The organism is Blautia ammoniilytica, assembly GCF_025566965.1.
Lineage (GTDB): Bacteria > Bacillota > Clostridia > Lachnospirales > Lachnospiraceae > Blautia_A > Blautia_A ammoniilytica.
In genome coordinates, this window is sequence record NZ_JAOQJL010000015.1 from 1 (window position 1) to 83,457 (window position 83,457).

The window sequence follows — 83,457 nt, forward strand, 5'->3', positions numbered from 1 at the left end:
GGTAGCCGCTCCCTCCTTATATTTCTATTATAATGGAAATACGAAAAAAAGCCCAATTCTTTTTTAGAATCAGACTTTTTCAGTGCCCTTGCTTCGCAGGTGTTTGCGGGGGTTCTTTTTTTGCCTGCAAACAGGGAATAGACTGGGTAAAGCTGGAAATAATATAAAAAACGAAAAAAATTGAGAAAATTGATTGACAGCCTTTTTTCGTTGTGATATAGTGAAGAATGCTATATTATGGCATGATATGCCTACTCTGCCCTCGAAATCTGGTCAGAAACTCATATACAGATTTCTGATAGGAGGATAGGCAAAGAAGGCTTAGATTGTAATAAAAAATAAAAACAGGGGTGAAACGTCAATGGAAAAAAACAGAATTCGTTCTGTAAAAACTGGAAAAAGCATGCGAATGAGCTACCAGAGACAAAAAGAAGTCCTGGAAATGCCAAACCTGATTGAAGTCCAGAAAGATTCTTACCAGTGGTTTCTCGACGAAGGATTGAAGGAAGTCTTTGATGACATTTCTCCGATCGCAGATTACGGCGGAAAGCTCAGCCTTGAGTTCATCGATTTTACATTTGATGAGAAGGATGCGAAATATTCCATCGAACAGTGTAAAGAACGTGATGTGACTTATGCCGCACCTTTGAAGGTTCGAGTGAGACTGATTAACAAAGAAACAGAAGAAATCAACGAACACGAGATTTTCATGGGAGATTTACCGTTGATGACAGCTACAGGCACCTTTGTAATCAACGGAGCCGAGCGAGTTATCGTAAGCCAGTTAGTACGTTCCCCTGGAATCTATTATGCAATTGCTCACGATAAAGTTGGTAAAAGGCTGTTTTCATCAACCGTTATTCCTAACCGAGGCGCATGGCTGGAATATGAGACTGATTCCAACGATGTGTTCTATGTTCGTGTTGACAGGACCAGAAAGGTACCGATCACAGTCCTGATCCGTGCATTAGGTGTTGGTACAAATGCAGAGATTGTAGAACTGTTTGGTGAGGAGCCTAAGATCCTGGCCAGCTTTACAAAAGATACTTCCACTAATTACCAGGAAGGTCTGCTTGAATTATATAAGAAGATCCGTCCAGGTGAGCCTCTGGCAGTAGAGAGCGCAGAGAGCCTGATCGGGGCAATGTTCTTTGACCCGAGAAGATATGATCTGGCAAAGGTTGGACGTTATAAATTCAACAAAAAGCTTCATTTCAATAAGAGAATTGTAGGACATAAGCTGGCAGATGATGTGGTAGAAGAGTCTACCGGAGAGATCATTGCAGAAGCCGGTACTGTTGTTACAAGAGAACTGGCAGATGAGATCCAGAACGCAGCAGTTCCTTATGTGTGGATCCTTGGGGAAGATGACCGCAGGATCAAAGTCCTTTCCAGCTTGATGGTGGATATCCGCCATTATATGCCTGAGATTCAGGATCCAAAGGAAGAACTGGGTGTTACAGAGTTAGTATATTACCCTGTGCTTCAGAAAATTCTGGAAGAAAATGACACTCTTGAGGAAATAAAGGCAGCGATCCACAGAGATATCCATGATCTGATTCCAAAACATATCACAAGAGAAGATATTTTTGCTTCTATTAACTATAACATGCATCTTGAGTACGGTCTGGGTAATGATGATGATATCGATCATCTGGGCAACCGCCGTATCCGTGCAGTAGGCGAACTTCTTCAGAATCAGTACCGTATCGGTCTTTCCAGACTGGAGAGAGTGGTTCGTGAGAGAATGACCACGCAGGATACAGAGAGTATTTCTCCCCAGTCTCTGATTAACATCAAGCCTGTAACTGCAGCTGTTAAAGAATTCTTTGGATCTTCCCAGCTGTCCCAGTTTATGGATCAGAATAACCCCCTTGGTGAGCTGACTCATAAGAGACGTCTTTCTGCGTTGGGACCAGGTGGTCTGTCACGAGACAGAGCTGGATTTGAGGTGCGAGATGTACATTATTCCCATTACGGAAGAATGTGCCCTATCGAGACTCCAGAGGGTCCGAACATTGGTCTGATCAACTCCCTTGCATCTTATGCAAGGATCAATCAGTACGGCTTTGTTGAAGCTCCGTACCGTAAGATTGATAAGACAGATCCTAAGAATCCGCGGGTTACAGATGAAGTTGTTTATATGACCGCAGATGAAGAAGATAATTATCATGTGGCACAGGCGAATGAGGCTTTGGATGCGGATGGACATTTTGTTCGTAAGAATGTTTCAGGTCGTTTCCGTGAAGAAACTCAGGAGTATGAGCGCCAGATGTTTGACTATATGGATGTATCCCCGAAGATGGTATTTTCTGTGGCTACAGCCCTGATTCCGTTCCTTCAGAATGATGATGCCAACCGTGCGCTGATGGGATCCAACATGCAGCGTCAGGCCGTACCGCTTCTTACTACAGAAGCACCGGTTGTTGGTACTGGTATGGAGACCAAGACAGCTGTAGACTCCGGTGTATGTATTCTTGCTAAGAAAGCAGGTACTGTTCTTCGCTCTACATCTACAGATATTACAATTAAGAATGATGACGGAACAAAAGATGATTATCATCTTACAAAATTCCAGAGAAGTAACCAGAGCAACTGCTACAATCAGCGCCCAATCGTAAATCAGGGCGAGCACGTGGAGGCAGGTGATGTGATCGCTGATGGTCCATCCACATCCAATGGAGAGCTTGCTCTTGGTAAGAACCCGCTGATCGGATTTATGACCTGGGAAGGTTATAACTATGAGGATGCTGTTCTTTTAAGCGAAAAGCTTGTACAGAATGATGTTTATACATCTGTTCATATTGAGGAATACGAAGCAGAAGCACGTGATACCAAGTTAGGACCGGAAGAGATCACAAGAGATGTTCCTGGTGTTGGTGATGATGCTCTTAAAGATCTGGATGAGCGTGGTATCATCCGTATCGGAGCAGAAGTACGTGCTGGTGATATTCTGGTAGGTAAGGTAACTCCTAAGGGAGAAACTGAACTTACAGCAGAAGAGAGACTTCTCCGCGCCATCTTTGGTGAGAAGGCAAGAGAGGTTCGTGATACATCCCTTAAGGTGCCGCACGGTGAGTATGGTATCGTAGTGGATGCAAAGGTATTTACAAGAGAGAATGGCGATGAGCTGTCTCCAGGTGTTAATGAAGCTGTCCGTATTTATATTGCCCAGAAGAGAAAGATCTCTGTTGGTGATAAGATGGCCGGACGTCATGGTAACAAGGGTGTTGTTTCCAGGGTTCTTCCAGTGGAGGACATGCCATTCCTTCCTAACGGACGTCCTCTGGACATCGTGTTAAATCCTCTGGGTGTGCCTTCCCGTATGAATATCGGACAGGTTCTTGAGATTCACCTTAGCCTTGCTGCGAAGGCTCTTGGATTTAATATTGCAACACCGGTATTTGATGGCGCAAACGAGAATGATATCCAGGATACACTGGAACTTGCAAATGACTATGTAAATACAGAGGATTTTGAGGAGTTCCGAGAGAAATACAAAGATATACTTGCTCCGGATGTTATGCAGTATCTGGATGAGAATAAAGAGCACAGAGCTCTTTGGAAGGGTGTTCCTATTTCCAGAGATGGTAAGGTACAGCTTCGTGACGGACGTACAGGAGAACCGTTTGACGGTCCGACTACCATTGGCCACATGCATTATCTGAAGCTGCATCATTTGGTTGATGATAAGATCCATGCACGTTCTACTGGTCCATACTCCTTAGTTACACAGCAGCCGTTGGGTGGTAAAGCTCAGTTCGGTGGACAGCGTTTCGGAGAGATGGAGGTATGGGCACTGGAGGCATACGGCGCATCTTACACACTGCAGGAGATCCTTACAGTGAAGTCTGATGATGTTGTAGGCCGTGTGAAGACCTATGAAGCTATTATTAAGGGGGATAATATCCCTGAGCCGGGTATTCCGGAATCCTTCAAGGTACTTCTTAAAGAGCTTCAGTCCCTGGCACTGGATGTGCGGGTTCTTCGTGATGACCAAACTGAAGTGGAGATCATGGAGAGTGTAGATTACGGAGAAACAGATCTTCGTGCTGTTATTGAAGGAGATTCCCGGGGACATCGGGATCATGAATCATTTGCAAAACATGGCTACACCAAACAGGAATTCGACGGTGATGAGCTTGTTGATGTAGATGAGGACGAGGAAGAAGATTACGAAGAGTTAGAAGAAACCTTCGATAATGACGAAGAATAGAAAGGGGAAAGAATACATGGCAGAAGCAACTAATACCAATGAAACATATCAGCCAATGACTTTCGATGCCATTAAGATAGGACTGGCGTCCCCTGAGAAAATCAGAGAGTGGTCAAGAGGCGAGGTTTTAAAACCTGAGACCATCAACTATAGAACACTGAAGCCTGAAAAAGACGGACTTTTCTGCGAAAGGATTTTCGGACCCAGCAAAGACTGGGAGTGCCATTGCGGAAAATACAAGAAAATCCGTTATAAAGGTGTTGTGTGCGACCGTTGTGGTGTAGAAGTAACAAAAGCCTCTGTCCGCAGGGAGCGTATGGGACACATTGAACTGGCAGCGCCGGTTTCCCATATCTGGTATTTTAAAGGGATTCCGTCCCGCATGGGACTGATCCTGGATCTTTCACCAAGAACATTGGAGAAAGTTCTTTACTTTGCAAACTATATTGTACTGGATCCGGCTGAGTCCGGACTTCAGTACAAGCAAATCCTTACAGAGAGAGAGTATCAGGAAGCAAGGGAAAGCTATGGAAGTGGCTTCCGTGTAGGTATGGGTGCCGAGTCCATCAAAGAACTTCTTGAAGCTATTGATCTTGAGAAGGATTCTGCAGAATTAAAGGCTGAACTGGTGGATGCGACTGGTCAGAAGAGAGCACGTATCATCAAACGTCTGGAGGTTGTTGAGTCCTTCAGAGAGTCCGGCAACCGTCCGGAGTGGATGATTCTGACCGTGGTCCCGGTTATTCCGCCGGATCTTCGTCCTATGGTACAGCTGGACGGAGGACGATTTGCTACTTCCGACCTGAATGATCTGTACAGACGTATTATTAACCGTAATAACCGTCTGAAAAGACTGCTGGAGCTTGGCGCTCCGGATATTATCGTCCGCAATGAGAAGCGTATGCTCCAGGAAGCTGTAGATGCGCTGATCGATAACGGACGTAGAGGCCGTCCGGTAACAGGACCTGGCAACAGAGCCCTGAAATCTCTTTCCGATATGCTGAAAGGTAAATCCGGACGTTTCCGTCAGAACCTTCTGGGTAAACGTGTTGACTATTCCGGACGTTCCGTTATCGTTGTAGGACCGGAACTGAAGATTTATCAGTGTGGTCTGCCTAAGGAGATGGCAATCGAGTTGTTCAAGCCATTCGTAATGAAAGAACTTGTTGCCAACGGAACCTCCCATAACATTAAAAATGCTAAGAAGATGGTAGAGAAGCTTGAGCCGGCTGTTTGGGATGTGCTTGAGGACGTTATCAAAGAACATCCGGTTATGCTGAACCGCGCACCTACACTGCATCGTCTGGGTATCCAGGCGTTTGAGCCGATCCTTGTTGAAGGTAAGGCAATCAAGCTTCATCCGCTGGTTTGTACTGCATTTAATGCGGACTTCGATGGTGACCAGATGGCTGTCCATCTTCCGCTTTCCCAGGAAGCTCAGGCTGAGTGCCGTTTCCTGCTGCTTTCACCAAACAACCTTCTGAAACCGTCTGATGGAGGCCCTGTAGCAGTACCTTCTCAGGATATGGTGCTTGGTATTTACTATCTGACACAGGAAAGACCGGGAAGTATTGGTGAAGGTAAATTCTTCAAGAGCGTTAACGAAGCAATCCTTGCTTATGAGAATAAAGCAATCAAGCTGCAGACCAAGATCAGTGTACGCTGCAGCAAAGAAATGCCGGATGGTACAGTGATCAGCAGTAATGTAGAATCCACGTTAGGACGTTTCCTCTTTAATGAGATCCTTCCACAGGATCTGGGATTTGTTGATCGAAGCATTCCTGGCAATGAGCTTGTTCTTGAGGTAGACTTCCTTGTTGGTAAAAAGCAGCTGAAGCAGATTCTTGAAAAAGTTATCAATACACATGGAGCAACAAAAACAGCAGAGGTACTTGATTCCATTAAGGCTATGGGTTACAAGTTCTCTACAAGAGCAGCCATGACAGTATCTATTTCAGATATGACTGTGCCGCCTCAGAAACCTGAGATGATCAAACAGGCTCAGGATACCGTGGATCTGATCACAAAGAACTATAAGCGTGGTTTGATCACAGAAGAAGAGCGTTACAAAGAAGTTGTAGACACCTGGAAGAAGACAGATGATGAGCTGACTCATGCACTGCTGACAGGACTTGATAAATACAACAATATCTTCATGATGGCTGACTCCGGAGCCCGTGGTTCCGATAAACAGATCAAACAGCTTGCCGGCATGCGAGGCCTGATGGCAGATACAACCGGTCATACTATCGAGCTTCCTATCAAGTCCAACTTCCGTGAAGGTCTTGACGTACTGGAGTACTTCATGTCTGCACATGGAGCACGTAAAGGTCTGTCTGATACAGCCCTCCGTACCGCCGATTCCGGATACCTGACCAGACGTCTGGTAGATGTTTCACAGGATCTGATCGTTCGTGAGATGGACTGCTGCGAGAATCGATCAGAGATTTCCGGTATGTATGTGAAAGGCTTTATGGATGGCAAAGAAGAGATCGAAAGCCTTCAGGATCGTATCACAGGACGTTTTTCCTGCGAGACGATTAAGAATAAAGACGGTGAGGTTCTGGTTAAAGCGAACCATATGATCACACCGAGACGTGCGGCACGTATCATGAAGGAAGGCGTGGATAATATTACCGGCGGAGCTGTTGAGCAGGTTAAGATCCGTACTATCCTTACATGTAAATGTAAAGTTGGTGTATGTGCCAAGTGTTATGGTGCCAACATGGCTACAGGCGAGCCTGTACAGGTTGGTGAGTCTATTGGTATTATTGCTGCTCAGTCCATTGGTGAGCCTGGTACACAGCTTACCATGCGTACATTCCATACCGGTGGTGTTGCCGGTGGTGATATCACACAGGGTCTTCCTCGTGTGGAGGAGCTTTTTGAGGCGAGAAAGCCAAAGGGTCTTGCTGTTATCACTGAGATCAAGGGTATTGCCACTATTAATGATACCAAGAAGAAACGAGAGATTATCGTAACAGATCCGGAGAACGGTGATTCCAAAACTTATCTGATTCCATATGGATCACGCATCAAGATCGTGGACGGACAGGTTATGGAGGCCGGTGATGAACTTACAGAAGGTAGCGTGAATCCACATGATATCCTTCGTATCAAAGGTGTTCGTGCTGTTCAGGATTATATGCTTCGTGAGGTTCAGCGTGTATATCGTCTCCAGGGTGTTGAGATCAACGATAAGCATATTGAGGTTATTGTTCATCAGATGCTGAAGAAAATCCGTATCGAAGATAATGGTGACAGTGAATTCCTGCCAGGTACATTGGTTGACTATTTGGAATACGAAGAAGTCAATGAGAAGCTTGAGGCAGAAGGACTTCGTCCGGCTACCGGAAAGCAGGGCATGCTTGGTATTACCAAGGCTTCTCTTGCTACAGATTCCTTCCTGTCAGCTGCATCCTTCCAGGAGACCACCAAAGTTCTTACTGAGGCTGCCATCAAAGGTAAGGTTGACCATTTGATCGGTCTTAAAGAGAACGTAATCATCGGTAAGCTGATTCCTGCCGGAACCGGTATGAAGTGCTATAGTGATGTAGAACTTGATACAGGCATGCCAGAGGAAACAGAAGAGGATTTTGCCATTGATGAGGATGAGGATGATCTTCCGATTCTGGATGACATGGAAGAAGTTGAGATCGACGATGAGCCGGAGGATGCTTCTGAGGATCTGGGGGAAGATGAAATTCCTGAAGAGGATACAGAAGAATAAATTTCAGCAAAGAGTGAAATCCATAAGATAACTAAAGGCTGCGGTTCGGAGCAAATCCGGACTGTGGCCTTTTCGTATCTGTACGCTGACTGCAGCTTTTAATAGGAAAATACAGGGAATGCTATCTTTTGTGATATGATTCTAGTATAATACTGTAAAGAAAAAGATTCGGAAAGGAGGAAATCCATGGATAAGGAATTGCCAGCTTCTGTATGGCCAGAATGGAAGATTATCGAAAAAATCGGGGAAGGATCCTTCGGCAGAGTTTACAAAGCAGAAAGAACAGAACAGGGAAGGACTTTCTATTCTGCAATCAAGATCATTACTATACCTGGAAGCCCAGATGAACTGAACAGTATCCGGGAAGAAATATCTGGCGATGATTCAGTACGGGAATACTTTCAGAATCTTGTGGATGAATGTATTCAGGAAGTAAGCACCATGGAATGTTTCCGGGGGAATTCCCATATTGTTTCCGTTGAAGATTATAAAGTTGTGGAATATCTTGATGAGATCGGCTGGGATATTTATATTAGAATGGAATATCTGATCAGCTTCACTGAGTATTGTGCAGGTAAGGCTCTTACCCAGAATGAAGTATTGAAGCTGGGGCGTGATCTGGCAAAGGCTTTACATTACTGCAGGCAGTTGAATATTATACATCGGGATATTAAGCCAGAGAATATATTTGTATCGTATTTTGGCGATTTTAAGCTGGGTGATTTTGGCATTGCCAGGGAGCTGGAGCGTTCTATGAGCAACATGTCCAAGAAGGGTACCTATTCCTACATGGCTCCTGAGATGTACAGAGGCGAGCCGTATGACCGGCGAGTAGATATTTATTCTTTGGGAATTGTACTATATAAGCTGATGAATGATGGCAGACTGCCATTTCTAAGCAGGGAGAAGCAGCTGATCACGTACAGGGACAAAGAAAATGCCCTGGCGAAGCGGATGTCAGGAGAAGAATTGATTCCGCCAGTTCATGCTGACCAGGCTTTTTCCACTATTATTCTGAAGGCCTGTGCATATCGCCCGGAAGAACGGTATCAGACACCTGAGGAGTTTTATTATGCAATGGATGATCTGCTGCATGGACGTATGGAGACAGATTCGGAAAAGAAACCAAAAGAAAAGCCGGCAGTGGAAAGCGAACGGTCCAAGCCTGTGAAAAAGCATTCTAAACTATTTGATAAGATCAAATCAGGGCCAGACGAAGTGAAACGAAGACCCGCTTTGTGGAGTGTATTGGCTGCCGGGATTGCACTGGCAGCTTGTATAATAACGATTTTATATGTAAGAAGCATGCTTGAAGAGAATCTTCCTTTACGCAAATCCAGCCAGGTAGTAAGTATCCTGGAGGAAAACGATACACATACAGCGCAGGTTGATGATTTTTCCACTGTTATTGAGACTATAAAACAGCAGGCTTCCGAAATCGTCAATGAGCTTCCGGACTGCCAGGAAGTAGGGAAAAAAGGCGAAAGATTAAGATATTATGATCAGAACAACAAGCTGGTAAAGACTTTGATCTATCCAGAGATGTCCGATGATGGTGTTTATGAAGAATACTATTACTGGGATGAACGTCTGTTTTTTGCATATATTTGGACAGATAGCAAGCAGGAATTATACTATTATGACAGAAGAGGCAAGCTGATTCGCTGGATTGATGCTGATGGGATCGTTCATGATAAAGAAACCGACAGTACAGAGTACAATAAGCGAGGAGAAAAATACTGGAAAAATTCTCTGGAGCAGTTTGACGAATAGAATAAAAGAAGGATTGTAACTGTTCAGTACCCGTACAGTTACGAAGGACTATAGAATGAATTACGATATTGAGTATGCTTATGCTTGTCACAGGGGAAAGGTACGCAGCAATAATGAGGACAATTTCTGGTGCTGTGGGCACATGCTTCCTGAAATAAATGATGGATCCGGAGAAATATCCGAAGAAAGGTGTTCCAGCCGGACATTTCCTGTACTGGCTCTTTTTGATGGCATGGGTGGTGAAAGCTGCGGAGAAGTAGCAGCAAAGCTGGCAGCAGAAAGGCTGGGCAGTTACTATCAAAGGAACAGAGCAAAGCTGAAACATCGGGCAGAAGAGTTTGTACAGGAAGCATGCAGGGAAATGAACCGGGCTGTGTGCAGTTATGCTGCAAAGAACCGTATCAGTACGATGGGAACAACTTTGGCAATGGCTGTTTTTGCCGGACAGAAGCTGTATATGTGTAATGTAGGTGACAGCCGGATCTATCAGGAAAGAAATGGAGCCTTTTTCAGGATGTCTACCGACCATGTTCAGGGGAACGGGCTTTTCGGAAAAGCTCCTCTTACTCAGTATCTTGGGATTCCTGAGGACCATATGGTGATCCAGCCTTCTGTGGCAGAGATTGATTGTCAGCCGGATACCAGGATCATGCTGTGCTCGGACGGAATCTCGGATATGCTTACAGAAGTGGAGATCCAGGCAATCCTGAACAGGAAAAAGAATGCATCAGATACAGTCCATGATCTGATGAAGCTTGCACTTGAAAAGGGCGGCAGAGATAATGCAACTGTGATTCTCTGTCAGGTTCATGAAAGAAAGGCAAAAGAACCCATAAGGGAAAGATTAAAGAAAGTATTGCAGCTGTAGGGAAATGTCAGGGAGCATTTAAATAAAGAAGGTGTTTGATCATGAATAATCGGATGAAGGATTTGGATTTTGAACAGACCGTTGTATTTGATACAGTTAAGGATTTTGAATTTACAAGGAAGGCAGCCCAGAGGTTTCGTCAGGTGGTTGAATTGGATAGTTTTGAAGAAAAGGATACGGAGGTAATCTTTCATTATCTTTATAAAGAGATGGAATTGGTATCCTTTGGAGATCATCTGAAAAGATATATTTATGAGCGGGCAGGGCTGGAAGAGCCTTTTGCACAGGTTCCACAGGAGGTTTACAGGGAGATTGCATTAGAATCATTTAAAGAAACCTGTACACCTAAGTCAATGAACCCCACATCAACAAAGCTGCCGGCTCTTATAAATAACTGGCTGACACAGGCATCTGTGAAACGTGATACTGTATTCCTTTTAGGATTCGGTCTGCGGATGAGTGCAGGAGATGTATCGGATTTCCTTACCCGTGTGCTGCGGGAGCAGGATTTTGATTTTTCAAATCCGGAAGAGGTGATCTACTGGTATTGCTATACTCATCATTACCTGTATGCAAAGGCACAGGAATATAAAGAAAAATACAAAGAACTGGTGCCGGCTGCAATACAAAATGAGACAGCTGCTTGTGGGGGAGGCCTGATGATTGATACAGAGGAAAAACTGATGGAATATCTGGCCGGACTGAAAGCTGGCTGGGTAGACCCCAGATCTGAGAAGAGCCAGGCATTTCAGGAATTTATGAGGCTCCTGGAACAGGCAAAGCAGGTCATTGCTGATCTGTATCAGAAGGATGAAGATGAAAAAGGCAGGCACAGAAGATGGACAGCAGAGAATATTACACCTTCAGATCTGGAAAAGGTGATTTGTAATGGGATTCCTATCAACAAAATGGGGAATCTGAAAAAAATGTCTGCTTCCATTTTGGCAAAGCATTTCAGCCAAAAGCGTTTCAGCAGGCAGAGGATCACAAACATCCTGAATCACAAATTTCCGGTAGAAAGATTTGATCTTCTAACTTTGGAGTTTTTCATAATTTCTCAGAAAATGCAAGATGAAGATCCTTATAAGCGCTATCATCATTTTATTGAAGAAGGTCAGAAGCTTCTGGAAAAATGCGGTATGAGTGATATATACATAGTCAATCCTTATGAATGTTTTCTTTTGATGTGTATGCTGACAGACTGTCCTCTGGCAGTGTTCTCTGAGATATGGGAGAAATCCTACGAGGGGACAGAGGAGAATAGTATGGGGGCATTATCGTGAAAATAAAAAGGTTGAAAATAAAAACAAGAAAACATGTGAGGTGCCTGTAAAAAACAAGAAAAAACATGTAAAATGCCTTGACAGTCTAATCTTTACAGGATATAATCAAAAAGCGTGCGAAATAAAGCATATTTTTTTTGCATGTCAAAAGATAATAGCAACCGCAAGGCCCCATGTTAAGCATGGAGAAATAAATCGGGAGGTGAAATGGAATGCCAACATTCAACCAGTTAGTAAGAAAAGGTCGTCAGACCACTGTAAAGAAATCTACAGCACCGGCTCTGCAGAAGACATTCAACTCTTTAAGAAAGAAAGCAGTTGAGCAGTCTGCACCGCAGAAACGTGGCGTTTGTACAGCTGTTAAGACAGCTACTCCTAAGAAGCCTAACTCAGCTCTTAGAAAGATCGCCAGAGTTCGTCTTTCCAACGGTATCGAAGTAACAAGCTATATTCCAGGAGAGGGACATAACCTTCAGGAGCATAGTGTTGTACTGATCCGTGGTGGAAGGGTTAAGGACTTACCTGGTACCAGATACCACATCATCAGAGGTACACTGGATACAGCAGGTGTCGCTAACAGAAAACAGGCTCGTTCCAAATACGGAGCTAAGAGACCTAAGGTTAAAAAATAATTCATCCGTATAATTGCGGAAACTATAGATATTTGTACGGTATTCCATATACCCTGTCGGTTGCGGGTTAAATATAGGACCATTACCAGTGCGAACATGCAATAGTTTACTGCGTGAGTACCGATGAGATAATCTATTGATTAAGGAGGGAAGTAACGTGCCACGTAAAGGACATACTCAGAAAAGAGACGTTCTGGCTGATCCGGTATACAATAACAAAGTGGTAACAAAGCTTATCAATAACATTATGTTAGATGGTAAGAAAGGTGTTGCTCAGAAGATCGTATACGGTGCATTCACCAGAATCGAAGAAAAAGCTGGCAAACCAGCAATTGAAGTATTTGAGGAGGCTATGAACAATATCATGCCCCTTCTGGAAGTAAAAGCAAGACGTATCGGTGGTGCTACTTATCAGGTGCCGATCGAGGTAAGAGCTGACAGACGTCAGGCTCTGGCTCTTCGCTGGCTGACCACATATTCCCGCAAGAGAGGCGAGAAGACAATGGAGGAAAGACTGGCTAACGAGCTTTTAGATGCAATGAACAACACAGGCGCATCTGTTAAGAAGAAAGAAGACATGCACAAGATGGCTGAGGCAAATAAAGCATTTGCTCACTATCGCTTCTAATCGAGGAGGAAAATCCATTGGCTGGAAAAGAAGGTAGAGAATATCCGCTTGAGAGAACCAGAAACATTGGTATCATGGCTCATATCGATGCGGGTAAAACAACCCTGACTGAACGTATTCTTTATTATACAGGTGTCAACTACAAGATCGGTGATACTCATGAAGGTACTGCTACCATGGACTGGATGGAGCAGGAACAGGAAAGAGGTATCACGATCACATCAGCTGCAACAACATGTCACTGGACACTTGAGGAGAACTGCAAGCCGAAGCCAGGAGCACTTGAGCATCGTATCAACATCATTGATACACCTGGTCACGTAGACTTCACAGTAGAGGTTGAGCGTTCCCTGCGTGTACTTGATGGTGCCGTTGGTGTATTCTGTGCGAAGGGCGGTGTTGAGCCACAGTCCGAGAACGTATGGCGTCAGGCTGACACTTATAATGTACCGCGTATGGCATTCATCAATAAGATGGATATCCTGGGTGCAAATTTCTATGGCGCAGTAGAGCAGATCAAGACCCGTCTTGGTAAAAACGCTATCTGCCTGCAGCTGCCAATCGGAAAAGAAGATGATTTCAAGGGAATCATTGACTTATTCGAGATGAAAGCTTACATCTACAATGATGAGAAGGGTGACGATATTTCTATCGTTGATATCCCGGACGACATGAAAGAAGATGCTGAGCTTTATCATACAGAACTGATCGAGAAGATCTGTGAGCTGGATGACGAATTAATGATGGAATATCTGGAAGGTGAGGAGCCGACTGTTGATAGACTGAAAGCTGTTCTGAGAAAAGCTACCTGTGAATGTACAGCTGTTCCGGTATGCTGTGGTTCCGCTTACAGAAACAAAGGTGTTCAGAAGCTTCTGGACGCTATCCTGGAGTATATGCCTGCTCCAACAGATATCCCGCCAATCGATGGTGTTGATATGGATGGAAACCCGACAGTAAGACATTCTTCTGATGAAGAGCCGTTCTCTGCTCTGGCTTTCAAGATCATGACAGACCCATTCGTTGGAAAACTTGCATACTTCCGTGTATATTCAGGAACAATGAATTCCGGATCTTATGTATACAACTCAACAAAAGGCAAAAAAGAGCGTGTTGGACGTATCCTTCAGATGCATGCCAACAAGCGTATGGAGCTGGACAAGGTTTACTCCGGTGATATCGCTGCAGCGATCGGATTCAAATTCACCACAACCGGTGATACAATCTGTGACGAGCAGCATCCTGTAATCCTTGAATCCATGGAATTCCCGGAGCCGGTTATCGAGCTGGCTATCGAGCCTAAGACAAAAGCAGGCCAGGGTAAACTTGGTGAGGCTCTTGCAAAGCTTGCTGAAGAGGATCCTACATTCCGTGCTCATACAAACCAGGAAACTGGACAGACAATCATTGCTGGTATGGGTGAGCTTCATCTGGAGATCATCGTTGACCGTCTGCTTCGTGAGTTCCACGTAGAAGCAAACGTAGGTGCTCCGCAGGTTGCTTACAAAGAGACAATCACCAAGGCAGTTGATGTAGACAGCAAGTATGCAAAGCAGTCTGGTGGTCGTGGACAGTATGGTCACTGTAAAGTTAAATTCGAGCCTATGGATGCCAACGGAGAAGAACTGTACAAGTTCGAGTCCACAGTTGTTGGTGGTGCTATTCCGAAGGAATACATTCCTGCAGTTGGCGAAGGTATCGAAGATGCTATGAAGGCTGGTATCCTTGGTGGATATCCGGTAGTCGGCGTTCATGCAAACGTATATGACGGTTCTTACCATGAAGTCGATTCTTCTGAGATGGCATTCCACATTGCCGGATCTCTTGCATTCAAAGATGCAATGCATAAGGCTGCACCGATCCTTCTTGAGCCTATCATGAAGGTAGAGGTAACAACACCTGAGGATTACATGGGTGATGTTATCGGTGATATCAACTCCCGTCGTGGACGTATCGAGGGTATGGAAGATATCGGCGGTGGCAAGATGATCCGTGGATATGTTCCGCTGTCTGAGATGTTCGGATATGCAACAGACCTGCGTTCAAGAACTCAGGGACGTGGTAACTACTCCATGTTCTTTGAGAAATACGAGCCGGTTCCAAAGAGCGTACAGGAAAAGATCCTTGCTCAGAAAGACTGACTCAGGACTGGTTACTGTAAACAGTAACTTGTATTTGATAAAATAAATAATGCTTGCAAATATCCTTGATTTGCAATATAATCAAGGATAGCAAGTTTAAAATCGAAATTGGAGCTCTGTATAGAAAGAGCCAATATTCAAGGAGGACGTTTTAAAATGGCAAAAGCTAAGTTTGAGAGAACAAAACCGCATTGTAACATTGGTACTATTGGACACGTTGACCATGGTAAAACAACTTTAACAGCAGCTATCACAAAAGTTCTTGCTGAAAGAGTTCCAGGAAACGTAGTAGAGAACTTCGAAGATATCGATAAAGCTCCAGAGGAAAGAGAGCGTGGTATCACAATTTCTACAGCACACGTTGAGTATCAGACAGAGAAGAGACATTATGCACACGTTGACTGCCCAGGACATGCTGACTACGTTAAGAACATGATCACTGGTGCAGCTCAGATGGATGGTGCTATCCTTGTTGTAGCAGCTACCGATGGTGTTATGGCTCAGACTAAAGAGCACGTTCTTCTTGCTCGTCAGGTTGGTGTTCCTTACATCGTTGTATTCATGAACAAATGTGATATGGTTGACGATGAAGAGCTTCTTGAGCTGGTTGAGATGGAGATTCGTGAGCTTCTTTCCGAGTATGACTTCCCAGGAGATGACATCCCGGTTATCAGAGGATCTGCTCTTAAAGCACTTGAGGATCCGAGCAGCGAGTGGGGCGATAAGATCATGGAGCTTATGGATGCTGTTGACAGCTACATTCCAGATCCACAGCGTGACACAGATAAGCCATTCGTTATGCCTGTAGAGGACGTATTCTCTATCACAGGACGTGGTACAGTTGCTACTGGTAGAGTAGAGGCTGGTGTTCTTCACGTATCTGAGGAAGTTGAGATCGTTGGTATTAAAGAAGAGACACGTAAAGTTGTTGTAACTGGTATCGAGATGTTCCGTAAATTACTGGATGAGGCTCAGGCTGGTGATAACATCGGTGCACTTCTTCGTGGTGTTCAGAGAAACGAGATCGAGCGTGGACAGGTTCTTGCTAAACCAGGAACAATTACATGCCATACAAAATTCACAGCTCAGGTTTACGTTCTGACAAAAGACGAGGGTGGCCGTCATACACCATTCTTCAACAACTATCGTCCACAGTTCTACTTCAGAACAACAGACGTTACAGGCGTTATCAACCTTCCAGAAGGAACAGAGATGTGCATGCCTGGAGATAACATCGAGATGACTATCGAGCTGATCCACCCAATCGCTATGAGCCAGGGTCTTACTTTCGCTATCCGTGAAGGTGGACGTACTGTAGGATCAGGACGTGTTGCTACAGTTATCGAGTAATATTCGACAAGCAATGAGCAGTGCAAATTCGTAGAGTAATGGTCGGTGGGAGCTTGCTCACACAAGGACATTAATTGTAGAATTTATAGGGCGAACGCCCGAACGAGATGTAGCGAAGCGAAATCGAGGTCAGCACTGCGGTCTATATAAAATATATTGAGTACCGTAAGGTACATGTGTCCAAACGTAAGAGACCCCGGAACCGCAAGGTTTCCGGGGTTTTTCTGTTGCGTGGAAAAGTTAAATAAATTGGAAAAGAATAACGAATGATATAGAAAAGCGGTTGCCGGGAGAGTATCCTGACAACCGTTTGTGATAACAGAATGATAACAAAATTTGAAATATTAATAGATTATTACCAAACAGCTTCACCTTCACGCAAAATATTTCCTGAGTTAAAGCCTTCAGTAATTTTTCTAATTGCATGATCTGCAAAAAAAGTTGTGGTAAATTCAGTCGTTGCTGAGGGCCATTCATCCTCCGATAGGGGAGGTTGCCCTTCTTCTTTTCTCATTTCATTAACAGAGTCTCTCATATCTGAAATCCTGTTCTGGATCGGTATAAGGGAAGGGAAACTTCTTGCGCTGAGCCTTTCAGATTTCGATATGAGCGGTAACAGGTTGCATATTAGCAAGACCTATAACCGGATTCAGAAACGAGATGTGATTGATACTCCCAAAAAGGAAAATTCAGTCCGCACCACTGACATCCCTAATTTTCTGAAAGAAGAAATACAGGAATATATGAAGAAACGTTATGGATTTCCGGACAACCAGAGATTACCAAATGTTTGGATTTTATAAGGCACAGTCATGTTGCCTATCTGATTTATCAGGGAGTGGAGCCTTTGACCATTAAAGAAAGACTTGGTCACAAAGACATTCAGATGACACTGAACACTTATGGTCACTTGTATCTTGTTAGAAGTAGCGTTTACGAAAAAGGATTAAAGAAAATGGCTAGAGCATGACGTAATGCTGTAGAAGGAAGAATGTCGGAAAGCCGTGTGAGGGAGAACCTCATGCACGGTTTAATGAGGGGCGGATGAAAATTCATCCGCCTACTCTACATTGGAATAGTATTTTAAAATGAACTATGGTAGAATAAAGCAAAGACAAATCGAGAACTTTTGGATAAAATTTTGAAAATTATCGAGGAAGTTACTATGAAAAAATGTAGATATTGTGGCAAAGAATTAGATAGTAATTTGGAATTTTGTAGCAGTGAGTGCGAAAACAGCTATAGAAAGATAATTGAAAAAGATAGATATAAAATTAAGTATTTCATTTCGGGCATTATTTTAGGGTTTTTAGCTATGTTTTATGGTGTTGTGTCAAGTCGCAATTGCATGATTGGAAGTGGAATTATAGTAATGGGAGTCACTGTTGTTGTGCTTCCATTTACTACTCCAGAAACAACTGCTTTATTTGGAAATAAAAAGGCGAGATTTATCGGAAGAATATTAGGTATGATACTTATAGCGGTTGGAATATGGGTAGGGTTTATTTGATGACAACTTCAGTCTTTAGAGCAAATTAATCAGAAGTTGAGAGGAGATCTCTATAATGTTTATATTTTTATCTGTGTGTTCACTTTTAGTACCGTTATCTATGATTATATTGGGATATACGTGGAAAGATAAGCCTCCTAAAGATCGGCAGGGGAGTTCGGGGTATCGAACTACTATGTCAAGGATGAATGATGAAACATGGAGATATGCACACAGGTGTTGGGGCTGGATAAACTTTGTTTTAGGGATCATCCTGGCGATACTATCGATTTTTATTTTGATTTTAACGAAAGATGATACAAACTTTGAAATGATTTCTGTTTATTTGGTGTTTTTACAATTAGGAATTATGGTGCTTACAATTATTCCGACAGAATTTTTGTTGCATAAACATTTTACAAAGCAAGGAATGAAAAAATAGCTAACTTCCGATTGGCGAAAATGAAAATCGGAGTTTGAAGCGGAGGTATGTATTATGAATATAGGATTTTGGTCGTGTATAATTTTGGTAATACCATTTCTGATTATAGGTGTGTTATTTGCGATTTTTAAGGAAAAAGCAGCAAAATTTGTTTCAGGATTTAATTCATTTTCTAAAGAAGAACAGGCATTGTATGATAAAGCTCATATCTCTCGTGATATAAGAAATCAGTGCTTTATGTGGGCTATTATAATGTTGGCAGGAGCATTATTATCCTGCTTTTTAACCCCATATATATCTATACCAACCTATATTATTTGGTTAGTTCTGTTTTTTAGAGAAGTCCACTTTGATAATCATAAAGCGTTTGAAAAATATTTATTAAAGTAAATTCAAGTTTTTGGAATCGACTGAAAGGAAGCATTATATGTTCTATATTGTTTTTGACTTTGCAATGGCAGTGATTATGTTTTTATTTGGAATATGGTTTTATAGGTCAAAAGGACAAGCATCTAAATTCTTGTCTGGTTATAATATGAAATCGGCAGAAGAACGAAAGAAATATGATGAAAATGCTATGTGTAAGGTATATGGGAAAAGAATGATGTTTATGTCAATTCCTTTTATTGCTGGAATGATTATAGGCATTTGGTATCCGGGAATAGGTTGTTTAATTGCATGGGTGATATGGTTTGTTATGTTTATTCTGCTGCTTATGGATAGACATAAAAGAGAAGGTTAATTTATAGAGGAATAGAATGCTTTTGGGGTGAAAATACCGTTTATTTGTTTTAGATATACGATGTCCGGTTGAAAATTAGCGGATTCTCGTTTTATGTCGTGGTAATTTTGGTATATATTGGTAAGCTGTAAGTGGAAGAGAGGTAGAGACATGGATACAAAAAAGATTGGAGCTTTTTTAAAGCAATGTCGTAAAGAAAAGAATCTTACACAAGAGCAGCTTGCTGAAAAGTTTGGAGTATCTGCAAGAACAGTTTCCAGATGGGAGACAGGAATAAATATGCCAGATCTCAGTATACTTGTTCAACTTGCTGAGTATTACGATGTTGAGATGAGAGAGCTCCTGGATGGAGAAAGGAGCCAGACTATGAATAAAGAGATGAAAGAAACATTGGACAAAGTTGCGGTGTATGAAGAATGGGTGAAACAAAAAGCATTAAAGGCTGGAAATCTTGCATTTGCATCAATGTTTGTGATTAGTGTGTTAGCGATTATTATTCAGATGTTATTAACGGTGGATATTCGCTTGGTTTTAGGAGAGACAGCAACTGCTTTAGTAGGAGGAATCCTGTATGCCTCTATTATGGTGTATAATGGAATATGGGATAAATGTTTGCCAAAAAGTGCTACTATATGGCGAGATTTTCTCACCAGTGTGATATGTGCAGGAATTTTTACAGTCATCTATGGCATATGTTTATTTAGAATGGGAGCTACAGAAACACAGGTAACACGATTAGCATTGGGATTTCTGATTGGTATTACTATTGTGGCGTTTATTGCTCTTAGGCTCTTGACATTTATTAATCGAAAAAGAAACCAGAATTCGTCAAATGTTCAGGAGAAAAAGGAAACTTCTCTATCTAAGGCAGAATGGACAAAAATTTATAATGCACAGAATATAGTAGAGACAGAACAACTTGTAGAAATGTTAAAGCAAAATGGAATAGCAGCTTTTTCTCAGGAAGCAGGTGCGAATGTTGCAATGCATGGGGCACCAGGATTTGGAATATATGGTGTGGATATATTTGTGAAAACCGATGATGCAGAGAAGGCAGTACAGTTGATCAAGGAGATTAATAACCAAGAATGAAGAAAATTTTTGACATTTTCACACATGCGTGCTAATATGATTATAGAAAAAGAGTGCTACCGATAGACGGTTAGTCCACATACTTAATTGATTAAAAATAACCGTTCAGTTTGCGAGGCTGGGGCGGTTATTTTTGTGTCTTGTTATTATCTTTGCCGAATGTGTATCCGGCACAAAAGCAGGTGATGCCGAAGCTCACGACTGCAATAAAGTCCACAATACTCATTGGCTTAGCCCTCCTTTCCAGTGGATTCTCTTTCGAGTTTCTATGTAATCAGAGGGTCACAGTCCCTCTGCTGAAGGACTAACCGCCTACCGTTATGATAGCACCCATGTTTCGATTATAACAGTCAAGGTGGGAATCTGCAACCGGAAAGTTGACAGCTCATGAAAATCTGGCTGTGATACCGTTTTGATACTAAAAAATGAAGAGAACAGAAATATAGCGTAGAAATCCTATAACACAGGACAATAAAGACACGAAAATCACAGAAAATAATGAGATTTTAAGAACCTCACAAACGTGAAGGTGGACGTACTGTAGGATCAGGACGTGTTGCTACAGTTATCGAATAATTTTAGCATAACATCTTAATTATATAAATAGAGTACCGCAAGGTACATTGTGTCCAAACGTAAGATACCCCGGAACCGTAAGGTTTCCGGGGTCAGACTGTAGACAAAGCCCTGCTTTTGCAGGGTTTTGCTATTGTTGGAACCGCTTTTCTGATATAATAAATATCAGAAGGGCGGTGTTTTTTATGATGACGAAAAATACAGATAAAAAAAGAGAACAAATGATGATGTTTTCCATGGATGACATGGTACCTCAAAACCATATGCTGCGATTGATTGATAAAGCAATCAATTGGAACTTTATTTATGATCTGGTTGAAGAAAAATACTGTCCGGATAACGGCCGTCCCAGTATGGATCCCGTCATGCTGATAAAGATACCATTCATTCAGTATCTCTATGAGATAAAAAGCATGCGTCAGACCATGAAAGAGATCGAGGTAAACGTTGCATACCGCTGGTTTCTCGGACTAGACATGTTAGATCCAGTACCTCATTTCTCTACATTTGGAAAGAATTATACCCGCCGTTTCAAAGATACAGACCTTTTTGAGCAGATCTTTTCAAAGATTCTGGAAGATTGTATGAAATATAAGCTTGTAAATACAGAACAGATCTTCGTGGATGCAACACATGTAAAAGCCTGTGCAAACAGTAAAAAAATGCGTAAGCGGGTTGCACACGAACAGGCTCACTGGTATGAAGAGGAATTAAATAAAGAGATTGAAAAAGACCGTCTGGCACATGGAAAAAAGCCATTAAAGAAAAAAGATGATAACCAGCCACCTGCATCCGGTGGAACCGGAAATGATAAGGATTCTATATCTGAAGAACTTCCTGAAGATGTGAAAACCCAAAAATGCAGCATCAGCGATCCGGAAAGTGGATGGTTTCGAAAGGGTGAACATAAACACGTTTTTGCATATGCAGTAGAAACTGCCTGTGATAAACATGGCTGGATCCTTGGATATACAGTACATCCTGGTAATGAGCATGACAGTCGTACTTTTAAAGCATTATACGATAAGATATCTAAACTGAATCCGCAGATGGTAGTTGCAGATGCAGGATATAAAACTCCGGCAATCGCCCATCGGCTGTTGGAAGATGGAATTCAACCACTTTTTCCGTATACCCGTCCCAAGACCAAAGAAGGCTTTTTCGGAAAACACGAATTCGCATATGATGAATACTATGATTGTTATATATGTCCGGGAGCACATATATTGACATACAGTACAACAAACAGAAGTGGATATAAAGAGTATAAAAGCTGCGGTGAACATTGTGCTGAATGCCAATGTCTTTCAAAATGCACAGAAAGTAAGGATCATGTAAAACTGATCACACGTCATGTATGGGAAGAATATATGGAAGTGGTAGAAGACATTCGGCACACGATCGGAAACAGACAGATCTACCAGTTAAGAAAAGAAACCATAGAGCGGATCTTCGGTACAGCGAAAGAACAGCATGGATTTCGATATACACAGTATGTAGGAAAAGCACGGATGGAAATGAAAGCCGGGCTTACCTTTGCATGCATGAATCTGAAAAAACTGGCAAAGATCCTGGAAAAACGAGGTTGGAACACAGCCAGATTTTTGTTGATTTTGAAGAAAATAAAAAGAAAAGAAGTTTTAAAAGAAAAATGGTGCTGGGCATAACACCCAACACCAAGTTTGTCTACAGTCTGAAGCACCTCATCTGAGGTGCTTTACTTAGCAGGGCTACAAGGATTCGAACCTTGAAATGACGGAGTCAGAGTCCGTTGCCTTACCGTTTGGCGATAGCCCTAAATTCTCTTTCGCAATACGCTTCTCGCTTGCGACAAGTGGTATTATATAATACTCCTCACAGAAATGCAAGCCCTTTTTTTATATTTTTTTATTTTTTTTAATATTTTTCAAATACCTTTTTTTAATATTTTTACATCAAACCTTTATCTTTTATCCGAATGTGATATAATGTGAGCACTTAGTATATCAGCTGGGAGATGACTCCCACCTCTATAGGTGGTGAGAAACAAGCTAGTATCAGTGGTGGGAGTCAATCCCCCAGCTGATATAGCCTCCGGCAGGATTGCAGAGGTGCGCAGTAGAAGTATGTCATGCAATTGCATGACGCGCACCTCGCAGCAAGAATGCCGAGGCATTCTTGTTACGTAGCTGTTCAGTATTCTCACAGTTATGATGAGACTTCCTACTGAAAAGTTACAGGCTTATATTACCATAGCGATACGGAAATTTATAATGAATGAGGAGAAAACACATGAGAGCAAATAATCTGACTCTGCTAACGGATCTTTATGAACTTACCATGATGCAGGGTTATTTTAAAAATCCGACGGATCAGACCGTAGTTTTTGACATGTTTTACAGAGACAATCCCTGTGGCGGCGCATTCGCTATCTGTGCCGGTCTGGAGCAGATGATCGAATACATCGAAAATCTTCACTTTACAAAAGAGGATATTGATTATCTTCGCAACCTTCACCTTTTTGAAGAGGATTTTCTTGAATATCTGAGTAATTTTCATTTTACAGGTGATATCTATGCCATCCCCGAGGGAACTGTGATCTTCCCCAGAGAACCTATGGTAAAAGTTATTGCGCCTATTATGGAAGCCCAGCTTGTGGAAACAGCGATTCTGAACATCATCAACCACCAGAGTCTGATCGCAACAAAAGCAGCCCGTGTATGCTATGCAGCCAAAGGCGATGGCATTATGGAATTTGGTCTTCGTCGTGCCCAGGGACCGGATGCTGGTATCTTTGGTGCCCGTGCTGCTGTGATCGGAGGCTGTATCGGTACTTCCTGTGTTCTTACAGGACAGATGTTTGATGTACCTGTGCTTGGCACCCATGCCCATTCCTGGATCATGAGCTTTCCAGATGAATATACTGCATTTAAGACCTATGCAAAACTTTACCCCAATGCCTGCATCCTTCTGGTGGACACCTATGATGTGCTGAAGTCCGGTGTTCCCAATGCCATCCGTGTATTTGAAGAGATGCGTGAAGAAGGCATTCCGCTTACCAGATACGGTATCCGTATTGACAGCGGAGATCTGGCTTATCTGTCCAAAGAAGCATACAAGATGCTTGCTGCTGCCGGCTTTGACGATGCCACCATCTCTGCTTCCAGCGACTTGGACGAATACCTGATCGAAAGCCTGAAAGCCCAGGATGCAAAGATCAATTCCTGGGGCGTTGGCACACGACTGATCACTGCTAATGACAATCCTGCCTTTGGAGGCGTATATAAATTATCTGCTGTCAGGGATCCGGAGACACAGGAATTTATTCCCAAGATCAAATTGTCTGAGAATACAGCAAAAGTGACAAACCCAGGCAACAAAACCGTTTATCGTATCTACAGCAAATCCACAGGCAAGATCAAAGCAGACCTGATCTGTCTGGCAGACGAGAAGCTGGATGAAAATGATACCATGATCATTTTCGATCCGGTAGATACCTGGAAAAAGACAAAAGTGCTTGGCGGTACCTACCAGCTTCGTGAGCTTCTGGTTCCTGTGATCCGCGAGGGACGCCGCGTGTACACTTCTCCATCTGTGATGGAACTGCGGGATATCTGTCTGAAAGAACAGGAAACCTTATGGGATGAATCCAGACGTTTTGTAAATCCTCAGAAGGTTTATGTAGACCTTTCTCCAAAGCTGTATACCATGAAGAAAGAATTGATCGAAGAAATGAGCCAGAAGGATCTGGATTTTTAAAAAACAGGAATACCCCCTTCCCTTTTTGCATAAACATAAAAGGGAAAGGGGGCTTTTTATTATGCGTTATGATTCTTACACCCGTCTGATCAATGGAAAACATCCTCTTCCCGAGGGGTACGTCCCCAAGCAGCTTACAGATATCGGACTGCCCTTTCAGGCATCCTCCCAGGATTCCAGGCGTCTTCTTGAGATCCGTACTGCCCAGGCTGCACTTCGCCTGTTTCAAAGTGCCCAAAGAGATGGGTTGAACCTTTATGGTATTTCCGGATACCGTTCCTACCAGTGTCAGAAACAGCTGTATGGACAGAATCCTTATGTTGCTGCCCCTGGTACAAGCGAACATCAAAGTGGCCTTGCCCTGGATGTTTCCTGCGCAGAAGCAGGCTTTGCTCTCACTGAGGAATTTGCCTTTACCAGCGAAGGATCATGGCTATCCAGAAATGCTTCTCTTTTTGGGTTCATCATCCGCTATCCCAAAGGAAAAGAAAACATTACTGGTTTTCCCTGGGAGCCTTGGCACATCCGCTACGTTACCCGGGCACTTTCCAATTACCTGGCCCTTACCGGTCAAACGCTTGAAGAATACTATGCCCTTCGTCCCTTCTGATCCTACTGCTCCATCTGCCTTCCCAGAAAACCGGCAGCGGTCTGAACCAGAAGCTTTTCACTGTTTCCTATGGTTTCCCTGTCATTTTTCCCGATCAGGATCACACTTCCTATGGCATCTCCGGAGCTTATAATCGGCTGTATGATCTGCGCCAGGGAGTTTTTCACCTGTTCTGTAGTAATGGCCACTTTCTTTCTGTCCTGTGCTCCGGACAGTTTCATTTCCCGTGCAAAGATCACTTCTTCCAATTCACTGCTGATCTCTTTTCCTACATACTCTTTGCTTCCCTGGCCTGCTGCCGCTATCACCTGGTCGTGATCTGTAATACAGGAAACCATTCCCGTTGTCTGCGACAGTACTTCTGCATATTCTTTTGCAAAGGTACTCAGCTCCCCTATTGGTGAATATTTTTTCAGGATAATTTCACCTTCCCTGTCTGTATAAATTTCCAAAGGCGTACCTTCTTTGATCCGTAATGTCCGCCTGATCTCCTTTGGGATCACAACCCTGCCTAGATCATCGATCCTGCGGACAATTCCTGTAGCTTTCATATAAAAAATCCCTCCTGCTTCTTACATACTTTCCATAATTTGTGCTGTATGGATAGTATGCGAAAAACAAGAGGAATTATGCGTCAAAATCACAGCTTACCAAAATCATAACCTAAAAATCACAATTTACGAAAGTCTTATCAAATCACATCAAATCACAGTCTGCAAAAGTCTTTGCACTTTGCTTCTTTTTGCATTAAAATAAAAAGGAACAACAAAGCATATAGATTTATGCCTCACATCTCTAGTATCGAACTTAAGGAGCATTATAAATATGAATACAAATTTATCATTTGCATGCGACTATATGGAGGGTTGCCATCCGGTGATTCTTGAAAAGCTTACAGAAACAAATCTGATCAAAACTCCAGGATACGGACTGGACGATTATACACGTTCTGCCTGTGAAAAGATCAAATCAGCCTGCTGGAAACCGGAGGCACAGGTTTTCCTTCTTACCGGCGGCACACAAACAAATGCCACCGTGATCTCTGCAATTCTTAAAAGCTATCAGGGCGTAGTTTCTGCCAGCACAGGACATATTGCCACACATGAAGCCGGAGCAATAGAAGCCTGCGGTCACAAGGTTCTTACTCTTCCTTCCCATAACGGGAAGATTGATGCAGCAGAATTATCCCGGTTTCTCGTGGATTACGATCAGGATGCGAACCATGACCATATAGTTATGCCTGGAATGGTTTATATCTCCCATCCCACAGAATATGGCACATTATATTCCCACTCAGAACTTGAAGAGATCAGCCGGATCTGCCGCCAGCACCATATTCCTCTGTACCTGGACGGAGCCAGACTGGCTTATGCACTTGCCTGCCCCCAAAACGACCTGTCATTGCAAGACCTTGCAGCCCTTTGTGATGTATTTTATATTGGCGGCACCAAATGCGGTGCTTTATTTGGTGAGGCAGTCGTGATCACTGTTCCCGGACTGATTCCTCATTTCTTTACCATTATCAAACAGCATGGTGCCCTGCTGGCCAAAGGCAGGCTGTTAGGTATTCAGTTTGATACTTTGTTTACCAACCATCTTTACGAGCATATCGGGAAGTCTGCCATTTCGGCAGCCGATCAGATCCGGGACATGTTGAAGAGCAATGGATTTCAGCTTTGTTATGATTCTCCCACCAATCAGATTTTCTGCATTATAGATAATTCTGTAATGGATCGTCTCCTGTCCCAGGTTGAATGCAGTTTCTGGGAAAAATATGATGATTCCCATACCGTGATCCGTTTCGTAACAAGCTGGGCAACCACTCAGGAGGATGTTCAGAGACTGGGAACTGTTTTGTCTTTTTGTTTTTCCTGATCGTGGAACTTTTTTCTCTGACTGGACAGGTTAAAATACTCACTGGAAATAAACCCATGGGCAACCAATGCCTGAAATACCCGTTCCTGCTCATGGGTCATATCCATCCCCACAGTGGAATTATAGTCTGTGATCACACATCCTGTCTTCTCGATCAGCCAAAACAGTGGTGAATCATCCTGTGGCACCATTTTGAATATCTCATCCGAAGTGTAGGGCAGTAATCCCATCAAAGCCTCCATATGTCCGCCGTCCTGGATCAGCCGGTAATCTCCATCCGGCATAATGATCCCGTCACTAAAATTACTGTCCTGCTTCATCTTGTTCAGAAGCTCTTCTGTTACCTTCATCTATCTTCCCCATTACACATTTTATTTATTAGCTTTTATTTTTTGCTTTTATTTTTTTGCTTTTATTTTTTTGCTTTTATTTTTTTGCTTTTATTTTTTAACTTTTATTTATTAGCCTTTATTTATATTGTCTTTGATATCGTCTTTTCATCCTTTTGTTTTACTTCTGTATCCAGAAAATGCATCTTCAGGATCCCGTGATAAAATCTTCCATACAGAACCAGTGACATAAGCATAATTCCAGCACAGGAAACGATCAGAAACCAGGCCAGCCCGTCTGGGATCTCCTGCCAGAAAAACAAAACAGTCATCACCAGATACAAAACTACTGTACTAAGCTTCCCGTACCATTTTGCACTGTTGATCTGATCTCTCACCTTCAGAGTCTGATATCCCCAGTAAAGCATGATTCCTTCCTTTACAGCAAATAAAAGGATCATCACCCAAAGTCTTTGATATCTGGAGGAAAGACAGAAAATCATAGACACCTGTGTCAGCTTGTCGGCTACAGGATCCAGCACCTTACCTACATCAGAAACCATGTGAAATCTGCGGGCCACCTTTCCGTCCAATACATCGGTCAGTGCAGACAGTGCCACCACAGCAATCGCCTGTTTATAATCTCCTCTTCTGTACAACCATATAATAGCCGGTATCAATAGGATCCTGAACAAACTCATCAGATTGGGAATGGTCAATATATTGTCTTTTTTCAATCTTTCTCCCATAGCTTCTCCTTTTTCATGTATACTCCTTTTCCATCCGTTACCATATTGTTTCATTCTAACATGAAAAAAAGTTTCGTCAACCTGATAAAAAATAAAAAAAGACTGATAAAATATAAAAAAAGACTTGCTTTTTATAATATTCATGTTATAGTATTCACATACTTATTATGTAGTTTCAAATACTACATGTGACTGTTTTTGATGCCGTATCATTTTTAAGATCATAGGATTCCTGTAATCATTCAAAGGAGGTTTTCACATGAAATTCAAATTAAAAGATCCTGGCAGCGCCATTACTCATGGTATCGCATTTCTGCTTGCAGCGGCGGGCGCAGCACCACTGCTGATCCGTGCAGCTGGCTGTACAGATCACCTGCACCTGGCTGCCCTTAGCATATTTATCCTTACAATGATGCTTCTATATGCAGCCAGTACTATTTACCACTCCGTAGATTCTACCGAAAAAGTCAACCGCAGGCTGCGCAAGATGGATCATATGATGATCTTTGTAATGATCGCCGGCAGCTACACACCTGTATGTCTGATCGTCCTTCATAATCGCATCGGCTATATTCTGTGTGCAATGGTCTGGACAGTTGCCATGCTTGGGATCCTTTTCAAAGGCTTTTGGGTAACTTGTCCCAAATGGCTTTCGTCCCTGCTCTATATCGGCATGGGATGGCTGTGTGTACTGGCATTTATGCCGATTTTCACAGCACTTCCAAGAGCAGCCTTTGGCTGGCTTCTTGCAGGAGGGCTGATCTACACAGTAGGCGGTGTGATCTACGCCTTAAAGCTTCCGCTATTTAATTCCAGACACAAGAACTTTGGTTCCCATGAGATCTTCCATGTATTTATCATGCTAGGCAGTGCATGCCACTTCATCCTTATGTATTCCTTCGTTGCCCGCATGCCATTATAAGTTAAAAATCAAGCAGCTCCAGTTTCTGTTTTCTGGTCAGCTGCTTGATTGCATATTCTCTTTGCATTGCTTCCTGTTTCGTCTCATACCCCTCGTAATAAACTAGCGTCACCGGACGCTTTGTGCGGGTGTATTTTGCCCCATCCTGGCCTTTATTATGTGCCTGCAGCCGTTTCCTCAGACAATTTGTCCAACCAGTATACAGGCTTCCGTCTGCACATTTCACCATATAAGTATAATTCATTTATAATCCCTGGCTTTCTATGTAAAGGAATGCCTTGGCATTCCCTTTTTGTAACTGTAAGGATACTGAACTGTTACCCCTTTTCTATATAAAAGCAGCCGGTAAGAAGCGTATCTTATCAGGATTTCCGTAATATCTCTGTTGACAGGGAAACCGGCCGCATATTTTCCTACCTTCTTTATTATACGTGCTCTCTTACTTTTTGTGAATCCCTATGGCAGATATACGATCGGGTCAATTGGCTTTCCGTCTTTCTTCATTGCAAAGTACAGATTACTTCCCTCTTTACTGTAATATTTTGTAGGTGTACCTATATATCCGATGGTTGTACCCTTTTTCACTGTATCGCCCTGTTCTACCTGCAGATCTGTCAGCTGACCGTATATCGCCTGATATCCGTTTCCAAGTTCCATAGTAACCGTGGTTCCTGTCTGTGCGTCCTGTGCAATGGTCAGTACCTTTCCATTAACTGCAGACTGGACCGGGGCGCCCTGCACTGCCTGGACAGCAATGCCGGAACTTAATCTGTACTGATCCAACGTAGGAAAATACGTAGTATTGTCCATGCTGTAATCAATCAGGATATTTCCATTTACCGGCCACTCCATTAATGTATCTTCTGAAAAAAGGATCTCCGGTGCCATGTTTAGTCCTGTAGTTCCACCGGCGCCTGTTTTTGCAGCTGCTTCTGCAGACGAAGCAGTTTTGATAGCTTCTGTCTGTGTCTCTTCTTGTATCAGATTTTCTCCTGCTGTGATGCTGCTACTGCCTGTTTCCGCCTGCACCAGACGGGTATCTGCCTGTGCACTGGCTTCCTCTTTTATCTCATCTTCCTTGGCATCACTTTTCTGAACACTTTCCATTGGCAGGATCTCCTGAATGATCTCCCCATTTTGGGATGTTCCAAGCTGATATGCACTGATTCCAAGTGCTGCCAGCACAGCCAGCGCCCCAACATTGAAAATAACCTTCATTGTTCTGTTTTTCTTCATATTCTGTTCACCTCTATCATCATAATCCAGAGCCTGTTCGCCGCTCCACCTGTAATTATAGGGTGTCCAGAAATTTTGCCGGCTATACACCAGCTTTTGGAATCTGTACAATATTTTTTATTTCCATTTCAGGAAAATAAGTCTGAAGAATGTGTTCCCAGTCATATCCTGCTTTTGCCAGACAATTTCCCCCATATTGTGAGTACCCAAGTCCATGACCTTTTCCCTTGCACAAAAACCGATACCTGCTGCCTATTTTCTGTACTTTAAAATCCGCTGAAGCCAGCCCAAGCCCTGTACGAAAGGCTTCTCCCTCAACAGGCTTTCCATCTGCCATCATCCAGCTTACATATCCTTTAGAGTCCCTTTCCCGGATTTCCAGTACCTTGGGCATCTGTGATGCAGGGATATAAAATGAAGATAAATACTCCTCCGCTTTTTTATCTTCACTGCTGTCCACAGTTTTCAGATAACTGTACTCCTGACTATGAAAAACCTCCTGACCATCTCTGGTGCTTCCGCTGCTGATCTGGTGATAGGGAACCAGCTTCAATTCCTCATTCCATGTAAGCACCATATTTTCCGTTTCATGTACTGCTTCCTCATAACATTCTTCTTTTTTCCGAAAAAAAAGCTCCGGAAATTTTCCAGCTGACATTCCATACTCCTGCCTCTTTATCACAATATCACGCAGACTTCTGCCCTCACACATTTCATCATAAAAATTGGTTCTTGTAACCACTGCCTGGGCTTTTACTGCTTCCGTCTCATATCCTGCAGGTATCTGTCCTTCCAGCATGCAGGCGATCCATTCTTCAGGATCAAAAGTATGTACTGTAAGTGCCTGTTCTGCTCCATTTACTATTATAACCATAAGATACGGGAGCACCAGAAGTACCGGCAGGCTACACAGAATATTTCTGATCTTTTCCTTCATAAGCTATTTCCCGGTTGTCTTTTTTTCAGTATATGTTTTTTTCTCATAAAATTATGCTATGGCCGTAATAGTGAGAAGGATTGAATATTGTATCCCTGTCAAAATTACGGTATACTAAATAAATCGTAACTGCATAGTCACTGATCAGTTACCGCAAATCACACATTTGGAGGTTACATAGCATGACAGCTTTTTTACTGGCGCCATTTTATATTCTTGTGAATGTTTATGTGGTTCGTTGGATGATCCGCTGGATGGGTGCCTGCAGCCACATTTTCCAGTCTGCAGTTTTCCGTGCTGTATTTATCATTTTTTATATTCTGATAGCCTCTTCACTGCTTACAGGCTTCCTGATCAACAAGCCGGAATTTCTTCACCGCATCCTGAAAAACACTGGCAACTATTTTCTCGGCACATTTCTCTACATTATTTTGGTAATTGTAGTAGTCGACCTTGTACGCCTGATCCTTAAGTATGTATTTCATGCCCGATTTCTGGAATTTCGCAGCACCTTCGTGATCACAGGCTTTGTCTGTATGGCACTGATCATTCTCATCAGCGTTTACGGTATTCTGCATGTAGGTACCATCAAAGTAACGCCTTATGAAGTGACCGTCAACAAAAAGGTAAAGGACATGGATTCCCTTAAGATCGTCCTTCTTGCAGATACCCATTTCGGTTACAGCATTAACTGCCGACATGCACAGAAAATGGTAGAAAAGATCAATGCCCAGGATCCGGATATTGTCTGTATTGCAGGGGATATTTTTGATAATGATTACGATGCCATCAGCGATCCTGAAGGAGTGTGTAACGCACTGAAATCCATTAAATCCAGATATGGGGTATATGCCTGCTGGGGCAACCATGACCTGGATGAACCCATTCTTGCCGGATTTACTTTTGGCGGAAAGAAAAAAGATCAGGCTGATCCACGTATGGAGCAGCTGCTTAGAGATGCCAATATCCATCTTCTTACAGACGAAGCAGAATTGATCGATGATAAATTTTATGTTGTAGGACGAAATGATTCTTCCCGCACCCACAAGCTTGGCGGACAACGACTTTCCCCGGCTCAGCTAACCAAAGACCTTGATCTTGATAAACCGATTATTTTCATTGACCATCAACCAAAACAACTGCAGGAAACTGCAGATGCCGGAGCAGACTTGGATCTTTGCGGTCATACCCATGACGGCCAGATCTTCCCTGGAAACCTGTTTATCCATCTGTTCTGGGAAAATTCATTTGGTTATCTGAAAAAAGACAAGATGCACAATATTGTTACTTCAGGCGTAGGTGTATGGGGACCGGATATGCGAGTAGGCACCAACTGTGAGATCTGCCCCATCACTGTACACTTTCAGTAATGGGACAGCAGTTTATCTCCCGTTATAAGGAAAAGGGACTGTTATTTACTGTTATTTACGGATCTTTGTAACAGTAGTAACTCCCTTTCCACTGTTAGGATATCTGGATGAATATCCCTGGTCTGTCAGGAATACGCAAATCAGGCTTACGCATAACACCACAAGCAGTTTGTGATTCATTCGCTGTACCAGATTGTCCAGAAGAGGGGCCAGCACATAAATAATCACCAGGCCTCCTACACCAAAGACCAGCAGGCCTTCTGCGCAGATCCTTCCATTCAGGTTAAGAAAATAGCCAGAATAATCCCACCATCTTTTTCCGTTTATAAGTTCCAGTACATAGGAAGTAAGATATTCTATCCCACCACAAACCACCATGGTCATTACAAATTCTATTGCAGGGTTATTGCGGAACCGGTACAGCAATAACAGGATCAGTGCGCTCCCGCTTCCATATATCGGCAGCCATGGACCATGCAGAACTCCACGGTTTACTATGGTTCCGTTTGTGATCAGGTGAAGACTGACCTCCCAGATCCAGCCTCCAAAGGACATGATAAAAAAGACCATGATCACCGACCATACAGAATAACAGCGCATATAATTGATTTGGGAAAGCCATTGCCTGGTATTCTTATTTTTTACCGAAAGAGGGCCCAGTCGGGCAGGATAAATCTTTCCTTCATATGCCTCACGTAATTCTGTCCCTTGCAGCATTTCTGCCTGCTTCTTTTCAAATTCACGTTCTTTTTTATCTCCAAAGAATACGATGCCCAGATTCTTGATCATGAATCTGTGGATTCCTCTCATAGGTGCCAGAATGTCTTCTTCGCTTTCCCGCTTCTTGAGCACATCTCCATATGCCATCAAAAGCATTTCCTGTGAAGGTGTTTCAAAAAGATACCTGTCATTTAAAAGCTGGCTGCCTGGAATTTTCTTTTCTTTTCCTATCCTCCGCAGCATGGCATAATATTCACACATGGTAGTTTCTTTGTAAGGTCTTGTAATAAGTATATTCACGATCCAGCCGGTAAAAGCTCCCAGAATTTCCCATCCCAAAAAAGAAAGATCCAGTATAAACAATTCCCATTTATGCCCATTCATCATCTTTCTGGAAAGCGTGATCGTTTCATTTGCTCCAATCTCCGGATTCTCAGCCACGATATAAGGAACCATAAAATACGAATAGTGTTTGATCAATCCCCCCACGATTGTAAACCACCATAACAATTTATATGCCCGCATCACACACATAGTCAAACATGCCTGAACCCATTTCCGTACCTTCAGAAGATAAAATACCCTCTGTGTATGGATTTTTTCATAACGCATGCCTTCCATAAACATACGCACCATGACAACCTTATAAACATTAATAAACAAAAACCAAACCAGAAAAACGATCACCAGACTGACCAGTATTAATATGATCACTGCAACACTGTCTGAACCAACAATAGAAGAAATACCCACAGCAATCGACACGATAAATGCTCCGGATGTGATCTTATTTACAATCTTTGAAAGCATTCCACGGCTATGCCCCAGCACGGCTTTCTTGTTATCCTTTGAGGAGTTTACCTGCTTCTGTATCCGCTCATCTGCCAGACGTCTTCCTTCTTCTCTGTTTCCATCAAATAAATTCTTCAAAATAGCTATAAACTGACTGCCCATTCCAGGATCTTCCTCATAAATCTCCTCACTTACCGGATCTTTTCCTTTGAATGGCAGGTTCAACCTGGCTGTTACTTCTGTCCTGGCAATACTGTAATCCACAAGCCTTCCGCCGGAAATGATCATAAGTACCAGACACAGTACCACCCAGATCCCATAATGTTCTTTGACTGAAATTCTTGCTTTTCTTTTTATCATTTTTCTGTAATTCATATTTTTTTCTCCTTCGTATAATATGATTATATAGAAATTGCAGATAAAACACAATATACGTCACAGGATTGTAAGTATATTGAAAGCATATCTTAAGAAAGAGAATATGTTACCAGGATGGCATTGGGGGACATTATAACTTCCAGAGACATTCATTGCTTTTTTTTAGTAAAATGAGTATAATGCATAAAAAGAGTTGTCTGTCAGTTTTATGATGGCAATAATGAATTCTGATATCAGGAGGTTGTCTATGGCCAAAGAACAACTTGCAGTAGCGGAACTGATCATGAATCTGATCCTTGGGAAAACAGAAAATGTAAGCCGTGTGGATTTTTTTCCGCAAAAGAAAAAATTCCCGGAGGATTTACCCTATGAACAGCCTTTTCCAAGAGCAACCCCGGAAAGTCAGGGTGTATCTTCCCGCCTGCTCAGTGCTATGATCCGTGAGCTTTACAGCTCCAAATATACAGATATGCATCATCTGATGGTGCTGCGACATGGAAAAGTGATCTGTGAATGTAATTTTGCCCCTTATCCGGCCGGCATGTGGCACATTACCCATTCCATGTGTAAAAGCATTACCTCTATGGCTATTGGCCTGCTTGTAAACGAGGGAAAACTAACCCTGGACGAAAATATATATAAGATTTTTGAGGATCAGCTGAATCCTTTTACCAAGGTGCTCCGTCCCGTCATAACAGTGGATAATCTTCTTACCATGACCAGTGGCGTAACCTTTAACGAATCCGGCATTGTTTCCGGTAATGACTGGCTTGGAAGCTATCTAAGTTCCCAGGTTTCGGGCCGTCCTGGCACCACGTTCCAGTATAACAGCCTGAATACTTATGTATTATCCGCCATTGTGACCAAACGTACCGGCGAAACTCTAACGGATTATCTGAAGCCACGGCTTTTTGAGCCTCTGGGGATCACACGATATCTATGGGAGACTTGTCCCAAAGGGATCACCAAAGGAGGGTGGGGACTTTTCCTATGTATGGAGGACATGGCAAAGCTTGGCCAGCTTTACCTGCAAAAAGGCATGTGGAATGGTCGGCAGATCATTCCTGTAGCATGGGTAGAAACTTCCACACAGAAGCATACAGACAGCATTCCAGGTACATTTGGATACGGCTATCAGATCTGGATGGAGCAGCGGCCCGAAAGCTTTGAATTTAATGGAATGCTTGGTCAAAATGTGGTTGTATATCCGGATATGGACATGGTACTTGTAACCAATGCAGGGAACAACGAGTTGTTCCAGAATTGTGTTATGCTGAATATCATCCGCAAATATTTTCCTGTAGAATATATGCCAAAGGAACAGTTGCCAGAGGATCCAAGTGCTTATGGTATTCTACAGAAACTGATCGGTTCTATCCAAACCGGTGGTAAAGCTCCTGCCATTCATGGCGGCTGGCCAAAATCAGCCAGAATATCTGCCCGATATCCAGGAAAACCTTGTACTACAAACTGCCAGCCGGATCCGTATCCTATGTTCAAACAGCTTAATGGAAGAACTTATCAGCTTTCTCCACAATCTGTTGGCCTTTTTCCACTATTTATACAAGTTTTCCACAATAATATGACGGAGGGGCTGAGGGAAATCTCTTTCTCCTATGAAAAAGGCATATTTTACGTACTGTTTCTGGAAGGTGATACCATTCACCAAATTCCGGTAGGTTTTTCAACTGCCAGACAGACCTGGCTCACGATCCATGAAGAGCCTTACCTGATCGCCACATCCGGTGAATTCACCTCTGACGAAAATGGTACCCCTGTGCTTAAGCTTACCCTTACCTTTCTGGAGGAGTGTGTCAGTCGAAAGATCCATATCTTTTTCCAGGACAGACAGATCCAGATCCGCTTCCTGGAAACACCTGGCAAGGGAATGATCATGGAGGGGCTGGAATCTGTAACAGAGGAACTGGCTAACAAACTGATTTTTGCCACTTTCCGGGATAATGGCGGCATGACAGTAGTACACAGACTCATGGAAGGCACCATCGAACCAGTGGTACAGGGTACTTTATGCCCCCAGAAGATTATAAGCAGTCAGGAGCAACCGTTATGATATCCAGGAAATTGCGTCTGGTAATCACCTTTTCTTCTACAACGGATGCACTACTTCTGGAACAGTCCTGTAAGGAAAATCAGATCTCCGGTGGTCTGATCCCGGTGCCCAGGATGATTTCTGCCAGCTGCGGACTGGCCTGGAGTACAAATGTTAAGAATGAAAAGGACATACAGACGCTGCTCGACTATATCCAGGTTCAGCCGGAAGGTATCTATCAATGCATGATTTAAATTCAAGCATCAGTTATCAAGGTCAAAAACCGCATACATTTGATCATATGCGGATGATTTATAACATAAAGGAGTAAAAAAATGGAAAAAATTACTTTTGATGCAAGAGGTATGGCATGCCCTCTTCCAGTTGTAAATGCCAAAAAGAAAGCTGAGGAAATGCAGCAAGGTGGTTCTCTAACCATTCTTGTAGACAATGAGATCGCTGTACAGAATCTGCTTAAATTTGCTGCCAGCCGTGGATTTGAAGCCGTTTCCAGCAAAGAAAACGAAACAAATTATTCTGTGACTATGGAAGTGACAGCGTGTTCACCAATCTCCTCAGAAGCTTCTGTTTGCAGCCCAGATGCCCGTAGACAGGGAACTGTGGTAGTTCTTTCTGGCAACACTATGGGAACTGGTGATGAAAAGCTTGGAAAGGCCTTAATGAAAGCTTTTATTTTCGCCCTTACAAAACAGGACATACTTCCGGAAACCATTTTATGTTACAATTCCGGGGCATATCTTACCTGTACCGGATCTGATTCCCTGGAAGATCTGAACACTTTAGAGGCACAGGGTGTAAAGATTATGACCTGCGGCACCTGTCTTGATTTCTATAATTTGAAGGAACAGCTGCAGATCGGTACTGTTACTAACATGTACGAAATTGTTGAAACAATGGAAAAAGCCGGTTCGATCATCCGCCCATAAATATGGAAAATAAAAATAATCCGTAAGTCCTTTGTTTATAAGGATTTACGGATTTTCTTTTTCATGAGACATCGGGGATTCGAACCCCGGACAACTTGATTAAAAGTCATCCTGCCTAACACCTATAAATCTACGTAAAATCAAACGTTTTACGATTTTTGTGAGACTCAATTGAGACAAATAGATTCTACATCAGGTATTAGGTTCTGTCAAGATAGATAAAATAATTCCCGAAGATTCCCGGCAGATGGGTACCTGCCGGGAGCTTTTTATTTCAGCATTTCATTGACTTTCTTCTGCACGGCTGCATAATCATATCCTGCCGCCGTCAGCCTCTTTTTCCGGTCTTCTCCTACTCCCCACTTGCCAGCAATCACCTCTTTTGCCAGTGCAGTCACGGACTTATTTTTAGTAGTGCTTGTGGTCTCTGTTTTGGGATATACCTGTTTTCCATTAGAATCAAAGACTTTGTAGCCCTTGGACTGATCCGCCCTTTTCTTGGCCAGCTCTAGGCTCTCAAAAGCCCCTAACTGACTTGCAGCATCTCCCCAGGATTTCCGCACCCGGTAAAATTTCTTTGCAGCCGGCTTCTGGGTGTCTGCATTCTGGTTAGTATCAGCTTTTGCAGGCTCCTGCACGGTTCCGGTCTTGCCTTCCATTTTCAGCTTGACCGCTTTCCGGAAGGTGTTCATGGTGTAGGGCAACGCCAGCCCTCTCCATAGGTGTTCCGGATCGCCGTGGTTGGTTGCGATTCCCCTTGCATTGCCCTCCGCATGTGACAGGATCACGCCGTCTTTCATTGGGTTAAGACCGTACTCTTTGCAAAGATAAGCAAACAGCTCCACAGCAGCATTGTATGTACGTCTTGCACAGGCTCTTGCATCTGCCAGATTAGAGCAGGTAAACGTACCGCCGCCTGTATACCGGATCGTTGCAGGCTCACACATCTCCACGCCGATATGTGTATTGTTTCCAGATCCGTTCCGGCCGGATCCGCAATGCCAGCCCCGGTGATTCCAGGGGAGTGTCTGATAGATAGTTCCGGTGTTGCCGTCAATGAAACCATGGACACAGGCAGCGCCATAGGATGGACTGTTCCACATATTTACAAAGACCTGCGCAGACGGCTGGGCACACCCAACCGAATGGAGCATCAGGCCTTTGACCGTAATTTTTCGCCCTGCTGTATAGCAGGGATTTTTTATAAGGATAGATTTAATTATCTTCATAATATTTTCCTCCAGTAAACCCAATAAAAAAGAGGACGATCACTCGTCCCCTGAATCCGTATCTGATTCCTTGTTAATTGCCTTGTCGGCTACTTCCAGTCCTCTGATCAGGATCTGTGGCACATTATACCCAGCTTCTACGAAATTTTCACAGATGGACCGGATCTCATTGACCAGTAGGGAAGCCAGGACAAACCAGCCCAACAAAGTTGTAATTCCCAGGTCAACGCCAATTGTCTTGCCGATCTCTACAAATACCGCAGATGCACCAAAAGCAACCGCAATCATGATCCAGTACCCCAGCTTCTTAAGCACACCTTTCCACCCTGCCTTGGAGTTTTCCTTGTGTGCGATCCGGCTCTTCATCCAGCCGGTAATCCAGTCCGCCAGGTTGAACGCCAAGAACAGTGCAAACAAGATCCAATGCTCTCCAAAGATATAGGACAGCACTGCTACGATGCTCCCAACAATGGCATTATACGTATCAATCACCTTCATAGTTTATGTTCTCCTTTTCTTATATGATATTTTATGGCACAAAAATAAGACCTGCTACGGTCTTGCCCTGGGTTTGTTCATACGATTTTCTCCATGTTCTTTAACTGGTTTTATACCAGAATGAATTTACAGAAAAAGTAGCAGTTGTCGGTACAGCTTTATTAAAAAATAAAATTGTATATCCATTAGCGTATGCAGAAACACCAGTGACACAATACTCATTAGCCCAGTCTGGATTTACTGCAGTCATTATAGTGTACCCCTCTGGAGTAGCTAAAAAAATGTAACCACCACCAAGTCCTGTGATTGTTTCCTTTTTCATTATTATTTTATCATGTACCTCATTTACAGCACCCACAAGTGAGCCTTTGTTGGTCGTATTTAACGACTTAAGAAGCCCAATGCGTGTATTCAGTACAGCCCCCTGTCTAGCATCCAAAACAAAGCTTGTTGCAGCTGTTGTTGTCAGATTATTAGCCACATTTTTAGATGCTGCCGTTCCAAGAGAAGCTATCCATTTATAGATTTTTCCAAACAATACACCCAAAGTTTCTCCAGACACAAGGTCTTGTTTTGCGGCAGTAGCAAACGTCACAGTATTACTGGATAAATCCCCCTGAATAACACTTTGTGCCGCCTGCGCTGCTTCATTCGCTGCTGTTGCTGCAGAATTAGCACCTGTTGCGGCTGTAGCTGCGCTGGAGGCTGCTGTGTCCGCATTACTGGCTGCCGTATTAGCCGCCGACGCTGCACTTCCGGCATTACTTGCCGCAGTCTGGCATGCCTGGATAGCAGCCTTACATTGCCTGTCTACCTCAGCTGCCACCACTTCACCTGAGGATGCTGCAATGTTGTCCACCATATCCTCATAGGTTGCCATCCGTTTGACTACACCTGCACCAAAGCACATGTAGCAGGCCAATCCGTCACTTGCATTCGGATCCCCAGACAGCACTACCGCCCATTCACCAGGCAGCAGCTTGGTAGGGTCAAACTTATTGTATGGTCCCCGTCTGTTTTTAATTGCCATGACTTGCATTCCCCTTTCATCTCATTACGTAAGCATTTTTTGTTCCCCGTTGGAAAAAGTAAAAATTATGCTTTTTTCGCCGGTTTCAACATCATCTATACAGTCAATGTTTGTCACATATACTCCCGAAGTGTCTGTTCCAATCAGCGCCTTTCCATCTTTGGTAAGAATTCGGCCACTTGCGCTCTTTAGCACCAGGTCACTGGTCAGGGATTCCAGCACCACTTTTCTCGTCCCGTCACCTGTCTGCGCGGACAGATCAAGAAGTCCATCCACATCATCACCATATCCTGCCGATATGACTGAATCCAGTATCTTTACCCACTCCTGGCCTTTTTTGTTGATAAACCGCCCCGTAAGATCTACTCCGGACGAATTGATTGATCCGATAACGTTGCCATTGGTATCCAGCACCTGCAAGACACCGTGCCCGTTACCACTTCCTCCAAGCGTCAAAACACCGCCTCTGGCCCAGGAAAAGTTGATACCGATCACAGACAGCACGTTCATCACTGCGTCCCCGGAGCTGTCAAATCCGGCTTTCCAGGTTGTATTCGCATCATTCCCTTGATAGTCGGATGTTACCCAGAAGCCGTCAATTCCTGATTTGTATACAATCTTGGATTCTGCCAGTTTTGGCTTGTCATGCCGGTATGCAAGGATAGATCCGTCTGCCTGTTTCACAGTCGTAGCGTAGAAGCCAAATGTATTGGCTGCCAGCTGATTCATGTTCTGGACAGCGATGTCGTAAGCACTTAACTGGCCGTCTGTCTGCTCTTTTGTCTTAGACATCAGTTTAGTACCGGGGCCAAAGCGGGTATAATTCTTTTCTGTTGGTGTCTCAGCGCTGCATTCCACTTTCTGATCACCACACAGGACAAAGGTATTGTTCGTGATCACAGTGTTGTATGTCCGGTTCTTCCGGTCCGTGACCATTGCCACATCACCGGCTTCAATGCTTGGATCTGACTGCCCGGAAATGCTCAATGGCCGAAATACCATATTCCCAAGCTTTGCGTACACATAGGCTGCTACTGCTTCCACTGCACCAGTCTGGATCAGGGGGTTCCCAGAGATCTCCAGTACATATCCATCTGCGCCTTTCATGACGCTTTCTGCCGTCTGGCTGCCCTCCGACTTGGCTGTAACCTTAATCCCTGTGATCCGTATATCATCTGCATTAATGGTCTGCGATCTAAGATTAAAAAGGTGATGGTAATAATCTGTAGCCACAAAGCTGCTTCCGTCATATTCATCCCCAGATGCATAATCATCAAAGGAACCGCCATCCCAGGACGGATCAGCATCCACATAGGTGTTTCCGGAAATCTTATCAAAATTTCCTCCATCAATGTTTTCCGGAATGCTGCTTATCTTATACCAGCCAAAGCACAGCTTATCCAATCGGTTGACCCGGGCAAAAGAGCCCATGATTTGTGCACAGTAGGAAATAACATCCCTGAACGTAAGGGCATCCGCTTTTGGCCGTTCCTGGACAATATAGCTGCCCATTTCGATAGTGCTGGCATCATAAGCCATCTGGCAGTGTCTGCATGCGTCCGCAATGATCTGACTGACCGTAGCAGGATATGTCAGCGTGCTTTCGCTGTACGGCTGGTCAAAGAACAGCATGTAGTCATAGGCCTTAATGGTGATCGTCAGCTCATCTTTCTTGGCTGATACCACACGGAAGCTCCCTTTGTTCAGATCCTCCCAAGCATTCTCCTCCACTTCCAGGCCTACAATGGCCTGCAGGTCTGCCTCTTCAAACACATACCCATCAAATTTTCCGGTTTCATTATTCAGGACAGCGGAATACTCTTTCATCACTGCTGCCCCGATGTCAAATTTCCCGGAACTTGACGTTGCGTCATTGATGTTGTAGCTCATAAAATCGTTAATGGAAAGCTGCAGGGGATCCTGGTTTTTAAATGTGATCTTATCCTGCACCCGGAACACCCTGTTTCCGTTGATTGCCCTTTTATAGGCAATGGTTGTATTAATCATATCGTCACCTCTGTATCACATCTACGGACACGGATTTATAGTAATAATTCCCATCCCCGATAGATCCAAGATGTTCCTTTGTCAGCGTGCCCCTGTATGACTGGATGGTAAAATCAATCCCTGAATCATGGAACGTAATAGGGAACCATCCGGCGATCAGCTTGCTTTTGATCAGCTGCAGCTGGGGGTCTGTCAGGAACTCCCACTTGATGTTCAGGGTCTTTTTCTCGGCAACCACATCACCGATCATGTACCCCGTCAGCGTCCTTCCAGTACTGGATGTCCAGATGATCTCATCTGCAACACTTAAAGAGGTAGGGGATGGGAGCTCCACGCCCCCTGCCTTCAATGGATATTTTTTGCTTGCCATCTTGTCCCCTCCTATGCAATGTCAACTGTGTTGAAACGCCGGTCTATGCCTACCTGTGCAAGGTTTCTTGCTTTTGCGATCGTCTCCCCGTCTATTGAGAACCCAAGGTTTGCAAGTGCGGCAATGATCCGCAGCACTGCCCGGTTGATGATCCCTTCCAGTTCATCCCGTGAAATATTTCCACTGCCGGATCTGGAAACAGCTTCGTCTACCATAGCCTGTAGCTTATCCTCCGGTGCCACAACCTCACCCTGGTGCCGGTTATCACCGATCATGGCCAGCTGCGGCGTGTTAGGCTTGACATAGCCACCCTGTGCCAGTCTAGGAATCTGTGGAGTTGGAATTGTTGGCAGCCAGGAAAACGGATGGGCGGTGTACGGTCCGATATGCAGTGCCAGTTCACGCAGGCTTCTTAACGCACTGTTGATCCCGTCAAAAGGAATCGTGACAACATTATTGATCCCATCTATCAAACCGTTAATGACTGCTTTTAAGTTCTCAAGAATACCATCCTTGATCCCCTCAAAAACTTCGCCGCCTTTGGAAAAAACATTCTTCACGGCTCTCCATGCCTTTTCAAAGGTATCACCGAACCATTTTGCAATATTGCCAAATGCCTCCTTGATCCCCGTCCAGCAACCTTTAAAGAATGTCTTTACCCCACTGAATGCATTTGTCACATTTTTGTAGGCACTTTCAAATGTATCCTTGAACCATGTACCCACACTGGCCAGCGCATTCTTTATATCTGTCCATCTATCTTTAAACCATTCACCAATTGCGGAGAATGCAGTATGAATGTTGTCCCTTGCCGCTTCAAATTTCTTTTTGAACCATTCGCCCACACTGGCAAAGGTTTCTTTTGTGCCTTTCCAAAGCCCTGCGAAAAAATCACCAATCTTCTTACAGGTATCACTAAACCACTGTTTGATTGCTCCCCAGATTTCCACAGCCTTTGCCTTGATGGTATCCCAGTTTTTGTAAACCAGTACACCAACCGCAATCAATGCCGTAATGGCGGCAATAACCAGTGTAATAGGACTGGTCAGAAAGCTCAAGACTGCACCAAAAGCAGTGGTTACGCCTGTTGCAATGGCAGTAACGCCGTTATAAAATGCCACAGCTGCGGAAGCCGCTCCCTGTGAGATAGCCATTGCATTATTTGCCACGGTATTAGCTATAACAGCCGTAGTAAATCCCCCAAGCACAATCGCAACCAGTTCCAGGGCTGTTTTGTTTTCACTGACCCACTTTTTCATATCCTGAAACTTATCTGTCAGTTCACCTACTGTGGGGATATGTTCTGCACACCAATCACCAAAAGTTTTCAGTGCCTGGTTTATATTATCCCAAACCTGCAGGAACATGCCGCCTGTCCATTTTGCCAACGGATCAAGCACATTCTCCCAGAACCACTGAAAAAGAGGCTGTACTTTTTCGATAACCTTATTAAGTGTCTCAACAACGATTGACACTGTTTCCAGGTATCTTGGAACAACCTCATTGGCTGTCCAGGTTCCAAACGGGACAAGCACATTTTCCCACAGCCACAGCAATCCTTCTCCTACTTTCACTGCAAAAGGAGCCAAAGCTTTCCAAAGCTTGTTTAATGCTTTCTCGATCTTTCCAAAGTTTACTTTCATAAGGCCATTATTCAAGGCATCCACAAAACGGGGGATCCCTTTTCCCAACGTCCATTTCCCAACAGGAACAAGGAAATTATCAAAAAAGCCTTTCAGGGCATTCCATGTAAAATTACCAAGCCTGGAAAGCCCTTCGTCCCACAGCCTCTTTAAAGACTGTACTGCTGGTTCGCAGAGCTTCTGGATGTTGGAAAACATTTTCTGGAACTTACCATCTACCTGGTCAATGACGGTATCCCCGTCTGCAAGGCCACCAAAATCAACATCCGGGACTGCAGAGCCTGGGCTGGTGCTTTTCTTCTTACTGCTGCTGGTGTCTGTGGTGGGCTTGTCCAGCTTATTGATCTTGTCAAATCCCATCAGGGACTTCATCTGTTTTGCTGCTTTTTTTGCAGCGTTGCCTGCCTTGTTGGTGTTGTTGGTCAGATCAGCGGCTGAATCAGATGCACTTTCCAAGCTGTCACCTGCATCAGCTGCAGAACCTGCTACAGCAGCCACACCATTGCTGTTTCCTGCAGACGCTTTCTGTCCTGTAATCAGTTCGGTAAAGCTTTTAAATGCACTGGCAAGTACACTCAGCTTTCCAAGAAGGGTGTTGATCACTTTCAGGACAGGCGTAAGTACATTGATCAGCCCCTGCCCTATGGTAGCTTTCAGGGAATCAAACTGCAGGGACAGGATTCTTACCTGGTTCGCCCAGCCACCGGAAGTCCTTGCAAAGTCCCCCTGTGCAGCCGACAGCTGGTCCTGTACGAACTGGTACCGCAGGGCTACCTTTTCCGCTTCGCTCATGGCTGATGTTGTCTTGCCAAAGCCATTGGCCATGGCATAGGAATCCAGGGCTGTCTGGGTCATGACAACGCCAAGATCCTTCAATGATTCTGTCTCACCTGTAAACACGGATTTCAGCTTGGTGTAAGCTTCGTCCTGGTTCAGGTTGTAGAAAGATGCTACATCACCGGTAAGGGCTGTCAGGGATGTACCCATATCCAGCGCCTGCTTCTCAGTGAAGCCGAATGCCTTTGCCATGGATCCAAAAGTACCGGAATACTTCTTGGCCATGGTCTCTGACAGGCCGTAGCTGCTGGCAGCTGATTTTGCAAACTTGTCTACCTGGTCAGCCATGTGTGGAAAGGTAACGTCCACCACGTTCTGTACTTCTGTCAGATCAGACCCCAGGTCTATACAGGATTTTCCAAAATCAACGATCTTCTTTACCGCAAACGCTGCAGCTAATGCGGCACCTGCTTTTTTCGCCATGCCCATGATGCCTGACATCTGCTGTTTAAACTGGTTCTGGTTTACTACCAGGTCAAGCCCGATCTGGCCTACGCTCTCAGCCATCCGCACCACCTCCTGCCATCTTCAAAAATGCCTGCTTCATGGACTCCAGGAATGCATCCCTGTCCTCCACGGATCTAGCTTTTGCCTGCCGGTTCCGCCACTCACTGCGGATCCGCTTCTGTTCTTTCGTAAAATGCTTCAGAATGTCCTTATCATCCTCGGAACGTATTGCCACAATCCGTCCCAGGGCGGTATCCGGGCTGATGCCAATCAGCATCTGCCGGAACTCTTCCCAGGGCATGGTGTGGATCTCTTTTGACAGTCTAAGCCCATACTGGGACTGAAAAGAAGATACGATCAGGTCGTAATCCTCAATCAGATCGTAGTATGGGTCTTGTCTTCCCCCTGGGCTTCCTCCGGGTCCGCCCCTGTGATCAGCGCCTGGGCTGTAGTGATCACTTTGAGCAGATCCTGGAAGCACAGCTTCATTTTTTCAATCTTATCCCGGCTTTCCTCAGGGAAGATGATCTTGTAGATCTCCATGATCTCTTTCGGGGTTGCGTTGTTCGCATCTGTTTCACCGAACACATCCATGATCTTCAGCATGGTAGCTGCGTCTGTGTTGACTTCCAGTTCCTGATCCCCGATCACGATATACGGGTTTCCGCTAAGTTCCAGTTTCTCTGTAATATCAATTTTCTTTGCCATGTTATGCCTCCATAAAAATACCGGCGGATCAGGCCGCCGGTGTCACTTCTGGTTTTCCATTGCTCTGGATCTCAAATTCCAATGGTGCCACGTTTGTGGAATCGCCAGATCCTACATTGGTTACGTTGATAACGGCACCCGTAAACTTCACCACAGTTCCATCCGGGAATGTCCACTGTGTGTCCGCTTCGGAATCCCTGCCGTTTTTCCATGTAAGGCCGGCAACAAAGTCGTTTCCGTCATCCCCTACATTCCTCTTGGCTGTTACGGAAATCGTCACACCTTTGGAAGTCAGGAGCCTTCTGACCCAGCCCTCTGTGTCAAAGGGGTGCCACTCTTCCACGCCATTGTCAAAACTGACTGAAAAAGATTCACAGTCGGCAATGGTCTTCATGGAAGCAGCCCCGGTTGTGGCTGTGTTGATCTGGAACTGGTTTTTATAACATGGATATACTCCGCTCTGATTGCTCATACTCAATCGCCTTTTCCTTTCTTTTCGTAAATAACCGCCATTTCTATGACCATCTCATAGACCCCGGAATCATCTGTCCCAACATCCTGCGGTTCATATAATGGCTGGATAAATTTAATAGTTTCATGGTTGATCACTGTGTTTTCCGTGTCCCTGACAGCCTCAAATAAAGCCATGGTGGCTGTTTCCGTATCACGCAGGGATTTGTTCCAGTGCACCAGTAAGGTCACATATTTGGTGCCGTAGGATTCCAGGGATGGGCCTCCTATGGCAGTATGGTACGGATACTGGTGCTTGCTGTTGTACACGCCAATGGACCCATCCTGCTTGTCCGGAAGCTTCCCCATGTAGACATGCTCTGCAAGCCCCAGGGACGCTATATAATCTCTTACATCTGCTAATGTCATACTCCTGTCAGCCTCCTGTAGATCTGTTTAAATGCCTGCTTGCAGAATGCAGCCTTTTTCCCGCCTGGGAGCCAGTCCTCATACCACTCGCCTCTTGCATTGGGGTTTTCCTCTGTCCGGAAATGGTACTCCGGATGGAAGTAAAGCCTTCTGGCATAAGGTGTACTGGATACGATGCTGACTTTTCCACTCTTGCTTTGGGAGTTATCCACAAAAGTGCTTTCTCCCTGCAGGTTTCCGGTATCCCTTGGAAAAACCTGGGCAGATCTTACATCTGTCAAAAGGGCATCTGCAGTCTGCTCCAATGCCGTTACCTGTGCCTGCGTCAGCTGGCTGATCTTCGGCATGTTCAACTTAATAACAGAATTTACCCGGATCATATCAGCAGCACCTCCGTATAGTTTACGGTCCCATCCGGATTCCTGGCTTTCCTGCCTTCCAGGATCCTGCGCTGTACCCCGAATATTACAGCGCTGCCCCCGGAGATAACCGGAAGCTCCGGGCAGATATCCCCAGGGAACAGGGCAGATCCGGTGATCTCTATCAGCTTCTTCTCTGCAGTCAGTACCGTTTTAACTTTGTCCTGATAGTTGCACTTCCCGGTATATGCCACTGCTTCCAGTGGTTCCCCGTATTCATTCAGCCCTTCCCTGTCCATCTGCAGGCTTATACCTGTCCTGCACAGCCTCTTTGGTACTAAGCATGGATATTTCATAGCCTCACCTCGCTAACCGGCAGCACAGACCGCTCTGGCACAGCAGGGCATATACATCACGCTTCATGGCCACGCCCTTGTCCGTGAACACATTCCAGGAACTGCCAAACTGGACAGATACCCCGTTAATGCTGTAAGAGGACAGGATTGTATTGATCTCATCTGCGTTCTCCACCTCAAAGTCTGCCTGCTGGCACACCACTTCCCGGATGATCTCCTGCTGAAAGCCTGTAAGATGAGAAAATCCCCGGCCTACAATCCGGTTGTAGGTCAGGGAATCAATATGCCTGGAAGCCAGCCGGAGGGCTTTTGAAAGTTCCTCCTCCGGCACTGTGCTGCCCTTATATGTGTCATTATAATACTCCGGTGTTACATATGGCTCATAGGCCATAGGATCACCTCCTGTCAGGCACCATACTCTGCAGTATCCACATCCACATAGATGGAATCGATCTTTCCATCCCTGCCGTTCGGGAACACGAATACGTCAGAGAAAGATCTGTTCTGATACAGATACCCATCACCCTTTGTATGTGCACCAGGCGCAAAGTAGTAGATGCTGGAGATCTTCGGAACAGTCTTACAGGTCTGTCCACAGGCAACAAGAACATTGATCTTGTGCGCACCGGTCACAGCTTCAACACCGCTTGCGGCTGCTACCTTTTTCAGCGGTTCAAATCCGCCGTTTTCCGGCTCCCAGTTGAATGCATCATAGAAGCGCTCATCATCAATGACTTCCATGATCGGCACACCGTCAATGTCGGTCACTCTGGTCTCGATGCCAAGGCCGCCTTCTGCGATCTGGGTCAGTTCGATCTTACGTGTGAACTCCGTGGACTGCTCCAGGGCGTCCATGATCTCACTGCGGACATACATGATCAGGGAGCCGTTAGCTTTATATCTTCTCAGCTTTCCTTTTGCAAGGATATCTTTCAGCATTCCGAAGACTTTTGCTTTTGTATATGTGGATGTTGCCGTGGATCCGTGATAACCTTCTGTCTTCTGGGCTGCCTGAGCCACCTTGGAGAAGAACAGGGCATCTGTTTCCGGAACTACCCATGTCTGCTCAAACACCCTGGAAATGTTCTGGATGGAAGCTGTAGCATTTGTCTCATCAACATCGGCTTTATCCACCATGAACTCAACATCACGGTCGTGTTCCAGTGTGTACGGTACGTCTTTCTGGACGTAAGTACCTTCATTCCAGCCGCCTTTTCTGTTGTGGTTTTTGTACCCGGATGTGCTCATCTGGGTAAAATGGAATGTTTTGGCATCCAGCCACCTTACATTACTGGTTACAAATGGAGATGTCAGGGTTCCCTGCATCAGGATCTCAAGGAGCTCCGGGCTCCACTGTTCTGCATAATTTAATGCCATGTCTTATACCTTCTTTCTTTTAATTCCAGCGGTTCCAACGCTTTGTTGGTACTGCTGCCTGGTTTGTAGTTGTTGTCTGCTGGGGATGCTGTGCCGGGTTTCCGCCGGTTCCTACCCGGGTAAATCCAGTCTTTCCATCCGCCTGCGGTTTCAGCTGCGGAAGAGCTTCCAGAACTTTGTTGATAGCTTCTGTCAGCGCCTCATCGCTGATCTTCCCATCCTGTCCTGCCGCCTGGCTGAAATCTGCCAGCTTAAGCACATACGGGATGGTTTTTGCATCAATCCCAAGGGATACGGCGGTCATAGTGGCGGCGGTCTCCAGTTTTGCCTGAAGGGCGGCTTTCTGTGCGGCCGCAAGCTGTGTCTGCCCTTCGGCGATCTGTGACTGCAGTCCCTCTACATCCGGCTGGTTGGCAGCCTGCTGCTGTTTAAAGTCAGCAATGGCCTGGTCCATCTGCTCTTTTGACAGCCCCTGCTGCTTGAAATATCCTTTCAGGACAGATTCTTCTGTCACAGTCTGCTTTCCTGCGATCAGGCTTGCCAGCTTGTCATAGTCAAACTGTGGTGCCTGTGATCCTGCCGGCGAGGTTCCGCCCTCACCTGTACCACCTGCAGCACCGCCATCGCCATCTGCGAACAGCTGGATATTCATAGGGATTTTGCATCTGAATCTTTTAAACATAGTCTTCTCCTTTACATACAGTTTTTAATGTGCTGTCTGCACAAATCTGACAGTTTTACGTGTGTCTCACATGGACAGTTGATAACCCGGTGTCTCCGTGTAGTTTAATGCCTTCGGGCATAAAAATAACACCCAGCATAACGCTGCGTGCTTTACCGCTGTTTTACGGACAGCTCCGAGATATTTAGGATCACCGCCTCTCTATGGATAACCTCTTGCCGTCGTACACGATCGTGTCCCCGATCTGTGCCAATTCATCTCCGATCCTCACCCCTTTCACCTCGGCGTGGCCGTCCCGGTTCGTATATCGAATGGATCCCGACCGCCGCCTTGTATATTCCGCCAGCCACGGAGGTGCCAGCATATCAATGTCTTTTGTGACTATATATCTTTGAATCACCCCACATCATCTACTATGCTGCCCTTAGAAGTTTCTGTACCCACCAGCAGCCCGGTCAACTCCACGTATTCCTCTTCCGTGATCCGATTCAGCATCAGAAACAAATCGAGCTTGGCATACATATCATCGTAAGTATACCGGTCGTTGGTAATCAGTAATTTACACAATCTCGCTGTTCTCATCTAATTCCTCCATTTCCGCCATCAAATCGGCGTGCAAGATATTTACCTCTTTCTCGGCTGCCTTTGTATTGCATTTATAGGTCGCAGATATTCCTGCCTTATCCCTAGCCTCCACAATCGTAGTGCCTCTGTAAGTTCGCAAGGATTTGTAGGCCGCAATCTCAGCAGTAGTAAGAGGTGTTTCGATTGGAGCAGCGAGGACGTAGTAGATAACGGATTTCACATCCGTCAGTAACTGCTTAAAAACTTCAAGCGATGAATACTCAGAGCTTGGTGGAAAACTGGCAGTAATTTCCTTTTCATATACGTATATTTTCGGCAGATTCTGAATATTGTCATTCCAGATAACGTTCTTAAAAGGTAGAATGCTGCAAATAGACGGAAGCGCTTTTCCAGCAATCTCTTCATTATTAATTATATGCGTTTGAAAATTATTATTTCCATTGGCTAACTTTTGATACGTCCACTGATCATCAGGGCTTAACTCTTTCACTTTTACCCTCTGCACCTTCACTCCTCTTGCCAAATCCACCTCATCGCAAACCCACCGCTGGCCGCTCTGGTCGGTGTAGTTACCACCAGAAGCGACCGGGATGCCAGATAAGCCATTTGGTGTTGGCATGGTGAGGAGCTGTTCACGGTAGGGCTCATACGGCAATGCCTTTGCCTCAACATAAACAGCCGGGTAAACGATGTCATTGTAGGTTTTGTCTAATATGAATTTTTCGTTCCTTACGCCTGTTATATACATATCGACAGGTGGGACAAAATTGTCGCCTTGTGCTGTTAAATGTTTACTAATAGGCGTTACAGCGAATAATAAACAATCCTTAATGCTATATTGTACACCCTTTAATAGAATACAAAATACGTTAGACAAGTCAGGCGCTGGACGCTGTTCATAACCGCCAGCTATCCACACATTGCCAGTAGTTCCTGTCGCAGTTCCGGTTCTAGTAAAAGAGTAGTCGGCGCTACGAGTGTATGTTATGCCTTCACCATTAACTGATTCTCTACTATTCCTCATATCAAGGATATTTCGACCCGTCACCTTCACCGCCACGCTCCCACCGTCACCAGCGTTCACAATCGGAACAGGTGCATCCGGAGTTGGTGTGCCATCCTGCGTACTCCTGCCGTAGATATGCAAATCCCGGAACGGTTTTCCCGTGGCATTATCCAGCACGGCAGGGTTTCCCGTGACGGTGACATCTTCCGTTTTCTCTGCTGCCCCCATGCGATACAGCCTGTCTGAATCTGTGCCGATAAACCCCATGGCGCCGGATATAATGTCCTGCCCTACCACTTTAAGCATTGTACTTCCACTCCTTTATCGGATGCTGCTGTTGGGATAACATACAGCGTATCACACCCCTGTGTGGTCATGCAGGCTACAACCTGTGCGGTTTCTGCTGGGATCAGGATCATCTTTTCTTTTGTCGTTTCAACTCCAACATAAATATCACCGTCAGTGAAGTTTTTCACAAGAAATTCAAGCCCTGGGTTATCAAACTGAAAATCTAACTCTGTGTTGGCTTCTGTCGGTTTTCTTTGTACTTTTAATACTGACATATCTGTCTCCTTTCCTACTCAGTCGCTATGTGTTACCTTAAAGCCCCACTCCGGTAAGAAATTAATCTCATAATGGTACTTGTCCACAGCAGATCCGGAAATATCCTCCACCACATACATGGTATAATCATTCAAATACACATAATCTTTCTGGTACTTTCCTTCTGCCGTCTCAATAATGACTTCCAGTTCGTTAGAAGAGTTATTCTTCAGTGCAAAAGTGCCGGTCAACTCCAACAGGATCGTCTCTGTCCTGGCATTCAGGACTGTAAGCTTCCTGGTAACATTAAAGTTATCTGCCTCTTTGGAAATGTTACTGCTCACCTGATCTGCTTCTGTACATCCAGTAGCTGCAAAGCATACCAGGACTACCAGTGCCATTAATACCGCAATTTTCTTTTTCATGTTCTCACTCCTCCGTATAACAGGTATTTGTCAGTTTCTTATACACATCTTCGTACAGTTCCTGCTTATCGCCGTTGTACGTATATTCTGCATAGATACCATCACCACTAACTGTAGTAGATACCAGGCATTTATAGTTCTGCAAGGTCTTACAAGACCACACTACAAACACATTGGATAAATCAATTGGCGGTGTCACTGGTGTATCTGCAAGACCGTTCTTGTTGTGCCATTCCACCAGTTTCTTTTTGCATACACTCTGAAAGTGTGCCATTCCTGTAATAATCATGTTCTTAATCCTCCGCAAATATCCAATCTTCTGCAAGCATATCAGCCTGTGAAGCAAGCCATCCCATCTGTACACCTGATGTTCCGACAAAAGCCACTGCCATGTTTCCAATCGCATCATGCTCACAATTTACAATTTCTTCATCAGTAGTCTTATACGAAATCCCAGTAGCAAGCTGAATGTACTGTTTCTTTCCATTCCACCCTTTTCTTGCTACTTTCACACCTCTTTTCAGATACTTGATTGCTTCTCCAAATGAAAATGTTGCTTCTCCACCAAGAATCGGGCAGTTCTGTCCATTCGCAACAATCCATTCATCAGAAAGAATATTCTGAAGTGTGTATACAACGCTCTGTGTTTCTCGAATATCCATTTCCTGTCCGTCTTTTGTGTGTATGATGATTGTTTCTTTCTCTGGATCCCAGTACCAATATCCTCCCCAGGATGGTAATTTTACTTTACCGCCCTGCTTCATTATTTTGAATGCTTCTGAAAATTTCATGTTTCGTATCCTCTCTTTCTTAAAAATGGGTATAAAAATACCACCGGCCTTTTCTGACTGGTGGTATTAAATACGTCCTTCCTTTTTCAGTTTTTTAACTTCCTCTTCTGTCAGCTTTCTCGGTTTACCTGGCATTGCTACCCTATCCTGAAAGTCTTTATAGGCTTTCCTTTCTTTTGCTTTCATCTTCATACAATCACCTGCAATTCAACATCTTCTTTTTACTGTACAAACTCAACCGTTTTCCCAAGGAAAGTCCCCTTTGCCTTAATCGCTATGCAGTTCGGTAAATCATACATTGGTATTATATCGTATTCCTTTCCTGCAATCCTATATTTCCTATAGGGGGCTTGAGATAAAGAATCCAATTTCAATACAGAATATTCTTTTACGTGAAATTCATCAATAACTGTACTCATATTCTTATTCCTCCATTATCTCTTTTAACTGTTTCTGATATGACATAAGTTGCTTTTTTGTCAATTCAATTTCATTCCTTGGAATCTTATATTTTTCGGCATTGTCCAGCAGGTACTGCTTAGCATCTATTTCATTTAATACACTACGAAGAGGCTCTGGTTTATCATTATTCATTTTGTTTAGATTCTGTTCAAAATGATGTGTTTCCTCTAACACCTCACTGATACATACATCTTTACGAAAAACAAGTACATCACCTATATTAGATGCCGCTGCACCCACTTTAGCAAGATGTTCTTCGGCTTCCTCTGTTCCTCTGATGATGACTGCACCTTTCTTTCTTGCCGGTATCGTCAAATCATCAAATGTTTTATCATTGATGAACTTAAAACCTTCCCTTGTATCAGAAAGTTTTCTTTCCATTTCAATTATATCATCACTCACAGTATTTGCAACACTTTTCACACCTGCCTTTCTTTCTGCTTCGTCAATAATTTTCGCTATACGGTCTGGTATTTTTTCTCCTTTTTCCTTAGCAAGAAAACCTTCTGCAAATGTTTCATACGGACTCTCTGTAGCATATTTGCTTATCTTTGCTGCTTCTATCTTTGCATTTGCAGAATACCGTGAATTGATATCATATTTCCAATCACCATTAATAAGTTTGCCCCCTAAATCCTTTGCACCAAATACACCTGATTTCTGGACATAGTCCATATTAGCATGTCTGTGTATGAAATGACCATATTCATGTGTCAATGTATCCATGAGGTTCTCTCTGACTGCCATACGCTGTGTATTCAACTCGATTTCTGCCGTAACCTTATTAAGAATGGCCTTTTCTCTTTCATATCCCTTTATGTTTTTATCTGATAATATCTTTTCTGCATTCTTTAGTCTCTCCTTCTGGATCTTAACAATTCCGCTCTTCTCTCTGTACTCTATAAGAGAATCTTCGGATTTCTTAACCACATCAGCATATTTATTAATATCATTGAATCTATTAGATATATATATCTTATCGTCCAGCCAATTATATGCAACTGTGGCATCAGGCACTTTTGACGGATTATATACAACGCCTTTTGGCATAATGCCATATTTGTCCTTAAGCTTAGTTAATGCATCTTCCAATGCATCAACTGTATCAGGTGTCATTTTCTTGGATAACTTTATTTCCTCAACTATGCCAGCTTTAAGTATTCTCTTTTCAGCTTCATTCTTATAAGCCTCCTGCTTATCAAGCATATTGTTATTAAGAACTTCTACCTGCTCCTGCAGCTTCTTTCTTTCAGTAGCAGATTGCCTTAATATTCTCATATCTTCATTAGTGCCAGTTCCGTCAATATACACTTTCTTTTCAAGAATCTTTTCTTTCTCAAGGCTATCTCTGATCTGTGCACTAATATCTTGGATCTGGGAATTAAGACCGTTGATTTCTGACTTTGTACCTTCTTTATCAAACACAGAATGCTGTTTTTTCCACTCTGCCCTTCTCTGGCTAATTTTATCCTGGTACTCTAAATCATTTCTAAGGCTTTGAGCTGAATTTTTCCAAAGCTCCCTCCTGGCAGCGTATGTTTTTTTATTCTCCGGATCCAATGAATACTCTGCCAGTCTCCCGAACCGCTTTTCCTGTCGGGCTGCATACTGCTGCTTTGCTTCCTGCCGTGCCTGATCAGCCAGATCATTCAGTTCATCCCTGGTGTACTTATTGTCCGGCGGTTCACTGATACCTTCAAAGTAGGTGCTGTGATGATCCTGGCATCTTGGATGGTACAGCCCGGCAGCTATGGCACTGGACATCAGAGGATACCGGATCCCCGTTACAGGAGATTTTCCAGATTTGGGACCTCCGCTCCACACATCATCAATCAGGACTTTCCCAACAAAGGGCAGGCACTTGGGACAGGGACTTCCCCTTTTGTTCATAATCACTGTACAGATTCCCCATTCCTGGCGTTTCTGTCCTTCTCCTTGTAGGTAGGCCCTTTTACTGGCTGTACGGATTGCCATATCTGCATAATCAGCAATCGTATGGCGGGCACCATTGGCATACTGGATGCAGTTAAGGCCTGCGGAAAGAAAGTCTTTCGTAGCCATATCTACGGCTTTCTCGTAAGTACCAGCACCACTATTTGCATACATCTGAGCGTTGAAGATGATCTTCCGGTACTGGTCATTTGCCATACGGAGAACCGCAGCTTCTGCAGACTGCATATCGTTCTGGGTTGCGTCGATCAGCGCATTCAGCTTGCGGTCATTGACTTTAAAGAACTCTGCCGTACCACCCCTGACTGCCTGTTTTGCAGGGAAGCCTTTCCGGATCGCATCCAGGATCTTTGTTTCCTGTGCCATGCCGCCTTCTGTTTTAGCAGCCTGGATCAGTCCAGCGATCTTTGAATTGATCGCCTGAAACTGTTTTCCAAACTTTTGGTTGTCATGCCGGTACTTTTCCAGTGAATGGATCATCTCTGCCTGCCACATTGACCACTGCTGAGCTTCTCCCATTTCCTCCACTTTGTGCCGCTGCATGTTCCGGATCATGGAAGATATAAGCTCATTTTCTATAGCTTCAAAAGCAGCTCCAATGTCGTAGACGGTGTTAAGCTTAGGCATCTGTGATTACCTGCTTTCGAATGTTTGTAGCAATTCTTGCACATCTCGCCCTTTGCGTACAACGAATATTTGTACAATATTTGACCTGTTCTGTAAGGCTTGAGCAATCTATCTTCTCCACTTCTGGTTCGAAGTCTGGACAATAACTACAGAATTCCTGGAGCAACAGTGTAAATCCTGGAACATTCATCTGGATCACCTCCCATTTGACCACACCTTAAAGCCCTGTAACTTAAACTGCCGTGTCAGTTCCTTGAGTTTTGTTTTGCTTTCACAGACGTCCCTTCGGAGTTCTGCATAATCAGATTTCTCTACTGCGTAAACTCCAAACGGTACCTGCTCTTTTGCTACCTCAAGAAGCCCCTGGTATTCCTTCCGGCTCATCTGGTACATTCTTGATCCCACTTTTACTTTCATCACCATCTCCACCTCCCAGATCTGTCTGGAAATCACCAGCTGTTAGGTTCACCCCTGGCTCAGCCATATCCTGTATGCCCTGCTCTGCTTTCAGTCTGGCGATTTCTTCATTCTTGCAGTGCTCATCCAGGGTATCCCCATACAGTTCTTCCACACACCGCTCAATGCTCATGATTCCGCCCTGCTTTGCCTTGGCCACTGTTTCAACCTGGCTTTCAAATGATGGGTTTGCATACTCTCCAAATGGAACATTGACCTTTACTTCTTCAATGCCCTTATTGTGTAAAATGTTGTCAGCGTTGATACACATTGAGACAACTCCCGGAAGGGTTTCCTGAAGTGCCTTTACGATTGCACTTCTGGTGTACAATGTTGTTTTTTCCTTTTCACGCTGTGCCTCAGCATTGTCCAGTTTCTTTACGTCAATCCCTAATGTGGAAGGACTAATCACCCCCTGCAGGCACAGATCCAGAGCTGTTATATACGATGCCATATAGCTGTCATGCGGAATTGCTGGCTGATCAGTAATGACCTGATTCTTCTGGCCTTCTCGCATATCCCCGTCTGCTGCAAAGTAACGATTGTCAAACGGGTTTGGTTTTATTAGCATACCTGTTTCTGGATCATGTGGTACCAGGCATTCCGGGATATAAGTCTTTGCTCTGCCAGCTCTCAACGCATCCATCCACTGTGACCATGTTTCGTCCAGTGAATCATAGCTGTCGAGCTTGCCATCAAAGATGCTTCCGCCTCTACCCTCATAACGGGATGATTCGTAGATCATGAACGGTTCAGCCAGCATAATCGAATTATCAAACGAGATATCTATCAGATTCTCAGTTACTTTGATAGACTTAATGTCAACCAGCTTATTATCCAGATACAGTTCGTTAATGATGTATCCATAGCCATAACGCTCATTCAGGACGTACACTTTTCCCTTTTCCTTATATGGTGTTTTAAACACAATCTCCCGGATCCGGTCTCTCTGGTAAACGAATTCAACTCTTTCGCCCGGATACCATTCAAGAATCGGATAATCACTGATCGTAGTATCTATAGCAACTTTAAAAGCGCCATCTCCGATAAACAGTGTTTCTTTGAGGGCGCTTTCAATCTTTTTGTAAAACTTATTGTCTTTCTCAATCTCTTTCCATAGCTGCTCCTGTGCCGGCTGTTCGAATTCAAATTCGTTCATGGCCGGGAGGACTACAAAAGAGAGCACCTTAACTGTCAGTCCCGGAAGACCGGTATGGATCTTTCTCATGTCCATTCCAGCTGTTGATTTGCTTGCCCAGAATTTATTCCTGTCTGCAAATTCCGCATTCTGCTGATAGATCTGTTCGAGCTCATTGCCATCTCCCCTGTACCAGATACGATTTAGAATCGCATGTCCTTCAAAATCCATCATTTCATTGATCTGAAAGTTAAAAGGATTTGCCGGAAGAACGTTCAGCCAGCTCCTAACAGTCTTTTTTATGTTTTCATTTAATTTATCCATCCATTTCACCTTTTCGCTCCTCCGCCTCAAATCCAATCATGTTGCGGTACGGAATCCATCCGTACTGCTGAGAGTTGATTGTATGATCGTTCTTGTCTTCCGGTTCATCTTTATCCTCAGCCCAGGAGTACTTCTCCATTTCCGCTATGTGATTGGTGCATGTGTCTAATACCAGATAGCAGCCCTGTTGAATCCATCCAAGCTGCAGCTTGATTCTATCTAGTATTGTTACTTTCTTATATGATTCTACAAAATTATAAATACAGCCGTGAAGTCTCTTATACTTTCGCAGTTCTGTGATTGTCGCCGCATCTGCACAATCAATAAATGTTTCTTTGGCAAAGCCCCAGTCATTACGGCACCTTTCCAAAAATTCTATAAACTTTACAGCTGTATCTGATGGTGCAAGTGGCTGATCCAGGTCTTTGTTGCTGTATACTTTTTCAGCAAGTGTGATCAGTTTCCTATCTTCCGTGATTCCCTGAAACATCATTGCAATTGTGTCCGGGGATTTCGAAGAATACGATGTATCAAGCCCGCAGGTAAACTTTTTGAACTTTAGCTTTCCTGCTGCCATCTGGGTCCTCACCCACTTCTCTGATACAACGTGCTTCTTTCTGCTGAAATTTGGGAACACCAGTCCAGTTGCTTTTCCTCTCAGACCCTCAATCTTGTTCTTATAGATCTTGGTGCCTTTTGGGGTGTTCTGGATGATCTGCCGTTTCTTCGCTTCCGGAAGTCCGGCATTATCGTCAAAAGAAAAGAACCAGTGGACCCAACCGGGCTTTGGTTCTTCTTTCAATTCGTCTTTAATTTCCTGTGGAGTGCTGTCTGCCCATTCTGGGAGTGGTCTGCTGCAGTTGATGTATTCTTTGTATACATCCAGGCTTGGATCATCTGGATTGAGCGTAGCCATCAGATAATCACAGCGCATGGATGCCTCACGGACAAAATCAATATCCGCTGTATTGATCTCATCAATGTACAGACAACCGTACTGGCCACCAAGAGCATCCTTCCACTTGCGCTTGTTGCCATAGCCAACCACAAAGATGATCTTATCACCGCCAGACGTATGGAACAGGATGTGCGGCATCTTGTACTCACCGGATCCGTTGCCCTTGTACTCCACCAATACGCCAAAATCATCCAGGATACCAAGGTCCTTCTGGATGATGTTCTTCTCAGCTGCTCCTGTGTCATCAGCTGCCAGAATATGCAGCTTCTTAGGTGATTCCGCTACTTTCAACATAAACTTAAACAGGCCGACAGTTGTTTTTCCGGCCGCTGTAGTCCCTTCAAGAAATTCAACCGGGGCATTGCATCTAAGGAATGCTTTATATTTCTCTGAAAGTACCAGACGTTCTGTGCTCACTACCCACCACCACGCAGCTGTTCCAGGATATCTCCCAGTTTCTTTTTCTCATCTTCCAGACCAGAGACTTCAACCTTATCCTTAAACATTCCAAGGTGCCGTCCAAGTAACTCAAGCGCCTTTTCCTTGTCATTTAACTTTAATTCAATGCCAAACTTACCTTCTTTGATTCCGGCAATAGCCCTGATCTGCTGTTCATCGAGTGTGTCTGTATCTTTGATTCTGACGCATTCTCCTTTTATTTCTGCATAGTCTGTAGCTTTTGCAAAAGCAATAGCAGCTAATTCTTCCAGTACTCTGTCCTGAGTGATCTCAGTTCGTTTCTGGCGCTCTTCCATCCGCTCCTGGATATATGCCGCAACCTTGACATTTCTCAACATCCTGCTGCCAGCCTGGGCTGCTGTTTCATCCTTTTTCACAGACGGATACGCCACCTTGTAAGCCCTTGTGGCATTTAGGTCAATCAGGTACTCATCCGCAAAAATTTTCTGTTTTTCTGTCACTTAGGCTCACCTTCTTTCAAAAAATGTATATAAAAAGACACCCAGTGGGCAACTGGATGTCATCAAAAAGAGCGCTGTTACGGCTTTATATCGGCGCCGCCACCGAATCGGAACAGATAGAATCGAACTACCGCCACACTGGATATAAGCCAGTTGCTCTACCACTACGCTATGTTCCGGCAAATCAACCGCCAGGCTGTAGCACCCGGCGGCCGTCTTTACGTGAGGGGTGTGCTTCCGGCCTTATGAGCCTTCGGCTTCATTGTTATTATAAAACGAATAATCCGAATAAAACGAACTTTTTTTATTTTATGCCTTGATCTTTTAAAAATTTATCCCTGATCATAAGCCTTGGATAGTCCGGGCTCTGTGAAAACCCAGTCTTGGTAGCAATCTTATCCCATGACATCCCATCCCGGTAAAACATCTTGAACACACATCTGGTCTGACCATCTGGGATATCGTCAATCCATTTCTCCACAGCTTCGGCCTGTACCTTTTTCTGGTTCAGCGTCCTCTTCCGGCGGTTATATTTCTCACAGTCAAAGCCCACTACCGTCTCCGGCTTCTTGGATCCGTTCTTTCCATTCAGGATCACGCTGTTCCCCATGCCTTTGTCTGTCAGCCATAGTTCCCGAAGCTCATACTCAAGAATTGGGATCTCCCTTTTTATTTTTCGGTAGTTGTCCAGGAGTTCCCTGGTTATCCTGACTTCCACTGCTGCCACCTCCTACACGCTGCTCATACTTATGTATCCGCTTCATGATTGCCGGTTCTGATCTGGCATCCTCCAGGAGCTTCCTTGCCTTGTCCGGGTTCATGCTAAATTCTTTGGCAACCTGCAGCACTCTCTTTTCATCAAGCATCCGGCACCTCCACTTCTGGCCATTCAGCCGGATCGTAATCACTCCGATCAAAATATTCTTCGCATACTTCCTGAATAGCACAATCAAGGCAATGTCTAGTGCCACAGTACCGTTTAATTGTATTTATTGCCTCAGCAGCTTCCTGGTCTGTTACTTCTTTCTGCTCCACACTAACAATCTCAATCATCATGCTCACCTCTGTTTCTAATCATGCAGGAGCCAGGCAATCACGCCAAAAGCTCCGATCAGCACGCCAACACCCATTGCAACGATTACGTCTATCATTGTCTCACCTCTTTCAGATGCTCAATAATCTGTGTCATACTCTTTTTGCAGTCTGCGAATCTCTTCCAATCACCTTCCAGAAGATAGTATTCTGTGGTAACGTAATAGCCGCCGCGCTCGTCTTTCTCCCACCAGTCATCACCTTTTGTATGTTCGGTTTCTTTGACGATGATCATTGTATTGTCCGGAAGCGGACAAGAATAATACTTTTCGCTTATTTCTGGCACAGCAAGCCACAAGTTCCATCCTGTATATTTGCCCAGAAACTCTTTGCGTTTCTGATTATTTGTTAATTCGTTCAGCGTCATTTCCTCGCCTCCCAGCTCCTGCACTCCATGCAGCGGATCTTACTGCTACATAAGGTGCTTTTTATCATTGACAGCCTCGGACAGGTCGGGTGAACGTATACGATCAGCTCACCTACTCTGCTGGTACTGTGTTTACAGGTTTTGTATTTTTCCTCCATAGCCTCAGCTCCTTATCGTTTCATACAGTTTCTTCTTTGCGTTGTATTTCAGTGCAACAGGCATACCACAGTTTATACAGTTCAGTTCGATCAGATCTGCGGTCTCATTCGTAAAATATCTTAGCCAGCTGCCGCATTCACAGTTGATAAATGCCAGTTTTAAATCCTTTAACTCCGTCTTCTCGCCGCATTCTTTACAGCTGTAATAACTAAGCTGATGTTTGGTGCAGAAGGTCTTTGTCTTTCCGCAGTGTTCACAGTGGATATGCAAGAATCCGGAATACCCTCTTGGCTCCCGTGCCAAGCTTCTTTCGGTTTCCATAAGTACTACCTCTGTTTCTTCCTGGGTAGGCTCTTGGGGGGGGGATCATTTTTTCCGGAATTTCCATCTGCCCCATAGTCTCCTTAAAGTCCGGATTTTCAACAGCCGGTACGTCTACTAAATACCGCATACGTGCAAGCACATCTTCTAATGGCTCTAACACATACTCCTGGTGGCCCTTATCAATTGACAAGTCTGTTAATGCCAGTACTTTTCTGCCTTTTAAATAATTTTTTATTGCATCCTCAAACTTCATTTCCTGTAGCATAGCCTGTCCCTCCTTCAACAAATTCCATGTTTCCACACATTGTCCATACAGCCCGTATGGAAAAACAGTTCCGAACCTCTTTTTGTCTTCACATACTGCACATCCGTCAGGTCTTCATCCGAACAGATCTCTTCACCACAGCCCTGGCATTTTACCTTTCTTACGGCCAGTCTGCCGTCCATCCTGCCGCCAGATTCATCATTGCTTGCCCTCCTTTATCGCCCGTATCCTTGCTTTCAGGCTTTCCATTACCCAGTTCTGTACATCGTCTTTTTTCTCCAGTGCCTGCATCACATCCTCATCACGGGTGCCGCTGCACACCAGGTGGTGGATGATCACTTTTTCCGTCTGTCCCTGCCGGTGAAGCCTTTTATTCGCCTGTGTGTATAACTCATAGTTCCAGGTAAGCCCGAACCAGACCACATGGTTTCCTCCTTGCTGCAGGTTCAATCCGTATGCGGCGCTTGCAGGATGCGCCAGCAGCACATCTACCTTTCCGGCATTCCAGTCGTCCTCATCCTGGGGCTTTTTCAGTTCCCGGATCCGCAGCTTTGTTTTCCCAAGTGCTTCCAGGATCCGTGCCCGGTCATGCTGGAAATTATAAAATACCAGTGCCGGCTTCCCCTGCAGGCTTTCGATCAGCTCCATAAAGGCTTCCAGCTTACAGCCGTGTATCTCATGCACCTGGTGGCTGTCATCATACAGTGCCCCGTTTGCCAGCTGCAGGAGTTTGTTGCTGAGTGCCGCAGCACTGGTAACACTGATCTCCTCGTCTTCCGGAAGCTCCAGAACCATCTTACGCTCCATCTCCTGGTAGGCCTTCATGGCTTTGGTATCCAGGACAACCGGGACTGTGTGGTAGATCAGATCCGGCAGCTGCAGGTAGTCCTCTGCTTTCATGCTGATGCAGATATCAGAGATCCGCTCCAGGATGCTCTGCTCACTCCCCTGTTTGGCTTTGTAGTCGTAGACCATCCCGTCTGCACCTCTGCGCCCCGGGTCAAAATACCGTTCCCGGAACTGTGTGTATCTTTTTCCCAGGCGTTCCCCTCCGTCCAGGAGGAATACCTGTGCCCACAGGTCATCAAGCCCGTTTGGGGATGGGGTTCCGGTCAGCTCCACCAGCCTTGTGATCCGGCTGCTGATGCTGGCCAGCGCCTTGAATCGCTTTGCTGTGTGGCTTTTGAAGCTGCTGGATTCATCAATGACCACCATATCAAACGGCCAGTCGTTCCGGTAGTAATCCACCAGCCAGCACACGTTTTCCCGGTTGGTGATGTATATGTCAGCTGGTGTGTTTAATGCCCGGATCCTTTTTGCCTGGCTCCCCAGCACGGGGGACACCCTTAGGATCTTCGTGTGCTCCCACTTGTCCTTTTCCCTTGTCCAGGTCCCCTCTGCCACCTTCTTTGGTGCGATCACCAGCACCTTCCTCACCTGGAACCGGTCGTACATCAGCTGCCGGACGGCGGTCAGGGTGGTGACGGTCTTTCCAAGTCCCATGTCCAGGAAAAGCCCCAGCTTGGGGATCTCCACGACTTTTTCTATGCAGTGCTGCTGATATGCATGTGGTTTAAAAATCATCTTCCTGCTCCTTACTCCAGATTGTATCTTGTCGCGATCCTGGAAGCCGTGTCCATATAGCCCAGGTCCTGGAAAAACATTTTTACTCCCTGGATGCCTTTCACCACTTCCACCCACTGCCCAAACTTTTTCAGACGGTCGATCTGGATCTTCTGCAGGGGGCTCAGCACCCCGGTATCCGTTTTCAGTTCCACAAAGATCACCCTGGTGTCCGGCAGGATCACGATCCTGTCCGGCACCCCGTCATTGCCCGGGCTTGTCCATTTGTACGCCCTGCCTCCCAGACATTTGACCTCGTCCACCAGGATTTTCTCAATCTCTTTTTCTTTCATTTTCGGTCCGACCTCCTTTTACGACATTCCTACGCGCGCGCATACGCGTATATATATATTCTATTTTTAGGCGCGTTAGGCGCTATTAGGTATCCTATACTTATCTAATTTTATATTTATATAGAGAGTTTGTAGTTAATGTAGTTATATATCTGTTTTTATTGTGTTTCCGGGCTTTTTGCCGTCTACAAAGTGTTACTACATTATGTAGTCAATGTAATTTCCAAAAACTACAAACTACAAACTTTTATTCCGATTTCAGGTGATTGTAGTCTGTCTGTGGAACCCTCTCTGCGATCCGTAATCCCCATATTTCCGTGGTGTCCTTTCTTTCTCCCAGCCGGGGATCCCCATCAGGATGTTGTTGATCTCGGTGCTGTCCCTGCGCTGCATATACCTCGGGTCGCCCCCAAAGCATTCCACCCATATCTCCACCGCACAGACACTCATACGCGGCACCAGGCCGGCTCCTTCCGGCACTTTCATGTTCCCGTTTAGGTATGTCCTGCGGTCCATCAGCTTCATGCTGTTCCAGTTTGCCGGCAGTGGTTTTTCCAGGTATTCCAGGATAAGCCCTTCCTTCCCGGAGGACTCCCTGTGTTCCTTCTGTGCCGCCTCTGCCAGGTGTTCAATCTCCTTTGGCAGGAACAGCTTCTCGCCCATCTGCCAGTACATATAGGCCTCTGCCCATATCTGGTCCACCTCTTTCGGGAGATCCTCCCAGATGGATTTCGTGGCTTTGTGGACACCTACGTCAACTGGCCAGAACCTCCGGTTGCCGGTTGCATCCTTCAGGAACTCCGTGTCATTGGACGTCCCGAAGAACACACAGTGCCGGGGGTATTTCTCTGCCCGTTTTCCGTATGCTGCACGGTATATGTCGTCCGTTTTGCTTAAAAACTGTTTGATCACCTGGGTTTCCTGCTTGGTAAATGCCGTCAGTTCCCCTACCTCGTTGATCCAGGTACCCTGGATTAGTTCTGCTGCTTCCTTGCCTTCAAAGGTTGTCAGGGAATCAGAGAACCATTCCTTCCCCAGGACGCTTAAAAAGGTGCTCTTGCCGATCCCCTGGGGGCCTACAAAGATAGGCATATAGTCAAACTTCACGCCGCCGGCCGCTGCCCGTGCCACCGCTGCACACAGGGATTTCCGCATGACTGCATGGGTGTATTCGTTGTCCTCTGCCCCAAGATAGTCCGCCAGGAGGCCTTCCAGGCGCTTCTGGCCGTCCCATTCCAGCCCCTGCAGGTACCTTTTCACATCATTGATCCGGTTCTTGGAACTGACTAAAAGAAGGGCATTGTCAAGCTTGTCCCTGCCGGTCAGGCCATAAAAGGTTTCCATGTACCGGTAGAAGCCTGCATCGTCCACATCCTTCCATCTGCGCTTTTCGTCCCTCTCATCCCAGGGCACCCGTCCAAGGACCATCCCGCAGCTGGCGAACTCGTCCGTCACGATCCGCCCTTTCAGGAGAGGGTCGTTTTCCAGTATGATGACTGCATTGTTGATGGTCTTTTCAAACCGACCGCTGGCATCCTTGGTAAGACTGTAGACCCAGCTGGTGTCCATATCCCCATCCGTCTCCTGCCCTGTCTGCAGGATATTCCCTGCTGCAAAAGCTTCCTTTGCATTCTCGAAGCGTTCCTTTGACATCCGGTCGGATACCGCTTTATCGTCCAGGGCAAGCCGGCTCATGGACATGAAAGACGGCAGTTTATTGTTCGGAGTCCCCTCTTTTGCATCCACATCCTGGTCCCCGTATTTATGCAGCCTTACCAGGTCAAAGGCATTCACCAGGAGACCGGAACAGGGATCCGTTGCGTGGTGGCTGTACAGGAACAGGTCCCCGTCATATACCACTGCGCCGCCCTGCGTGGATCCCCCTGTGTAGGTATAGCGCCCCGGTACGTCTGTCTCTTCATAGATCCCCGGGATGAATTTGTCCATTGCCTGGGTAACCGTATAAGTACGGCAGAAAGCCCCGATCACACCCCTTTTGGCTGTCGGGTCCTCCTGCTTTGCCAGGCGCCGTTTTTCAATGGCCTCACTGCCCGGGACCTGGGGCCACTGGGAATCATCTGTCCAGTCCCCATACATGGCCAGAAGGCCGTCCGTGCTGCAGAAGGGGCTGTCATACACCTCTGCCACGTATTCCCCGTCAGAACAGCAGCTTCCCCAGTACATCAGCCTTGACGCCTCAAAGGTGGTGGGGTCGCAGTACTGCATCCCGATCAGGGAGGCCAGCTTTCTGGCAGCAGGTTCGTACTCGTCTGCAGTTGCCGCCCGGTCAAGGGGGATGACCACACGGAGCCTTGGCGCATATCCTGTGTGTTTCCTGGTGCTGTACACCATGGCCGCACAGCCAAGCCCGGATACCCGTTTCAGGATGTCCAGGGTCTGCCCTGCAGGGATGCTGTCCAGGTCCAGGGTGATCAGGTCCCTGCCGGACACGCAGGATGCTTTCCTGCGGCCGCCCTCGAGGGTTCCGCCTACATAGCCGCCCACATCCTTAAGCTCTGCCTGCCGGCTCTTCGGCATGGCAAGGTATTCCTCCATGGTTTCCGTGCTGCGTACCGGCATTTTCAGCTTTTCCGTGAACTCGGACCAGAGGATGGCGTTCTCCTGCCAGTGTGTTGCCTTGCGGCTCCCCGCCGTGCTGATCTTCAGCAATCTGTTATTCTGCATGGTGTCCTCCTAGTCCTTTTTATAGTACTGCCCTTCAAAGCCTGCACCTTTGAGGATAAGTCCCGGTGCCCACGGGATCGGCTCTGCCATCAGCCCGCAGACCTCATCCACGGTTGTTTCTTCCGGCGCATCTATGATCACCTCGTCATGCACGTGGAAGACCACATGCAGTCCCCTGTCCTCGATCCGTTTCAGTGTTTCTGCCAGGCAGTCCCTTGCGACCGCCTGGACGATGTTTTCAGTCATTTTCCCTCCGTAAGTGGATTCCATGCCCCACTTCTTGCTGCTCCCGGTGCTGTAGTAATGCAGTGCCAGTTTTCCGAACTGGTTTTCCTGCAGGAATGGCTTCGGGTAGAACAGCTTTCTCCCGGACGGCAGCTGCACGGTCAGGAAGGTCTGCCCATACAGCAGGTCGCCTTCCAGGGAAAACACCAGCCCGTTCACCGCCTGTGGCTGTGCAGTCTGCATTGCCATAAGTGCTGCCTGCTCCACCCTGTACCACAGGTCGCAGATCCTCCGGTTGGCGTTCCTCCACCTGGCCACGATATCAGGAAGTTCTTCTTCCGTCAGCCCCATATCCAGGGCTCCCATGGCAATCAGTGCCGCTGTACCGCCCTGGTAGCCAAGTGCAAGGGTTGCAACCTTGCCCTTCTGCCGCAGGGAGTATTCCGGGTTTCCTTTTTTGATCTTCTCAACCGGGACATGGAACATCTGGGAGGCGGTCGCCTCATAGATCTTCCCGTGGGTGGCAAACACCTCATTCACCCACTGTTCCCCTGCCAGCCAGGCGATCACGCGCGCCTCAATGGCGGAAAAGTCAGCCACGACAAATTTGTTCCCTTCAGACGGGATAAAGGCTGTCCGGATCAGCTGGGAAAGTGTGTCCGGCACGTTCCCGTAGATCATCCGCAGCCCTTCATAATTCTTCTGTTCCACAAGCTTCCTGGCCTCATCCAGCGTCCCGATATAGTTTCTGGGGAGATTCTGCATCTGCACAAGCCTTCCGGCCCAGCGCCCTGTCCGGTTTGCCCCGTAATACTGGGTAAGCCCCCGGACACGTCCGTCCTCCCCTTTTGCTTTCCGGATCGCCTCATACTTCTTCACGGAAGTCTTCCCAAGCTGCTGGCGGATCTCAAGCATGCGCTTCACGTTATCCGCGGGCTGTCCTGCCAGCAGATCTGTTACAGTTGCCTTACGCAGGTTGTCTGTCTCCGTGCCGTTCTTTTCCAGCCATTCCATCAGCTGTACGGTGCTGTTCGGGTTATCAATGCCTGTGATCCCCATGGCCTCCCCCATCAGGTCCTGCCGGCTGCGTTCATCTATATATAAGGCACCGTCTGTCAGTTCCTCATCCACACGGACACCAAATGCATTCATCCTCACATCCATCTGCCAGAGCCGTTCCTCTTCTTCCGGCATAGGGAACTGCTCCAGGCGCCGCAGGATGTTATGTTCCGCAACCACGTCCTGCCTGCAGTATCCCTTAAACAGCTCCCATTTTTCGGGGGCATGCTTCGGCAGGTTCCACGTCCGGTTCCCGTTGTTCTTTGTAGGTTTACACGGGACACAGAAATACCGGATCAGCGCCTTGCCGGCTGCCAGCTTCTGCTTGTCCTGTGGGAGCTCCACCGCTTTTCCAGTGGCATCCAGCCCTGCCGGATACCCGCAGTACAGGCTGTGTGCCATGGTGCACCTCCACTGCTCCAGCGGTGTCCTGTAGCCTGCCGTATTCAGGCAGTACCACTCAAAGGCCGCATTATATGCGTGCTTGGTAATGCCAGGATCCTGAAGGGCTTCCACAACCTGCCGGGGGATCTCCTCCCCCTGTGCCAGGTCGATGATCTCCACCGGCCCCTCATCCATCTGGTAGGCAAACAGCAGGATCCCGAAATCCGGGGACTGTGCATACCTGTACAGCCCCGCCTTCCCTATCTCTATGCTTGACTTTGTTTCAATATCGATACTCAAATGTGCCATTTTTCTGCCCCTCCGTTTTCAACAGGGGGCCTGTGCCCCCTCTGTCAGTATGGTAAACCGGTGATCGGGTTGACCCCTGCTGCCTGTGGCTGTGCATAAACCTGTGGCTGGGGATACCCCTGCTGTACGGTCTGCGGCTGTGCATAAGCCTGTGGCTGGGGGTACCCCTGCTGTACGGTCTGCGGCTGTGCATAAGCCTGTGGCTGGGGGTACCCCTGCTGTACGGTCTGCGGCTGTGCATAAGCCTGTGGCTGGGGGTACCCCTGCTGTACGGTCTGCGGCTGTGCATAAGCCTGTGGCTGGGGGTACCCCTGCTGTACGGTCTGCGGCTGTGGTGCCCCAAACGCCTGTGCTGCAGATACATGGCCGCCGCTTAAGGCTTCCCCGTCCCTTAATTTCTGGACAGGGCCAAGGCCGCATCCGATCCCTTTCTTCCCACCGAACACATAAGGATAGAAGGTTACATTCACCCTGCCGTACATGCCGCTGTAGACCTCTGACTGGTTGATGACCGGGTTTCCGGTACGGTCTACGATCTCCGGCGGGTAATCAGCCTTTGCGCTGGCGGTAAACACCCAGTGCCCTTTGCATTCCGGGCCGAATGCCATGCCGTCAGACGGCCGTACCCCGTCACCGTCATACACCGGCGTGGCGAGGATTGGTGGGCACTGCCCACTCCATTTCTCAGATATGCCCCTCTGCTTTGCCGCTTCAATGGCTGCGTTGATCCGCCCCATGGTATCCGTGTCCGTCTTCGGCACCAGCACAGTCACGCTGTATTTTTCCTCCTGCCCCGGCATTGCCGCATATGGTTTAAACAGGTGTGCATAGCTCATCCTTACTTCCCCGGTTGTTACATTGCATACGTTATCCATTTATATTTCCTCCTTAAAAGCCTCTCCGGCTGTGATCTTGTTTGTAATGGCAGGGCGCTCGTCCTTCTCCTGCACCAGTGCCGGTTTCCCCGGCTTCTTGGTGACGTATTCCCCCACCGTTTCCTGAAATTCCTTTTTCCCTACTACCTTTTCCACCTGGGCAAGGGTAAGCGGCCGGCGCTCATACAGCAGTGCCCCGTCAATACCGCTCCCCTGCAGGGTCTCAAATGCTGCATCCATGTCCGTCCAGTCCCTGGAGCCGCGGCCCTCCACGGCTTTCCAGCCGGGCACCTCCTTACCGGCCAGGCACTGCCCCAGTGCCCACTCCTGCAGGTCTTTCTGGTATTTTGCGATATCCTCAAGTGCCAGCAGCCTTTCCCCGACTTCCTCTGCAGTGATCGTGGGCGGCATTTCCCCGATCCCAAAGGCAAGCTTCGTGTTATGGTCTGCCCTTGCACGGCAGACGGCCTTTGCCCGGCAGAACCTGCAGGTGTCTGTCCCGGGGTTGTACGGCCCTTTCCCCTCCCAGGCGAGCGCCGCCCTCTGCTTTACATACTCCCCGAACTTTAAGAGGTCTTCCAGGGAGCACTCCCATTCGGAGATACTGTCCAGTCTTGGCTGTACGATGGTGACCTTTACTTTTGTCACAGGGTACAGGATCCGGCAGGCATCATAGGCGCCCAGTGCGTACAGCATCAGCTGCGGGTTATGATCTGCATCCACCTGCACGCCCTTTCCATACTTCAGGTCTATGACATGGATGGTGTCCCCTCCAACAAGGATGCAGTCCGCAATGCCGCTCCCTTCCACCTGGTTTCCCGGATCCTCATGGGTGTACCTGGCAAACCTTACCCTTTCCTCCACACGGACGGACGGGGTGCACTTCATGGCAAGGGCAGCTGTCCTGATGTAGTCCAGGTACTCTTCCGTGTAACGGTCCATCTCGTCCTTCCACTGGGGATCCTTTTTCAGCTTGTTCACAGCAGCTGCGTATTTTCTCCTGGTGAAGTTTGTGGTATCTGCATAGTGCCTTAACTTCAGCTCTGCCAGTTCATGGGCCAGTGTCCCCTCGCTGGCAGCCTCGGAAGTAGTATCCGGGAACTGCTCTTCCAGCCTTGCGGATGGAGTACACCGCAGCCACCGCCCGGATCCGGAAGCACTTAAAAGTGCGTGCTTCCGTTCCTGATGGGCCGTCATATCTGCGCCCCCATTCCCCGAAGTGCTGTGGCAAACGCGCCATACTGCTCTTTCGGGAGCTGCGGCAGGGCATCCACGCCAAAGCCCTCCTTGAGGAGTTTCTGCAGCTCTGCCTGCTTCCCGCAGTCCATTAAGGTCATGCCTGCCCTTGCAAGATCATCCATGGTATAGGCCACTGTACTTGTCGGAACAGCCGTCTGGACTGGTGTTGTCTGTACAGGGACAGTCTGGACGGGTGCTGTCTGCACTGGGACTGCCTGAGCGGATACGGTCTGTGCAGGTACGGTCTGAACTGGCGCTGCTTGGACTGGGACAGCTGTGTTATGTACCGCCGGAGCCGGCTGCACAGGTGCCTGTGTGTTGGATGGCTGTGCAGTGGCCTGTCCCACCATCACTATCTCTGTAAATTTCCTTACCTCGTCAAGGCTGTCAAACGTGACTTCAATCTTCATCTTTATTTCTCCTTTCTTCATTCACTACATCTTCTACCATTGAGCGCATAAGATCTCGTGGTGTTACGCTTTCTGTCTCTTTAATACTCTCATCGAGCATCCGGTACAGCATACGTAATGCAACCCGAAATTCCGCTAACAGTACATATGTACTTCCCTTTAATTCTGCATTTATTGTGCCTACTTTTTTTTTCAACTTTGATCATTGACTTTTCCTTTCTGCACCTCTACAATGAAAGTGCTAAACTGTTTATGTCCATTTGGACACCGGATCCTGTCGAGCTCCTAACTCTTCAGGATCCTTTTTTAGGCTCTGGCTCCATCGCCACCAGGATGATCCAGGTGACTACACTTAATGCAACTGCTCCCATTACCTGTGCGCCATCCCACTGCCAGAATGGCAGGTAGGTGGCCAGCGTGCCGATCACACTGGCCGTGACCGTATCCTTGGCCATTTGCTTCATGGCTTGTCTCCTTTCCGCTGCCTTATCCGGCAGCTTTTTTCTTTTCATAATTCATCCCTTCCAATGCCTCCTCAATCCGTTGACTCACAATCTCACAGGCACGCTTTCCGGAAATAATCTCTTTCTTTCCATCAACCTGAATCCTGGTGATGTATTCTATTTTGTTCACACCATCACCTCCTGTACTTATGGTATGGATAATGGTTGTACCTAGTTACTTCATTTAAGTATCCTGATCAATAATTATTGACTTTATTGATATGCTCTCCTATTCTGTAAATACAGGCACTGCCATGCCTGAATATTATGAAAGGAGGCGTTCATATGAAATATGATGAATTTATTTCTGTAATTGCATCAGATGTTGGCCGGATTTTAGAGGAAAATACCGCCAATATTGCGAAAGATCTTTTGGCGAATATTCCACAAGATCAGCCCTGTATCTCACCGGAACACCTGCAAATTATCAGAAATGCTGTAAACACATCTATTCAATTTTCCGTTCAAATAATTTTCGACTACTTAGATTCACTTGGAATGTTGGAATATGATCATCTGACTGAGCATCATGAGCCACCTGTTTTAAAAGTGATTCAGGGCGGGCTAGCTGATAAAAATAAGAAGTAATTTGCCTTTGCTGGCTTTGAACTGTCTTTTCAAGGTCAGCAATCCTTTTTTCCAACTCCTGGAATCTCTTTCTGGAAATCCACATTCATCTCACCTCCCTGTCACTTCTCCAGAAAATACTCAATTGGCACGTTGAAATAGTCCGCCAACTTTCTAAGACTTTCTAGCCCTGGTTCAGATCTTTTGGTTTTCCAATTTGAAAAAGCCGTTTGACTAATTCCGGTTTCTTTTGATACTTGATAAGATGTTTTGTTTGTTTTGTCTAATAGGGATTTATATTTTTCGTACAATTTTACACCTCCTATCGAAAGTATATCCCTTGCAAATACTTTCGAGCTATGATATACTTTCAATCATAAAACCACTACATTTTAAGAAAGAAAGCATACCACATCGAAAGTATTTCGTTTCACGCTTACTTTCGTTTGCGTAAGTAGATAATACATCTTTTTTCGTTAGTAGTCAAGTGTTTTTACTAACTTTTACGTAAGTATGCTATCTTTGTGAAAGGAGCACAATTTATGTATGAAGTATTTGAACAGCTTCTACAAAAAAATGGTGTTACCCCTTACAAAGTCGCTAAAGAAGCTGGTGTAACCCAGACTGCCCTAAGCAATTGGAAATCTGGTCGAAGTACACCTACTACAAAAACTTTACAAAAAATAGCTGATTATTTTGGGGTAACAATTGACTATTTAATGACAGGAAAAGATGTAGACTCTCCTAAGCCTCAATTAAATGCAAAAGATGAGCGTGACATTGAGAAAATCATTGAACATACCAGAGAGCAACTTCTCTCACAGGAAGGACTGATGTTTGACGGTGACCCAGCTTCTCCAGAAGCCGTAGATTCTATTCTGGCTGCTATGCAGATCGGTATGGAAATGGCAAAGAAAAAGAATAAGGAAAAATATACGCCTAAGAAATATAAAAAGGACTGATGCCTATGCGTATAAAAAGACGGGTTGAGCAAATTGTCCGAAAGTATCGGACTCGTGACCCATTTGAAATGATTAAAGGAATGAATGTTATCCTTGTATATTATCCTCTTGAAGGTGTACATGGATTTTATCAGTATTTTCAAAGAAATAATATCATTTATTTGGATGAACGTCTTTCCAAAAATGAACAGCGTTTTGTCCTTGCTCACGAATTGGGGCATATGTTCTTACATAAAAAAGCTAATGCCATTTTTATGGACACCCGTACTCAATTCAATACAGACAAATTTGAACTGGAAGCAAATACTTTTGCCATAGACCTATTGCTTCCTGATTCTCTTTTGGAAGAATACAAGGAGTTTACTGTTGAGCAGATATCTAGACTGACTGGATATCACAAAAAATTAATTGAATTACGTGTTTCTGGTTGACTTAATTCGACATTTTGCTAAAAATGAGGTAGGTGAAAACAAAATGGCTAAACCAAACTCTACTGATGGTTGTGGAACACTTTTAATATTGTTTGCCCTTATTTATGCCTTTGTACAATTTCTTGAAAAGAATTACATAATAATATGTATTATAGTAGGGATTTTTGTATTATCAATTTTTGCATATAGGTTTTTAAAACACAAAAAGAAACTTAAAGCCAGTCGGCTTCACCAAGTAAGGAGCCTCCAAATTGACAGTTCAAAAAAGTATCCATCTGCTTCTCAAATTGACTCTGCAAATTCTCTATTGGAAAAAGCTCATCATTTAGCAGATATTTTAAACACAACAACAAATAGAAAAGAGTTTTATGCCTCATTTTATGAGCTTAGTGTAGTTCTAAAATCTTTGTCTGAGTTTGAGGGATTGATTAATTTTGAAAATTCATTGCCCTCTACTGATCTAAATAAACTTAAAGAAAACAGGCAGGCAAGTATTGATTTCTTAGAGAAACGAATAAAGGATGCAGAATCTCAAGCTACAAATGGACAAAATAATGCTTCTGAACTGGTAGAGGAGACTAAATCACCCCAGCCAAATGTAGACGTAGAGAAAAACACTGCACAGCATATATTGACACAGCAAATAGAGGAATTACGGAATCAAATAGAGGGAACCGAATATCAGTCCCCGAGTAGCCAGCATGATATTTCTGAACCAATACGCCCCAATATATTAAAAGTTGATGCTTACTTTGCAGAAGCAGCAAAGCTAATCATTGAAAAAGAAAGAGCATCCATCGGTATGCTTCAGAGGATGTTCAAGATTGGATTCGATCGTGCCGCAAAAATTATGGATCAACTTACTGATGCGGGGATAGTAGGAGCCGAAAAAGGTACTGCGCCACGAAAAGTTCTCATGTCAATGAATCAGTTTGAAGAATTTTTTAAAAATGCGGAATTAGAAACTATTTCTTATACATCACCATCTGCCAATGCTAGCGATATAAGCAAAGTAAAAAACCTTTCATCTATTGGTATAGATTTTGATTACTCCAATAGTGGAAAAAATCTTTCCTTTTTACAAAACATTGTAATTACACATTCCACCCAAGATTACCAAATCGAATTTATAAACTACTTATTACAAACAAATGCCCCAGAAGATTTAAAGCTTATCCTTTGTGACTTAGGTTTATCAGGTTTTGAGATATACAATGGCATTCCAAATTTATTTATTCCTGTCGTAAATTCTGTTGATAAAACCTATAGTGTTTTAGAGTGGCTTTTTGCAGAAATGAAGGGACGAACTACCTTACTTCTTGAACAAAAGGTAAAAAATATAGACGCATTTAACAAATGTACCAATGAAAAAATGCCCAAGATTGTATGTATCATAGATGAAATTTTTTTCCTAAAAAATGTTTTCCACAGTCTTGATCTTTTAATTCCATTGTTACTAAACTGTAATCGCATGGGGCTGTATATAATTTTCTTTTCCAAGTTTGATTTAAAAAACCTTTCTCTTGGAAAAATAAAAGATTTAGTAGCCTTTTATCATGAAGAACTACCTTTGGAATTTAAACTCTTACAGCAGCCAACAATTGAAACTAATATGAATAATTTCGATTCTATGAGCGGAATAGAATTTGAGCTTTTTTGCAAAAACATATTACAAATAAATGGTTTTCAAAATCTAAGAACTACAAAAGGCAGCGGCGACCAGGGTATAGATTTACTAGCAGAGAAAGACGGCATACAATATGGTATACAATGTAAATGCTATAGTTCAGATATCGGAAATAAAGCAGTACAAGAAGCTTTTGCCGGAAAAACCTTTTATAATTGCCATGTGGTCGCCGTACTTACTAACCAATATTTTACAAAAAGTGCTACTGAACTGGCTCAATCGAATAAAGTGCTGTTATGGGATAGAAAAAAATTAATAGCCCTAATCAGCACAGCTCAAAATAAACAGAAAGGAGTTTTATAATGCCACTACCAAAAGAACACATTTATACCGTAGATGATATCTATTCACTCCCGGAAGGCGAACGGGCAGAATTGATTGATGGACAGATCTATATGATGGGTGCTCCTACTTACCTGCATCAGACGCTTTCCATGGAGATCTCCGGAACCATCCGGGAATACATCCGCAGGAAGCATGGTGCGTGCCAGGTTCTGCATGCTCCGCTGGCAGTCACTCTTTTTGCTGATGATAAGACTTATGTGGAGCCTGATGTAGCTGTGATCTGCGATAAAGGCAAAGTTACAGATAAGGGAATTAATGGTGCCCCGGATTTCATTGCTGAGATCGTATCTCCCAGCAGCCGCCGGATGGATTATAATACAAAAAATGCACTGTATGCAGATGCTGGCGTGCGTGAATACTGGATTGTGGATCCCGACAAGAAACGTACTACCGTATACCGTTATGAAGAAGATGCCGCACCTATGATCGTATCCTTTGACCAGCCACTTACTGTTGGAATTTATGGCGATCTTAAAATTAATATTTCACAACTGCTTCAGGATCTTGGAATCAACTAAATAAAAGAAAAACCGCCCCAGTGTTACCAGCACCAGAGCGGCCTATACATCCGAAGATGTAAGCAATTTTTCAGCAAAAATATTGTATCATCTTCGGGGCAGTCGCACAAGACAGAACGTCTGTGTGCCTGTTATTTTTGTACCCATTTTCACATAATTTATAAATTATAAAACCGAGGTGATATCATGAATGACCGTGTAGGGGCTCTCTATATTCGTGTCAGTACAAATGATCAAACAGAGCTGTCACCGGACGCCCAGAAGCGTATCCTGCTGGACTATGCTAAGAAAAACGGTATTGTCATTTCCAAAGAATACATTTTTTCTGAAAGCGTTTCCGGAAGGCATGTACAGAAGCGTCCGGAATTTCAGCGGATGATTGCCATTGCAAAGCAGCCATCACACCCTATTGATGTGATCCTAGTATGGAAATATTCCAGGTTTGCCCGCAATCAGGAGGAATCCATTGTATATAAAAGCATGCTGAAGAAAGATAATGTGGATGTTATCAGCGTTTCAGAGCCTACCATTGACGGGCCTTTCGGCACTCTGATAGAACGAATCATTGAGTGGATGGACGAATATTATTCTATCCGTCTGTCAGGCGAAGTTCTCAGGGGAATGAAAGAAAAAGCCCTGCAGCATGGCTACCAGACTTCCCCCTGTCTTGGATATGATGCTGTTGGCCACGGAAAGCCTTATGTGATCAATGAAGGGGAATATGCCATTGTGTCTTATATCATGGATCTGTATGACCTTCAGAACATGGACGAAACGGCAATTGCCCGACGGTGTAATGATCTGGGCTATCGCACAAAGCGTGGAAATCTTTTTGAACGCCGGTCCGTTGATCGGATCTTGGAAAACCCGTTTTACTGTGGTACTGTTCTGTGGAATGGCATAGAATTTGAAGGGCTTCATGAAGTCCGGTTATCCAAAGACCGATTTCAAAAGCGTCAGAAGCTGATCACAGCAAGGAAGCGCCCAATAAAGTCCCGCAATGTGTCCACCTGCAAACATTGGCTGTCTGGACTTTTAAAGTGTTCAATCTGTGGTGCCACACTCTCTTATACGGGAAATGATAAATGCCCCTATTTCCAATGCTGGAAGTATGCCAAAGGTTTCCACAAGACTTCCGTTGCCCTTTCCGTAAAGAAGGCAGAAGAAGCTGTGATCACATACTTTGATCAGGTTCTTGCCGGTGCTGATTTTACATATGTACGCAAAGAACAGCCTGCTGATAAGGATAATACTGCTGCCATTGAGCAGCTTCAGCGGGAACTGGCCAAACTTTCCACCAGGGAAAGCAGGATCCATGATGCATATGAAAGCGGAATTGATACACTAGAAGAATACAAAGCCAACAAAGACCGGTTGATCAGCAATCGCCTTCAGCTGGAAAATGAACTTGAAAATCTTTTGCAGATGCAAAAAGAAAAAGAACTGAACAAAGAAGATGTTCTTCAGGAGATAAAATCAGTGAATGATATCCTGAAAAATCCTGATGTTGGGTACGAGGAAAAAGGAAACCTGATACGTACAATTCTTGACCAGATCGTTTATGACAAGGAATCTGGCAAAATGTACTTCGACATTATTGTATCATAATTTGAGGTCCTTTTTCCTCTTCTAAATCGGTGCAAACGCGCATAAACACTGGCTTTGTGGTACTATTATAGGGTACTGCACTCCGGTGGCCCGGATGGAGAAATTGGTGCATCACTTAGATATTTGTCCCAGCGCTTTACAATGCCAAATCGAATGGCAACAGCCGTTTTAAACGACATTGGAACTGAAGAACTGGCCCATTTAGAAATGGTCTCCACCATCGTTCATCAGCTCACTCGAGATCTTACTATGGAAGAAATCGAAAAGTACGGTTTAGGAGCATATTATATTGACCATACCGTAGGCATATGGCCGCAAGCAGCTGGTGGAATCCCTTTTAATGCTTGCGAATTTCAAAGTAAAGGAGATCCTATCACCGATCTTTTTGAAGACCTTGCAGCGGAACAAAAAGCACGCGCCACATATGACAACATTCTTCGCGTTGTAGGTAACACGCCGGAAATCGCAAATCCGATTCGGTTTCTTCGTGCAAGAGAAGTAGTGCATTTTCAGCGTTTTGGTGAAGCACTTCGTTCCATTCAAGAAAACCTGGATGCAAAAAATTTCTATGCATTTAATCCAAGCTTTGACAACCCTTGTACTGCTTCATGTAAGGAATGCAATTCATAAATCAGGATACTTCGTTATATCTTATTCTTATTTTAAACAGCATCGCACCTGCGGTGCTGTTTGCTTTGATGCACTCATTCTCAAAATTATATTCAAGAATGCCTCGGCATTCTTGCTGCGAGGTGCGCGTCATGCAATTGCATGACATATTTCTCCTGCGCACCTCTGCAATCCTGCCGGAGGCTATATCAGCTGGGGGATTGACTCCCTCCACTGATACCAGCTTGTTGCTCACCACCTATAGAGGTGGGAGTCATCTCCCAGCTGATATACTGTTATATACTACCCGACTTATAAAAATACGGTTTCAAAACCACAGCAACAGTGATATAATAAAGTGGGTATTTTCAATATATCATATTACATGATACAAATATGGAGGAATTATGCAAATCATTATTGTTGGATGCGGCAAAGTAGGACGCACCCTTGCTGAACAATTACAAGAAGAAGATACAGACCTAACACTGATCGATATTTCTGCTGACAAGATCAACTCAATATCTGATGATATTGATGCATTGTATGTGATTGGTAATGGAGCCAGCATTAATACCCTGATGGAAGCAGGTATTGAAACAGCCGATCTTCTTATCGCTGTTACGGCTTCTGATGAATTAAATCTTCTTTGTTGCCTAATTGCCCAGAAAACCGGACATTGCCACACCATTGCCCGTGTACGTAATCCTATCTACAGTGATGAGATCAGCTTCATTAAAGAACGTCTCGGTGTTACCATGATCATTAATCCGGAATTAGCTGCAGCCCAAGAAATCTACAGACTGCTGCGCTTTCCTTCAGCCATCAAGATTGATACCTTTGCACGTGGCCGCGTAGAACTTCTGAAATTCAAAGTCCTTCCAGAATTTGGACTAGACGGAATGCAGATTTCACGTTTTGCTGATACATTTCGCTGTGATATCCTGATATGTGCTATTGAAAGCCGTTCAGGCATGGCCATTCCCGGAGGTAATCATGTGATTCATGATGGAGACATGGTATCCATACTGGCAACTCCTCAAAATGCAGCCATGTTTTTCAAAAAGATTGGTTTAAAAACACATCAGGTAAAAAATACTATCATTGTAGGTGGTGGCACAATTTCCTATTATTTGGCTAAAGCACTACTTTCTATGAAGATCAATGTAAAAATTATTGAGCAGAACAAAGAACGTTGTGAAGTACTCAGTGACCTTTTACCCAATGCCACGATCATCAATGGAGACGGGACATCAAAGCCACTTCTTATGTCAGAAGGACTTGCTGATGTGGAATCCTTTGTAGCACTTACCAATTTTGATGAAGAAAATGTATTTCTGTCTCTTTTTGCTAAAAGTATTTCTGATGGGAAGCTTGTAGCAAAAGTAAACCGTCTGGCATTTGATGATGTAATAGATTCCCTCGAAATCGGCAGTGTGATCTATCCCAAATATATCACAGCGGATCATATTCTACAGTATGTTCGCGCTATGCGAAATTCCATTGGCAGTAATGTAGAAACTCTTTATCATATCCTGGATGGTAAAGCCGAAGCCCTGGAATTTGTGATCCGTGAAAATTGTCCTGTTTTAGGCAAGACTCTGTCTGAACTGAATCTTAAAAAGAATCTTCTTGTAGGCTGTCTTCATCGAAACGGCATGGTTCGTATTCCAAGAGGTCAAGATACGATCCAGATTGGTGATACTGTAATCATTGTAACAACTAATAAAGGTCTCTGCGATATCAGTGACATCCTGGATCGGTAAAGGAGTACAGCTGTTATGAATTATTCAATCATTGCTTACATTATCGGTTCTATTCTGAAGCTGGAGGCCGTTTTTATGCTGCTTCCCTGCATCACAGCACTGATCTATCAAGAGCAGTCCGGATTTGCATTTCTGATCACAATGGTCATCTGTCTGATCATTGGTTTCTTGCTTACTATAAAAAAGACAGGAAATAAAGTGTTCCATGCAAAAGAAGGCTTTGTTACAGTAGCTCTAAGCTGGCTGATTCTTAGTATTGCAGGTGCCGCTCCCTTTGTTATAAGTGGAAGCATTCCGGATCCTGTAGATGCATTGTTTGAAACAGTTTCCGGTTTTACAACAACAGGATCCAGTATTCTTTCTGATGTGGAAGCTTTATCCCATTGTATGCTTTTCTGGAGAAGTTTTACACACTGGATCGGTGGCATGGGCGTACTTGTATTTATACTATGCCTGCTCCCTTTAACCGGAGGATATCATATGAACCTTATGAAAGCGGAAAGCCCTGGTCCTTCCGTAAACCGTCTGGTTCCCAAAGTACAGTCTACTGCCAAAATCCTTTATACTATTTACCTTGGCATGACACTGTTACAGATTCTTCTTTTACTGATTGGTAAAATGCCATTATTTGATACCTTATGTATTACCTTTGGAACTGCAGGTACAGGAGGTTTTGGCATAAAAAACAGCAGTATAGCTGGCTATAGTACTTACATCCAGGTGATTGTTACCATTTTCATGATCCTGTTTGGTATTAACTTTAATGTGTATTTCTTACTCCTCACACGCAAATTTACGCAGGCTTTCAAACACGAAGAAGTAAGATATTATCTAGGGATCATTGCATTTTCTACTATTATAATTGCCCTGAACACAAAACATCTGTTTCAGAACATAGGCACTGCATTTCAACAGTCAGCTTTCCAAGTGGGTTCAATTATAACCACAACCGGATATAGCACTACTGATTTTAATCAATGGCCTGCCCTGTCGAAAACTATTTTGGTTTTACTTATGTTTATCGGCGCCTGTGCTGGAAGTACCGGTGGTGGCTTCAAGGTATCCCGACTTATCATATTGTGTAAAACTGCCCGTAAAGAATTAACCCTTTGTCTACATCCCAATGCAGTCAAAAAGGTCAAAATGGACGGAAAAGCAATCCCTCATGAAGTGGTACGAACTACCAATATTTTTCTTTTCGTCTATGTGTTAGTTTTTGGATTATCTGTTTTGCTGATCAGCATAGATAATTTTGATCTGACTACGAATTTTACTGCAGTGGCAGCAACCTTTAATAATATCGGTCCAGGCCTGGAAATGGTTGGCCCAACGCAGAACTTTGGATTGTTTTCCCATTTTTCCAAATGTGTACTTATTTTTGATATGTTAGCAGGAAGACTTGAGATTTTCCCTCTTCTTATTCTCTTTAAAAAAGATACCTGGAAAAAATTCTGATTAGCTTGTACTACGTGCAGAAATCTACCAAATGACAATACTCAGAAAGAATGACTACGATGGTGATGTGATAAAAAAATTTTTTCATGGTTTTAAAAAATTCTAATTATTCATATTTTGTTCATATCGACGTCATTATATAGACATATCTTTAATGTATATTGATATTCGTAGAAAGCATTATGTCTTTCTTAATTTAATATTTTTCTTTTTCATACGCGCCGGTACGAAAGTACCGGCCTCCTTCCATTTATAAGATCTTTTTTTATTATACCCCTTCATAATCAAAATCTGGAATAAAGCTTTCTTTTGCTGTATCACCTTCCTGAAAGAATCCATTACTTATTCCCAATTCCAACGCAGCATTTAATACTTTTTCATATTCTCTTACAGTTACTTTTCGATTCAACTCTTTATATTTTTCCTGTTTGAACACGGGTGTATATTGATTCATAATACTGATAAATATATGATCTCCATATGTTTTTTTCAGATACTCCATCACTTTTATGGCATTTTTTGTATGCCCTGGCAATATTAAATGCCTGACCATTGTACCCCGGATCATATACCCATCTCTGTCAAACACGCAGTCACCAGTCTGTCTGACCATCTCTTTTAATGCCAGCTTAGCTGTTGTTGGATATTCTGGTGCATTGGAATAATCTGCTGCAAGTTCTTCCTCTGCATACTTAAAGTCCGGCAGATATACATCCACATACCCTTCCAGACTTCTTATTGTAGAAATACTTTCATATCCGCTGGAATTATATACTACTGGCAAATGAAATCCCTTATCCCTGGCTTTTTCCAATGCCTCTATGACCTGCGGAACATATTGCGTGGCTGTTACAAGATTGATATTTGCTGCACCTTTTTGTTCCAGTTCCAGAAAAATATCAGCTAAACGATTTACTGTAATTATTTTTCCACTTTTTCCAATAGCAATGTTATGATTCTGGCAAAAACAACATCGCAATCCGCAACCTGTGAAAAATACTGCTCCAGAACCTTTCTTTCCTGAAATACAAGGCTCTTCCCACATATGCAAAGCAGCCCTGGCCACTCTCACTTGATCATCCATCCCACAATATCCGGTTTTCCCATGTATACGATCCACGCCACACTTCCTTGGGCATAACCTGCATGACGTCAATGTTTTGATTCTGTCTTCTACCATATTTTCCTCTTTCTTTATTAAACAGAAGTAACAGGTGAGGGTACTAAACAATTACAAACTAACTAATTTTTATATACAAAAAAAGCAATGAACCAAGTCCACTGCTCAAATGCTTTTGTACCTTCAAAACCACATACATGCTGACATCCTTTGGAATCGTGAAATCCTGCTTTTTGGTCAAGCCCTCGACCGATTAGTACTGGTCAACTCCGTACATTACTGCACTTCCATCTCCAGCCTATCTACCTCGTCGTCTTCAAGGGGTCTTACTTCTTTCGAATGGGATATCTCATCT

86 protein-coding genes, 2 tRNA genes, 1 rRNA gene and 2 pseudogenes are annotated in these 83,457 nt (G+C 44.7%); 33 read left to right on the forward strand and 58 right to left on the reverse strand.

Annotation, left to right across the window (positions count from 1 at the left end):
• Positions 1 to 361 precede the first annotated feature (361 nt).
• The 9 genes from rpoB to tuf all read left to right on the forward strand — a co-directional run bounded on the left by rpoB (position 362) and on the right by tuf (position 16,621).
• Entirely contained in the window at positions 362 to 4,216 is a 3,855-nt protein-coding gene (rpoB, locus tag OCV61_RS08820; protein ID WP_158421483.1) for a DNA-directed RNA polymerase subunit beta, read from the forward strand.
• Positions 4,217 to 4,232: 16 nt separating this feature from the next.
• Entirely contained in the window at positions 4,233 to 7,946 is a 3,714-nt protein-coding gene (gene rpoC, locus OCV61_RS08825; RefSeq protein ID WP_158421484.1) for a DNA-directed RNA polymerase subunit beta', read from the forward strand.
• 186 nt (positions 7,947 to 8,132) lie between these two features.
• Positions 8,133 to 9,719: a serine/threonine-protein kinase gene (locus OCV61_RS08830; RefSeq protein WP_158421485.1), complete on the forward strand. Its 1,587-nt coding sequence runs from the start codon at positions 8,133 to 8,135 to the stop codon at positions 9,717 to 9,719.
• 55 nt (positions 9,720 to 9,774) lie between these two features.
• Positions 9,775 to 10,587, forward strand: a complete 813-nt coding sequence (locus OCV61_RS08835; RefSeq protein WP_158421486.1) for a PP2C family protein-serine/threonine phosphatase — start codon at positions 9,775 to 9,777, stop codon at positions 10,585 to 10,587.
• A 41-nt stretch (positions 10,588 to 10,628) separates the two neighbouring features.
• Entirely contained in the window at positions 10,629 to 11,870 is a 1,242-nt protein-coding gene (locus OCV61_RS08840; protein ID WP_158421487.1) for a hypothetical protein, read from the forward strand.
• 212 nt (positions 11,871 to 12,082) lie between these two features.
• Positions 12,083 to 12,502, forward strand: coding sequence for a 30S ribosomal protein S12 (gene rpsL, locus OCV61_RS08845; RefSeq protein ID WP_158421488.1), 420 nt, complete (start codon positions 12,083 to 12,085; stop codon positions 12,500 to 12,502).
• Positions 12,503 to 12,659: 157 nt separating this feature from the next.
• Positions 12,660 to 13,130: a 30S ribosomal protein S7 gene (gene rpsG / locus OCV61_RS08850; protein WP_173727505.1), complete on the forward strand. Its 471-nt coding sequence runs from the start codon at positions 12,660 to 12,662 to the stop codon at positions 13,128 to 13,130.
• Between the two features lie 17 nt (positions 13,131 to 13,147).
• Positions 13,148 to 15,271: an elongation factor G gene (fusA, locus tag OCV61_RS08855; RefSeq protein ID WP_262582756.1), complete on the forward strand. Its 2,124-nt coding sequence runs from the start codon at positions 13,148 to 13,150 to the stop codon at positions 15,269 to 15,271.
• 156 nt (positions 15,272 to 15,427) lie between these two features.
• Positions 15,428 to 16,621 carry an elongation factor Tu gene (gene tuf, locus OCV61_RS08860; RefSeq protein WP_158421490.1) on the forward strand — a complete coding sequence of 398 codons (1,194 nt, stop codon included), beginning with the start codon at positions 15,428 to 15,430 and terminating at the stop codon, positions 16,619 to 16,621.
• Between the two features lie 355 nt (positions 16,622 to 16,976).
• Here the strand turns inward: tuf and OCV61_RS08865 are convergent, their stop codons facing one another.
• Positions 16,977 to 17,135, reverse strand: coding sequence for a hypothetical protein (locus OCV61_RS08865; protein WP_262582757.1), 159 nt, complete (start codon positions 17,133 to 17,135; stop codon positions 16,977 to 16,979).
• A 651-nt stretch (positions 17,136 to 17,786) separates the two neighbouring features.
• On the opposite strand from OCV61_RS08865, the gene OCV61_RS08870 reads away from it, so the two are divergent.
• From OCV61_RS08870 to OCV61_RS08895, 6 genes are all read left to right on the forward strand, one after another.
• Positions 17,787 to 18,131: an eL24 family ribosomal protein gene (locus tag OCV61_RS08870; protein ID WP_158421558.1), complete on the forward strand. Its 345-nt coding sequence runs from the start codon at positions 17,787 to 17,789 to the stop codon at positions 18,129 to 18,131.
• 55 nt (positions 18,132 to 18,186) lie between these two features.
• Positions 18,187 to 18,552, forward strand: coding sequence for an SdpI family protein (locus OCV61_RS08875; RefSeq protein WP_158421491.1), 366 nt, complete (start codon positions 18,187 to 18,189; stop codon positions 18,550 to 18,552).
• Positions 18,553 to 18,606: 54 nt separating this feature from the next.
• Entirely contained in the window at positions 18,607 to 18,942 is a 336-nt protein-coding gene (locus OCV61_RS08880; RefSeq protein ID WP_158421492.1) for a DUF3784 domain-containing protein, read from the forward strand.
• Positions 18,943 to 18,979: 37 nt separating this feature from the next.
• Positions 18,980 to 19,294, forward strand: coding sequence for a DUF3784 domain-containing protein (locus OCV61_RS08885; protein ID WP_158421493.1), 315 nt, complete (start codon positions 18,980 to 18,982; stop codon positions 19,292 to 19,294).
• A 150-nt stretch (positions 19,295 to 19,444) separates the two neighbouring features.
• Complete coding sequence (locus OCV61_RS08890) at positions 19,445 to 20,386, forward strand: helix-turn-helix domain-containing protein (RefSeq protein ID WP_118633653.1); 942 nt, start codon at positions 19,445 to 19,447, stop codon at positions 20,384 to 20,386.
• 761 nt (positions 20,387 to 21,147) lie between these two features.
• A complete protein-coding gene (locus OCV61_RS08895; protein ID WP_158421494.1) occupies positions 21,148 to 22,629 on the forward strand; it encodes an IS1182 family transposase in 1,482 nt (493 codons plus the stop codon).
• 58 nt (positions 22,630 to 22,687) lie between these two features.
• On the opposite strand, the gene OCV61_RS08900 is transcribed toward OCV61_RS08895, so the two are convergent.
• Positions 22,688 to 22,759 (reverse strand) — tRNA-Gln (locus OCV61_RS08900).
• 474 nt (positions 22,760 to 23,233) lie between these two features.
• On the opposite strand from OCV61_RS08900, the gene OCV61_RS08905 reads away from it, so the two are divergent.
• Positions 23,234 to 24,700, forward strand: coding sequence for a nicotinate phosphoribosyltransferase (locus tag OCV61_RS08905; protein WP_158421495.1), 1,467 nt, complete (start codon positions 23,234 to 23,236; stop codon positions 24,698 to 24,700).
• Between the two features lie 61 nt (positions 24,701 to 24,761).
• Positions 24,762 to 25,310 (forward strand): M15 family metallopeptidase, encoded by a 549-nt coding sequence (locus OCV61_RS08910; RefSeq protein ID WP_158421496.1) that lies wholly within the window; start codon positions 24,762 to 24,764, stop codon positions 25,308 to 25,310.
• Between the two features lie 2 nt (positions 25,311 to 25,312).
• On the opposite strand, the gene spoVT is transcribed toward OCV61_RS08910, so the two are convergent.
• Positions 25,313 to 25,861, reverse strand: coding sequence for a stage V sporulation protein T (gene spoVT / locus OCV61_RS08915; protein ID WP_158421497.1), 549 nt, complete (start codon positions 25,859 to 25,861; stop codon positions 25,313 to 25,315).
• A gap of 274 nt (positions 25,862 to 26,135) precedes the next feature.
• Here spoVT and OCV61_RS08920 point away from each other — a divergent pair, with 274 nt between their 5' ends.
• Complete coding sequence (locus tag OCV61_RS08920) at positions 26,136 to 27,185, forward strand: threonine aldolase family protein (RefSeq protein WP_158421498.1); 1,050 nt, start codon at positions 26,136 to 26,138, stop codon at positions 27,183 to 27,185.
• Here OCV61_RS08920 and OCV61_RS08925 read toward each other — a convergent pair.
• Positions 27,146 to 27,535: a hypothetical protein gene (locus OCV61_RS08925; protein ID WP_158421499.1), complete on the reverse strand. Its 390-nt coding sequence runs from the start codon at positions 27,533 to 27,535 to the stop codon at positions 27,146 to 27,148. The two genes, OCV61_RS08920 and OCV61_RS08925, sit on opposite strands and share 40 nt — an antisense overlap.
• 122 nt (positions 27,536 to 27,657) lie before the next feature.
• Positions 27,658 to 28,263, reverse strand: coding sequence for a CDP-alcohol phosphatidyltransferase family protein (locus OCV61_RS08930; RefSeq protein WP_262582758.1), 606 nt, complete (start codon positions 28,261 to 28,263; stop codon positions 27,658 to 27,660).
• 259 nt (positions 28,264 to 28,522) lie between these two features.
• On the opposite strand from OCV61_RS08930, the gene trhA reads away from it, so the two are divergent.
• Positions 28,523 to 29,185, forward strand: coding sequence for a PAQR family membrane homeostasis protein TrhA (gene trhA / locus OCV61_RS08935; RefSeq protein WP_158421501.1), 663 nt, complete (start codon positions 28,523 to 28,525; stop codon positions 29,183 to 29,185).
• A 1-nt stretch (position 29,186) separates the two neighbouring features.
• Here the strand turns inward: trhA and OCV61_RS08940 are convergent, their stop codons facing one another.
• The 3 genes from OCV61_RS08940 to OCV61_RS08950 form a co-directional block, all read right to left on the reverse strand.
• Positions 29,187 to 29,429, reverse strand: a complete 243-nt coding sequence (locus OCV61_RS08940; RefSeq protein ID WP_158421502.1) for a GIY-YIG nuclease family protein — start codon at positions 29,427 to 29,429, stop codon at positions 29,187 to 29,189.
• 212 nt (positions 29,430 to 29,641) lie between these two features.
• Complete coding sequence (locus tag OCV61_RS08945) at positions 29,642 to 30,421, reverse strand: M23 family metallopeptidase (RefSeq protein WP_158421503.1); 780 nt, start codon at positions 30,419 to 30,421, stop codon at positions 29,642 to 29,644.
• A gap of 82 nt (positions 30,422 to 30,503) precedes the next feature.
• Positions 30,504 to 31,358, reverse strand: coding sequence for a SpoIID/LytB domain-containing protein (locus OCV61_RS08950; protein WP_158421504.1), 855 nt, complete (start codon positions 31,356 to 31,358; stop codon positions 30,504 to 30,506).
• Between the two features lie 182 nt (positions 31,359 to 31,540).
• Between OCV61_RS08950 and OCV61_RS08955 the strand changes: the two genes are divergently transcribed.
• On the forward strand, positions 31,541 to 32,728 hold the full coding sequence (locus tag OCV61_RS08955; RefSeq protein ID WP_158421505.1) for a metallophosphoesterase: 1,188 nt from the start codon (positions 31,541 to 31,543) through the stop codon (positions 32,726 to 32,728).
• A 51-nt stretch (positions 32,729 to 32,779) separates the two neighbouring features.
• Here the strand turns inward: OCV61_RS08955 and OCV61_RS08960 are convergent, their stop codons facing one another.
• A complete protein-coding gene (locus tag OCV61_RS08960; protein ID WP_262582759.1) occupies positions 32,780 to 34,615 on the reverse strand; it encodes a DUF975 family protein in 1,836 nt (611 codons plus the stop codon).
• Positions 34,616 to 34,865: 250 nt separating this feature from the next.
• On the opposite strand from OCV61_RS08960, the gene OCV61_RS08965 reads away from it, so the two are divergent.
• The 3 genes from OCV61_RS08965 to yedF all read left to right on the forward strand — a co-directional run bounded on the left by OCV61_RS08965 (position 34,866) and on the right by yedF (position 37,615).
• On the forward strand, positions 34,866 to 36,689 hold the full coding sequence (locus tag OCV61_RS08965) for a serine hydrolase domain-containing protein (protein ID WP_158421506.1): 1,824 nt from the start codon (positions 34,866 to 34,868) through the stop codon (positions 36,687 to 36,689).
• Positions 36,686 to 36,922 (forward strand): putative Se/S carrier protein, encoded by a 237-nt coding sequence (locus OCV61_RS08970; RefSeq protein WP_262582760.1) that lies wholly within the window; start codon positions 36,686 to 36,688, stop codon positions 36,920 to 36,922. Before OCV61_RS08965 ends, OCV61_RS08970 begins: the two co-directional genes overlap by 4 nt.
• Before the next feature lie 81 nt (positions 36,923 to 37,003).
• Positions 37,004 to 37,615 carry a sulfurtransferase-like selenium metabolism protein YedF gene (gene yedF, locus OCV61_RS08975; protein ID WP_158421508.1) on the forward strand — a complete coding sequence of 204 codons (612 nt, stop codon included), beginning with the start codon at positions 37,004 to 37,006 and terminating at the stop codon, positions 37,613 to 37,615.
• A gap of 269 nt (positions 37,616 to 37,884) precedes the next feature.
• Here the strand turns inward: yedF and OCV61_RS08980 are convergent, their stop codons facing one another.
• The 46 genes from OCV61_RS08980 to OCV61_RS09205 all read right to left on the reverse strand — a co-directional run bounded on the left by OCV61_RS08980 (position 37,885) and on the right by OCV61_RS09205 (position 72,164).
• Entirely contained in the window at positions 37,885 to 38,844 is a 960-nt protein-coding gene (locus OCV61_RS08980; RefSeq protein WP_158421509.1) for an N-acetylmuramoyl-L-alanine amidase, read from the reverse strand.
• A 39-nt stretch (positions 38,845 to 38,883) separates the two neighbouring features.
• Positions 38,884 to 39,342: a phage holin family protein gene (locus OCV61_RS08985; RefSeq protein WP_158421510.1), complete on the reverse strand. Its 459-nt coding sequence runs from the start codon at positions 39,340 to 39,342 to the stop codon at positions 38,884 to 38,886.
• Positions 39,343 to 39,442: 100 nt separating this feature from the next.
• Positions 39,443 to 40,372, reverse strand: coding sequence for a hypothetical protein (locus OCV61_RS08990; RefSeq protein WP_158421511.1), 930 nt, complete (start codon positions 40,370 to 40,372; stop codon positions 39,443 to 39,445).
• A 24-nt stretch (positions 40,373 to 40,396) separates the two neighbouring features.
• Entirely contained in the window at positions 40,397 to 42,379 is a 1,983-nt protein-coding gene (locus tag OCV61_RS08995) for a hypothetical protein (protein WP_158421512.1), read from the reverse strand.
• A gap of 4 nt (positions 42,380 to 42,383) precedes the next feature.
• A complete protein-coding gene (locus tag OCV61_RS09000; protein ID WP_158421513.1) occupies positions 42,384 to 42,749 on the reverse strand; it encodes a hypothetical protein in 366 nt (121 codons plus the stop codon).
• An 11-nt stretch (positions 42,750 to 42,760) separates the two neighbouring features.
• Entirely contained in the window at positions 42,761 to 45,736 is a 2,976-nt protein-coding gene (locus OCV61_RS09005) for a phage tail protein (protein ID WP_262582761.1), read from the reverse strand.
• Positions 45,729 to 46,157: a bacteriophage Gp15 family protein gene (locus OCV61_RS09010; RefSeq protein ID WP_262582762.1), complete on the reverse strand. Its 429-nt coding sequence runs from the start codon at positions 46,155 to 46,157 to the stop codon at positions 45,729 to 45,731. The genes OCV61_RS09005 and OCV61_RS09010 overlap by 8 nt, the downstream gene beginning before the upstream one ends.
• The gene (locus OCV61_RS09015) at positions 46,052 to 46,384 is read right to left on the reverse strand and encodes a hypothetical protein (protein ID WP_158421514.1); all 333 of its coding nucleotides are present in this window, start codon (positions 46,382 to 46,384) and stop codon (positions 46,052 to 46,054) included. The genes OCV61_RS09010 and OCV61_RS09015 overlap by 106 nt, the downstream gene beginning before the upstream one ends.
• A gap of 28 nt (positions 46,385 to 46,412) precedes the next feature.
• Positions 46,413 to 46,856 (reverse strand): phage tail tube protein, encoded by a 444-nt coding sequence (locus OCV61_RS09020; protein ID WP_158421515.1) that lies wholly within the window; start codon positions 46,854 to 46,856, stop codon positions 46,413 to 46,415.
• Positions 46,857 to 46,858: 2 nt separating this feature from the next.
• Entirely contained in the window at positions 46,859 to 47,263 is a 405-nt protein-coding gene (locus tag OCV61_RS09025) for a phage tail terminator protein (RefSeq protein WP_158421516.1), read from the reverse strand.
• Positions 47,260 to 47,643 carry a hypothetical protein gene (locus tag OCV61_RS09030; RefSeq protein ID WP_262582763.1) on the reverse strand — a complete coding sequence of 128 codons (384 nt, stop codon included), beginning with the start codon at positions 47,641 to 47,643 and terminating at the stop codon, positions 47,260 to 47,262. The genes OCV61_RS09025 and OCV61_RS09030 overlap by 4 nt, the downstream gene beginning before the upstream one ends.
• Positions 47,640 to 47,978, reverse strand: coding sequence for a hypothetical protein (locus tag OCV61_RS09035; protein WP_158421517.1), 339 nt, complete (start codon positions 47,976 to 47,978; stop codon positions 47,640 to 47,642). Before OCV61_RS09035 ends, OCV61_RS09030 begins: the two co-directional genes overlap by 4 nt.
• A gap of 4 nt (positions 47,979 to 47,982) precedes the next feature.
• Positions 47,983 to 48,369: a head-tail connector protein gene (locus OCV61_RS09040; protein WP_158421518.1), complete on the reverse strand. Its 387-nt coding sequence runs from the start codon at positions 48,367 to 48,369 to the stop codon at positions 47,983 to 47,985.
• A gap of 14 nt (positions 48,370 to 48,383) precedes the next feature.
• The gene (locus OCV61_RS09045) at positions 48,384 to 49,355 is read right to left on the reverse strand and encodes a phage capsid protein (RefSeq protein WP_158421519.1); all 972 of its coding nucleotides are present in this window, start codon (positions 49,353 to 49,355) and stop codon (positions 48,384 to 48,386) included.
• Positions 49,356 to 49,374: 19 nt separating this feature from the next.
• Positions 49,375 to 50,037: a hypothetical protein gene (locus OCV61_RS09050; RefSeq protein WP_158421520.1), complete on the reverse strand. Its 663-nt coding sequence runs from the start codon at positions 50,035 to 50,037 to the stop codon at positions 49,375 to 49,377.
• A 396-nt stretch (positions 50,038 to 50,433) separates the two neighbouring features.
• Positions 50,434 to 50,619: a hypothetical protein gene (locus OCV61_RS09055; protein WP_158421522.1), complete on the reverse strand. Its 186-nt coding sequence runs from the start codon at positions 50,617 to 50,619 to the stop codon at positions 50,434 to 50,436.
• The gene (locus OCV61_RS09060) at positions 50,597 to 51,934 is read right to left on the reverse strand and encodes a hypothetical protein (RefSeq protein WP_158421523.1); all 1,338 of its coding nucleotides are present in this window, start codon (positions 51,932 to 51,934) and stop codon (positions 50,597 to 50,599) included. The genes OCV61_RS09055 and OCV61_RS09060 overlap by 23 nt, the downstream gene beginning before the upstream one ends.
• On the reverse strand, positions 51,919 to 52,191 hold the full coding sequence (locus OCV61_RS09065; RefSeq protein ID WP_158421524.1) for a hypothetical protein: 273 nt from the start codon (positions 52,189 to 52,191) through the stop codon (positions 51,919 to 51,921). The genes OCV61_RS09060 and OCV61_RS09065 overlap by 16 nt, the downstream gene beginning before the upstream one ends.
• Before the next feature lie 18 nt (positions 52,192 to 52,209).
• Positions 52,210 to 52,596, reverse strand: coding sequence for a beta-sandwich lipoprotein (locus OCV61_RS09070; RefSeq protein ID WP_158421525.1), 387 nt, complete (start codon positions 52,594 to 52,596; stop codon positions 52,210 to 52,212).
• A gap of 4 nt (positions 52,597 to 52,600) precedes the next feature.
• The gene (locus tag OCV61_RS09075; protein WP_158421526.1) at positions 52,601 to 52,885 is read right to left on the reverse strand and encodes a DUF6275 family protein; all 285 of its coding nucleotides are present in this window, start codon (positions 52,883 to 52,885) and stop codon (positions 52,601 to 52,603) included.
• A gap of 4 nt (positions 52,886 to 52,889) precedes the next feature.
• The gene (locus OCV61_RS09080) at positions 52,890 to 53,387 is read right to left on the reverse strand and encodes a DUF2829 domain-containing protein (RefSeq protein ID WP_158421527.1); all 498 of its coding nucleotides are present in this window, start codon (positions 53,385 to 53,387) and stop codon (positions 52,890 to 52,892) included.
• 66 nt (positions 53,388 to 53,453) lie between these two features.
• On the reverse strand, positions 53,454 to 53,579 hold the full coding sequence (locus OCV61_RS09085; RefSeq protein ID WP_262582764.1) for a hypothetical protein: 126 nt from the start codon (positions 53,577 to 53,579) through the stop codon (positions 53,454 to 53,456).
• A gap of 29 nt (positions 53,580 to 53,608) precedes the next feature.
• Positions 53,609 to 53,806 (reverse strand): hypothetical protein, encoded by a 198-nt coding sequence (locus OCV61_RS09090; protein ID WP_158421528.1) that lies wholly within the window; start codon positions 53,804 to 53,806, stop codon positions 53,609 to 53,611.
• Between the two features lie 4 nt (positions 53,807 to 53,810).
• On the reverse strand, positions 53,811 to 56,426 hold the full coding sequence (locus OCV61_RS09095; RefSeq protein WP_158421529.1) for a phage minor capsid protein: 2,616 nt from the start codon (positions 56,424 to 56,426) through the stop codon (positions 53,811 to 53,813).
• 195 nt (positions 56,427 to 56,621) lie between these two features.
• A complete protein-coding gene (locus tag OCV61_RS09100; RefSeq protein ID WP_158421530.1) occupies positions 56,622 to 56,843 on the reverse strand; it encodes a hypothetical protein in 222 nt (73 codons plus the stop codon).
• The gene (locus OCV61_RS09105; protein ID WP_158421531.1) at positions 56,779 to 58,353 is read right to left on the reverse strand and encodes a capsid protein; all 1,575 of its coding nucleotides are present in this window, start codon (positions 58,351 to 58,353) and stop codon (positions 56,779 to 56,781) included. The genes OCV61_RS09100 and OCV61_RS09105 overlap by 65 nt, the downstream gene beginning before the upstream one ends.
• Positions 58,337 to 59,719 (reverse strand): terminase, encoded by a 1,383-nt coding sequence (locus OCV61_RS09110; RefSeq protein ID WP_158421532.1) that lies wholly within the window; start codon positions 59,717 to 59,719, stop codon positions 58,337 to 58,339. The genes OCV61_RS09105 and OCV61_RS09110 overlap by 17 nt, the downstream gene beginning before the upstream one ends.
• Complete coding sequence (locus tag OCV61_RS09115) at positions 59,719 to 60,222, reverse strand: terminase small subunit (protein WP_158421533.1); 504 nt, start codon at positions 60,220 to 60,222, stop codon at positions 59,719 to 59,721. Before OCV61_RS09115 ends, OCV61_RS09110 begins: the two co-directional genes overlap by 1 nt.
• 107 nt (positions 60,223 to 60,329) lie before the next feature.
• Positions 60,330 to 60,401: transfer RNA gene (locus OCV61_RS09120), tRNA-Ile, on the reverse strand.
• A 125-nt stretch (positions 60,402 to 60,526) separates the two neighbouring features.
• Positions 60,527 to 60,940: a hypothetical protein gene (locus OCV61_RS09125; protein WP_158421534.1), complete on the reverse strand. Its 414-nt coding sequence runs from the start codon at positions 60,938 to 60,940 to the stop codon at positions 60,527 to 60,529.
• Positions 60,870 to 61,088: a hypothetical protein gene (locus tag OCV61_RS09130; protein ID WP_262582765.1), complete on the reverse strand. Its 219-nt coding sequence runs from the start codon at positions 61,086 to 61,088 to the stop codon at positions 60,870 to 60,872. Before OCV61_RS09130 ends, OCV61_RS09125 begins: the two co-directional genes overlap by 71 nt.
• Entirely contained in the window at positions 61,081 to 61,278 is a 198-nt protein-coding gene (locus OCV61_RS09135) for a hypothetical protein (protein ID WP_158421535.1), read from the reverse strand. Before OCV61_RS09135 ends, OCV61_RS09130 begins: the two co-directional genes overlap by 8 nt.
• A 91-nt stretch (positions 61,279 to 61,369) precedes the next feature.
• A complete protein-coding gene (locus tag OCV61_RS09140) occupies positions 61,370 to 61,681 on the reverse strand; it encodes a hypothetical protein (RefSeq protein WP_158421536.1) in 312 nt (103 codons plus the stop codon).
• 162 nt (positions 61,682 to 61,843) lie between these two features.
• On the reverse strand, positions 61,844 to 62,110 hold the full coding sequence (locus tag OCV61_RS09145) for a hypothetical protein (RefSeq protein ID WP_262582766.1): 267 nt from the start codon (positions 62,108 to 62,110) through the stop codon (positions 61,844 to 61,846).
• Positions 62,094 to 62,429, reverse strand: coding sequence for a hypothetical protein (locus OCV61_RS09150; protein WP_158421538.1), 336 nt, complete (start codon positions 62,427 to 62,429; stop codon positions 62,094 to 62,096). The genes OCV61_RS09145 and OCV61_RS09150 overlap by 17 nt, the downstream gene beginning before the upstream one ends.
• 14 nt (positions 62,430 to 62,443) lie before the next feature.
• The gene (locus tag OCV61_RS09155; RefSeq protein ID WP_262582767.1) at positions 62,444 to 62,611 is read right to left on the reverse strand and encodes a hypothetical protein; all 168 of its coding nucleotides are present in this window, start codon (positions 62,609 to 62,611) and stop codon (positions 62,444 to 62,446) included.
• A 16-nt stretch (positions 62,612 to 62,627) separates the two neighbouring features.
• Positions 62,628 to 64,013 carry an SNF2-related protein gene (locus tag OCV61_RS09160; RefSeq protein WP_158421539.1) on the reverse strand — a complete coding sequence of 462 codons (1,386 nt, stop codon included), beginning with the start codon at positions 64,011 to 64,013 and terminating at the stop codon, positions 62,628 to 62,630.
• 11 nt (positions 64,014 to 64,024) lie between these two features.
• Entirely contained in the window at positions 64,025 to 64,345 is a 321-nt protein-coding gene (locus tag OCV61_RS09165) for a VRR-NUC domain-containing protein (RefSeq protein ID WP_158421540.1), read from the reverse strand.
• A 258-nt stretch (positions 64,346 to 64,603) separates the two neighbouring features.
• A complete protein-coding gene (locus OCV61_RS09170) occupies positions 64,604 to 67,030 on the reverse strand; it encodes a virulence-associated E family protein (RefSeq protein WP_158421541.1) in 2,427 nt (808 codons plus the stop codon).
• 9 nt (positions 67,031 to 67,039) lie between these two features.
• Positions 67,040 to 69,007 carry a DNA polymerase gene (locus tag OCV61_RS09175; RefSeq protein ID WP_158421542.1) on the reverse strand — a complete coding sequence of 656 codons (1,968 nt, stop codon included), beginning with the start codon at positions 69,005 to 69,007 and terminating at the stop codon, positions 67,040 to 67,042.
• A gap of 44 nt (positions 69,008 to 69,051) precedes the next feature.
• Complete coding sequence (locus OCV61_RS09180; protein WP_158421543.1) at positions 69,052 to 69,882, reverse strand: DUF2815 family protein; 831 nt, start codon at positions 69,880 to 69,882, stop codon at positions 69,052 to 69,054.
• Positions 69,883 to 71,079 carry a DUF2800 domain-containing protein gene (locus OCV61_RS09185; RefSeq protein WP_158421544.1) on the reverse strand — a complete coding sequence of 399 codons (1,197 nt, stop codon included), beginning with the start codon at positions 71,077 to 71,079 and terminating at the stop codon, positions 69,883 to 69,885.
• Positions 71,076 to 71,531, reverse strand: a complete 456-nt coding sequence (locus OCV61_RS09190; protein WP_158421545.1) for a hypothetical protein — start codon at positions 71,529 to 71,531, stop codon at positions 71,076 to 71,078. Before OCV61_RS09190 ends, OCV61_RS09185 begins: the two co-directional genes overlap by 4 nt.
• Complete coding sequence (locus OCV61_RS09195) at positions 71,521 to 71,727, reverse strand: hypothetical protein (protein WP_158421546.1); 207 nt, start codon at positions 71,725 to 71,727, stop codon at positions 71,521 to 71,523. The genes OCV61_RS09190 and OCV61_RS09195 overlap by 11 nt, the downstream gene beginning before the upstream one ends.
• Positions 71,728 to 71,824: 97 nt before the next feature.
• The gene (locus OCV61_RS09200; RefSeq protein ID WP_158421547.1) at positions 71,825 to 72,043 is read right to left on the reverse strand and encodes a hypothetical protein; all 219 of its coding nucleotides are present in this window, start codon (positions 72,041 to 72,043) and stop codon (positions 71,825 to 71,827) included.
• On the reverse strand, positions 72,018 to 72,164 hold the full coding sequence (locus OCV61_RS09205) for a hypothetical protein (protein ID WP_262582768.1): 147 nt from the start codon (positions 72,162 to 72,164) through the stop codon (positions 72,018 to 72,020). Before OCV61_RS09205 ends, OCV61_RS09200 begins: the two co-directional genes overlap by 26 nt.
• Positions 72,165 to 72,319: 155 nt before the next feature.
• Here OCV61_RS09205 and OCV61_RS09210 point away from each other — a divergent pair, with 155 nt between their 5' ends.
• Positions 72,320 to 72,622: a hypothetical protein gene (locus OCV61_RS09210; protein WP_158421548.1), complete on the forward strand. Its 303-nt coding sequence runs from the start codon at positions 72,320 to 72,322 to the stop codon at positions 72,620 to 72,622.
• 101 nt (positions 72,623 to 72,723) lie between these two features.
• Here the strand turns inward: OCV61_RS09210 and OCV61_RS09215 are convergent, their stop codons facing one another.
• On the reverse strand, positions 72,724 to 72,912 hold the full coding sequence (locus OCV61_RS09215) for a helix-turn-helix domain-containing protein (protein WP_158421549.1): 189 nt from the start codon (positions 72,910 to 72,912) through the stop codon (positions 72,724 to 72,726).
• Positions 72,913 to 73,143: 231 nt separating this feature from the next.
• Here OCV61_RS09215 and OCV61_RS09220 point away from each other — a divergent pair, with 231 nt between their 5' ends.
• The 9 genes and pseudogenes from OCV61_RS09220 to OCV61_RS09260 all read left to right on the forward strand — a co-directional run bounded on the left by OCV61_RS09220 (position 73,144) and on the right by OCV61_RS09260 (position 81,982).
• Positions 73,144 to 73,563: a helix-turn-helix domain-containing protein gene (locus OCV61_RS09220; RefSeq protein ID WP_158421550.1), complete on the forward strand. Its 420-nt coding sequence runs from the start codon at positions 73,144 to 73,146 to the stop codon at positions 73,561 to 73,563.
• Between the two features lie 5 nt (positions 73,564 to 73,568).
• Positions 73,569 to 73,994 (forward strand): ImmA/IrrE family metallo-endopeptidase, encoded by a 426-nt coding sequence (locus OCV61_RS09225; protein WP_158421551.1) that lies wholly within the window; start codon positions 73,569 to 73,571, stop codon positions 73,992 to 73,994.
• Between the two features lie 742 nt (positions 73,995 to 74,736).
• Positions 74,737 to 74,943, forward strand: a pseudogene (locus tag OCV61_RS18785) (DNA translocase FtsK); the annotation flags it as partial.
• A complete protein-coding gene (locus OCV61_RS18790) occupies positions 74,917 to 75,984 on the forward strand; it encodes a restriction endonuclease (protein ID WP_262582769.1) in 1,068 nt (355 codons plus the stop codon). The pseudogene OCV61_RS18785 and the gene OCV61_RS18790, both read left to right, overlap by 27 nt.
• On the forward strand, positions 75,984 to 76,544 hold the full coding sequence (locus OCV61_RS09240; protein ID WP_158421552.1) for a Uma2 family endonuclease: 561 nt from the start codon (positions 75,984 to 75,986) through the stop codon (positions 76,542 to 76,544). Before OCV61_RS18790 ends, OCV61_RS09240 begins: the two co-directional genes overlap by 1 nt.
• Before the next feature lie 186 nt (positions 76,545 to 76,730).
• Positions 76,731 to 78,152 carry a recombinase family protein gene (locus OCV61_RS09245; RefSeq protein ID WP_158421553.1) on the forward strand — a complete coding sequence of 474 codons (1,422 nt, stop codon included), beginning with the start codon at positions 76,731 to 76,733 and terminating at the stop codon, positions 78,150 to 78,152.
• Positions 78,153 to 78,236: 84 nt separating this feature from the next.
• Positions 78,237 to 78,782, forward strand: a pseudogene (locus OCV61_RS09250) (manganese catalase family protein); the annotation flags it as partial.
• A gap of 386 nt (positions 78,783 to 79,168) precedes the next feature.
• Entirely contained in the window at positions 79,169 to 80,527 is a 1,359-nt protein-coding gene (gene trkA / locus OCV61_RS09255) for a Trk system potassium transporter TrkA (protein ID WP_158421554.1), read from the forward strand.
• Positions 80,528 to 80,542: 15 nt separating this feature from the next.
• Positions 80,543 to 81,982 carry a TrkH family potassium uptake protein gene (locus OCV61_RS09260; protein WP_158421555.1) on the forward strand — a complete coding sequence of 480 codons (1,440 nt, stop codon included), beginning with the start codon at positions 80,543 to 80,545 and terminating at the stop codon, positions 81,980 to 81,982.
• Positions 81,983 to 82,250: 268 nt separating this feature from the next.
• Here the strand turns inward: OCV61_RS09260 and OCV61_RS09265 are convergent, their stop codons facing one another.
• Complete coding sequence (locus tag OCV61_RS09265; protein WP_158421556.1) at positions 82,251 to 83,162, reverse strand: radical SAM protein; 912 nt, start codon at positions 83,160 to 83,162, stop codon at positions 82,251 to 82,253.
• A gap of 173 nt (positions 83,163 to 83,335) precedes the next feature.
• Positions 83,336 to 83,457 (reverse strand): 23S ribosomal RNA (locus tag OCV61_RS09270); the annotation flags it as partial.

What these genes read in the sequence shown, in the direction of transcription:
- rpoB (WP_158421483.1), top strand. Translation starts at nt 362, where the DNA reads ATGGAAAAAAACAGAATTCGTTCTGTAAAAACTGGAAAAAGCATGCGA.
- rpoC (WP_158421484.1), top strand. Translation starts at nt 4,233, where the DNA reads ATGGCAGAAGCAACTAATACCAATGAAACATATCAGCCAATGACTTTC.
- OCV61_RS08830 (WP_158421485.1), top strand. Translation starts at nt 8,133, where the DNA reads ATGGATAAGGAATTGCCAGCTTCTGTATGGCCAGAATGGAAGATTATC.
- OCV61_RS08835 (WP_158421486.1), top strand. Translation starts at nt 9,775, where the DNA reads ATGAATTACGATATTGAGTATGCTTATGCTTGTCACAGGGGAAAGGTA.
- OCV61_RS08840 (WP_158421487.1), top strand. Translation starts at nt 10,629, where the DNA reads ATGAATAATCGGATGAAGGATTTGGATTTTGAACAGACCGTTGTATTT.
- rpsL (WP_158421488.1), top strand. Translation starts at nt 12,083, where the DNA reads ATGCCAACATTCAACCAGTTAGTAAGAAAAGGTCGTCAGACCACTGTA.
- tuf (WP_158421490.1), top strand. Translation starts at nt 15,428, where the DNA reads ATGGCAAAAGCTAAGTTTGAGAGAACAAAACCGCATTGTAACATTGGT.
- OCV61_RS08865 (WP_262582757.1), bottom strand. Translation starts at nt 17,135, where the DNA reads ATGAGAAAAGAAGAAGGGCAACCTCCCCTATCGGAGGATGAATGGCCC.
- OCV61_RS08870 (WP_158421558.1), top strand. Translation starts at nt 17,787, where the DNA reads ATGAAAAAATGTAGATATTGTGGCAAAGAATTAGATAGTAATTTGGAA.
- OCV61_RS08875 (WP_158421491.1), top strand. Translation starts at nt 18,187, where the DNA reads ATGTTTATATTTTTATCTGTGTGTTCACTTTTAGTACCGTTATCTATG.
- OCV61_RS08880 (WP_158421492.1), top strand. Translation starts at nt 18,607, where the DNA reads ATGAATATAGGATTTTGGTCGTGTATAATTTTGGTAATACCATTTCTG.
- OCV61_RS08885 (WP_158421493.1), top strand. Translation starts at nt 18,980, where the DNA reads ATGTTCTATATTGTTTTTGACTTTGCAATGGCAGTGATTATGTTTTTA.
- OCV61_RS08890 (WP_118633653.1), top strand. Translation starts at nt 19,445, where the DNA reads ATGGATACAAAAAAGATTGGAGCTTTTTTAAAGCAATGTCGTAAAGAA.
- OCV61_RS08895 (WP_158421494.1), top strand. Translation starts at nt 21,148, where the DNA reads ATGATGACGAAAAATACAGATAAAAAAAGAGAACAAATGATGATGTTT.
- OCV61_RS08905 (WP_158421495.1), top strand. Translation starts at nt 23,234, where the DNA reads ATGAGAGCAAATAATCTGACTCTGCTAACGGATCTTTATGAACTTACC.
- OCV61_RS08910 (WP_158421496.1), top strand. Translation starts at nt 24,762, where the DNA reads ATGCGTTATGATTCTTACACCCGTCTGATCAATGGAAAACATCCTCTT.
- spoVT (WP_158421497.1), bottom strand. Translation starts at nt 25,861, where the DNA reads ATGAAAGCTACAGGAATTGTCCGCAGGATCGATGATCTAGGCAGGGTT.
- OCV61_RS08920 (WP_158421498.1), top strand. Translation starts at nt 26,136, where the DNA reads ATGAATACAAATTTATCATTTGCATGCGACTATATGGAGGGTTGCCAT.
- OCV61_RS08925 (WP_158421499.1), bottom strand. Translation starts at nt 27,535, where the DNA reads ATGAAGGTAACAGAAGAGCTTCTGAACAAGATGAAGCAGGACAGTAAT.
- OCV61_RS08930 (WP_262582758.1), bottom strand. Translation starts at nt 28,263, where the DNA reads ATGGGAGAAAGATTGAAAAAAGACAATATATTGACCATTCCCAATCTG.
- trhA (WP_158421501.1), top strand. Translation starts at nt 28,523, where the DNA reads ATGAAATTCAAATTAAAAGATCCTGGCAGCGCCATTACTCATGGTATC.
- OCV61_RS08940 (WP_158421502.1), bottom strand. Translation starts at nt 29,429, where the DNA reads ATGAATTATACTTATATGGTGAAATGTGCAGACGGAAGCCTGTATACT.
- OCV61_RS08945 (WP_158421503.1), bottom strand. Translation starts at nt 30,421, where the DNA reads ATGAAGAAAAACAGAACAATGAAGGTTATTTTCAATGTTGGGGCGCTG.
- OCV61_RS08950 (WP_158421504.1), bottom strand. Translation starts at nt 31,358, where the DNA reads ATGAAGGAAAAGATCAGAAATATTCTGTGTAGCCTGCCGGTACTTCTG.
- OCV61_RS08955 (WP_158421505.1), top strand. Translation starts at nt 31,541, where the DNA reads ATGACAGCTTTTTTACTGGCGCCATTTTATATTCTTGTGAATGTTTAT.
- OCV61_RS08960 (WP_262582759.1), bottom strand. Translation starts at nt 34,615, where the DNA reads ATGAATTACAGAAAAATGATAAAAAGAAAAGCAAGAATTTCAGTCAAA.
- OCV61_RS08965 (WP_158421506.1), top strand. Translation starts at nt 34,866, where the DNA reads ATGGCCAAAGAACAACTTGCAGTAGCGGAACTGATCATGAATCTGATC.
- OCV61_RS08970 (WP_262582760.1), top strand. Translation starts at nt 36,686, where the DNA reads ATGATATCCAGGAAATTGCGTCTGGTAATCACCTTTTCTTCTACAACG.
- yedF (WP_158421508.1), top strand. Translation starts at nt 37,004, where the DNA reads ATGGAAAAAATTACTTTTGATGCAAGAGGTATGGCATGCCCTCTTCCA.
- OCV61_RS08980 (WP_158421509.1), bottom strand. Translation starts at nt 38,844, where the DNA reads ATGAAGATAATTAAATCTATCCTTATAAAAAATCCCTGCTATACAGCA.
- OCV61_RS08985 (WP_158421510.1), bottom strand. Translation starts at nt 39,342, where the DNA reads ATGAAGGTGATTGATACGTATAATGCCATTGTTGGGAGCATCGTAGCA.
- OCV61_RS08990 (WP_158421511.1), bottom strand. Translation starts at nt 40,372, where the DNA reads ATGGCAATTAAAAACAGACGGGGACCATACAATAAGTTTGACCCTACC.
- OCV61_RS08995 (WP_158421512.1), bottom strand. Translation starts at nt 42,379, where the DNA reads ATGATTAATACAACCATTGCCTATAAAAGGGCAATCAACGGAAACAGG.
- OCV61_RS09000 (WP_158421513.1), bottom strand. Translation starts at nt 42,749, where the DNA reads ATGGCAAGCAAAAAATATCCATTGAAGGCAGGGGGCGTGGAGCTCCCA.
- OCV61_RS09005 (WP_262582761.1), bottom strand. Translation starts at nt 45,736, where the DNA reads ATGGCTGAGAGCGTAGGCCAGATCGGGCTTGACCTGGTAGTAAACCAG.
- OCV61_RS09015 (WP_158421514.1), bottom strand. Translation starts at nt 46,384, where the DNA reads ATGGCAAAGAAAATTGATATTACAGAGAAACTGGAACTTAGCGGAAAC.
- OCV61_RS09020 (WP_158421515.1), bottom strand. Translation starts at nt 46,856, where the DNA reads ATGAGCAATCAGAGCGGAGTATATCCATGTTATAAAAACCAGTTCCAG.
- OCV61_RS09025 (WP_158421516.1), bottom strand. Translation starts at nt 47,263, where the DNA reads ATGACATTAGCAGATGTAAGAGATTATATAGCGTCCCTGGGGCTTGCA.
- OCV61_RS09030 (WP_262582763.1), bottom strand. Translation starts at nt 47,643, where the DNA reads ATGATCCGGGTAAATTCTGTTATTAAGTTGAACATGCCGAAGATCAGC.
- OCV61_RS09035 (WP_158421517.1), bottom strand. Translation starts at nt 47,978, where the DNA reads ATGAAATATCCATGCTTAGTACCAAAGAGGCTGTGCAGGACAGGTATA.
- OCV61_RS09040 (WP_158421518.1), bottom strand. Translation starts at nt 48,369, where the DNA reads ATGGCCTATGAGCCATATGTAACACCGGAGTATTATAATGACACATAT.
- OCV61_RS09045 (WP_158421519.1), bottom strand. Translation starts at nt 49,355, where the DNA reads ATGGCATTAAATTATGCAGAACAGTGGAGCCCGGAGCTCCTTGAGATC.
- OCV61_RS09050 (WP_158421520.1), bottom strand. Translation starts at nt 50,037, where the DNA reads ATGTTTAAAAGATTCAGATGCAAAATCCCTATGAATATCCAGCTGTTC.
- OCV61_RS09055 (WP_158421522.1), bottom strand. Translation starts at nt 50,619, where the DNA reads ATGAGAACAGCGAGATTGTGTAAATTACTGATTACCAACGACCGGTAT.
- OCV61_RS09060 (WP_158421523.1), bottom strand. Translation starts at nt 51,934, where the DNA reads ATGCTTAAAGTGGTAGGGCAGGACATTATATCCGGCGCCATGGGGTTT.
- OCV61_RS09065 (WP_158421524.1), bottom strand. Translation starts at nt 52,191, where the DNA reads ATGTCAGTATTAAAAGTACAAAGAAAACCGACAGAAGCCAACACAGAG.
- OCV61_RS09070 (WP_158421525.1), bottom strand. Translation starts at nt 52,596, where the DNA reads ATGAAAAAGAAAATTGCGGTATTAATGGCACTGGTAGTCCTGGTATGC.
- OCV61_RS09075 (WP_158421526.1), bottom strand. Translation starts at nt 52,885, where the DNA reads ATGATTATTACAGGAATGGCACACTTTCAGAGTGTATGCAAAAAGAAA.
- OCV61_RS09080 (WP_158421527.1), bottom strand. Translation starts at nt 53,387, where the DNA reads ATGAAATTTTCAGAAGCATTCAAAATAATGAAGCAGGGCGGTAAAGTA.
- OCV61_RS09085 (WP_262582764.1), bottom strand. Translation starts at nt 53,579, where the DNA reads ATGAAGATGAAAGCAAAAGAAAGGAAAGCCTATAAAGACTTTCAGGAT.
- OCV61_RS09090 (WP_158421528.1), bottom strand. Translation starts at nt 53,806, where the DNA reads ATGAGTACAGTTATTGATGAATTTCACGTAAAAGAATATTCTGTATTG.
- OCV61_RS09095 (WP_158421529.1), bottom strand. Translation starts at nt 56,426, where the DNA reads ATGCCTAAGCTTAACACCGTCTACGACATTGGAGCTGCTTTTGAAGCT.
- OCV61_RS09100 (WP_158421530.1), bottom strand. Translation starts at nt 56,843, where the DNA reads ATGAAAGTAAAAGTGGGATCAAGAATGTACCAGATGAGCCGGAAGGAA.
- OCV61_RS09130 (WP_262582765.1), bottom strand. Translation starts at nt 61,088, where the DNA reads ATGCTTGATGAAAAGAGAGTGCTGCAGGTTGCCAAAGAATTTAGCATG.
- OCV61_RS09135 (WP_158421535.1), bottom strand. Translation starts at nt 61,278, where the DNA reads ATGATGATTGAGATTGTTAGTGTGGAGCAGAAAGAAGTAACAGACCAG.
- OCV61_RS09140 (WP_158421536.1), bottom strand. Translation starts at nt 61,681, where the DNA reads ATGACGCTGAACGAATTAACAAATAATCAGAAACGCAAAGAGTTTCTG.
- OCV61_RS09150 (WP_158421538.1), bottom strand. Translation starts at nt 62,429, where the DNA reads ATGCTACAGGAAATGAAGTTTGAGGATGCAATAAAAAATTATTTAAAA.
- OCV61_RS09155 (WP_262582767.1), bottom strand. Translation starts at nt 62,611, where the DNA reads ATGGACGGCAGACTGGCCGTAAGAAAGGTAAAATGCCAGGGCTGTGGT.
- OCV61_RS09160 (WP_158421539.1), bottom strand. Translation starts at nt 64,013, where the DNA reads ATGATTTTTAAACCACATGCATATCAGCAGCACTGCATAGAAAAAGTC.
- OCV61_RS09165 (WP_158421540.1), bottom strand. Translation starts at nt 64,345, where the DNA reads ATGAAAGAAAAAGAGATTGAGAAAATCCTGGTGGACGAGGTCAAATGT.
- OCV61_RS09170 (WP_158421541.1), bottom strand. Translation starts at nt 67,030, where the DNA reads ATGCAGAATAACAGATTGCTGAAGATCAGCACGGCGGGGAGCCGCAAG.
- OCV61_RS09175 (WP_158421542.1), bottom strand. Translation starts at nt 69,007, where the DNA reads ATGGCACATTTGAGTATCGATATTGAAACAAAGTCAAGCATAGAGATA.
- OCV61_RS09180 (WP_158421543.1), bottom strand. Translation starts at nt 69,882, where the DNA reads ATGGATAACGTATGCAATGTAACAACCGGGGAAGTAAGGATGAGCTAT.
- OCV61_RS09185 (WP_158421544.1), bottom strand. Translation starts at nt 71,079, where the DNA reads ATGACGGCCCATCAGGAACGGAAGCACGCACTTTTAAGTGCTTCCGGA.
- OCV61_RS09190 (WP_158421545.1), bottom strand. Translation starts at nt 71,531, where the DNA reads ATGAAGATTGAAGTCACGTTTGACAGCCTTGACGAGGTAAGGAAATTT.
- OCV61_RS09200 (WP_158421547.1), bottom strand. Translation starts at nt 72,043, where the DNA reads ATGAAAAGAAAAAAGCTGCCGGATAAGGCAGCGGAAAGGAGACAAGCC.
- OCV61_RS09210 (WP_158421548.1), top strand. Translation starts at nt 72,320, where the DNA reads ATGAAATATGATGAATTTATTTCTGTAATTGCATCAGATGTTGGCCGG.
- OCV61_RS09220 (WP_158421550.1), top strand. Translation starts at nt 73,144, where the DNA reads ATGTATGAAGTATTTGAACAGCTTCTACAAAAAAATGGTGTTACCCCT.
- OCV61_RS09225 (WP_158421551.1), top strand. Translation starts at nt 73,569, where the DNA reads ATGCGTATAAAAAGACGGGTTGAGCAAATTGTCCGAAAGTATCGGACT.
- OCV61_RS18790 (WP_262582769.1), top strand. Translation starts at nt 74,917, where the DNA reads ATGAATCAGTTTGAAGAATTTTTTAAAAATGCGGAATTAGAAACTATT.
- OCV61_RS09240 (WP_158421552.1), top strand. Translation starts at nt 75,984, where the DNA reads ATGCCACTACCAAAAGAACACATTTATACCGTAGATGATATCTATTCA.
- OCV61_RS09245 (WP_158421553.1), top strand. Translation starts at nt 76,731, where the DNA reads ATGAATGACCGTGTAGGGGCTCTCTATATTCGTGTCAGTACAAATGAT.
- trkA (WP_158421554.1), top strand. Translation starts at nt 79,169, where the DNA reads ATGCAAATCATTATTGTTGGATGCGGCAAAGTAGGACGCACCCTTGCT.
- OCV61_RS09260 (WP_158421555.1), top strand. Translation starts at nt 80,543, where the DNA reads ATGAATTATTCAATCATTGCTTACATTATCGGTTCTATTCTGAAGCTG.
- OCV61_RS09265 (WP_158421556.1), bottom strand. Translation starts at nt 83,162, where the DNA reads ATGGTAGAAGACAGAATCAAAACATTGACGTCATGCAGGTTATGCCCA.